Source organism: Arcticibacter pallidicorallinus (genome assembly GCF_003002875.1).
In the GTDB taxonomy this organism is placed as follows: Bacteria; Bacteroidota; Bacteroidia; order Sphingobacteriales; family Sphingobacteriaceae; genus Arcticibacter; species Arcticibacter pallidicorallinus.
Genome location: NZ_PVTH01000011.1, coordinates 1 through 109,812, shown reverse-complemented (window position 1 = coordinate 109,812; position 109,812 = coordinate 1). Strand labels below are relative to the sequence as shown.

General features: G+C 44.3%; 95 protein-coding genes. 41 read left to right on the top strand and 54 right to left on the bottom strand.

The window, feature by feature from the left end; translation table 11 throughout:
* Window positions 1-147: 147 nt before the first annotated feature.
* The 5 genes from B0I27_RS15365 to rocD all read right to left on the bottom strand — a co-directional run bounded on the left by B0I27_RS15365 (window position 148) and on the right by rocD (window position 6,160).
* Window positions 148-543 carry a GlcG/HbpS family heme-binding protein gene (locus B0I27_RS15365; RefSeq protein WP_106294950.1) on the bottom strand — a complete coding sequence of 132 codons (396 nt, stop codon included), beginning with the start codon at window positions 541-543 and terminating at the stop codon, window positions 148-150.
* A gap of 205 nt (window positions 544-748) precedes the next feature.
* Window positions 749-1,399, bottom strand: coding sequence for a hypothetical protein (locus tag B0I27_RS15360; protein WP_106294948.1), 651 nt, complete (start codon window positions 1,397-1,399; stop codon window positions 749-751).
* Between the two features lie 18 nt (window positions 1,400-1,417).
* Window positions 1,418-3,730 carry a TonB-dependent receptor gene (locus B0I27_RS15355; protein WP_106294946.1) on the bottom strand — a complete coding sequence of 771 codons (2,313 nt, stop codon included), beginning with the start codon at window positions 3,728-3,730 and terminating at the stop codon, window positions 1,418-1,420.
* Window positions 3,731-4,205: 475 nt separating this feature from the next.
* On the bottom strand, window positions 4,206-4,886 hold the full coding sequence (locus B0I27_RS15350) for a hypothetical protein (protein ID WP_106294944.1): 681 nt from the start codon (window positions 4,884-4,886) through the stop codon (window positions 4,206-4,208).
* A gap of 26 nt (window positions 4,887-4,912) precedes the next feature.
* On the bottom strand, window positions 4,913-6,160 hold the full coding sequence (gene rocD / locus B0I27_RS15345; protein ID WP_106294942.1) for an ornithine--oxo-acid transaminase: 1,248 nt from the start codon (window positions 6,158-6,160) through the stop codon (window positions 4,913-4,915).
* Window positions 6,161-6,297: 137 nt separating this feature from the next.
* Between rocD and rpe the strand changes: the two genes are divergently transcribed.
* Complete coding sequence (rpe, locus tag B0I27_RS15340; protein WP_106294940.1) at window positions 6,298-6,969, top strand: ribulose-phosphate 3-epimerase; 672 nt, start codon at window positions 6,298-6,300, stop codon at window positions 6,967-6,969.
* An 8-nt stretch (window positions 6,970-6,977) separates the two neighbouring features.
* Here rpe and B0I27_RS15335 read toward each other — a convergent pair whose 3' ends face one another.
* Window positions 6,978-7,598, bottom strand: coding sequence for a helix-turn-helix transcriptional regulator (locus B0I27_RS15335; RefSeq protein WP_106294938.1), 621 nt, complete (start codon window positions 7,596-7,598; stop codon window positions 6,978-6,980).
* A gap of 131 nt (window positions 7,599-7,729) precedes the next feature.
* Between B0I27_RS15335 and sufB the strand changes: the two genes are divergently transcribed.
* The 10 genes from sufB to B0I27_RS15285 all read left to right on the top strand — a co-directional run bounded on the left by sufB (window position 7,730) and on the right by B0I27_RS15285 (window position 18,010).
* Window positions 7,730-9,172 carry a Fe-S cluster assembly protein SufB gene (sufB, locus tag B0I27_RS15330; protein WP_106294936.1) on the top strand — a complete coding sequence of 481 codons (1,443 nt, stop codon included), beginning with the start codon at window positions 7,730-7,732 and terminating at the stop codon, window positions 9,170-9,172.
* A 26-nt stretch (window positions 9,173-9,198) separates the two neighbouring features.
* Window positions 9,199-9,957 (top strand): Fe-S cluster assembly ATPase SufC, encoded by a 759-nt coding sequence (gene sufC / locus B0I27_RS15325; RefSeq protein ID WP_106294934.1) that lies wholly within the window; start codon window positions 9,199-9,201, stop codon window positions 9,955-9,957.
* Window positions 9,938-11,263 (top strand): Fe-S cluster assembly protein SufD, encoded by a 1,326-nt coding sequence (sufD, locus tag B0I27_RS15320; RefSeq protein ID WP_106294932.1) that lies wholly within the window; start codon window positions 9,938-9,940, stop codon window positions 11,261-11,263. The genes sufC and sufD overlap by 20 nt, the downstream gene beginning before the upstream one ends.
* A gap of 26 nt (window positions 11,264-11,289) precedes the next feature.
* Window positions 11,290-12,543 (top strand): aminotransferase class V-fold PLP-dependent enzyme, encoded by a 1,254-nt coding sequence (locus tag B0I27_RS15315; protein ID WP_106294930.1) that lies wholly within the window; start codon window positions 11,290-11,292, stop codon window positions 12,541-12,543.
* Window positions 12,544-12,548: 5 nt separating this feature from the next.
* Window positions 12,549-12,971: a SufE family protein gene (locus tag B0I27_RS15310; RefSeq protein WP_106294928.1), complete on the top strand. Its 423-nt coding sequence runs from the start codon at window positions 12,549-12,551 to the stop codon at window positions 12,969-12,971.
* Between the two features lie 4 nt (window positions 12,972-12,975).
* Window positions 12,976-13,296 carry an iron-sulfur cluster assembly protein gene (locus tag B0I27_RS15305; protein ID WP_106294926.1) on the top strand — a complete coding sequence of 107 codons (321 nt, stop codon included), beginning with the start codon at window positions 12,976-12,978 and terminating at the stop codon, window positions 13,294-13,296.
* A gap of 320 nt (window positions 13,297-13,616) precedes the next feature.
* Window positions 13,617-14,627, top strand: a complete 1,011-nt coding sequence (locus B0I27_RS15300) for a glutamine synthetase beta-grasp domain-containing protein (protein WP_106294924.1) — start codon at window positions 13,617-13,619, stop codon at window positions 14,625-14,627.
* Window positions 14,628-14,738: 111 nt separating this feature from the next.
* The gene (locus B0I27_RS15295; RefSeq protein WP_106294922.1) at window positions 14,739-16,097 is read left to right on the top strand and encodes a glutamine synthetase family protein; all 1,359 of its coding nucleotides are present in this window, start codon (window positions 14,739-14,741) and stop codon (window positions 16,095-16,097) included.
* Window positions 16,098-16,109: 12 nt separating this feature from the next.
* Complete coding sequence (locus tag B0I27_RS15290) at window positions 16,110-17,150, top strand: aminoglycoside phosphotransferase/kinase family protein (RefSeq protein ID WP_106294920.1); 1,041 nt, start codon at window positions 16,110-16,112, stop codon at window positions 17,148-17,150.
* Window positions 17,151-17,155: 5 nt separating this feature from the next.
* Window positions 17,156-18,010, top strand: a complete 855-nt coding sequence (locus B0I27_RS15285) for an HAD-IIA family hydrolase (RefSeq protein ID WP_106294918.1) — start codon at window positions 17,156-17,158, stop codon at window positions 18,008-18,010.
* Window positions 18,011-18,051: 41 nt separating this feature from the next.
* Here B0I27_RS15285 and B0I27_RS15280 read toward each other — a convergent pair whose 3' ends face one another.
* A complete protein-coding gene (locus B0I27_RS15280) occupies window positions 18,052-18,582 on the bottom strand; it encodes a YceI family protein (RefSeq protein WP_106294916.1) in 531 nt (176 codons plus the stop codon).
* Window positions 18,583-18,746: 164 nt separating this feature from the next.
* Between B0I27_RS15280 and B0I27_RS15275 the strand changes: the two genes are divergently transcribed.
* A complete protein-coding gene (locus tag B0I27_RS15275; protein WP_245925529.1) occupies window positions 18,747-21,287 on the top strand; it encodes a DUF5686 and carboxypeptidase regulatory-like domain-containing protein in 2,541 nt (846 codons plus the stop codon).
* Window positions 21,288-21,361: 74 nt separating this feature from the next.
* Here the strand turns inward: B0I27_RS15275 and B0I27_RS15270 are convergent, their stop codons facing one another.
* Both B0I27_RS15270 and B0I27_RS15265 read right to left on the bottom strand, forming a co-directional pair.
* A complete protein-coding gene (locus tag B0I27_RS15270; protein WP_016194291.1) occupies window positions 21,362-21,553 on the bottom strand; it encodes a cold-shock protein in 192 nt (63 codons plus the stop codon).
* A gap of 70 nt (window positions 21,554-21,623) precedes the next feature.
* Window positions 21,624-22,751, bottom strand: a complete 1,128-nt coding sequence (locus B0I27_RS15265; RefSeq protein WP_181276799.1) for an alpha/beta hydrolase — start codon at window positions 22,749-22,751, stop codon at window positions 21,624-21,626.
* A gap of 91 nt (window positions 22,752-22,842) precedes the next feature.
* Here B0I27_RS15265 and B0I27_RS15260 point away from each other — a divergent pair, with 91 nt between their 5' ends.
* Window positions 22,843-25,563: an Ig-like domain-containing protein gene (locus B0I27_RS15260; protein WP_106294914.1), complete on the top strand. Its 2,721-nt coding sequence runs from the start codon at window positions 22,843-22,845 to the stop codon at window positions 25,561-25,563.
* 66 nt (window positions 25,564-25,629) lie between these two features.
* Here B0I27_RS15260 and B0I27_RS15255 read toward each other — a convergent pair whose 3' ends face one another.
* The gene (locus B0I27_RS15255) at window positions 25,630-26,127 is read right to left on the bottom strand and encodes a YMGG-like glycine zipper-containing protein (protein WP_106294960.1); all 498 of its coding nucleotides are present in this window, start codon (window positions 26,125-26,127) and stop codon (window positions 25,630-25,632) included.
* Between the two features lie 236 nt (window positions 26,128-26,363).
* Here B0I27_RS15255 and B0I27_RS15250 point away from each other — a divergent pair, with 236 nt between their 5' ends.
* The 3 genes from B0I27_RS15250 to B0I27_RS15240 all read left to right on the top strand — a co-directional run bounded on the left by B0I27_RS15250 (window position 26,364) and on the right by B0I27_RS15240 (window position 29,080).
* The gene (locus B0I27_RS15250) at window positions 26,364-27,506 is read left to right on the top strand and encodes a putative sensor domain DACNV-containing protein (RefSeq protein WP_106294912.1); all 1,143 of its coding nucleotides are present in this window, start codon (window positions 26,364-26,366) and stop codon (window positions 27,504-27,506) included.
* Window positions 27,507-27,580: 74 nt separating this feature from the next.
* Window positions 27,581-28,210 carry a hypothetical protein gene (locus B0I27_RS15245; RefSeq protein ID WP_106294910.1) on the top strand — a complete coding sequence of 210 codons (630 nt, stop codon included), beginning with the start codon at window positions 27,581-27,583 and terminating at the stop codon, window positions 28,208-28,210.
* Between the two features lie 90 nt (window positions 28,211-28,300).
* Window positions 28,301-29,080 (top strand): N-acetylmuramoyl-L-alanine amidase family protein, encoded by a 780-nt coding sequence (locus B0I27_RS15240; RefSeq protein WP_106294908.1) that lies wholly within the window; start codon window positions 28,301-28,303, stop codon window positions 29,078-29,080.
* A gap of 9 nt (window positions 29,081-29,089) precedes the next feature.
* Here the strand turns inward: B0I27_RS15240 and B0I27_RS15235 are convergent, their stop codons facing one another.
* The 6 genes from B0I27_RS15235 to B0I27_RS17405 form a co-directional block, all read right to left on the bottom strand.
* Window positions 29,090-29,533, bottom strand: a complete 444-nt coding sequence (locus tag B0I27_RS15235) for a tail fiber domain-containing protein (RefSeq protein WP_106294906.1) — start codon at window positions 29,531-29,533, stop codon at window positions 29,090-29,092.
* Between the two features lie 89 nt (window positions 29,534-29,622).
* Window positions 29,623-29,946 (bottom strand): hypothetical protein, encoded by a 324-nt coding sequence (locus B0I27_RS15230; RefSeq protein ID WP_106294904.1) that lies wholly within the window; start codon window positions 29,944-29,946, stop codon window positions 29,623-29,625.
* Between the two features lie 74 nt (window positions 29,947-30,020).
* Window positions 30,021-31,607, bottom strand: coding sequence for a peptide chain release factor 3 (locus B0I27_RS15225; protein ID WP_106294902.1), 1,587 nt, complete (start codon window positions 31,605-31,607; stop codon window positions 30,021-30,023).
* Window positions 31,608-31,700: 93 nt separating this feature from the next.
* On the bottom strand, window positions 31,701-32,723 hold the full coding sequence (gene ruvB / locus B0I27_RS15220) for a Holliday junction branch migration DNA helicase RuvB (RefSeq protein WP_106294958.1): 1,023 nt from the start codon (window positions 32,721-32,723) through the stop codon (window positions 31,701-31,703).
* 162 nt (window positions 32,724-32,885) lie between these two features.
* Complete coding sequence (locus B0I27_RS17550) at window positions 32,886-33,041, bottom strand: hypothetical protein (RefSeq protein WP_181276798.1); 156 nt, start codon at window positions 33,039-33,041, stop codon at window positions 32,886-32,888.
* Between the two features lie 27 nt (window positions 33,042-33,068).
* Window positions 33,069-33,260, bottom strand: coding sequence for a hypothetical protein (locus B0I27_RS17405; RefSeq protein WP_146133141.1), 192 nt, complete (start codon window positions 33,258-33,260; stop codon window positions 33,069-33,071).
* A gap of 245 nt (window positions 33,261-33,505) precedes the next feature.
* On the opposite strand from B0I27_RS17405, the gene B0I27_RS15210 reads away from it, so the two are divergent.
* Window positions 33,506-35,389 (top strand): DNA topoisomerase IV subunit B, encoded by a 1,884-nt coding sequence (locus tag B0I27_RS15210; protein ID WP_106294898.1) that lies wholly within the window; start codon window positions 33,506-33,508, stop codon window positions 35,387-35,389.
* A gap of 116 nt (window positions 35,390-35,505) precedes the next feature.
* On the opposite strand, the gene B0I27_RS15205 is transcribed toward B0I27_RS15210, so the two are convergent.
* From B0I27_RS15205 to B0I27_RS15195, 3 genes are all read right to left on the bottom strand, one after another.
* Window positions 35,506-35,931: a nuclear transport factor 2 family protein gene (locus B0I27_RS15205; protein ID WP_106294896.1), complete on the bottom strand. Its 426-nt coding sequence runs from the start codon at window positions 35,929-35,931 to the stop codon at window positions 35,506-35,508.
* A 234-nt stretch (window positions 35,932-36,165) separates the two neighbouring features.
* Window positions 36,166-37,218 (bottom strand): hypothetical protein, encoded by a 1,053-nt coding sequence (locus tag B0I27_RS15200; RefSeq protein WP_106294894.1) that lies wholly within the window; start codon window positions 37,216-37,218, stop codon window positions 36,166-36,168.
* Window positions 37,219-37,232: 14 nt separating this feature from the next.
* A complete protein-coding gene (locus B0I27_RS15195) occupies window positions 37,233-38,177 on the bottom strand; it encodes a Smr/MutS family protein (protein ID WP_106294892.1) in 945 nt (314 codons plus the stop codon).
* 117 nt (window positions 38,178-38,294) lie between these two features.
* Here B0I27_RS15195 and B0I27_RS15190 point away from each other — a divergent pair, with 117 nt between their 5' ends.
* On the top strand, window positions 38,295-39,197 hold the full coding sequence (locus tag B0I27_RS15190) for a histone deacetylase family protein (protein WP_181276797.1): 903 nt from the start codon (window positions 38,295-38,297) through the stop codon (window positions 39,195-39,197).
* Window positions 39,198-39,255: 58 nt separating this feature from the next.
* Here B0I27_RS15190 and ppnP read toward each other — a convergent pair whose 3' ends face one another.
* The gene (gene ppnP / locus B0I27_RS15185) at window positions 39,256-39,537 is read right to left on the bottom strand and encodes a pyrimidine/purine nucleoside phosphorylase (RefSeq protein ID WP_106294888.1); all 282 of its coding nucleotides are present in this window, start codon (window positions 39,535-39,537) and stop codon (window positions 39,256-39,258) included.
* Window positions 39,538-39,942: 405 nt separating this feature from the next.
* Between ppnP and rplU the strand changes: the two genes are divergently transcribed.
* Both rplU and rpmA read left to right on the top strand, forming a co-directional pair.
* Window positions 39,943-40,254: a 50S ribosomal protein L21 gene (rplU, locus tag B0I27_RS15180; protein WP_106294886.1), complete on the top strand. Its 312-nt coding sequence runs from the start codon at window positions 39,943-39,945 to the stop codon at window positions 40,252-40,254.
* 66 nt (window positions 40,255-40,320) lie between these two features.
* A complete protein-coding gene (gene rpmA / locus B0I27_RS15175; RefSeq protein WP_106294884.1) occupies window positions 40,321-40,596 on the top strand; it encodes a 50S ribosomal protein L27 in 276 nt (91 codons plus the stop codon).
* Window positions 40,597-40,996: 400 nt separating this feature from the next.
* On the opposite strand, the gene B0I27_RS15170 is transcribed toward rpmA, so the two are convergent.
* The 5 genes from B0I27_RS15170 to mnmA form a co-directional block, all read right to left on the bottom strand.
* Window positions 40,997-41,974, bottom strand: a complete 978-nt coding sequence (locus B0I27_RS15170; protein WP_106294882.1) for a polyprenyl synthetase family protein — start codon at window positions 41,972-41,974, stop codon at window positions 40,997-40,999.
* A 7-nt stretch (window positions 41,975-41,981) separates the two neighbouring features.
* Window positions 41,982-44,111, bottom strand: a complete 2,130-nt coding sequence (gene rnr, locus B0I27_RS15165) for a ribonuclease R (RefSeq protein WP_106294880.1) — start codon at window positions 44,109-44,111, stop codon at window positions 41,982-41,984.
* Between the two features lie 213 nt (window positions 44,112-44,324).
* Complete coding sequence (locus tag B0I27_RS15160) at window positions 44,325-44,729, bottom strand: hypothetical protein (protein ID WP_106294878.1); 405 nt, start codon at window positions 44,727-44,729, stop codon at window positions 44,325-44,327.
* Between the two features lie 29 nt (window positions 44,730-44,758).
* Complete coding sequence (gene topA, locus B0I27_RS15155) at window positions 44,759-47,098, bottom strand: type I DNA topoisomerase (protein WP_106294876.1); 2,340 nt, start codon at window positions 47,096-47,098, stop codon at window positions 44,759-44,761.
* Window positions 47,099-47,205: 107 nt separating this feature from the next.
* Window positions 47,206-48,294, bottom strand: coding sequence for a tRNA 2-thiouridine(34) synthase MnmA (mnmA, locus tag B0I27_RS15150; protein ID WP_106294874.1), 1,089 nt, complete (start codon window positions 48,292-48,294; stop codon window positions 47,206-47,208).
* 343 nt (window positions 48,295-48,637) lie between these two features.
* On the opposite strand from mnmA, the gene B0I27_RS15145 reads away from it, so the two are divergent.
* Window positions 48,638-50,584: an ATP-binding protein gene (locus B0I27_RS15145; protein WP_106294872.1), complete on the top strand. Its 1,947-nt coding sequence runs from the start codon at window positions 48,638-48,640 to the stop codon at window positions 50,582-50,584.
* Here the strand turns inward: B0I27_RS15145 and B0I27_RS15140 are convergent.
* Window positions 50,581-50,958, bottom strand: coding sequence for a hypothetical protein (locus tag B0I27_RS15140; RefSeq protein WP_106294870.1), 378 nt, complete (start codon window positions 50,956-50,958; stop codon window positions 50,581-50,583). The two genes, B0I27_RS15145 and B0I27_RS15140, sit on opposite strands and share 4 nt — an antisense overlap.
* Before the next feature lie 224 nt (window positions 50,959-51,182).
* On the opposite strand from B0I27_RS15140, the gene B0I27_RS15135 reads away from it, so the two are divergent.
* On the top strand, window positions 51,183-52,244 hold the full coding sequence (locus B0I27_RS15135) for a metallophosphoesterase (protein ID WP_106294868.1): 1,062 nt from the start codon (window positions 51,183-51,185) through the stop codon (window positions 52,242-52,244).
* 37 nt (window positions 52,245-52,281) lie between these two features.
* Here B0I27_RS15135 and ettA read toward each other — a convergent pair whose 3' ends face one another.
* A complete protein-coding gene (gene ettA / locus B0I27_RS15130) occupies window positions 52,282-53,964 on the bottom strand; it encodes an energy-dependent translational throttle protein EttA (protein WP_106294866.1) in 1,683 nt (560 codons plus the stop codon).
* Window positions 53,965-54,150: 186 nt separating this feature from the next.
* Between ettA and B0I27_RS15125 the strand changes: the two genes are divergently transcribed.
* Both B0I27_RS15125 and B0I27_RS15120 read left to right on the top strand, forming a co-directional pair.
* Window positions 54,151-56,712 (top strand): ATP-dependent Clp protease ATP-binding subunit, encoded by a 2,562-nt coding sequence (locus B0I27_RS15125; protein ID WP_106294864.1) that lies wholly within the window; start codon window positions 54,151-54,153, stop codon window positions 56,710-56,712.
* Between the two features lie 137 nt (window positions 56,713-56,849).
* Window positions 56,850-59,585 (top strand): DNA gyrase/topoisomerase IV subunit A, encoded by a 2,736-nt coding sequence (locus B0I27_RS15120; RefSeq protein WP_106294862.1) that lies wholly within the window; start codon window positions 56,850-56,852, stop codon window positions 59,583-59,585.
* Between the two features lie 52 nt (window positions 59,586-59,637).
* Here B0I27_RS15120 and msrA read toward each other — a convergent pair whose 3' ends face one another.
* On the bottom strand, window positions 59,638-60,171 hold the full coding sequence (gene msrA / locus B0I27_RS15115) for a peptide-methionine (S)-S-oxide reductase MsrA (protein WP_106294860.1): 534 nt from the start codon (window positions 60,169-60,171) through the stop codon (window positions 59,638-59,640).
* Window positions 60,172-60,219: 48 nt separating this feature from the next.
* Window positions 60,220-61,260 carry a hypothetical protein gene (locus tag B0I27_RS15110; protein WP_106294858.1) on the bottom strand — a complete coding sequence of 347 codons (1,041 nt, stop codon included), beginning with the start codon at window positions 61,258-61,260 and terminating at the stop codon, window positions 60,220-60,222.
* A gap of 307 nt (window positions 61,261-61,567) precedes the next feature.
* On the opposite strand from B0I27_RS15110, the gene B0I27_RS15105 reads away from it, so the two are divergent.
* The 11 genes from B0I27_RS15105 to B0I27_RS15055 all read left to right on the top strand — a co-directional run bounded on the left by B0I27_RS15105 (window position 61,568) and on the right by B0I27_RS15055 (window position 76,032).
* Window positions 61,568-62,332: a DeoR/GlpR family DNA-binding transcription regulator gene (locus B0I27_RS15105; protein WP_106294956.1), complete on the top strand. Its 765-nt coding sequence runs from the start codon at window positions 61,568-61,570 to the stop codon at window positions 62,330-62,332.
* A 6-nt stretch (window positions 62,333-62,338) separates the two neighbouring features.
* Entirely contained in the window at window positions 62,339-63,745 is a 1,407-nt protein-coding gene (locus B0I27_RS15100; RefSeq protein ID WP_106294856.1) for an L-fucose/L-arabinose isomerase family protein, read from the top strand.
* Between the two features lie 19 nt (window positions 63,746-63,764).
* A complete protein-coding gene (locus B0I27_RS15095) occupies window positions 63,765-64,589 on the top strand; it encodes a transketolase (RefSeq protein ID WP_106294854.1) in 825 nt (274 codons plus the stop codon).
* 1 nt (window position 64,590) lies between these two features.
* Window positions 64,591-65,565: a transketolase family protein gene (locus B0I27_RS15090; RefSeq protein WP_106294852.1), complete on the top strand. Its 975-nt coding sequence runs from the start codon at window positions 64,591-64,593 to the stop codon at window positions 65,563-65,565.
* 61 nt (window positions 65,566-65,626) lie between these two features.
* A complete protein-coding gene (locus tag B0I27_RS15085) occupies window positions 65,627-66,562 on the top strand; it encodes a D-ribose ABC transporter substrate-binding protein (RefSeq protein WP_106294850.1) in 936 nt (311 codons plus the stop codon).
* A 3-nt stretch (window positions 66,563-66,565) separates the two neighbouring features.
* Window positions 66,566-67,195 carry a DUF2291 domain-containing protein gene (locus B0I27_RS15080; RefSeq protein WP_106294848.1) on the top strand — a complete coding sequence of 210 codons (630 nt, stop codon included), beginning with the start codon at window positions 66,566-66,568 and terminating at the stop codon, window positions 67,193-67,195.
* A 10-nt stretch (window positions 67,196-67,205) separates the two neighbouring features.
* Entirely contained in the window at window positions 67,206-68,708 is a 1,503-nt protein-coding gene (locus tag B0I27_RS15075; RefSeq protein WP_106294846.1) for a sugar ABC transporter ATP-binding protein, read from the top strand.
* Between the two features lie 8 nt (window positions 68,709-68,716).
* Window positions 68,717-69,691 carry an ABC transporter permease gene (locus tag B0I27_RS15070; protein WP_106294844.1) on the top strand — a complete coding sequence of 325 codons (975 nt, stop codon included), beginning with the start codon at window positions 68,717-68,719 and terminating at the stop codon, window positions 69,689-69,691.
* Window positions 69,691-71,175, top strand: a complete 1,485-nt coding sequence (locus tag B0I27_RS15065) for an FGGY family carbohydrate kinase (RefSeq protein WP_106294842.1) — start codon at window positions 69,691-69,693, stop codon at window positions 71,173-71,175. The genes B0I27_RS15070 and B0I27_RS15065 overlap by 1 nt, the downstream gene beginning before the upstream one ends.
* Window positions 71,176-71,424: 249 nt before the next feature.
* Window positions 71,425-74,586 (top strand): SusC/RagA family TonB-linked outer membrane protein, encoded by a 3,162-nt coding sequence (locus B0I27_RS15060; protein WP_106294840.1) that lies wholly within the window; start codon window positions 71,425-71,427, stop codon window positions 74,584-74,586.
* Window positions 74,587-74,682: 96 nt separating this feature from the next.
* Complete coding sequence (locus B0I27_RS15055; RefSeq protein ID WP_245925528.1) at window positions 74,683-76,032, top strand: RagB/SusD family nutrient uptake outer membrane protein; 1,350 nt, start codon at window positions 74,683-74,685, stop codon at window positions 76,030-76,032.
* A 203-nt stretch (window positions 76,033-76,235) separates the two neighbouring features.
* Here the strand turns inward: B0I27_RS15055 and B0I27_RS15050 are convergent, their stop codons facing one another.
* From B0I27_RS15050 to B0I27_RS15040, 3 genes are all read right to left on the bottom strand, one after another.
* Window positions 76,236-77,123: a class I SAM-dependent methyltransferase gene (locus B0I27_RS15050; protein ID WP_106294836.1), complete on the bottom strand. Its 888-nt coding sequence runs from the start codon at window positions 77,121-77,123 to the stop codon at window positions 76,236-76,238.
* A 77-nt stretch (window positions 77,124-77,200) separates the two neighbouring features.
* On the bottom strand, window positions 77,201-77,953 hold the full coding sequence (locus tag B0I27_RS15045) for an ABC transporter ATP-binding protein (protein WP_106294834.1): 753 nt from the start codon (window positions 77,951-77,953) through the stop codon (window positions 77,201-77,203).
* The gene (locus B0I27_RS15040) at window positions 77,950-78,681 is read right to left on the bottom strand and encodes an MlaE family ABC transporter permease (RefSeq protein WP_106294832.1); all 732 of its coding nucleotides are present in this window, start codon (window positions 78,679-78,681) and stop codon (window positions 77,950-77,952) included. The genes B0I27_RS15045 and B0I27_RS15040 overlap by 4 nt, the downstream gene beginning before the upstream one ends.
* A gap of 234 nt (window positions 78,682-78,915) precedes the next feature.
* On the opposite strand from B0I27_RS15040, the gene B0I27_RS15035 reads away from it, so the two are divergent.
* Genes B0I27_RS15035 through B0I27_RS15025 form a run of 3 tightly spaced genes read left to right on the top strand, consistent with a single transcriptional unit; the run spans window position 78,916 to window position 80,956 of the window.
* Complete coding sequence (locus B0I27_RS15035) at window positions 78,916-79,407, top strand: PspC domain-containing protein (protein WP_106294830.1); 492 nt, start codon at window positions 78,916-78,918, stop codon at window positions 79,405-79,407.
* 6 nt (window positions 79,408-79,413) lie between these two features.
* Window positions 79,414-80,346, top strand: a complete 933-nt coding sequence (locus tag B0I27_RS15030; protein WP_106294828.1) for a LiaI-LiaF-like domain-containing protein — start codon at window positions 79,414-79,416, stop codon at window positions 80,344-80,346.
* Between the two features lies 1 nt (window position 80,347).
* Window positions 80,348-80,956 carry an RDD family protein gene (locus B0I27_RS15025; RefSeq protein WP_106294826.1) on the top strand — a complete coding sequence of 203 codons (609 nt, stop codon included), beginning with the start codon at window positions 80,348-80,350 and terminating at the stop codon, window positions 80,954-80,956.
* On the opposite strand, the gene B0I27_RS15020 is transcribed toward B0I27_RS15025, so the two are convergent.
* The 4 genes from B0I27_RS15020 to B0I27_RS15005 all read right to left on the bottom strand — a co-directional run bounded on the left by B0I27_RS15020 (window position 80,948) and on the right by B0I27_RS15005 (window position 83,880).
* The gene (locus B0I27_RS15020; RefSeq protein ID WP_106294824.1) at window positions 80,948-81,379 is read right to left on the bottom strand and encodes a Fur family transcriptional regulator; all 432 of its coding nucleotides are present in this window, start codon (window positions 81,377-81,379) and stop codon (window positions 80,948-80,950) included. The two genes, B0I27_RS15025 and B0I27_RS15020, sit on opposite strands and share 9 nt — an antisense overlap.
* A gap of 90 nt (window positions 81,380-81,469) precedes the next feature.
* A complete protein-coding gene (locus tag B0I27_RS15015) occupies window positions 81,470-82,756 on the bottom strand; it encodes an ABC transporter permease (RefSeq protein WP_106294822.1) in 1,287 nt (428 codons plus the stop codon).
* Window positions 82,756-83,382 carry an ABC transporter ATP-binding protein gene (locus B0I27_RS15010; protein ID WP_106294820.1) on the bottom strand — a complete coding sequence of 209 codons (627 nt, stop codon included), beginning with the start codon at window positions 83,380-83,382 and terminating at the stop codon, window positions 82,756-82,758. Before B0I27_RS15010 ends, B0I27_RS15015 begins: the two co-directional genes overlap by 1 nt.
* Before the next feature lie 93 nt (window positions 83,383-83,475).
* Window positions 83,476-83,880 (bottom strand): MerC domain-containing protein, encoded by a 405-nt coding sequence (locus B0I27_RS15005; RefSeq protein WP_106294818.1) that lies wholly within the window; start codon window positions 83,878-83,880, stop codon window positions 83,476-83,478.
* 148 nt (window positions 83,881-84,028) lie between these two features.
* Between B0I27_RS15005 and ispG the strand changes: the two genes are divergently transcribed.
* A complete protein-coding gene (gene ispG / locus B0I27_RS15000) occupies window positions 84,029-86,029 on the top strand; it encodes a (E)-4-hydroxy-3-methylbut-2-enyl-diphosphate synthase (RefSeq protein WP_106294816.1) in 2,001 nt (666 codons plus the stop codon).
* Between the two features lie 100 nt (window positions 86,030-86,129).
* On the opposite strand, the gene B0I27_RS14995 is transcribed toward ispG, so the two are convergent.
* The 6 genes from B0I27_RS14995 to B0I27_RS14970 form a co-directional block, all read right to left on the bottom strand.
* Window positions 86,130-87,086 carry a transketolase family protein gene (locus tag B0I27_RS14995; RefSeq protein WP_106294814.1) on the bottom strand — a complete coding sequence of 319 codons (957 nt, stop codon included), beginning with the start codon at window positions 87,084-87,086 and terminating at the stop codon, window positions 86,130-86,132.
* A 21-nt stretch (window positions 87,087-87,107) separates the two neighbouring features.
* Window positions 87,108-87,953: a transketolase gene (locus B0I27_RS14990; protein WP_106294812.1), complete on the bottom strand. Its 846-nt coding sequence runs from the start codon at window positions 87,951-87,953 to the stop codon at window positions 87,108-87,110.
* Window positions 87,954-88,031: 78 nt separating this feature from the next.
* Window positions 88,032-88,499 carry a thioredoxin-dependent thiol peroxidase gene (bcp, locus tag B0I27_RS14985; RefSeq protein WP_106294810.1) on the bottom strand — a complete coding sequence of 156 codons (468 nt, stop codon included), beginning with the start codon at window positions 88,497-88,499 and terminating at the stop codon, window positions 88,032-88,034.
* Window positions 88,500-88,504: 5 nt separating this feature from the next.
* Window positions 88,505-90,175: a M23 family metallopeptidase gene (locus B0I27_RS14980; protein ID WP_245925527.1), complete on the bottom strand. Its 1,671-nt coding sequence runs from the start codon at window positions 90,173-90,175 to the stop codon at window positions 88,505-88,507.
* A 37-nt stretch (window positions 90,176-90,212) separates the two neighbouring features.
* Entirely contained in the window at window positions 90,213-90,824 is a 612-nt protein-coding gene (locus B0I27_RS14975) for a fumarylacetoacetate hydrolase family protein (protein WP_106294808.1), read from the bottom strand.
* Between the two features lie 155 nt (window positions 90,825-90,979).
* On the bottom strand, window positions 90,980-91,417 hold the full coding sequence (locus B0I27_RS14970) for a T9SS type A sorting domain-containing protein (RefSeq protein WP_181276796.1): 438 nt from the start codon (window positions 91,415-91,417) through the stop codon (window positions 90,980-90,982).
* A 261-nt stretch (window positions 91,418-91,678) separates the two neighbouring features.
* Between B0I27_RS14970 and B0I27_RS14965 the strand changes: the two genes are divergently transcribed.
* A complete protein-coding gene (locus B0I27_RS14965; RefSeq protein WP_106294804.1) occupies window positions 91,679-93,619 on the top strand; it encodes a KUP/HAK/KT family potassium transporter in 1,941 nt (646 codons plus the stop codon).
* Between the two features lie 66 nt (window positions 93,620-93,685).
* Here the strand turns inward: B0I27_RS14965 and B0I27_RS14960 are convergent, their stop codons facing one another.
* The gene (locus B0I27_RS14960; RefSeq protein ID WP_106294802.1) at window positions 93,686-95,413 is read right to left on the bottom strand and encodes an APC family permease; all 1,728 of its coding nucleotides are present in this window, start codon (window positions 95,411-95,413) and stop codon (window positions 93,686-93,688) included.
* A gap of 59 nt (window positions 95,414-95,472) precedes the next feature.
* Window positions 95,473-96,135 carry an LPXTG cell wall anchor domain-containing protein gene (locus B0I27_RS14955; RefSeq protein ID WP_106294800.1) on the bottom strand — a complete coding sequence of 221 codons (663 nt, stop codon included), beginning with the start codon at window positions 96,133-96,135 and terminating at the stop codon, window positions 95,473-95,475.
* A gap of 252 nt (window positions 96,136-96,387) precedes the next feature.
* Between B0I27_RS14955 and B0I27_RS14950 the strand changes: the two genes are divergently transcribed.
* Window positions 96,388-97,242 (top strand): universal stress protein, encoded by an 855-nt coding sequence (locus B0I27_RS14950; protein WP_106294798.1) that lies wholly within the window; start codon window positions 96,388-96,390, stop codon window positions 97,240-97,242.
* A gap of 61 nt (window positions 97,243-97,303) precedes the next feature.
* Here B0I27_RS14950 and B0I27_RS14945 read toward each other — a convergent pair whose 3' ends face one another.
* From B0I27_RS14945 to B0I27_RS14900, 10 genes are all read right to left on the bottom strand, one after another.
* On the bottom strand, window positions 97,304-99,013 hold the full coding sequence (locus tag B0I27_RS14945) for a M3 family oligoendopeptidase (protein ID WP_106294796.1): 1,710 nt from the start codon (window positions 99,011-99,013) through the stop codon (window positions 97,304-97,306).
* A 62-nt stretch (window positions 99,014-99,075) separates the two neighbouring features.
* Complete coding sequence (locus tag B0I27_RS14940; protein ID WP_106294794.1) at window positions 99,076-99,933, bottom strand: UbiA-like polyprenyltransferase; 858 nt, start codon at window positions 99,931-99,933, stop codon at window positions 99,076-99,078.
* Between the two features lie 20 nt (window positions 99,934-99,953).
* On the bottom strand, window positions 99,954-100,577 hold the full coding sequence (gene yihA, locus B0I27_RS14935) for a ribosome biogenesis GTP-binding protein YihA/YsxC (RefSeq protein WP_106294792.1): 624 nt from the start codon (window positions 100,575-100,577) through the stop codon (window positions 99,954-99,956).
* 32 nt (window positions 100,578-100,609) lie between these two features.
* A complete protein-coding gene (locus B0I27_RS14930) occupies window positions 100,610-101,842 on the bottom strand; it encodes an erythromycin esterase family protein (RefSeq protein WP_106294790.1) in 1,233 nt (410 codons plus the stop codon).
* Window positions 101,839-102,162 (bottom strand): nucleotidyltransferase domain-containing protein, encoded by a 324-nt coding sequence (locus tag B0I27_RS14925; protein WP_106294788.1) that lies wholly within the window; start codon window positions 102,160-102,162, stop codon window positions 101,839-101,841. Before B0I27_RS14925 ends, B0I27_RS14930 begins: the two co-directional genes overlap by 4 nt.
* A complete protein-coding gene (locus B0I27_RS14920; protein ID WP_106294786.1) occupies window positions 102,162-102,647 on the bottom strand; it encodes a nucleotidyltransferase substrate binding protein in 486 nt (161 codons plus the stop codon). Before B0I27_RS14920 ends, B0I27_RS14925 begins: the two co-directional genes overlap by 1 nt.
* Window positions 102,648-102,801: 154 nt before the next feature.
* Window positions 102,802-103,110, bottom strand: coding sequence for a hypothetical protein (locus B0I27_RS14915; protein ID WP_106294784.1), 309 nt, complete (start codon window positions 103,108-103,110; stop codon window positions 102,802-102,804).
* Window positions 103,111-103,192: 82 nt separating this feature from the next.
* Window positions 103,193-104,308, bottom strand: a complete 1,116-nt coding sequence (locus tag B0I27_RS14910; protein WP_106294782.1) for an acyltransferase family protein — start codon at window positions 104,306-104,308, stop codon at window positions 103,193-103,195.
* A gap of 137 nt (window positions 104,309-104,445) precedes the next feature.
* A complete protein-coding gene (locus tag B0I27_RS14905; protein WP_106294952.1) occupies window positions 104,446-106,329 on the bottom strand; it encodes a RagB/SusD family nutrient uptake outer membrane protein in 1,884 nt (627 codons plus the stop codon).
* A gap of 10 nt (window positions 106,330-106,339) precedes the next feature.
* Window positions 106,340-109,411 (bottom strand): SusC/RagA family TonB-linked outer membrane protein, encoded by a 3,072-nt coding sequence (locus B0I27_RS14900; RefSeq protein WP_106294780.1) that lies wholly within the window; start codon window positions 109,409-109,411, stop codon window positions 106,340-106,342.
* Window positions 109,412-109,812: the final 401 nt, after the last annotated feature.

Sequence of the window (109,812 nt, the reverse complement as noted above, 5' to 3'; positions counted from 1 at the left end):
TATGGATCTTGCAAGGGTATTCTTCTTTTGGGATTTTAAAATGATCTACAAAAAAACGACTTTTTTATTTCCCCCCCAAGAATTCCGCTTGATCCTATATGTGATCAGTGCCCAAAATTGGGGCTGGATGGTGAAACAGGTAGCGGATCATAGTTGGGCTGCGGAAGCCACCTCGTGATCCTGTTCAACAGAACCACCGGATACGCCTATCGCACCAACAATTTTCCCTGAAGCATCTTTTAGTACAACGCCTCCTGGAAATGTTATAAGTCCGCCGTTAGAATGTTCAATCCCAAACAGGGGGCCACCTGGCTGAGAGAGCTTCCCGATCTCGCCGGTGTTCATATCAAAGAAACGTGCTGTCTTGGCTTTCTTGATGGAGATATCGACTGATCCTAACCAGGCATTGTCCATTCTGTGAAACGATACCAGGTTGGCGCCTTCGTCAACAATGGCGATGTTCATGGGTACACCTATTTCGTTTGCCTTAGCTTTTGCTGCTTGGGATAGCCGTTCGGCTTGTTCAAGGGTGATGCTGCTCATAAATATGTGGTTTAAATTAGTATTCGAATGCTACAACATCCGGCAGGGCTTTAAGTTTCCTGTATGTTGGTTTTAGCTGTTTGCAGGGAGACGTTTGGCTGACTTAATGTTTTCGGAAGTGGCAAATGGGGTTCAGGAAGATGGTGATTGAAAAAGCCCCGCACATCATTGATATGCGGGGCTCGTGAGTTATACGGTGATTTAATTACTCCGCTTCGATATGTAGTTCAAATGTTTGATCCAAATCGGTGTCGCCGATCAGTGAGTAGTTTTCGTAGTTAAAAACACCCGCCGGTACTTTGGATTTATCTAGTCCGTGGCTTAAAATAACCTGAATATTCGCCGTTCCGGCACCAAGGGTCGAGAATTTACCTTTAAGACCGATAGGGTAGTTGTTCTGATCTTTATCTTCATACACGTAGTTGATGAAATTGGACACTGTTTTTCCTTCTGCATCTTTCGCAAAGAAAAAGAACTGGTGCTCGTCTGCGGCTTTAATGAACTCGTCATTGATGATCTTACCATCTCTGTACATTTCGATATTAAGACGGTACGTGGAGTTGGGATCCAGGTGGATATGTGCATGTTCATGATCATGTTCTTCTTCTGAGGAAACGGTTGCAGTACTTGAATGAGCATGAGCATGATCGTGGTCATGTGATAGTTCGTCGAAGTTGACGGTGACCTTGGTTTGCGTTTCATCGCCGTTTGCATCAAGCTTGGTGAAAACGAGCTTTGCTGCATCCGGTTCTTCTTGTTCTATCTCCGGCTGAGGGTCATCTTTGCTACATGATGCCATGAAGAAAGTTGAAATTAAGATGAATGCTAGTGCCAGAAGTTGATTTTTCTTAGTCATGTGATGTAAGTTTTTTCGTTAAATTCTATACGTTGCCCTTAGAATGAAATTACGACCGGTGTCATGAGCGTAATATCTGAACCGGTTCATGTATTCTTTGTAGAGCTTATTTGTTAAGTTGTTAATAGAGAAGTTGACGGATAGTTTGTTCTTTCCGGCTTTGACCTGAAAGCCTGCGTCAAGATTAAGTAAATGATATGCCGGAGGGGAAGCTGTGAAGTCAGATCCTTCATCATATCTCGTCTGTTCGGCAACATATTGATGCTGAAGTTTTATGTAGTTATTTGAAAGCTTGCTAAAGCTCGGAAGATTGAAGAGGATGCTGTTATCCACCCTGTCTGATGGGATCCAGGGTAAATAAAGATCGTTCCGGATATCTTTTGCCCGAACGAGGGATCCTTTTAGCTCATATTTTGCAAACGGCAGGATCTTGTAGCTTGTGGTCATGTCTATGCCCATGAAGCGGGCATTCGTTTGACCATAGTTGTATATCGGGAAGGTTCCGCGGATATTTTCGAAATAACTGTCGCCCGGACTTAGATAAATATAATCGTAAATGTAATTCAGATAAGCGTCTGCATTGAGACTGAATTTGCCTGAATGGAACTCTACTGAGTTGATCCATTTCAGCGCTCGCTCGCTCTTCAAACTGGCGTCGCCCCGCTCATATGACCCGGTGCCGTGATGAAGTCCGTCGCTATAAAGTTCGTTGCCTACAGGCGGACGCCATGCAGTTCCCAGATTACTACGCAGGTGAAAATGATTGTTGACATGAAGGACGCCCCCGGCAGATACGGATACGTTATGGAAATTATGCTTGTCGCCATACAAGGTCCCCTCGCGGTTATATCCTAAAGCATCAAGATTACGATAGTCGTACCTGAGGCCGAGCTCGAGTTCATAGTTCCGCCTGAACAATTTGGCTAGACCGTAGGCACCTCCTCCATAGGAATCGTAATTCGGGATCATGGGGGTGATACCCGTTCCGGGCACGTTGTTGTTAACCTGCATCAGTCCATTGAGTCCAAATATGGTTTTTAGTCCCGACTCGCTCATGTTTTCGATATTCAAATCGAGAGTATGCGACTGAAGTTTCAGATTCAGCGAAGGAGTGGCGTTTAGCACCCGGCGCAGATCATACTCCTGCCTGTTGTTGGACTGAAAGCCATAGATAGCATTGACGGAAGCTCCGTTTGCGAGATGGAAATGGGACTTCAGTTTGAGCAGGTCATGGCTGACTTTTTGGAGTGGCGCTTCCAGATTGTAGGTGAAGCTTCCGTCAAAAAGCGGCCGCCCGTATGCTATGCGATCCTGCAAATCATCGAGATTTCCAAAATGTGCTCCTTTAAAGATGCCTAGTTCCGTTTGGAAGTGGCTGTAGTATACTTCAGTTTCCAGATGTTCGGTATTATAGCCCACCGCTGCGGAAAAGTTGATTTCCTTCATTCCCGAGTTTTCGAGGTAATAATTAGCGGATTTTACATTTCCTGCCTGCCTGGCAGTTCCCTGTATTCTCCAACCGAAGCCTGGGAATCTTGGGAGACCTCCGCTAAGCATGCCAGAAACGGCACCTAACCGGCCATTGCTGGCTCCCGTGAGGTTTAGCTCCGCTTTGATCTCAGAGGAGTGCGGTAAGGCTGGCGGTTCTACGAGAACCACACCTCCAATTGCTTCTGCTCCGTAGCGGATTGCTTCGGCTCCTTTGATGACAGTGATTTGTCTGGCTATAAAGGGATCGATTTCCGGAGCATGCTCTGATCCCCATTGCTGACTTTCTTGCCTGATCCCATTATTAAGGGTCAGTATCCGGTTGCTGTGAAGACCTTGAATTACCGGCTTGGCGATAGTGCTTCCTGTCTGAAGCATATTTACACCACTGATCGCCTTAATCGCTTCCGCCAGATTGCCGCCCCGAGTGCGATCGAGCTCTGCACCACTTATGGTAGATGTGGCATTAGAGGTTGGAACCGCAGAACGGTGGCCGGTGATTTCCACTTCGTTCAACTTGATATCCTGTCTATGTAGTGAGATGTTCAGTTTCTCTGACTGCCTGAGCCGCACCTGTTGCTGGAAGGAGTCATAGCCTGGCGCCTGCACAATTACCAGTGCTTTATCTTTCGACACGCTATTAATCGTGAATTTGCCTTCTGCAGATGTAACCGCAGAGCTTGTCCCAACTTGTACCTTTGCTCCTGATATTGGTTGCCTGGTATCGGTATCAGAAACAAGACCGTTGACAGTGTAAGCACGTGTTGCCTCTCCCTTGGTCTGACCAGATGATGACAGGCCATAGCACAGGAGGGTAATACATGTAAATACCCTAAATTTCATATTTTTTAAATGTTCCGGATGTGTCAAATTGTCTTTGATAACTCTTGAAAGCCATCAAAGATGTTTTAAAGTGAGACTAAGGGAACATGCATAGGGGGACCTTTATTATAAGATCGGCAAAGGTGACTTGAATGAACCTTGCAGTCTAATTCCACGTGCAGCGTTAAAAGAGGCGCTGTATGGTGGAATATTTTTACTACCGAAGGAAGTATGGCTCCGCTTGAACTTTGATGAGAGTGAAGTATGCAAACAAAGCATTTTGGGCTTACAAGCTGAAAGTCTTCCTGAGAGCTGCTACGAGAATGCTTTGCAAAGTGATGCGCTTCGTCGTGATGATGGGCAGCTTGTACAAGTTGGATCGACGTTAACGCCACCAACATGATTATAGATACAAGGCTGTAGATTCTCTTCATTCCCGACTTAATGCTTAATATTACAAAGTTGCATTTAAAATCTGGAAGGTGCAACGTATTAATTATTTTTTTCTGATGCCGTCTATGCTTCTGGCCAATCTGAATAGATTGGTTTTCGTTCCGACGTTAACTGCGAAGGTTTGCAGGTTATGGCCCTGTATCTTTCTGGTGTTTTGCATATAGCTTAACTCCGCAAAAAATTTAAATCTCCGTGCTCCGTAGTCGAGGCCCGTATTGAGCTTGATAATTCCGGACAGAGATGATTTGTTGCTATAATTTACTTCGCCTGCCTGGACATCTATTCGCGACCTTGGTTCGTTCAGGATTCCTGCTCCGACGCCTGCTGATCCGAATATTCGGAACTTCTTAATGTTTTTCATGTATCCATAAGCTATGCTGCCCATGTAAAAGGTAGCGTTTGCATTTCTGGTTTTGTAATCATAGTCGGACTCTAAATTTATCTGATCATATTTGTAGTTCAGATAGTCAAGAGAAGGGTAGAGGAAGTGTTTCCTGTTTTTTGCCAGGATCTGCAGACCGATAGATGATGAAAAACGGGGCCGCAAGACATCGGATACACCTCCGATAGGGAAAGCCATACCAATCCCTTTCACGCTGAAGATGCGTTCTTTTTGAAGTATCTCCTGGCCCATACCGAGGATTGAATCTACTGATTGGGCTCTCGATATGGCCGTTGATGCGATGAAAAGAGCGGAAAATAGAATTAAGTAACGGTTTTTCATAAAGTACCACTAACGCTGTATGATCATTAACATACAGGGGCGGTATAAGTTTCAAGGGTTCTTTCGATTATTTGCAGACACTCATCCATTTGTTTTACGGTTATTATCAAAGGAGGCGCAAACCTGATAATATGACCGTGTGTGGGCTTAGCCAGGAGGCCATTATCTTTCAGGGAAACGCAGAGATCCCAGGCAGTACGCCCGTCTTTTTGAGGCAGTATTTCAACGGCATTGAGTAAGCCTCTTCCGCGTACGGCAGAGATAACCTGTGGGTATCGGGATTTCATGTTGGTCATTGCAGCCCTGAAAATTTCGCCCATTTTTTCAGCATTGTTTGCGAGGTTTTCGTCTCGGATCACGGAAAGCGCCGCCATAGCAACTGCACATGCTAGTGGATTACCTCCGAAAGTGGATCCATGTTCACCGGGTTTGATAGTAAGCATGATCTCGTCGTCGGCAAGTATGGCTGAAACAGGTAGCACACCTCCCGAAAGTGCTTTTCCCAGTATCAGGATATCGGGGCGAACATCTTCATAATGACAGGCCAGGAGCTTACCGGTTCTCGCTATGCCAGTCTGGATTTCGTCGGCAATAAACAGTACGTTATATTGCTGGCAAAGCTGATGCGCTTTCTTGAGATACCCCTCGTCGGGTATCTTTATTCCGGCTTCTCCCTGAATAGGTTCGACGAGGAAAGCGCACACATCGGGGCTGCTTATTGCTTTGTGTAAAGCGTCTAAATTATTATACGGGACGCTCGTGTATCCGGGCATATAGGGTCCGAAATTTCTGGTAGAGTCTGGGTCTGAGGAAAAGGAAATAATTCCGGTGGTACGGCCGTGAAAGTTATCGTTTGCTACTACGATCTTCGCGGTTTGGTCGGGGATGCCTTTTTTAACATAGCCCCATCTTCTGGCAAGTTTAATGGCTGTTTCTACTGCCTCGGCACCGGAATTCATCATCAGGACCTTTTTATAACCGAAAAATTCGGCTATAAACTTCTCGCACTCTCCGAGTTTGGAACTGTAGAACGCACGGGATGTGAGTGTTAGCTGAGACGCCTGCTCAACCAGTGCAGTAATTATTTTCGGATGGCAATGCCCCTGGTTAACAGCGCTGTAAGCTGAAAGGAAGTCAAAATATCGCTTCCCTTCCGGGTCCCATAAATAAACGCCTTCCCCTTTTGTTAGGACTACCGGAAGAGGATGATAGTTATGTGCGCCATACTTTTTTTCAAGGGCAATTGCTTCCTGACTGGAGAGATTTATTTTCATGGCATAAGTTCTGATGTCGATTAAATATATCAATTTTCGGCATTTTTAGAAGAAACAGAGAGCGATGTGGTCATTCGTAACGACTATTCGAAGTCAAATAAAAAAAGTAAAACTCTGGCGAAAGATTATCTTTGATTATGAATTATCTTATTGCTCCTTCGGTACTTGCTGCTGACTTCGCGAACTTGCAGCGTGATATAGAAATGGTTAATAGTTCTGATGCCGACTGGTTTCACGTCGATATAATGGATGGTGTTTTTGTTCCAAATATCTCGTTTGGATTTCCGGTTCTTGAGGCTATAAACCGCTATGCAAAGAAGCCGCTGGATGTACATTTAATGATTACAGACCCGGATCGATACATTGAAGCATTTGCCAAAGCAGGCGCTTCTGTGATTACGGTGCATTATGAGGCGTGCACACATCTCCATAGGACGGTAGATGCTATCAAAAAGTTAGGCTGTAAAGCAGGAGTGGCACTCAATCCGCATACGCCTGTTTCCTTGTTGGAGAACGTTATTCAAGATATTGATCTGGCTTTGATTATGTCTGTTAACCCTGGTTTTGGAGGTCAGAAATTTATTTCGCAGACTTATAAAAAAGTGCAGTCGTTGAGAGATCTGTCTATCGGTGTGAACGACAATTTGATGATCGAAATAGACGGAGGAGTGAATCTCGATAATGCACCCTTGCTGATGGAGGCCGGTGCAAACGTATTGGTCGCGGGAAACTTCGTTTTCAGTGCGGAGGATCCAATATCGACGATTCAAGCTTTGAAGGCAATTAAAACAGGGAGAAAACTGATTTAAATGTCATTTTATCCAGGCAAGATAATAGTGTAAGAGCATAAACGCTGACCGCGTGCGATGGTGTGTTCCTGAATAATGGTGACTCCCTGACCCAGGACCTGCTGCAGAATCTTCATATCTGAGTGGCAAAAGCCGGAGCATGCGCTGGATGCGGCGCCAATAGGGCAGTGGTTTTCAAGCAATGTGAATTCGTGTTCAGAAACCTTTATGCACTCCGCCATATAGCCTTCCTGGGAACGAATCTGAGTGTACTTTTCCAGAATGTTAGACAACCCCACTTCGTCTTTTAATAGTTCCGTGTAACGTTTAACTGCTTCTTTTTCACGCTTTACGAGAACGATGTCAAGTGCATTCTCCCCCAGTTCGTTCTTGATCGCGTTAAGAAGCTCCACGCTGAGCGCTGCATGGTTGTTGGGAAAATGAGCATGTCCATATTCCGTAAGTTCATATATTTGCACAGGTCTTCCAACACCATTAGAAATGGAGGTGGATTTTAAGAGGCCGTCTTCGGTCAGTTTGATCAGGTGCTGACGTGCCCCTTCGCCCGTCATGCCCAGTTCAGTGGCGATGGCTTTGGCGTTTAGAGGCCCTCTTGTTTTTAAAAGTTGTAAGAACCTATTTGTTCGCATAAATATTTTCCAAGTTTTTACTTGTTTAATGCAAAAGTAGTAACTTTGCATTAAATAAAAGCCAGAATTTTTTTGAGAGGTTTTGAGGCATCAAGATCCCTGGATTGGAAAATAGGTTTAATAAGTTAGCTATGAGTAAAGACCAAGAGTTATTAGAAACGCTTGCCACGAGTGAATATGAGTACGGGTTCTCTACCGATATCGAGACGGAGATTCTACCTCCGGGCTTGAACGAAGATACCATACGTTTTATCTCCGCAAAGAAGAATGAACCAGAATGGCTGTTAGAGTATCGCCTGAAGGCGTTGAAACGTTTTCACGAAATGGAGAAACCGGATTGGCAGAACTTCGATTTTCCGGAGATGGACTTCCAGGCAATTTCCTACTATGCAGCCCCGAAGAAAAAACAGCTGAATAGCTTAGACGAAGTTGATCCGGAATTGTTGGAAACATTTGCAAAGCTGGGCATTTCCCTGGATGAGCAAAAAATGTTATCCGGAGTTGCTGTTGACGTAGTTTTTGATAGTGTATCTGTTACGACTACTTTCAAAGAGAAGTTGGCCGAGATAGGTGTGATCTTCTGTTCGTTTGGAGAAGCAGTGCAGGAGCATCCGGAGTTGGTTAAGAAATATTTGGGAACGGTTGTACCTATTGGGGACAATCTTTTCGCCGCACTGAATGCAGCAGTATTCTCTGACGGATCATTCGCTTATATACCTAAAGGAGTCCGTTGTCCGATGGAACTATCGACATACTTCCGTATCAATGCGATGAACAGCGGTCAGTTTGAACGTACCCTGGTGATTGCTGATGAAGGCAGCTATGTTAGCTACCTGGAAGGCTGTACAGCTCCAATGCGTGACGAGAATCAGCTTCACGCCGCAGTGGTAGAACTTATTGCTCTTGACGACGCGGAGATCAAGTACTCGACCGTTCAAAACTGGTATCCGGGTGATAAAGATGGTAAGGGAGGTGTTTATAACTTTGTTACCAAGAGAGGGATCTGTAAAGGAAATAACTCTAAGATATCCTGGACGCAGGTGGAAACAGGTTCTTCTATCACATGGAAGTATCCAAGCGTTATTTTGAAGGGTGATAATTCATCAGGTGAGTTCTATTCAGTGGCATTAACCCGTAACAGGCAGATAGCTGACACCGGAACGAAGATGATTCACCTTGGTAAGAATACGAAGAGTCGTATTATCTCTAAGGGTATTTCTGCTGGCTTCAGTCATAACAGCTACCGCGGTTTGGTGTCTATTCATTCCAATGCTACTAATTCCCGTAATTTTACTCAGTGTGATTCTCTTTTGATCGGTGATCGTTGTGGTGCTCATACGTTTCCTTATATTGAAGGTAAGAACAGCACTTCTATTGTAGAACATGAGGCTACGACATCCAAGATCGGTGAGGACCAGGTGTTTTATCTGAACCAAAGAGGGATTGACAGTGAGAAGGCAGTTGCATTGATCGTTAATGGTTATGCGAGGGAAGTATTGAACAAACTTCCTATGGAGTTTGCTGTAGAGGCTCAAAAGTTGCTGGCTATATCGCTGGATGGCAGTGTCGGATAGTTGTATTGATAAATTTTAATAAAAACATGCTTAATATAAATAATCTTCATTCTTCGATTGAAGGAAAAGAAATCCTTAAAGGGATTAACCTAAAAGTTAACGCTGGCGAGATTCACGCAATCATGGGTCCTAACGGATCAGGTAAGAGTACATTGGCATCTGTATTAGCAGGTAAAGAAGAGTACGAAGTTGGTGAAGGAGAAGTTTTGCTTGATGGTAAAGATCTATTGGACATGGCTCCGGAAGATCGTGCCCGTGAGGGTTTGTTTCTTGCTTTTCAATATCCTATTGAAATACCGGGTGTTTCAAACATCAACTTCCTTAAAACTGCTCTTTCTGAGATTCGCGCTTACAGGGGGTTACCAGAGTTGACTTCAAAGGAATTTCTGACATTGTTGAAAGATAAACAAGAGCTGGTTGAATTGAAATCTTCATTGGTTAACAGATCGCTGAATGAAGGTTTTTCCGGAGGTGAAAAGAAGCGTAACGAAATTTTGCAGCTTGCCATGCTTGATCCGAAACTGGCAATCCTGGATGAGACGGATTCTGGTCTGGATATTGACGCGTTGCGGATCGTAGCGAGTGGTGTGAATAAGCTTCGTAACGAGAATAATGCCTTTGTCATCATTACCCACTACCAACGCTTGCTGGAGTACATTGTGCCTGATTTTGTCCACATTTTATACGATGGACGCATTATCAAATCGGGAACGAAAGAGTTAGCGCTTGAGTTAGAGGAAAAAGGGTATGACTGGATAACACAACATGAAACAGGGATTGTATAATAAGTTTTATAATTATTTGACTGATCGTTTTGAACAAAAGCAGTCAACGGTATTGCCTTTTGAATCAGAGAGTCTGACTGGAAAGCGTAATCATGCATTTTCTGTGTTCAAGGAATTGGGTTTTCCTACCAGAAAAAATGAGGAATGGAAGTTTACAAGTCTGGCTTCAGCATTGAAAGACGACTTACAATGGACCATCGATCATAGCCACAGCGTTACCAATACGAATAAAATTGATAACCTTGAGGCGAGCCATATTGTATTGGTTAACGGAAAATATGCGCCAGAGCTTTCTGATGCTCTTCCCGAAGGAATTTCATTTTATGAGACCAGCGCGGTTCTTGCTGAGCCCCGTTTTGCTGAGAAGATAGCTTCTATTGCTACTGAACAGGATTCGTCTATGCTGGCTTTGAATACGGCTTTTTTTACAGAGATTAGTGTACTTCATGTCGCTAAGAATGCTCTAGTAGAGACACCGGTTCATGTATCGCACGTGTTTACGGTGAATGTTCACCCTGAATTTATACCGTATCGTATGTTGATCATCGCAGAGCAGCATAGTGAGGCAACGGTTATTGAAACCTACCATTCAGAGTCAGTAGTGCACCCGCTGTTTATCAGTTATGTAAGTGAACAGGATGTTCATGAATCTGCGATACTGCACACCCACATGATCAATACGCTTTGCGAAAATACCTATTTTGTTCAGCACAGGGAGGTACTACAGGCGCGCGACAGTGTTGTTAATAACTCAAATATTTCGCTTAGTGAGGTAAGTTTGCTTAGAAATGATCTGAATTTCCAACTTCAGGGGACGGGAACTGAGACAAACCTTCTGGGTGCGTACATATTGACAGACAGTCAGCATGTAGACAATCACACGTTGGTAGACCACCAGTCACCTCATTGTCACACAAACGAAGTGTATAAAGGAGTGTTGCTTGATAGCTCTCATGCCGTGTTCAACGGTAAAGTTTTTGTAAGGCAAGACGCCCAGAAAACCAGGGCATTCCAGCAAAATAACAACTTGCTATTAAGTGATAACGCGACAGTTAACAGTAAGCCTCAGCTTGAGATCTTTGCTGACGACGTGAAGTGTTCTCATGGATCGACAATAGGGCAGATGAACGATGAAGCCTTATTCTATCTTCAGGCAAGAGGAATAGGGAAAGACCTGGCAAAAAAGATGATTATGCAGTCATTTATTTTTGAAGTACTTGAGAGGTTGACTATACCAGCACTACAAGATTATACTTCAGAGTTGTTGTTCAAAAAACTCCAAAGTGAGAATCTGACTGTTGCATAATTTTTGTACAGTCGAAAAAAGAATTCATGGAAGCATTTACAGATCAAAACGAAACATCACTTCTATATAAGGGAGAACCCATTCATAAGCACTTTCCAGCGTTGCAGCAAAGTGTTTATGGGAAGCCATTGGTGTACTTTGACAATGCGGCCACAACGCAGAAGCCTCAGGCTGTTATTCAAGCGATAACGGATTATTACTCGACTATAAACAGTAATATTCATAGGGGGGTTCATTTCCTTAGTCAGAAAGCAACGGATGCGTACGAAATTACCAGGAATGCGATTTCAGAGTTTATCAATGCCGCGCATGCCTATGAAGTGATCTTTACGAAGGGGACGACAGATGGGATTAATCTGGTAGCGGATGCTTTTGGGTCTTATGGTTTAGGTCCTGGTGATTCTGTACTGATATCAGCTATGGAGCACCATTCCAATATCGTTCCATGGCAGATTGCGTGTGAGAAGAAAGGGGCTTTTCTGAAAGTCATTCCGATGAATGAAGCCGGTGAGCTTCTGATGGATGAATATGAGAAGCTTTTGGATGACAAGGTGAAGATTGTATCATTAACCTATGTGTCAAATAGTCTCGGAACGGTTAATCCTGTTAAGGAGGTGATCAGACTGGCACATGAGCGAAATATCCCCGTTTTAGTTGATGCCGCGCAGGCTGTACAGCACACAAAAGTGGATGTTCAGGAACTTGATTGTGATTTCATGGTGTTCTCTGGTCACAAGATGTACGGACCGACTGGTATTGGTATCCTTTATGGTAAAGAGGAATGGCTGAATAAATTACCCCCTTATCAGGGCGGTGGTGATATGATCAAGACTGTAACTTTTGAAGGTACAGAGTACAACGATCTGCCTTTTAAATTTGAAGCAGGTACTCCTCACATTGAAGGGGCGATCACCTTGCTTTCCGCGCTGGACTTTATTAAGGAGGTTGGGCTGGATAATATCGAGCGCCATGAATCCGAGCTACTGCGGTATGCTACTGAAAGGCTTTCGGAGATACCAGAGGTAAAAATCATCGGCACAGCAGGGAAAAAGGCAGGTGCCATATCCTTAATCGTAGACGGAGCTCACCCTTATGACATCGGTGTTTTACTCGACAAAATGGGTATTGCGGTTCGTACCGGTCATCACTGTACCCAACCGGTTATGGATTTTTATCAAATTCCGGGTACTTTGCGTTTATCATTCGCGGTCTATAACACAAAAGAAGAGATTGATCTCTTTATGACCAGTTTGAAAAGGGCTATTCAAATCTTAATTTAAACGGTATGACGATAAATGAGAAGCAAGACGAACTGATTGATGAGTTCGAGTTTCTTACCGATTGGGTAGATAAATATGAGCATATCATAACATCTGCAAAGGAGCTTCCTTTAATCAATGAGGAATATAAGCAGGATAAGTATCTGATAAAAGGATGTCAGTCTAAAGTTTGGTTGTATCCGGAGATGAAAGATGGAAAGATCTATTTTACTGCTGATAGTGACGCGATAATCTCCAAGGGGCTAGTGAATCTCATCGTACAGGTTCTGTCGGGATATTCTCCTTCAGCAATAATGGAGGCGGATCTGTATTTCATTGATCGCATAGGCTTGAAGGAGCATCTTTCGCCGACTCGTTCTAATGGATTGCTCTCCATGCTGAAGCAGATTAAGATGTATGCGTTTGCCTATAATTCATTAAAAGCGTAAGACTATGATAATTAACGATGCTGCTGGTTTGCAGGACGAGGTAATTGCAAGGCTGAGAACGGTTTTCGATCCTGAGCTCCCGGTTAATATATATGAGCTCGGTCTTATTTATGAACTAATCACTCATGTGGATGGAACGGTGAAAATTGTGATGACTCTTACAGCTCCCGGTTGTCCGGTAGCAGATCAGATTCTGCAGGATGTGGAGCGCAGGCTTTCGGATATTGAAGGTGTTAAAGAGGTGAGGGTGGAGATTACTTTTGATCCGCCCTGGGATCGAAGCATGATGAGTGAAGAGGCGCAACTTGAACTTGGTTTCATGTGAGCATATTTAAGAAGTTAAAGGCCGGTGCAGATGCACTGGCCTTTTTTTGTGCCGTTTTGTTTAGGAAGCTGCACAAGTCGTTGCATCGAGTTGACTTTTTTGATTGTAAAGCTGATTTCAGAGTTGTTTTTAGTGATGGTGTCGTGAATTAGGCGCCTATTGGAGAGTAAAAGTTCTTTTTTTAGTATTTTTTAATTTTTTACGAATTTTATGACGTTTTTTTTCAAAAAAATAAATAATAATGTACATTCGTGTAAGAGTTTAAAATATTATCTCTCGAAAACTTCATTAAATTATAATTATTACAGACATATTAGAAAATGGCAACTAAACTAGAGTACATCTGGCTGGATGGTTACAAACCGACACAAAGCCTGCGTAGCAAAACAAAAATTGAAAAGGATTTTAGCGGCAAACTGGAAGATTGCCCACTTTGGAGCTTTGACGGTTCTTCTACCGAGCAGGCGCCGGGAGGTTCATCTGATTGTGTCTTGCAGCCCGTGTTCATCTGTCCTGACCCTCAAAGAAAAGACGCCTATTTAGTAATGTGTGAAGTCCTGGATTCAGATCATAAGCCGCACGAGTCTAACGGTCGCGCTACAATTGAAGATGATGACAACGACTTTTGGTTTGGTTTTGAACAAGAATATTTCCTTTGGGATCCAGAAACCAGCAAGCCATTAGGTTTCCCCGCGGCAGGTTATCCTAGCCCACAAGGTCCTTACTACTGCTCTGTAGGTGCAAAAAATGCATTTGGAAGACATATTGTAGAAGAACATCTGGATGTTTGTCTCGAAGCCGGCCTCAACGTGGAAGGCATCAATGCTGAAGTAGCAGCAGGGCAATGGGAGTTCCAGATTTTTGCTAAAGGAGCAAAAGAAGCTGGTGATCAGATATGGGTTGCCCGTTACCTGCTCGAAAGAATCGGTGAGAAATTTGGCGTTGCGATCAACTGGCACTGCAAACCACTGGGAACACTAGACTGGAACGGTTCAGGTATGCACGCTAACTTTTCTAACACACTTTTAAGAACTGCTGGAAAAAAAGAGACCTACGATAAGATCTGCGAGGCATTCCGCCCGGTTGTCAAAGAGCATATTGACGTTTATGGTGCAGATAACCATCTTCGTTTAACAGGTAAACACGAAACTGCATCGATATTAGACTTCAGTTATGGCGTGTCGGATCGTGGAGCATCTATCCGAATTCCTTTATTCACTGTTGAAAAAGGATGGAATGGCTATCTGGAGGATCGTCGTCCGAATTCGGCAGCTGATCCATACAAAGTTGCAGCAAGAATCATCAAAACGGTAAAATCCGTAGAAGCTTAATAGCATACTGAAAAATCCTCTGAATCTTCAGGGGATTTTTTTTGCCGTATTTTTCCGGTTTTCCTTAATATCTTTATATCATTCTCAACGGTTAGACGCTACAATTTTCTCATGGATATCAGCCAAGTTATAGAGTATCTCAAAAATAAAAATGCGGATAAAGTTAAGTTCGCCTTTGCCGACATTGACGGCATATTGCGAGGTAAACTCATTCATTTGGATAAGTTCATCGCTGGTCTGGAATCTGGTTATGGGTTCTGCGACGTCGCCTTTGGATGGGATAGTGGGGATAAGTTGAATACAGATGTGGAGGTTACGGGATGGCATTCTGGCTTTCCTGATCAGCAGTGTTTTATAGATGTGGCTACGATGCGATTCATCCCCTGGCAAGATGACGTGCCTTTTTTTATGGCCGACTTCGGAAAGTTAAGCCAGGGAGCAGCAGAGGTATGCCCGAGGTCGCTCCTGAAGAAGGTACGCGATAGATGTACGGATATGGGATTTCATTCAGAATTTGCCCAGGAGTTTGAGTGGTTCAACTTTATGGAGTCCTCAGAATCTCTTCAAACCAAGCAGTTTAAGAATTTGAAGCCTCTTAGCTCTGGAATGTTCGGATATTCAGTTTTGAGGCCATCACAGCATTGCGAATATTACTATGATCTTTTTGATCAACTTGCCCGGTTCAATATCCCCTTGGAAGGTTTACATACGGAAACCGGTCCCGGTGTCTATGAGGCTGCAATAATCCACGACGAAGTGTTGTCGGCAGCAGACAAAGCTGTACTTCTAAAAGCATCTGTGAAAGAACTGGCCACTAAACACGGCATTACAGCAACTTTCATGGCCAAGTGGAACGAACAACTTCCAGGCTGCAGCGGTCATATCCACCAGAGTTTATGGGATTTGCAAAAGGAAACGAACTTGTTTTTCAATAGTGGAGATCCCCGCAATATGAGTGAGCTGCTTCAGCATTACATTGCAGGACAGCTCTACTGTCTTCCCTATATTATGCCGTTTTACGCACCAACCATAAACAGCTATAAAAGATTGGTCGAAGGCGCCTGGGCTCCTACTACAGTATCCTGGGGAATTGAAAATCGCACCACTGCATTACGTGTTATCAATCAGAATCATAAATTGACCAGACTCGAAACCAGGATCCCAGGCTCAGACAGCAATCCTTATCTGGCGATGGCTGCCTCACTCGCATCTGGGCTGTATGGTGTCGAAAACAAGATCCCATTACATATACCTGCTATTGAAGGAAACGCCTACGAACAATTGAGTATCGAAAAGCTTCCTTCCAATCTTTACGAGGCAACAATGATCATGAGCAAGTCTCCTCTTCCTGTCGAGCTTTTTGGCTCTGCTTTTATCAATCACTTTAGCAAGACCCGCTTTTGGGAGTGTAAGGAGCAAAGCAGATATGTAAGTGACTGGGAACTGAAGCGATACTTCGAGATTATCTAAGAGGAACTACCAATGGATTATTCCAGAATCATAAAAAAGGCGTGGAAAGAATATGATCCGACGAAAACGATCCGCCGGATTCAGGACATCAGCGCCATGGTGTCTACCAATCATGTTTTCAGAATCTTGTTTGAAGATGATGATATCGTTATTGCTAAATTATCTTACTTTGGAAGGTATGATCACTTCAAGGAGGATCATCGGATCATCCATTCTCTCGCAAATAACCTGCTTTACCCATTTGAGAACTTCCTTGCAAAGTCTCTGCTGAAGAACAACCGCGTATACACTTATCGTTACAAGACGGGGAAGACCGATACCTGGGTTGTCTTTTATAACCCTACACGCGTTCAGAACCGGCTCCCTAAAAGACTCGAAGAATCCAATATCCGGAAATTAGGCTACCAGGTAGGCAAATTCCATCGCGCCTGCTCGAGGGTCAGCAAAGTGCTTCCCAAGTCTTCAAAAACCCTTAGCACGGATATCAACACTTTACTGAAGCAATTAAACTCGGCTAAATTCAAGAAACGCTTCAGTGCAGACGATATCGATTTGATAAGGCATCATTGCGAGACTTTCCTCAAAAACAGACTGCTTTACAACGCTGGTGCTTTTGAGACGATTCCAGTCTTTATAGACTGGAATATCGGGAATTTCTCGGTTACTCCTAACCTGAAGCTTTATTCCAGATGGGACTATGACTGGTTCAGAATGAGCAGTCGGATGATGGATTTTTACTTTTTCAGTCGGGTAGTGTCCCATGCGGGCGATAAGACAGTGTTCAGTTACCTTATTAATCCGCTTAACGAAGACCGGTTTATAATGTTTTTAGAAGAGTATCATAAGGTCAATCCACTAACTGCGGTTGAGATAAGATTTCTTAGGGAAGTATATCGCTTCTTTATCTTAAATTACGTTATCAAAGACGGGGGTTATTTTTTCAACGAGCAATATGCTACGAAGCTGCAGGCTGAAGCCCTGAGTATTTATCTGCCTTCCGTAGATCGTGATTTTGATCCGGAAAGGCTAATATCCGCCTTGAATCTTAGATAAGCAGAATGAATGAAATCGTCGACTTTGACTCTATTCTCGACCAATACAAAGTAGTGTTTTTTGATGCTTTTGGCGTTCTTAAAAACTATAATGGCTTGTTACCGGGTATTGAAAGAACATTTGATCTCTTAAAAGAAAAGAGGAAGGAATATTATATAGTTACCAACGACGCTTCCCGAAGCCCCGAGCAGCTGGCTGCAGGCTATCATCGGCTTGGCTTAACGGAAATATCCCATAAGCGCATCATCTCCTCTGGTATGCTTGCAAAGGAATATCTGGACCTGAAAGTTCCCGGGGGTATTGTTGCCTACTTAGGCACACCTAACTCAGCACATTATATCGAAAGTTCAGGGCTGAGGACTTTACCCGTTAGTGCCATAGATGATAGAAATGTCCATGATGTAACGGCCTTGCTTTTTCTTGACGATGAAGGATTTGACTGGTGCAGGGATCTAAACAAAACGGTGAACTTGTTGCGTACTAGAACTATTCCCGTAATTGTTGCGAATACGGATTATGCCTACCCTACAAACGAAGATAAGGTGGCGATTGCGATAGGCGGGGTAGCTGCTATGCTTGAAACGATACTGGGACGCGAGTTTATTCGCTTCGGAAAGCCGGAATCTCAGATGTTTATGTTTGCATATGAGCAAATCAGAAAGCGGATTGCCATAAGTAAAAAAGAGATTCTTATGGTCGGCGATACACTCCACACGGATATCCTAGGAGGTAACAAGTTCGGACTTGATACGGCCCTTGTTTTAACGGGTAATACGCTGCCTAAGGACTTGACATCCATCATCGCCCGAACAGGGATAATTCCTACCTATATCTGCGAATCAGCGGTTGTAAATAAATAACCGGTTCAGGGTTTACGCTCTGAACCGGTTTATATGGATAATTATGCCTGTTTAACGAACTGAATTTCAGCAAGCAATCTGATGTCGTCACTTACCACAACCTGTCCGGCCTCTGTAACAGCACTCCAGGTTAAACCAAATTCTTTTCTACTGATCTTTCCGGAAACGGTAAAACCTGCTTTAGTTTGGCCATATGGGTCAATAACGATGCCCCCGAACTCTGCTTTTAAAGTCACCGGTTTGGTAGTGTCTTTAATGGTCAGGTCTCCGGTTACAGTGAAGTCATCACCGGAAGCTTCCACACGGCTACTCTTAAAAGTCAATGCAGGGTATTGGCTGGCGTCGAAGAAATCAGCCGATCTCAAATGCTCGTCTCGTTGACTGTTATTGGTGCTTATTGAATCGATCGAGGCGGTAAAGTCGACGGAAGAGACAGACGAGAAATCATCGCCTTCAGTCACTGCTGTCGCATCGAATTCATTAAAATTACCGGTTACGGTGGTGATCATTAAGTGTTTTACCTTAAACTGAATCTCACTGTGAGTAGGGTCAATTTTCCAATTAGTTGCCATAGTTTTATCTGTTAAATTATGTTATTATTCTTTTGTAAATAAATGATAGACAAAAATACTCGTTATATTGTCGAAGCAACTTAACCCAGATTAAGAAATAAATTTAGCGCCTCCAATCTTCGATGAATTGTATACAATACCAACCCCTTACTGCCCTCGTTGTTATGGTTATTCTCTCTTTACAGAGCTATTCTCAGGGAATTCGCGGTAAAATCTTCGGGTCTGATGGTAAACCGCTGCCTTACGCTTCCGTATTCATAACCGATAGTCAGTCGGGTACCTCCGCAAATGCCAATGGAGAATATCAAGTAAGGTTACCTAATGGCACTCATAAGATCAGAATACAGAATATTGGATATGGATCTCAGGAGGCCGTTGTAGAAGTTGCAGACGGCTGGACGGATCGGGACTTTCTCTTAAAGGTTCAGGATTATCTGCTTCAGGAAGTTCAGGTAGATAAGGGGAGGAAACAAGACTATGCCTATACCATCATGAGGAATGCGATAGCGAAGAGCAAGTTTCATCGCCTTCAATATAAGAGCTATCAGATGAGGGTGTATGTGAAAGGCACCGGAGAGCTTCTCAAAGCGCCGTTTTTTGTAAAGGGCAAGTTGAAGAAGGAAGGTGTTAAGCTGAATGAAGCTTATACGTCCGAATCTGTGAGTATCGTTAGCTTTTCGCAGCCGGATAAAGTGACCGAAAAAGTTATTGCAGTCCGTTCAACCGGCGAAAACTCAGGCGCGGGTTCGCCCTCCATGTTCATCAGCGAAACCTTTTACCAAGACAAAGTTGCCAATATTCTGTCTCCCTTATCCAGATCGGCCTTTCAATACTACAGCTTCCGGTACGAGGGAAGCTTCACGGAGGGAAAAGATATTATCAATAAAATCAGGGTAATCCCAAAGTCGAAAGGGGACAATATTTTTGATGGCCATATTTATATTGTGGAAGATGAGTGGGCTATTCATAGCGTTAATTTGCGTACAAGCCTTCTTGGATTCCCGATACTGGTCAAACAAAACTTCGCTGAAGTTGCGCCGCGTCTCTGGTTGCCGGTTCATCACCAGTACGAATTTGCAGGCAGCGTGCTCGGCTTCGCGGGACACTATAAATACATTGCCAGCTGCAGTCAGTTTAAAGTTGTTATTGACGAAAAGCTTAAAGCTGAGGCGCAGGTGATAGCCACAGTTCCGACAGGCGATGCTGAACCTGCAGTCAGGCAGGAACCGAACGGTCAACCCGTCACCAGGAGACAATTCCGTAAGATGATCGATGAGTACGAGAAGGAAAGTTTACGGCAGCAAAAGAACCCCAAAGTGGTAGCAGAAAGAACGATTGAAACGGATACCCTCGCTCACAAGAAGGATTCAACGTTCTGGACGGAGGAGCGCTCTACGCCCCTGACCGAAAAGGAAATTCAGGGATACAGGAGAGATGATTCCTTAGCAAAAGCCTCAGTAGCGAAAGAAGCCGCTAAAGATAGTTCCCGTGTCGGATCAGGCAAGTTCAACGGGCTACAGTTGATAACGGGTGGAAGCTACAGGATAGATAGCCTAACCAGGATCAGTATTCATCCAACTCTTAAGCAGTTTTATTACAATACAGTCGAAGGATTCAATATCAACTTTAGTGCAGAGCTGCGAAAAAGCTTTGAGAACAGTAAAAGGAAGCTTAGCTTCACACCCTCTCTTCGCTACGGCTTGGCAAGCGAAAGGTTTTATGCCAAGGCAAAACTGGAATATGGCACCAGGGCTAACAGTTTTTCTTTCGAGGGCGGAAGCTTTGTAAGCCAGTTCAATCCTGAAGATCCTATTCACCCCCTGGTTAACTCAATAACTTCGCTGATTTCGCGCAGGAACTTCATGAAAATTTATCAAAAAGATTATCTGCGCGGTGCTTACTCCTATAAGCCCTCTCCATTTCTTTCTCTTACCGTAGGTGCCGAGTTCGCACGGAGAACGGAGCTGTTCAACAACACTAACTATAGCTTTTTTCGCAGAGAATCGAGAGCTTATACCGACAACCGACCCGAAAATATAGAGCTGGGTCATGCAGGATTCCAAACACATAATGCAGTAATAACCGACGTGATGTTGCGGTATCGGCCAGGCGAAGCCTACAAGTTGTACAATGGAAGAAAGGTCCCTCTTTTCGACAGATCACCCGAATTCCTCCTGCATTATAGAAAGGGAATAGCTGGCCTGGCAGACAGTAAGGTAGATTTTGATCAGCTGGAAATCGGTATAAACCACTCCTTTCCGGCGGGGTTAGGTTCTGTACTCAGCTTTGAACTCAGAGGAGGAGCTTTTCTAAACAACAAACAGACCTACCTTATGGATTATAAACATTTTGATGCCAATCGTACCTTTCTTGGCAGCTTAAAGCCAGCTGGTTCATTCCGCCTGCTCGACTACTATAACTATAGCACCGATAACACGTACCTTTCCGCCAATGTCTATTATCAACTACGAAAGTTACTGATTACCCGGATTCCGGAGGTTAGACTGGCAGGGCTGAAGGAAAGCCTTTTTGTTAACTATCTAAAAACGAAGTACTCTCCGCACTATTATGAGCTGGGCTATTCACTTGACAACGTCTTTAGAATATTCCGTATTGAGCTCGCTGCATCCTTTGAGGGCAGGCACTATCACGATAAAGGCATCAGATTGGGGATTGCATCTATGTTCCAGGTAAACGGACGATAGATTCCTTAGGTCTCTAAACAAAAAAAGCATCCGGAGGAGCCGGATGCTTATACGATATATGATGACGTTAATCTCTAGATTACTTTTACATTAACCGCATTTAAACCTTTTTTACCTTGTTCTACTTCGTAGCTAACGGTATCATTCTCACGAATGCTATCGATTAGGCCAGAAGAATGAACGAAGATTTCGCTGCCACCTGAGCTTGGTTTAATGAATCCGAAACCTTTAGTTTCGTTGAAAAATTTTACTGTTCCTTCTTGCATTGTATTTATTATTAAAGTACTAAAGGTAAGTAAAAAAAATACAAATCAATCGATTACACACATTTTTGTGTTACTTTAAAATTTTTCTGAGAAATGTGTCTACGGTAAACGTGGAAAGTTGACCGCCCGGACCGTTCAGTGTATAGTCGAATCCATGCGTTGCCCAAGGCAGCGTTAATAAATAGTGAGGCACCCCATTCGCCTCCAGCTTGGCGGCCAACCGCGTGCTGTGCTCATAGGCAACAAGAACATCATTCCTGCCATGAATCAAAAGGGTAGGGGGGCTATCTGCCGATACATGTTCAATAGGGGAGGCAGAGCTGTATCTTTCTGGTACTTGTTTGTAAGTACCACCGAGATAATTTTCCATAACATGCCGCGAATCCATCACCCAACGGCTTGCCGGTTTGCTGTAACCCCAGATCATATCAGCCGGACCATAAAAACTGATCACCCCTTTCAAGCCAGGCACCGTATTCTGATACGCCGCCAAAAGCGCTATCTGAGCCCCTGCAGATCTGCCTAAAATAACCAATCTGGAAGTATCTATTTTCAAACGCTCCGATTCGGCTTTTAAAAATAAAAGGGCTTGCCCAACATCTTCGAGAGGCTTTGGACTTTGCCACTCTGGAGCTTTATGATAGTTTACCGAAGCAACATGGTAGCCATGGTTTGCTAAATGGGTATTTAGTTCCGGAAGTTGCCCGCTGTCGCCACTGCTCCAGGAGCCGCCGTGCACTACAACGATGCAGGGCCTCAACCCCGCGCTGTCCGCGGGGTAAAAATCCATGGTGCCGGCCGCTCCTCCGTTTTCAGCATACCGGAGCGTGTCATATCTCGCATCGGAGTTTCCCCGTGTCGCGAGCTTCCAAAAGCTAAAGGCAGGATGACCGGATGCAGAGACATGGTTGCCTTTTAAGGCTTGATTCAGTTCAATTTCCAGATTGTCTGCAATAAGTAAAGCACGGGCAACGGGAGTCGAAAATAGTACGAATGCCAGCACAGAGATCACCGTTCCCGCGGTCTTGAATCTTTCCGTAATGCTCGACATCAGGATTAAAACGAGGGCAATTCCCATAAAAATGAGCGGAAACTCCGAGACCATAACTGCCAGTAACCAGGTATGATAGGTGGGGGCGTTGAAAACGCTTAAAAGAGAAAGTAACAAACTGGCTATGGAGAGCCCTAAACGGATCATACGGATGTGAAAAAATGTTAAACGTTGTCTTACTGTGGTATGCTAGACCATAATTGAATATCTTTATGCACCAATTTGTTTATTTACTTTGATGAATTTCATAAAAAAGTCATACTCCCTACTGTTTTTTTGTCTTCTGTTTCAGCTATCCGCATTTGCGCAGGATGATAGTGTGAGCCTTAATACTATACTGGAAAAGGCTGTAAAATACTCAGAACACTATCCGCCAGAACACGCTCATATACATTTTGACAAGCCCTATTATGCCGTCGGTGATACCATTTGGTTTAAAACCTATATTGCCAGTCGAATGCGTCAGCCCTCACCCTTGAGCAAGATTATTTACGTCGACGTAATCAACGAGCGCGATTCGCTGATCGAAACAATCAAACTTCCCGTAAAAAACGGTGTCGCCAGCGGAAACCTCACCCTGGCTCCCCTCAACTACGCACAAGGAAATTATCATTTCAGAGCCTACACCAACTGGATGCTCAACTTTGGGGAGTCATATTTCTTTTCAAAAACAGTGATCATCGGAAATACGCTGAACAAAAAGCTTTACACCAATGTTCAGCTCAACGGGAGCCAGTCTGACAAATCAGCCCAAATAAATGCCAGGGTACAATTCAAAGATGAGCAGGGTAAACCGTATGCCAATCGGAAAGTAAGCTGGAAAGTAGACTCAAAATTTGAAACCATTCATAAGGGCAGAGGAACCACAGACGAAAACGGTTATCTCACTGTTTCCGTGTCAAACAACAGCAAAGCAGTTCTCGATGCCGGAACATTGGAAACCATCCTCACTCTGGATGACCGGAACTTAACCAGTAACTTTCCATTGAAATCAGCGCTTACAACGAATGATATACAATTCCTTCCCGAAGGAGGGATCGCTATTGCCGGATTAACAACCAAGTTCGCCTTCAAGGCGATTAAAAGTGATGGACTTGGTGTTGGCGCTAAGGGCGAGATAACAGATAATACAGGTAGAAAGATAGCAGACTTCGCATCACAGCATCTTGGATTAGGTTCAGTGACTTTCATTCCCGAACTCAATAAGACCTATTCTGCCAACGTGGTTTTTGCCGACGGGACAAGGGGAACGTTCAAAGTTCCTGAACCGCTAACCGAAGGAATCAGCATAGCGGTGAACAGTTTAGATACCGCTAACCTCTCAGTAAGGATCTCGGCGAGCAATTCCTTTCTTGAAAACTATCGCGACAGAGCATTTTACATCGTGGCACAAAGTGCCGGTGTAATCTGCTATGCTGCTCAAACGAAACTTCAAAGTCAGGTCTATAATGCGCTGATTCCGAAAAATAAATTTCCCACCGGCATCGTGCAGATTACTTTGTTTACCTCTTCAGGAATGCCCCTGAGCGAACGCATTGTGTTCGTGCAGCATCAAAATCCTTTTACCATTACTGTTACGAGCGACAAACCGTCTTACCAGCCAAGACAGAAGGTCAAGCTCAATATATCTGCCAAAAATCCGCTAAACGTGCTGCCCGGAAGTTATTCACTAGCGGTAGTTGATGAAACCAAAGTGCCGTTTAATGAAGATGCAGAGACATCCATCCTCAGTAGCTTGCTTCTCAAATCTGACCTGAAAGGATATATCGAACTCCCCAATTATTATTTTAACAAGCAAACCGACAAAAAACGGGCAGATCTGGACCTACTGATGTTAACGCAAGGGTATCGCGCCTTCGAATACGAAAATTACCTGAACGATAAATATCCCACCATCTCCTTTATGCCGGAGCAGGGAATGGATATTACCGGCACGCTCAGGCAAATGAATGGGATGCCCGTCAATAAGGGCAACATGCAGTTGAGTATACCCGATAAAAATATATCACTGAGCGTTTTAACCGATGCGGACGGCAAGTTCAAATTTAATAACCTTGATTTTCCCGACTCATCTAAAGCTATTTTGAGCGCCCGAAATAACATCAACTCACGCAATATGATGATTGCGGTTGATGGCGCCGCATTTCCGGCTATCACTCAGAACCGGAACGTTGCCGATGAAATCGTCAACATCGATAGCATTCTGAGTCCTTATCTGGAAAATAGCAAACGTCAGTACCGTACGGCTAACCTTCTTGATGAGGTCGTGGTGAGAGCGAAGAGTCCTGTTAAGCGACCTAGTCACGCTGACCACTCCTCCCTGAGCGGATTAAGTATGATGCCCGATCACCTGATAGAAGGCGAGAGGTTCAAAGATTGCCCGTTCTTAATCAATTGCCTGAAGACTTCCGCCATGGGACTGATCTTCGTCGATGAGCAGTTCTATGTGAACAGAGATTATAACGCCGGCCGGCGAGTCCCTGTACAAGTATTTTTAAACGGAATGCCGATTGATGTTATCGGTTTAAACTCCGTAGCCTCATCAGAAGTAGAATCCGTTGAGATATTCCTAAAAGACGACCTTGGTACCGTAAACCGCCTTTACAATACCAATGGTGTTCTTGTGGTCAATACGAAAAAGGTGGAAAAACTGAAACTTAAGCCTGGCGACCTTGCTGATCTCCTGCCTAAGAGCAACGTAGTCGACTTTACCCCGCTCGGATACCGAAAAGCCAGACAGTTCTACTCTCCCAAGTATGAGGGGCCGCGTAAAGGTGTTATCAGCGCGGATCTCAGAACAACGATATTTTGGGATCCGATGATCACTACGGATAAAGACGGCAATGCATCTGTCGAGTTCTACAATTCCGATGGAAGAGGGTCATTCCGGGCGATTATCGAAGGGATGGATAATGAAGGGAACGTTGGGAGGTATCTATACCGATACAACGTCAAATAGTATAAACAAGAAGAGCCGATCCATCAGGGTCGGCTCTTCTTGTTATGAAATAATGGTAGAAGTGTTTTATTTCTGAACCCTTCCGGTTTTCCTATCATTTGCACGTCCGATGGCGTAACCAGTACCCGCACCGACAACACCACCTATAATAGCACCACGCGCATCCTTCTTATCAACCAGAATTCCGGTTACTGCACCTGCACCTGCGCCAATAGCGGCACCTTTAGCTGCAGAGCTCCATCCCTTTTTCTGAGCTTGAGGTGTGGCAGTAGCTGTACCGTTTGAAGGTGACTGTACATAATGTACGGTATTGGTGTTCGAACCTTTTGGTCTGGCAGCCAGTGCAGCTGCGGCAGCAGTTGCTGCAATTTCCTTTTTCTCGGCCTCAAGTCTCTTTTCCTCTTCCAGAGCAGCCGAAGCTCTTTCGAAACTGTCGAGACGTAAACTATCTTTGATTGCTTTTAATGAATCACGTTGCGCTTGTAAATTTGCTTCTTGCTTACCGTTCGTGCTGCATGCAACAACTATTGATGCAAAAGCCAGCAAAATAAATACTCTTTTCATAATTATCATTCTTGGTACTTATATAGACATAATGATGCCAGAAAGGTTTAAACCGGAGATTTGCGCTGCGTCTCGGTTATAAGTACCTGAAGGGGAGCTCTATTACTTGCAAATAAATAAAACAATAATTAAAAAATCTGTCAAACGCCCACTTAAGTGCTCTACTGAATTGTCATATTGTCCAGATATCTATACAATATGAAAAGAAAATAAACAATTACGCTTATTTTTATTGTATGACCGGAGTTTATGAATCTACCTATCAGGCTGCACGTTCTGTAGCTGCAACCGTCGAATCACATTTTGCGCACCATGTCAGTACTGCTGCACGAAATGGGGTGTCAGATCTCGCTGAACATCCGCGGGCATACTACATCGAGGCCATTATCGATGCCGCGTTCTGGGCGAGCTTGCGCAAGGAGGAGGGCCGAAGCCCCCGAATATCCATAGCGTTTCTCCCTCCTGATCAGGTCGACAGCGCATTGTTGTTCGGGAACCGCCTGAAGCTGACTCCTCTTGTACTCACCAAACTGGCTCCTGGTATCGAACGTCCGGGAGTTCACCTGGGGGTGTGGTATGACGAGAATGGTCTGTATATCTGGGGAACGACTATAAAACTTCCCAACTTCTGTTTTGTGCTGGATGTGTCAGAGCCTGGGCTACTCGTAATCAAACACAGAAGAATGAGCGGTTTTGGAAAATATTCAAACGTAGCTGTATTGAAAGGCGACCAGGTTAAGGTGGTCGATGAGTCCTGTGTTCATCATGCAGATTGTCCCCCAATTCTGAAAGCACTGCTCGATTTATCCGCATTAATCGACCACTCCGTCAACGTGCTGATCCAGTTGGCAGTATCTATGCGAGCGCATCATCAGGGTGGAATCTTGTTGGTTGTTCCTAAGGGGAGTGATGACTGGAAGCGCTCCATCATCCAGCCCATGCAGTATCCGGTTTCGCCCCCGTTTACTGGTCTCGCCAATCTGGTGTGGGAAGAAGGCGTAGAGCGTAGTGAAAGCATCTGGCAAAGCATGCTGAACAGAGAAGTGGATAATCTTGCAGGGCTCACCGCCATTGATGGTGCTACCATCATCAATGATCAGCATGAATTGATCGCTTTCGGCGCGAAGATCAGTATCGCCGAAACCAGTACGCGCCTGGAAAGTGTTGCACTTATAGAGCCGGTTGTAGGTGGTGAGGCTGACACCGTACACCCAGGCAAGATCGGAGGTACACGTCACCTTTCGGCAGCTCAGTTTGTTCATGATCAGCATGATGCTATCGCTTTGGTCGCTTCCCAGGATGGCGTCTTTACGATCTTCAGCTGGTCGCCATCGGCGCAGACTGTTCAGGCACATCGTATCGATACCTTGTTGTTATAGAGTAAAATAATCGCTGATCCATAACGTTTTTAGTTATATCTACGTAATAACTATATACAAACACACACACACATATGAAAAAGCACTATAACCAATTTCTGATCTTAATGGCAGCTGTGCTGATATTAAGTTCCTGCGGAACCTCCACTCAAATTTTAGGTGTCTGGCAAAAACCGGATAGCAGAACGATTTCCTATCAAAAAGTCTTGGTCGCCTCCCTCACCAACAACCTCAGTGCACAACAAAAAGTCGAAAGCGAGCTTGCCGCGATATTAAGCGGTCCTGGTGTCGTCGTCACCAAGAGCCTCGATGCTTTCCCGCCCAGCCTGGAAAGCAAGAAAAGTAAAGATAAAGATGCTTTATTAAAGAAGCTTAGGGGGTATGACAGTGATATTATCGTAACGAATACCGTTGTCGATAAAAAGCTTCGCCAGAGTTATAACCGCCCATATTACGGCCCCTGGGGTTGGGGTGGCTATTGGGGTTACCGAGGTTGGTATGGTGGGTTCTATGATCCGGGCTTTGCGGTGATGGACAAAGAATACTACCTCGAAACAAATGTATTTGATTCCAGAAGCGGAGAGCTTGTATGGTCGGCTCAATCTCGCACAAGTAACCCCTCCAGTCTGGAAAACTTCATTGAAGACTATGCTCAGGTCATCGCAAAAAAGATGATAGAAGATGGAATAATTAAGCAGTACTAGTACACAAAAGTGGCTGTTTTCGATTTAAAGGCGCATTTTATAGAGATATCTATATCTTTGCGCCTTTATCATTAACGAACTACATCGCACATGATTAAATCCGTCTGCCGAATTTTTCTGCTCTTACTTCTTCCACAATTGATACTTGGTGAATCTGCCGAAAGTCTGGCTACAACATTTACAGTGGTCATTGACGCCGGACACGGAGCACACGACAGCGGGGCGCTCGGCAAACGTTCCAAAGAAAAAGACCTCGCATTACAAATAGCCCTTAAGCTTAGTACTAAGCTTAAAGCAAACGGAGTAAGGGTTGTGATGACCAGGAGTACAGACAAATTTTTGCCTCTTTACGAGAGGATAGGAATGGCCAATAAAGTAAAGGCAGATCTTTTTATCTCTATCCACTGTAACTCTATGCCGCTGAATAAGCGCAACCGCGCATCCATTAGAGGAACGGAAACATTCGTTTCCGGTTTCGGAAGACTGGACGAGCAAGATATCGCCCTCCGGGAAAACGCGTCGATCTTACTGGAGAAGGATTACAAGAAGAACTACGCGGGTTATGATCCTAAAGATCCGGAGAGTTACATCATTCTCTCGCTAATGAAGAATGCTTTCCGTACGCAGAGCATACAATTTGCGAGCCTGATTCAGAAAGAATATAAATCATCGGGTCGAATCGACAGAGGAGTTCATGAAAAGAGTCTGGCTGTATTAGCAAGGGCAGCAATGCCTGCGGTATTAACAGAGGTAGGTTTTTTGAGTAGTCCTGAAGAAGAGCAATACATGAAATCTGCCGCGGGGCAGAATGAAATTGTAACCGACCTCTCGAATGCGGTATTGGCATACAAGAAGTCGGTTAAAAAATAAAAAGCGCTGTTATTTGGATGTCATAGACTTCAGCGACTGAAGATCTGCTTTCAAGCGTTCGATCTCAGCCTGCTGCTCTTTAACAGAGGCTACAAGAATAGCGATAAGACTCTCCATTTCTACATCCTTGATTTCGGTAGTTTTGAAAGCATTTTTGCCTGCAGGAACCATTTTCTTCTGGCTCTTTACGATTCCCGGAAGCACTTTCTGTACGTCCTCTGCAATAAAGCCATACTGCTGTCCTGAGGGTAATTTAAGTTTGTTAGCCTGGTTTTTATCGTATTCAAATGATATAGGCTGCAACTGTTCCAGATAAGATAAAGAATTTGTCAAAGGCCTTGCGTTTTGCTTCAGATCGTTATTCGTTACTGAACTTGTTTGTGCGGATACGCTGGCTGATATACAAAGGAATCCCATTAGGAATAATCCATTTTTTAAATTGAACTGTGTCATAAATGTTTGTTAAGTTAAAATATAGTGGTACCATCCAGGCCTTATGACCCGGTTTAATGCATTGCCCGATGTAGAGGTTTAGAACTTACCTATGAAAGGTTAGGAGGGGGAGTAGGGATAGAGGGATAGAAAGTAATGAGTTGAAAGTCCCTGCTGATAACAGGTTGTCTGAACAAGTTTTTGCAAAGAGGTGAAAGAGCATTTTTGTTACTATCTGTTACCCAAATCTCTTTAGCAGATGCCTCTTTTGTATTTTCAGCTTCAGTAGCACTTCTTTCCGGCTCAGACAAAACCATTTCGTAAGCGTGTGTACGGTCTGCTAAAATAAAAGACATAATAGACACGTCCGACTTTTCCAGTACGGCAAAGATTAATAGAGACAAGACTATGAACTTGCTGAAAGTCTGCTTCATACTTATTCTTAAACGCGTCAATTCGCTAACTGTTTGAGCTGCAAAAATATGAAACTCTAACGCAAAAAAAGCATTTATCGTTTAAATTCTGACGTAGTATGAAATTCTACATCCGGAAAGTCGCGTTTCGCCAGGTTGATCGCCCAGTCATTATCCGCTAAAAATACCGGATTGCCGTCTTTGTCAAACCCGATATGAGAAGACCGTCTCTGCATGATTTCCTGTAACGTTTTCTTATCCTTAGCAGTGATCCAGCTGGAGCGGGAGAAGGACAGTGGTCTAAACGCACACTTGGCTCCATATTCATGTTCCAGTCTGAAACTGATTACTTCAAACTGCAGAGCGCCTACTGCGCCAATGATCTTACGATTGCCGGGCTGTTGTACGAAAAGCTGTGCCACGCCTTCTTCGGTAAGCTGTTGTATGCCTTTTTCAAGTTGCTTTGATTTTAGGGGATCTCTGTTCTCCACCTCCTTAAATATTTCAGGAGAGAAGCTCGGAATGCCCTTGAATTGTAGCTCTTCACCTTCTGTCAGTGTATCACCAATCTTGAAGTTACCGCTGTCATACAAGCCTACAACGTCGCCTGGCCATGCTTCTTCTACCAGCGTCTTATCATTTGCCATGAAGTCCATTGGGTTCGAAAACTTCAGCTTCTTACTCAGGCGGGTGTTGATGTAAAACTTATTTCGTTCAAACTTCCCCGAGCAGATCCTTAAGAACGCAATTCTGTCGCGATGTTTAGGGTCGAGGTTGGCGTGAATCTTAAATACGAAGCCCGTAAAGTTTTTCTCTTCAGCATAAACCATCCGCTGCTCTGCTTCGCGGCTCGCCGGACTCGGTGCAATGTCAATAAACGTATCAAGCAGCTCGCGTATCCCGAAGTTGTTGATAGCACTGCCAAAAAACACAGGTGCCAGCAATCCTTCTTGATACATCTCCTTGTCAAGTGGTCCGTAGATCCCCTCGGTAAGCTCCAGATCGCCTTTAAGCTTGTCGAGGTGTTTGCTGGCAAGATATTCCGATAGCAAAGGGTCGTGCAGGTCTTTCACCTGTATAACGGGTTCAGTAACCTTAGATTTGTCAGACTCAAATAAGTTGAGCTGGTTACCGTAAATATTGTAAACACCCTTAAAAGTATGACCCTGCCCAATAGGCCATGACTGTGGGCAAACGCTGATCGTTAATTTGGTTTCCAGTTCATCCAGAAGATCGAATGCATCCTTACCTTCACGGTCCATTTTGTTAATGAAGATGATCACCGGAGTGTTACGCATACGGCAAACTTCCATCAGCTTTTCAGTCTGTTCCTCGACCCCCTTTACACTGTCAACAACCAGAATAACGCTGTCAACAGCAGATAAGGTGCGATACGTATCCTCAGCAAAATCCTTGTGACCCGGAGTATCCAGAATATTGATACGTTTCCCCTTATACTCAAATCCCATCACAGAGGTGGCAACAGAGATGCCTCTCTGCTTCTCAATTTCCATGAAATCGGATGTCGTGTTTTGATTAGCCTTATTGCGTTTAACTGCACCAGCGGTGTTTATGGCGCCACCAAACAAAAGGAATTTTTCTGTCAGTGTGGTTTTACCCGCATCGGGGTGACTGATAATGGCGAAGGTTTTTCTTTTTTCTATTTCTGGATGGACACTCATTGTTTCAAAGAAAGCGCTGGGGCTGTAACGTTATAAAAATTAATGGCTGCAAATGTACCATTTAAAATTGTAAGATAGGATACTGGCGTCAGCTCAGAACAATGTTTGCGCATTGCCAGGTCTCAGTCGTCCTAAATGTTTGTATGCCAACTCTGTAACTTCCCGTCCCCTGGAGGTTCGCATAAGGAAACCTTCTTGTATCAGGAAAGGCTCATATACTTCCTCTATGGTTCCTTCGTCTTCGCCTACAGCTGTTGCTATCGTTTTAAGGCCCACAGGTCCGCCCTTAAACTTATCGATAATGGTTACCAGAATCTTATTGTCCATTTCGTCAAGTCCATGACTGTCGACGTTCAGCGCGTTCAGCGCATACTTCGCGATTTCCGTATCAATTGTACCGTCGCCCTTTATCTGCGCAAAATCTCGTGTACGGCGTAGCAGCGCATTGGCAATACGGGGCGTTCCGCGGCTCCTTCTGGCTATTTCGTAAGCACCCTCATCGCTGATCGGCGTCTTTAAAATGGAAGAACTACGAAGCACAATGGTGGTTAAGAGCTTTGCATCATAATATTCCAGACGAGAATTGATGCCAAATCGCGCTCTCAACGGAGCGGTAAGAAGTCCTGACCGTGTTGTCGCTCCAACAAGTGTGAAGGGATTTAAGGATAACTGAACGGATCTTGCATTAGGACCCGATTCCAGCATGATATCGATCTTGAAGTCCTCCATCGCCGAATACAGGTATTCTTCTACAAGCGGACTCAAACGGTGTATCTCGTCGATAAACAGAATATCACCTTCCTCCAGGTTCGTAAGCAAACCCGCGAGATCTCCCGGTTTATCCAACACAGGGCCTGAAGTGATTTTTATGTTCACGCCCATTTCGTTTGCGATGATGTTAGATAGGGTTGTTTTACCTAGTCCCGGGGGGCCATGAAGCAGAACGTGGTCAAGCGATTCGCCACGTAGCTTAGCTGCCTGCACAAATATCCGAAGGTTCTCCAGAATCTTAAACTGCCCGGTGAAGTCCTCGAAAGCCTGAGGCCTGAGCACTTTTTCAATATCACGATCTATGGAAGAGAGCCGTTCTGCGTCCGGATCTAAATTCTCATTCAGCATGCCGCTAAATTACAAAATTCATTATCAATGTGCTAAGTTTATTGGTAACCTGTGTGACGACTAATAACAGCCCAAAAAAGCGAAAGTCCCGCTTCGCAGGACTTTCTCGTTGTTTAACTGAGGGAAAAAGAACGATTTGTAAATTCTTAGTGTCTTTATCTATGCTATAAGAAAGCATTGAGAGTAAGGGATCATCGTTTTAATGAATCGGTCTTTTATCTTACCTAATACCGCCGACTCATTGCGGGTAGATGTCGATCCGTTTTCTTCGTTTCTTCTTAATTTTATGATTTGGGCTGTTTTCGTAGTTTTCATGTTGTTCAGATTAAGGTAAAGGGTAAATTAGTCTTGTTCGTTATCAGATAAATTATTTTTTCTCAATTCGGCTTCTTTCTTCTGCCTTTGCAGTTGTTCGACGTCGCGATTATCAGAAGCATTTTCCGGATTGGAAGGGTTTTCCCATGATAGTTCATCCTTCACATTCTCGTCTGCCTGATCTTCTCTCGGAATTTTTAATTTATTTACAACAACCATATGTTTCAATGTTATACCAGATAGAACACCAATACTGTACCAAACCCGCCGAAACTGCTTTATTAAGTTCAAAAGAAGTGAATCCGATGAATTCCCGTTCATCATGCTTTAAATACTGTAACCTTTTGTAGACGCTTCTGTCCTGAAATGCTCATAGAATGTTCAGGTGTATAATGAAAAGGACAAGTCGGTAGTTAAACGGACTGAATATTATTATTTTTGTAAAACAAATACTGGAAAATATTATGGCGGAAACAAATACGTATAGTGAAGATAGTATAAAGTCCCTCGACTGGAAAGAGCATATTCGTCTGAGGCCGGGGATGTATATCGGGAAGTTGGGAGATGGATCTGCTTATGACGACGGAATTTATGTACTACTAAAGGAAATCATCGATAACTCCATAGATGAGTTTGTGATGGGTGCTGGCCGTACCATCGATGTGAACATATCCGAACACAAGGTCTCTGTACGCGATTATGGCAGGGGTATCCCGCTCGGAAAGGTGATCGACTGTGTATCTAAGATCAATACGGGTGGAAAGTATGACTCCAGGGCTTTTCAAAAGTCAGTGGGTTTGAACGGTGTGGGTACAAAAGCGGTTAATGCCTTGTCATCAACATTTATCGTGCAGTCTTACCGCGACGGACGTACCAAAATTGCTGAATTCAGCCAGGGAGCTATCGTTCGGGACGAGGCAGAGAAGGAAACTACTCAACGAAATGGAACAGCTATTACGTTTCATCCCGACAATACCATATTCAGAAATTATCGCTTCATTCCCGAGTTTATCGAGAACATGATCTGGAACTACGTGTTTCTGAATGCCGGTCTGGTGATCAATTTCAACGGTAAGAAATACTTCTCAGAGCGCGGACTGCATGACCTCCTGGTTAAGAACACCGACGCCGAAACGATTCGCTACCCGATCATTCACCTGAAAGGGGAGGATATAGAGGTTGCGATGACCCACGCCCAGCAATATGGGGAGGAGTATTACTCATTCGTTAACGGTCAGAACACAACGCAGGGTGGTACTCATCAGGCTGCTTTCCGCGAGGCTGTAGTGAAAACGATCAGGGAATTTTTCAAGAAAGAGTTTGAAGCTTCCGATGTCAGGGCGTCCATTGTTGCCGCCGTTTCAATCCGGGTTCAGGAGCCCGTCTTTGAATCCCAGACCAAAACGAAGCTGGGATCTCTGAATGTCGGCCCCGATGGTCCTACTGTCAGAGGCTTTGTCAATGACTTCGTTAAAAAAAGCCTGGATGACTATTTGCACAAATATCCCCAGGTGGCTGATGCGATGCTGAAGCGTATTCTCCAATCAGAACGCGAGCGTAAAGACATTGCCGGGATTAAGAAGCTTGCCAACGAACGCGCTAAAAAAGCCTCACTACATAATCGGAAACTGCGCGATTGTAAGCTCCACTTTGACGACAATCACGAGCGTAAGCAGGAAACTACACTTTTTATAACAGAGGGTGATTCCGCGAGTGGTTCGATTACCAAGTCGCGCGACGTAATGACACAGGGTGTTTTCTCACTCAAAGGAAAACCGCTCAACTGCTTCGGTCTTACTAAAAAGATCGTATACGAGAATGAAGAGTTCAACCTCCTGCAACATGCACTCAATATTGAAGACGGTCTGGAAGGACTGCGATACAATAATATCGTCATCGCCACTGATGCCGATGTCGACGGGATGCACATCAGATTACTGATCATGACGTTCTTTATTCAGTTCTTTCCGGATCTGGTCAAAGCTGGGCACGTGTTTATTCTGCAAACTCCCTTGTTCCGTGTAAGGAACAAAAAGGAAACTATCTACTGTTACAGCGATGAGGAACGCAGAAACGCCATCGCCAAATTGGGAAGTAAGCCTGAAATAACGCGCTTTAAGGGTCTCGGAGAAATATCTCCTGATGAATTCGGTCTCTTCATAGGTAAGGATATGCGACTGGATCCGGTTATCCTCAGAGATTCCAATAACCAGTCTCTGTTGCAATATTTCATGGGTAAAAACACGCCTTCACGCCAGCAACACATCGTCGCCAACCTCAGGGTGGAGAAAGATGATAAGCTTTTGTTGCCCCCAGAGGAAACGGCAACCGAAGAGTCTGCAGCCTAGGCAAAAACGACAATAGAATCGTGGTCAGGTATTATTCTGCTTGCAAATGTGTCTAAACAAAAAGGGGGTTAACTCAATAATGAGCTAACCCCCTTTTTACTCAACAAGCTGTTCCCTTATTTGTAAACGCTTGATACGTTAGTGATCTTCCATCCCTGATCTGTATTAGAGATAGTCACATAGTTGATCTTAGAAAAGTTTTCATAATCCATTGTCACTTTAACAATAGTTTGAGCATCTCCTTTTTCAATGATCGAATAATCAGTTTTGCAGTTCTGATTGATGTTTTCAGAGATTTTAAGAGAATTGATTAACTCCATTTTGTTGTAGTTAATTACCTTGTTTCCCTGTGCAAGAGTGAACTTTACATTATTGTCCAGAATCTCCTCTATTCCTTTCACCTTTCCAAAGGACACAGCCTCAACATAAGTCTTTATTGCGTAGTCCATTGTCAGGTAACCTTTGTCAACTTTTGCGTAACCAACAGAAGTGATAATTATAGAAATTAAAAGTGCGGCGAGTGTAAATTTTATAGCTTTCATAACAATTTAGATTAGTTGTTCTTTGTATATTATAAGAACAAATATAGGGGGCAAAAGGTTGTTTTTTCACCCTCTCAATGCACTTTTAACCAAAATTCAAGGATGCCGAACCTGCCTTGAAAATCCTGCAATTAATAGGTTTTAAACCATCAAGGTGTAACAGTTTTTTGACTTAAACTAGAATATATAGCATTGTGATTTTAGACATATTCGACTAAAAAAGCGTGATTATGGTCATATTTGCTTCTTCTCAAAGAATACCAGCAGCTGTTCCTCTACTAACTCGCCCATTGTACGGCATTTTTTGAATGCTCCTTTCTTATGGTAAGCCCATAATTCTTCTCCGAGTTGTGCTACCTTTTCGCTGGGTGCTATCTCATGTTTTTTCATCACCTGCAGAATATCATTGAGTCGGTAATGCACAAGTTTCATCCGGTTGTAGATCAAACTTCTTTCTTCTTCCTGATACTGCCTCATGGTCATTTTATCCATGTGCTGTATCCCCAGCTGAACGAGTTTGTTATTTTCCTTAAAATAATGCGGCAGGTAGAAATTTCTCCTGCCTTCATATGACTGCTGGTCAAAATCTATTGCTCTTATTCGGTATTGGTTACCTTCAATGTCCGGCGTAATGTGAACTACATAATTATAAGACCGCATATCTCCCAGCAAGCGAATAAAGCAACGTTCATTGAACTTTACAAACTCCTTGCAGATACGGATCTGATTGAACTTTGAGGTATTGGTACGCTGTTGAATGAACATGTCTCCAGGCAGTCCGGAGATATGCTCCTCTATCAGGGTGTTGTCATCGGTCAAATAAGAGATTCGGTTTGGCGAGAGGATGTGTTCCAGCTCAATTCCATACACCCTAGAGGCATCCGCCACCTTCACATAGAAGTAATCGTAGTTATCGTTGAACTTGTTCATTACTCTAATCCGGAAAGGTTTTGAATTTCCGAACGTACAATAATCGATCTGTGCGATGTGAAGATGTTCCATTACCTGCATATCGCCATCCGCGTTCATCAGCGCATAGATGTATTTAAGATTGGGGAACAGTTCATTCATCTCAGACTGATCATAATACACCGTTTGCCACAGCGTATCATTACCTGCTTTATCGAGCAGGGGAGTGCTGAACTGGAAACGAAGCAGGTCGGAATACTGCACATGGAGCTTAACCTCCCTGTTATATTTAACTAAGTACTCCCGTAGTGGATCGTGAATAGGGTAAAAGAACTTTTTCTTGGAAGGTACGTCTGCTCTGGTCTCAAACTGGGACATGATAGGAGGTTAAATTATTTTAAAATAACTTCGGTAGCGCCATAACCGAATTTTTCTTTACGGGCATCTAAAAATGTTTTCACATGGTTATTTCGGCCAAGTGTCTTATGTATCTCTTGTTTTAGCGTGCCGTTTCCTATCCCATGAATGAAGGTGATAGAAGGGAGCTTATGCACAATCGCTGCATCGAGGGCTTTTTTATAATGGTCCATCTGGATCTTCAGAATTTCTGTATTGCTCAGAAACTGATAATCATCTCTGAGCTTCTCAATATGAAGATCTATTTGAGCGGAAGGTTTTTCGACGACTTTCTTTTCAGCCACCGGTTTGAAAAAGCTTTCTTTGAGCTTCTCAGGGTCAATAACCAGGTCATCCTCATCGATACGGAAAATCCAGGCTTCTTTATTTAATTGCGCAACCTTTTTCTTGGCACCGGCAAAATCTCTCGCTTTAAACTTTTCGGAATATTGGATAGCCTCAGGGATTGCGACATTTGACTTAGAAAAATACAAGGCCCGGATGAGGAATCCTGGCCACACGCTGAGGTCAGACAAATTCGATGAATAGATTTCCACCGCAGTATGTGGTTGTATGCTGCCGGCAAACTCTCCCTTGCTTATTCCTGCCTTATCCGTTACCAGCGTTGTCAGTAATTGAAAGGAAGTGTCGTTCACCAGATGGAAGTGTACAACCGAAGCTTTATTCTGATCAGGCACCACCGCTAAGAAAATTCCCTTCGACTCAAATGTTTCCGAAGGGGCAGGTGTATCTGCCTGGTATTGCTCTGCGGCTCCGGGGTATTTGTGTCCGTGTACACGCGTTACTTTTGTAATTAAAACAGGAATTTCAAAGTCATCCTCGCCCGTTACTCCGATCATGTCGTTGCTGATGATGCGGGTAACATATCCTTCCATTCTTTCGTCGACGAAACGAACAAATTCTCCTAACTTAAATTCCATTTTGTAATGTCTTGATTTTAGTAACAAACTTAGATAAAAAATGCCTTATCTACCCTCGGTTGAAGTTAAACACACGCGAAGGTCCCCCTGTTTTCCATTTCTTTCGTACTTTAGAACGTGTTAAAAATCGCATGGGACGCCCAATATTCCCACCCCTTGCCAGCAGGACACCGGTTTCCTATGCTGAAGTATGAGCTCATTCCCGGACAGCTTTTGTATGAGGGACTCATCACTAACGAGAACCTGTATTCGCCGGGTCTGGTCTCTGAAGACGTTATTCTGCTTACTCATCAGCGCGATTACTGGGAACGTCTCCGTGATCTGACCTTAAGTCCGCCTGAAATCAGGAGGTCAGGTTTCCCCCTATCACAGGAGCTGATCGACAGGGAGCGGCAGATTGCGCAGGGAACTATAGAGGGGTGTCACTATGCGATGCAATACGGTATCGCTTTCAATGTTGCCGGGGGTACTCACCACGCCGGTTCTAACTGGGCAGAAGGATTCTGTCTGTTAAACGATCAGGCCATTGCTGCTAATTACCTGCTGAACCGCGAGCTCGCTCATAGTGTGCTGATCATCGACCTCGATGTGCACCAAGGAAACGGTACTGCGGAGATTTTCCGTTGTAACCCGAATGTTTTTACGTTTTCCATCCATGCAGAAAAGAACTTTCCGTTCCGTAAAGAGCAGTCTGATCTCGATATAGGCTTGCATGCAGGAACACACGACGAAGAATACCTGGATATCTTAACCAAGCATCTTGAACCGCTTTTTGAGAAAGCGAAGCCCGATTTCGTGTTCTATTTGTCTGGTGTGGACGTCTTATCGACGGATAAGTTAGGACATCTGGCTTTAAGCAGAGAGGGTTGCAAAATGCGCGATCAACTAGTCCTTTCCTTATGCAAAAGCCGGAAAGTCCCTGTTCAGGTAAGCATGGGTGGCGGTTATTCGCCACAGATCATTGATATTGTGGAGGCACATTGCAATACCTATCGCATTGCCGACCATATTTTCATTTAGTGGAGGGGCAAGCCCCTCCACCCGATAAGATTCTTAAACGGTTTGACTAGATGCCCGCTTACTCGTATTTACAGAGATAGGAACTCTGACGACTTGCTCTTACTTTGAAGCTTGAATTTGCAGGGACGTCAAACGACTGACCGTTCGTATATGACTTCCATTCTGATTCGCCCGACAGCAAAGCAATGAGTTCGCCTTCTATTACCTGCATGGTCTCCTTAGATGAAGTGCCAAATTCATATTCGCCTTCTTCAATGACTCCAATAGACGATTTCCCTTGTTCACTTGTGTAGCCTAGCGATTTAACAGCCCCGTCGAAATATTCGTTAACTTGTATCATATGTAATATTTAGTAACGAAATATCTGAATTTTAAACGAAACACTTAGAGGTTAAATACAAGTTTCGGCGAAGGCAGAAAAAAAGCCCCAAAACGGGGGCTTTAAAGGTCGATTCTTAATTCGGTAACTAAAGAATTCCAGGATGAATGGATTTTAATATCTTCGTGAACCAATATGTGACGGAATCAGGAAAATTCATGCCAAAGGATTTGTATTTCATATGTGTCTGATTTTCAGCATCTAATTTGTGCCTTAATTTATCCCCTTTGCAGAATATATCGACAGGTTGTGGTTTAGATATTCTTCCTTAACCGATCTGAGAAAACTCATTTGTTATAACATTTGCTCCTTTTCTAATTAATATCTATATTTGCACCTCATTTAAAAAAAACTAATTAACTAACAATGTACGCAATAGTAAATATAGCCGGACAGCAATTCAAGGTTGCAAAAGACCAGCAGATCTTTGTACATCGCTTACAAGGAGAAGAAGGCGCTAGTGTTGAATTTGACCAGGTATTGTTAGCTGCAGACGGAAATAACATCAAAGTTGGTGCTAATGCATTAACTGGTGCTAAGGTTTCAGCTAAGATCGTGTCTCATTTAAAAGGAGATAAAGTAATTGTCTTCAAAAAGAAACGTCGTAAAGGCTACAAAAAGAAGAACGGTCACCGTCAGCAATTCTCTAAAATTGAGATCACTGGTATTACTTTGTAACTAACGAAATAATCCACAAACAGAATAATAACCTGAATTGAGCAATCAATTCATAATATAAAAAACATGGCACACAAGAAAGGCGCTGGTAGTTCGAATAACGGTAGAGAATCACATAGCAAACGCTTAGGTATTAAGATCTTCGGTGGTCAGGCAGCTATTGCTGGAAATATCATTGTACGTCAGCGTGGTACTAAACACCACCCGGATAAAAACGTTGGCTTAGGAAAAGATCACACGATCTTCGCTCTAATCGACGGTACAGTAGTATTCAAAAAGAAAGCTGATAACAGATCATACGTTTCTGTTCTTCCTGTTGAAGCTCCTGCTACAGCAGAATAATAAAAGTACTCTTAATAAAAAGGGGTGTATCATGAATTTCATGATCACCCCTTTTTTATTTTGGTGAAATTGGCGCTCGTAGATTCAAAGAACTGCCACTTCTTACTGCTTAGCGGGTAACAGCAAATTCAGAATATTTTTTAAACTTCTCTTATTCTTACTAAAAACCGCTTTTATATACAGCCGATAATAAAGCGACATTCTCCCGTGATAAGTCCGACTTTTAGCTTATTAAGTCGGACTTATCACGGGAGAATGTGGGCTTGTATACGCCTTCATGTAAAGGCGGTTCTAGATCTGTATAAGGGATCGCTAGTTCCTTATAGAGGCCATACGTGTTAGGAATGCATCAGGTTGGTTACCTATGGGGAAGGGACGGGCGAACTGTGGCGATTGCTGATTAGGTTTCTCTGATCAGTAGTTGACCTGCGAAATCAACCAGTACTTGTTTATTTTCTGCTTTTACAGAGACCTTATTCAATTCGTAAAGACTCTTTCGGGCATGTAGATTCATTTGCTCTTCAGCGAGCTGTCTTATACCTAATCTGTCGTATATCGCTGTTACCGAACTGATCTTGCTTGCAGGGTCGCAATCTGCTGCACTCAGCCAATGCTGAAGCTCCTCTTTGTCCAGATCTTCCGCCAGCTCAATAGCCTTGATTAGCAGGAAGGTTTTTTTGTTGGACAGTATGTCTCCGCCTACCTGCTTGCCGAACTTCTCCGGGTCGCCGTAAACGTCCAGGATATCATCCTGAAGCTGGAAGGCGATGCCGATATTCACGCCGAAGTTGTACAGATGTTCTGCGTCTTCAGTCGAGGCACTCCCGATCAAGGCACCGATTTTTAAACTACAGCCAAGTAATACGGCCGTTTTCAACCGGATCATATCCAGATACTGCGGAATGCTGACATCCTGCATCAGCTCGAAATTCATATCCGTCTGCTGTCCTTCACATACTCCAGCAGCGGTATCGTTGAAAACGGTCAATACATCTCTGAGGATTGAGCTATCAATCGAGCTGACAAGCGTCTTATAAGCCTCTACAAGCATCACATCACCCGAGAGTATAGCTACGTTGTCATTCCATTTAGAATGAACGGTAGACTGTCCGCGGCGAAGCGGAGCTTTATCCATAATATCATCATGCATGAGCGTGAAATTATGGAACAGCTCAATAGCCAGCGCAGGGTCGAGTGCCTTCGTAACATGTCCACCGAACATATCGCAAGCCATCAGAGTCAGCACAGGGCGCATTCTCTTGCCGCCCAAAGACATGATGTATGTTATCGGGTCATACAGTTCAGCTGGCGTAACAGGATATTTCTTTTCAACGATTTGTTTGTTGATGAGATCCTGAAGTTGTGAAATAGAATACATGTATAATTTATTGAAGTAATTTAAAGTCAATTTGCCTTTTGGCCAGATCCACCTTTTTTACCAGAATCTGAACTTCGTCTCCCAGCTGGTATTTCTTTTTCTTGCGCTGTCCGATGATACAGTAGTTTTTCTCATCAAGCACATAGAAATCATCTGCTATATCACGTAATCGTACCATGCCTTCGCATTTGTTCTCTTCGATCTCAACAAACATACCCCATTCGGTAACCCCGGAAATGATACCCATAAACTCCTTACCAATATTGTCCTGAAGGAATTCTGCTTGTTTGTATTTTACCGAAGCGCGTTCTGCATCTGCGGCCTTTTTCTCCATCTGCGATGCATGCACACACATTTTTTCGTATTCTTCTTCGTTTGCAGAGGTACCGCCATCCAGATAGCGCTCCAGCAGACGATGGACCATTACGTCGGGAGAACGGCGGATAGGAGAGGTGAAGTGGGTGTAATAGTCGAAAGCGAGACCGTAGTGCCCCGTTTTTTTGGTGGTGTAGATAGCTTTAGCCATAGATCTGATCGCCAGATGCGTCAGTACATTCTGCTCTTTCTTTCCTTCGACGTCGGCCATCAGATGATTCAATGATCTGGCAATATCACGATCCGACTTCGTGCTGATCTTATATCCGAACTGTGCCGCGAACTGTACAAATCCCATGAGGGTTTGCTCGTTCGGTGCGTCGTGCGAACGATAAACGAAAGTATATTTCTTTTTTCCCTTGCCTTTTTTCGCGATAAATTCTGCCACTTTTCTATTGGCAAGCAGCATGTAATCTTCTATCAGCTTATGAGCATCTTTGCGCTCCTTGGTGTAGACGCCTATGGGTTTACCCTGCTCATCAAGCTGGAACTTCACTTCAGAAGTTTCAAAACTGATTGCGCCCTGTTTAAATTTCTTCTCCCGCAGGATGTAAGCCAGTTCATTTAGTTTCAAAATCTCCTCTTTCAGCTCATCCGAATTTCCTTCTATCACCTCCTGAGCTTCTTCATAGCTGAATCTCCTGTCGGAGTGAATGATGGTTTTTCCGAACCATTGTTCGAGTACATTGGCCTGGTTGTCTAATTCAAATACAGCCGAAAAGCAGAGCTTATCTTCCTTTGGACGCAGTGAGCAAACTCCATTTGAAAGCCTTTCAGGCAGCATCGGTATAACGCGGTCTACCAGATAAACGGAAGTGCCTCTGTTGAATGCTTCTGCATCAAGTGCCGTATCCGGGCGCACATAGTGCGATACGTCGGCTATATGGATGCCTATTTCATAGTTGCCGTTCTCCAGTACCTGGTAGGAGATGGCATCATCAAAATCTTTAGCGTCAGCGGGGTCGATGGTAAAGGTAAGTATATTGCGGAAGTCACGCCGTTTGGCGATTTCTTCTGCCGTGATCTCGTCGGGTATAGACTCAGCCTCTTTCTCAACCTCATCAGGGAAAGAAAGCGGGAAGCCATATTCGGCCAGGATCGCAGTCATTTCCGTGTTGTTCTCTCCCTGTATCCCCAAAACATTGGTGATCGTTCCTACAGGATTTTTGGCGCCATCGGGCCAATCGGTGATTTTGGCAACCGCTTTTACTCCGTGTTCCGCGCCATTAAGATTCTCCAATGGAATAAAGATATCGCGAAGCATCTTTCGGTCGTCGGGTATAAAGAAGGCGAAGGCGCCGGTAACTTTTACGATGCCGGTGAATTCCATCTTAAAACGCTCGAGGATCTCGATAATTTCTCCTTCCTTTCGTTTGCCTTTACGATTGGCGAAAACATAGGCTCTGACCTTGTCGCCATTTAAAGCTATGCCTACTTTTCTGGGAGCGATATAGATGTCTTCCTCAAATTCATCATCGGGGATGATAAAGGCGGAGCCGTCGCTGGTCATAGACACCTTTCCGGTAATGATCGTTTTCAGTTCTTTTAGCTGAAATTTACCTTTTTGAGGCTCAATGAAGATGCCCTTACGGGTTTCCTCTTTTAAAACCACCAATATAGTCTCCCGTGATTCAGGATCCGTGAGATTAAGTTTTGCAGCGATTTGTTTGTAATTCATGGGAGCATTGCCTCCCTTTTCCAATATATCGGTAATAAGTTGTGTAAAAACAACTATCAGATGGTTGGATTTTTTCTTAGCCATTTTGTGAATGTATTATGTGATCACAACGTTTACATACACCATAAAGTTCATGGTTATTTAAGCTGTGATACCTTTCTTTTGGCAAGTTAAGGATTTTGATTTATGTTTTGTTCTGGCTTATTCTGTTGCGGCGTATCGAAACGCCATCTAACTTTCCCTAACTGGATTGCCGAAATCTCCCAAGGCCGGCTCAGTTTTATCAGCACGTAGTGATTACAGGATAAGTACGCCAGGTTTATTAAGCAGGGGAATGCGAACCATGTTTGATTCAACAATACTCTCAGGAACGAAAATGTACTTTTTATCAAAGATTTGTCCGTCGATGTAGAAACTGAGCAGGTATTCATTGGTTAGTCCGAATACCTGCTCGTCAATAGCCTCGACGCGAGCAGTTGCTTTGGCAGGAATACTTCCGATAGCATGCCTTAAGATGGAGGTCTTTACGTCTACGCCATCTTTACGGCCATAGCCTTTGGAGGATATGAGAACGGTTTCGAGATCCCTGTCCTTGAGATTGATCAGATAGACGTTCCATGACTGGCCCTGCGGGCTGTCGCTTTCGAGCACAACTGCAATACCAATATCCTGTACCAGATTTTCAGGAAGATCTTTCTTCATGTTGTGTGATGTTACAAATACGCTTTATTCTATTTCTTTTTGGCAAACTTTCGCGCTGGTTTCTTTGGCTCTTTTTCTGCTGCTTCAGCGAGAGCTTTTACCTCTTCGAATGTCAGGGCAGAAGCCTCTTTATCTTTTGGAATCTTGACGTTAGCTTTTCCATACTCGATATATGGCCCCCATCTGCCATTAAGAATTTTAACTGTCGGGTCTTCATCAAAGGTCTTGATTAGTTTCTCCGCGTCTTTTTTACGTTTCTCCAGAATAATCTCAATGCATGCTTCTTCTGTTACCGAATGAGGATCAACTCCTTTTGGTAAGGAATAGAAAGCACTATTATGCCTCACGTAGGGGCCGAAGCGACCAATGGCTACGGTCATATCTTTTTCTTCGAAGATGCCCACTTTTTTGGGAAGTTTGAAGAGCTCCATCGCTTCATCCAGCGTGATCGATTCGATCATTTGACCGGACCTTAGACTGGCATAACGAGGCTTCTCTTCGGCTTCTGTTTCGCCGATCTGGACGAAAGGTCCAAAGCGTCCGATTCTCACAGAGACCTTTTTACCGGTTTCCGGATCAAGGCCCAGTTCTCTTTCGCCTCTTGCTTTTTCTGCAGTCAGAATGGTGTTCTCTACCTCCTTATGGAATGGGTTGTAAAAAGACTTGAGCATTTCGGTCCAGTTCTTCAATCCATTTGCGATTTCGTCGAACTCTTTTTCTACGTTAGCCGTGAAATGGAAATCAACTATTCCGTTGAAATGCTGAACCAGAAAGTCGTTTACTACTGCTCCGATATCGGTTGGGAAAAGCTTAGATTTTTCTGCGCCGGTGATCTCTGTTTTGGTTTCTTTAACGAGTTCGCCGCCGGTAAGGGTAAACACGCAGAAATTTCTGGATTTGCCTTCTCTGTCTTCTTTCACTACGTAGCCTCTGTTTTGAACAGTGGAGATAGTAGGGGCATATGTTGATGGTCTACCGATGCCCAGTTCTTCGAGCTTTTTTACCAGGCTTGCTTCTGTATAACGTGCTGGGGGGCGGGTATACCGCTCGGTTGCTTTTATTTCGTGACGGATCAGCGACTGCTCTTTGGATAGGGGAGGGAGGATAGCATTTCCTGCTTCTTCATCCAGATTCACCTCCTGATCATCATCCTGGGATTCCATATAGACTTTCAGAAATCCGTCAAACTTCATGACTTCTCCATTGGCAACGAAATTCTCTTTGCGGTTGGATATAGTAATTTTTGCAGTAGTTTTTTCAAACTGCGCTTCGCTCATTTGAGAAGCAATCGCGCGCTTCCAGATAAGTTCATAGAGGCGTTTCTCAGAGAGATCTCCGTCGATCGTATGCTGATCGAAATACGTAGGCCTGATCGCCTCGTGTGCTTCTTGTGCTCCGGCGGCCTTCGTTTTATACTTTCTATGCTGATGGTATCTTTCACCATAAGCAGTGTTGATTTCGTTGGTTGCGGCTTCGAGTGCTGTGTCTGACAAGTTAACGGAGTCCGTTCTCATGTAGGTGATCTTTCCCGACTCGTAGAGGCGCTGTGCAATAGACATTGTTCGTGAAACCGAAAAACCCAGCTTCCTGCTTGCTTCCTGTTGAAGGGTTGAGGTTGTAAATGGCGGGGCAGGGTTTCTTTTGGTCGGCCTGCTTTCTACGCTGTTGACTTTGAAGTCGGCATCCTTACATGCGTTCAGAAACGAGGTAGCTTCCTGCTCTGTTTCGAAACGTTCGGGGAGTTCAGCTTTGAAAAATTCTCTCGCTTTGCCGGTGTTAAAGATAGCAGTAATCTTGTATGCAGCGGTAGGCGTGAATTTGTTGACCTCTCTTTCACGATCCACGATCAGGCGTACGGCAACAGATTGTACCCGGCCTGCGGATAAGGAGGGTTTGACTTTTTTCCATAAAACGGGTGAAAGCTCAAAACCAACTAACCTGTCGAGTACTCGTCTTGCCTGCTGTGCATGAACAAGGTTGTAATCGATATTGCGTGGGGACTCTATCGCTTTTAATATAGCGGGCTTAGTGATCTCATGAAATACAATTCTTTTCGTTTTCTCGTCCTTGAGACCGAGAGTCTCAAATAAATGCCATGAGATGGCTTCTCCCTCGCGGTCCTCATCGGACGCGAGCCAGACCATTTCGGCTTCCTTTGCAAGTTTCTTTAATTCACTTACAACGGCTTTTTTATCTGCCGGCACTTCATATTTTTGGGTAAAGTTATTTTCGGTATCAATTGCGTCATCAGTTTTAACCAGATCACGGATATGTCCGTAACTTGATTTTACCATGAAGTCGCTACCCAAATAACCTTCAATGGTTTTTGCCTTAGCAGGGGACTCAACGATTAGTAAATTTTTAGCCATTCAGCAGATTGGTTTTTCTGCAAAGAAAGACATTAATCACCCCAATGCAAAATTGAATTGTGTTTTGGCCATATCTAAAACAGGGTTTTGATCGTAAAGTGAGGCTGTTACAGTAAAAAACCTCCACCCAAAAGGTCATTGCCTTCGTAGAACACAGCCGACTGTCCGGGCGCTATACCCGATACCGCATGGTGAAACTCCACCTTCATCAGGCCGTCTTCCTGTACGATTGTACTGTTCGCGCCCGCATCTTTGTATCGGATTTTGGTGATTGCTTCCATAGGCTCCTGTATACTTTCATACTTAATCAAATTGACGCCGCGCACCAGGGCTACGGTCTTTTTAAGCTCTTCTTGTGTACCCAGAACCACGGTATTGCTTTCAGGAAGTATTTCAGTTACAAACATAGGATGGCCGAACGCTATGCCAAGTCCCTTACGCTGGCCGATAGTATAGAAAGGGTATCCCTGATGCCGGCCCACGATGGTGCCATCACTCAGCGCGAAGTTTCCGCCCGCTACTTTCTCTTCCAGACCATCTACACGATGTCTTAAGAAGGACCGGTAATCGTTGTCGGGCACAAAGCAGATTTCATAACTTTCTCCTTTTTTGGCGAGTTCAGTTTGTCCCATGTCCAACGCCATTTGTCTGATCTCGGCTTTGGTAAAGCTGCCTAAAGGAAACTGAGTACGGGCAAGATTCTTTTGTGAAACACCCCAAAGAACATAAGATTGATCCTTGTTTTCGTCCCGGCCTTTAGATATGACATGCCGACCGTTATCCTGTAAGCGAATATTGGCATAGTGGCCCGTTGCGATAAACTCGCAGTCGAGTTTATCTGCACGTTTGAGCAGGGCTTCCCATTTAATATGAGTATTGCAGAGAACGCATGGGTTAGGGGTTCTGCCGGCAAGGTATTCATCCACGAAGTTGTCGATGACGAAATCACCGAATTCGCTTCGGATATCCAGGATATAGTGAGGGAATCCATAACCAACGGCCAATGACCGGGCATCGTTGATAGAATCCAGACTGCAGCATCCGGTTTCTTTGGACGAAGAGCCCGAGGAAGCATAATCCCAGGTTTTCATTGTAAGACCTATAACCTCGTATCCCTGCTCATGCAGCATGACGGCAGCTACGGAACTATCCACTCCGCCACTCATTGCCACTAATATTCTTCCGTGCTTACTCATAATATGGGCAAAGATAAATTAAAGATGTGTTGATGCAGGTCAATCGCTTGTAAAATATGGGCATAAAAAAAGTCAGGCAATATGAAATCGCCTGACCCTACATCTACCTATGAAAAAAGTTGCTTGGGGTAGCAACAATCATTGATACAAACATCGCCTGTTAGGGGGGTAAAAAAAATGACAAGGAGCCGGGTTTTTGTATGATAGGCGTCATTATTTATCCGTAGTGTTAAATATTATCATTCAAGTTACATTTTTTGTAGGATATTGTATCTTAAACTATTATACTTGGTGTCCGGTAGCGCGGTAGCAAAGCTATCAGAGTGTACTTGAATTTAGCGTAATGAGGCTGTTTCTTCTGGTTTGTTTTTCACTTTTAAGTGCTTACGCGTATGCGAACAAGCTGCCCGCCAACCTACTTCGGGAGCTGAGTCAAGCGAACTCTGATTCAGCCAGACTAAACATTTACGCCAGGCTGGCCGAATATCACTCCTCCTCTGATTACGATTCTTCTCTTTTTTATGCCGGAAAGGGGATAGAGCTGGCTCGTGCGATTAAAGACAGACCTTCACAATACGGCTTACTGAATAAAGTGGCGAATGTTCATCATGAGCATGGAGATCTGATATTATCCAAGAAATACGCGGAAGACGCGCTCCGGGGATTTGAACGGATAAACGATAGTCGGGGTATTGCAGCTTGTTATCTGACTCTCGGAACGATAGCTGGCAAAGGCGGTCGATTTCCTGAAGCTACAGCTTCTGTTTTGAAAGGATTAAAGATCTACGAGAAAATCCATCATAGTAAGGGCGTTTTTGACTCGTATATTAAGCTTGGACTGATAAATGAGAAAAGCGATAACCTCGACCAGGCACTGGTGTATTATAATAAGGCACAAGCCCTGATAACGAAAGATTTTTCTAAGAAGTCATCTGTAGCTCTCCGGAATAACGTGGGTGTGGTCCATGCTAAGAAAGGCAATATGAAGGAAGCGCTGAAGTATTTTATGATCGGCCTGCAAGAGGCAGACAGTACGGAACATGCGGATCTTTATATTTCCTCCTTGACGAATGCAGGTAATGCTTACCAGCACCTGGGTTATCGGGATTCAGCCTATGCTTTTCACAAGAAGTCGCTTGAGAAGGCGAGAAGCCTCCGTCTTCCAGAAAAGGAATCACGGGCACTGATTAATATTGCCGCATTATATGTTGAGAAGAAGGATTATGAGAAGGCAATTAAACTGTTAGATCAGTCTTTTTCCATAGCGAATAATATAGGGCACTCCCTGCTGGTGTCAGAACTATACGAAGGGTACATCGAAATATTTCAGGCTCAGGGAAGGTATAAGGATGCTTTTACGGCATCGCAGAAACTAAGGACGTTAACCGATTCTTTATTCAGTAAGGATAAGAAACGGGCTGCAGAAGTCATGCAGGCAGAGTACTACCAGGAAAAAAGTGAGGCTCAGATCAAGACGCTCGAAACCTTGAGCGGGAAGACCACCTTTCAGCGGAATGTGGGCATTGCGATTGCAGTGCTTGTGATTGTCCTGTTGTTAGTGGTCTTTTTCTCTTTGCGTAATGTGCAAAAATTTAACAGGCGACTTAAAGTCTCCAATCATATTAAAGATAAGCTTTTCTCCATTATCGGTCACGATTTGAGAGGTCCAATGGGTTCTGTAGTTCAAATGTTGACGTTAATGGAGGACGATTTATTGAAGCCCGGGGAATTAAAGGAGGTCGCTCACATCTTAAAAAAACATACGGAAGCGTCTTTATCTACTTTGGACTCGTTACTTGAATGGGGAAGAACGCAGATTCAGGGTGTTAGTGTTAAGGAACAGATTGTTGAGGTGGCCACTGCTGTTGATATTGCCCGCGACTTCTTTTTCGCCGCCTGCACAGTGAAAAATATTCGGATAGATAGTAATATCCCGCCGGACCTTAAAATATCTGCGGACATAGATCACTTTAATTTCTTGTTAAGAAATCTTTTGAGCAATGCTATAAAATTTTCGTACCCCAATAGCGCCATTGAGATCAGTGCAACACACCGCGATGGGTTTGTTTGCTTTTCAGTAAGGGATTATGGGAAGGGAATGGAAGAGTTGGATGCCGCACAGTTATTTGAGACCTTTAGTTTAAAGGCAGAAGGCACCAACGGTGAGCAGGGGACAGGAATTGGCCTGATGTTATGTAAGGAGTTCGTTTCAGCAAACGGTGGCCGTATTTGGGTCAACGCTGGGTCTGGTAAGGGTGCAGAATTCTGTTTTACCTTAAAAGGGATCTAAAAGATATCGAGATTAAACTTTATGGGTTCGAACTGATCTTCTTCATGTCCTTCCATAAATAACACAACTTTATATTCGGTTAGATTTTCATTGAATCCGAGAAACATACGTCGGAGACAGCGCTGTATAATCGGCCCCAGCTGAAGATAGAGGCTTTCGCAATAGTGGCGAAATTGAGGCCTGACCGTTTTCTGGTAGAAGCCATTTCGATTAAAATCAGCCAGATTGATTGTTAGTATGCCGGCGTTATAAAAGCCGTGAATCAATTCGCTTTTTATCTCTGGAGAAACCTTTTCAAGCCATTCTTCGGGAAGTTCCTCAAAGATGGTGTTGTTAAGATTATTACTTATTATCTGGCGGTATAAGTTCAGCATGGTGTTTCTAGAATCCTCTACTTGATAAGCTTTTCGCTCGTAACTGTTTTGTTTCGAACCCGTGTATGTATGTAAACTTCACTTGTGAGGGATAGTTTGTATTTTTTTCAAATCTAATCCCTTTTTCCATTGCGGCAAGCGCTGAAATGAGTTTATCCGGTAAAGGGAAGTCTTCTATTCTTATTTAGCGTCAACAATAGGCTATTTACGAGTGTTATCCTGGTATGTCGCTTAAAACCTCTTCCAATACGCCTTATGAAATATTCCTGATCGGTGATACCGGTGACATATCGGTCTCCAGACCCGACCCGGTGTTCCGGATGCTGAACTGTCATCTGTGCAAGGAGCAGCCGTCTGCAGTACTGTTTTTAGGGGACAACGTTTACCCGCGGGGCTTGCCTCCGGTCGGTAACATTCTTCGTAAAAATTCGGAGGCGATCTTAAATCGGCATTATGAAGTTCTGAAAGACTATCATGGAGAGGTTGCGTTCATTGCGGGTAACCACGATTGGAACAAGGGGAGAGACAACGGTCACGAGTACATCGTGAGGCAAGATGAATATTTAAAGAAATTATTTGGAAAAAAAGTTATGTTTCCCAAAGGCGGTTGTCCCGGTCCTGAAACATTCGATCTCAACGATAACATTACCGTGGTAGCTATTGATACCCAGTGGTGGATGCAGAGAGGAGTACGTTCGTTAAATTCGGAATGTTACGACGGTATCGAGTCAGAGGAGGATTTTTTCGAGAGACTGGTTGGGATTCTGGATGCGAATATCCGGAAGCATCTTTTAGTGATCGGTCATCATCCCGTCTATAGCTATGCAATTCATGGTGGCAAGTTTAAGTTGAAGCACCATATCTTTCCACTGACCATTTACGACCAGGATGCATGGATCCCGTTGCCTGGTCTTGGTTCACTCATACCCCTGTACCGCCGCTTTTTGGGTGCACGTGAAGATGTCGCTCATCCCAGGTACCGGAAACTTCGTGCCAAATTGAAAGAGATTTTGGCGAGATATAGTAATCTGATCTATGCTGCCGGCCATGAACATAACCTTCAATATATTCGGAAAGACAACAACCATTTTGTAGTGAGTGGATCGGGGTCTAAAGTGAAGTATGTGGTGCAATCGGGTAAACATCTGAAGTTTGGTCAGAAGAGCAAAGGTTTCTTCAAGATGCGGTTTGAGACAGATGGGTCGGTGTATTTGTCCGCATGGGCACTCGATACCAGTGGTAAGCTGGAAAAAGGAAAGTTGATTTACGAAAGTCAGATCATATAAAAACAAAGGCGGGCTTATTTTGCCCGCCTTTGTTTTTTTAAGACGTTAGTTTTTTATATTTAATTCGCTTAGGTCCGGTATCCCCTAATCTCTTCTTTCTGTTCTCTTCGTAATCGCTGTAGTTTCCTTCAAAGAAATATACCTGTGAATCGCCCTCAAAGGCAAGAATGTGTGTACAGATCCTGTCTAGGAACCACCTGTCGTGGGAAATGATCACCGCACAGCCGGCAAAGCCTTCGAGGCCTTCTTCTAACGCACGGAGGGTGTTGACATCAATATCATTCGTTGGCTCATCGAGTAGCAGGACGTTTGAGTCCTTTTTCAGCGTAATGGCCAGATGGACACGGTTGCGCTCTCCCCCGGAAATTACTCCTATCTTCTTTTGCTGGTCTGCACCATTGAAGTTGAATTTGGAAACATAGGCTCTGGAATTTACCGGTCGGTTACCAAGGAGAATGGTTTCTTGTCCGTCTGTAATATTCTCCCAAACTGATTTTTCGGGATCAAGGTCATTGTGCATCTGGTCTACATAGCCCAATGCTACCGTTTCACCTACGCGGAAAGTGCCGCTATCGGGCGTTTCCTGTCCGGTGATAAGTCGGAACAGGGTAGTTTTTCCCGCACCATTTGGGCCGATAATCCCCACGATACCCGCCGGTGGGAGGGAAAAGCTCAGGTTATCGAACAGTATCTTATCACCGTATGCCTTACTCACATTTTGAGCTTCGATTACGATGTTACCTAGACGTGGTCCGGGAGGGATGAAAAGTTCCAGCTTTTCTTCTCTTTCCTTCGTTTCCTCAGAAGCCATTTTTTCGTAATTAGCCAAACGCGCTTTCGATTTGGCATGACGTGCTTTCGGAGCCATGCGTGCCCATTCCAGCTCTCTTTCTAATGTCTTTTGCCGCTTGCTTTCTGTTTTCTCTTCCTGGGCAAGTCTCTTTGATTTCTGCTCCAGCCACGAAGAGTAATTACCCTTCCATGGAATACCCTCCCCGCGGTCAAGTTCAAGGATCCAGCCTGCAACATTGTCCAGGAAATAACGGTCGTGGGTAACGGCAATAACGGTTCCTTTATAATTCTTCAAGTGCTGCTCCAACCAGTCGATCGACTCGGCGTCCAGGTGGTTGGTAGGCTCATCAAGGAGCAAAACATCCGGTTCTTGGAGTAAAAGGCGACAAAGTGCTACCCTTCTGCGCTCACCACCTGACAAAGTGGCTATTTTCGCCTCGGGGTCTGGGGTTCTAAGCGCGTCCATTGCTCTTTCAAGTTTGGAGTCGAGCTCCCATGCGCCAACGGCATCGATCTGATCCTGAAGCTCACCCTGCCTGGCCATCAGCTTGTCCATAGCGTCTGCATCTTCATAGACTTCCGGAAGACCAAATTTTTCGTTTATTTCTTCGTACTCGTTCAGTATAGCGGTGATCTCAGCAACGCCTTCCATCACGACTTCTTTTACAGTCTTTTCAGCATCAAGCTGAGGCTCCTGAGCAAGATACCCGACGCTATATCCCGGGGAAAATACGACCTCGCCCTGATTGGATTTATCCAGTCCGGCGATAATCTTCAGAAGCGAAGATTTACCGGACCCATTGAGGCCGATAACACCGATTTTTGCGCCATAGAAAAAAGACAAGTAGATATTCTTGAGGACCTGTTTCTGGGGCGGGTAAATCTTACTTACCCCAGCCATTGAAAAGATAATTTTTTCGTCTGCCATTATTGCTTAATAATCTGCGAATATCGTTAATCCGGGTCTTTTGGACTAATTTTTTATTATCTTGTGATAAAGGTGCTGATTTATAAAAGTTGGCGTAATTGTTGATTAAATTATTACAAAGGCGCCGAAGGTATTGATGAAACAAATTGATACATTAGGACGTTCAACACGTAGAAAGGTTATTAAATGGAAGCTAAATTTTCACCCCGTGTCAAAGACGTTATTTCATATAGCAGAGAGGAAGCTCTTCGCTTAGGGCACGATTACATCGGTACAGAGCATTTGTTGCTTGGTTTAATCCGTGAGGGAGATGGTATGGCTATAAAGGTTTTGAAATCACTCACGGTAGACACCGCGCGTTTGCGCAGGACTATTGAAGACGCGGTTAAAGGAACTTCTGGCACTACTGCAAATCTGGGAAATATTCCCTTAACCAAGCAGGCTGAAAAAGTTTTAAAGATCACTTACCTGGAGGCGAAAATCTTCAAGAGTGATGTGATTGGTACAGAACACTTGTTGTTATCAATTTTGAGGGATGATGATAATATCGCATCTCAGATACTGATGCAATACAACATCAACTACGATATATTCAAGGCAGAGGTAGAACAGAACAGAGACGGTTTCAGAGATGAGGCATCAGGCTCTGCTGCGGGAGACGATGACTTTCGTGAGGAAGAATCTTCGTTCAGTCAGCCAAAGAAAGTATCGGACATTAAATCAAAGACTCCTGTTCTGGACAACTTTGGCCGTGATCTTACCAAGGCCGCGGAGGAAGGTAAACTCGATCCTATTGTTGGGAGAGACAAGGAAATCGAAAGGGTATCGCAAATTTTATCCCGGAGAAAGAAAAATAACCCTATTCTGATAGGGGAACCCGGGGTTGGTAAATCTGCAATAGCAGAGGGTCTTGCACTGAGGATTGTACAGCGTAAGGTCTCACGTGTGTTGTTTAACAAGCGTGTGGTTACTCTGGATCTTGCTTCTCTGGTAGCGGGAACCAAATATCGCGGTCAGTTTGAAGAGCGTATGAAAGCCGTTATGAATGAACTGGAAAAGTCTCCGGACGTGATTCTGTTCATTGATGAGATTCATACGATAGTGGGCGCAGGCGGAGCTTCAGGCTCACTGGATGCGTCTAATATGTTCAAGCCAGCGCTGGCACGTGGCGAAATTCAATGCGTGGGTGCCACGACACTGGATGAGTACCGTCAGTACATCGAGAAGGATGGAGCTTTAGACCGCCGTTTCCAGAAAGTGATGGTGGAGCCGGCAACTCCGGACGAAACCATTGAGATTTTGAACAGAATTAAAGAGAAGTATGAAGAACACCACGGTGTGACTTATACCCCAGAGGCAATCAATGCTTGTGTTAGTTTAACATCGAGATATATTACTGACCGCTTCTTGCCTGACAAGGCGATTGACGCTCTGGATGAGGCTGGATCGAGGGTTCACCTGACCAATATTCACGTCCCTCAGGAGATTATCGATATTGAGCAGAAGATCGAAGAGATCAAGGTTGAAAAAAATAGGGTGGTACGCAGTCAGAAATACGAAGAAGCGGCGAAGCTACGAGATACCGAGAAACATCTGCTTGAAGAACTGGAACGGGCCAAAGGTGCCTGGGAAGCGGAAACCAAAACCAAGAGGTATACTGTTTCTGAAGATAACGTAGCCGAGGTAGTTTCTATGATGACCGGCATTCCTGTACAGCGTGTGGGGCAAACAGACAGTCAGAAGTTACTATCTATGCCTGAACTGATGGCCGGAAGGATCATCGGACAGGACGATGCGATTAAGAAGTTAACGAAAGCTATTCAGCGGACAAGGGCAGGATTGAAAGATCCTAAGAAACCTATCGGCTCATTCATTTTCCTTGGTCCTACAGGAGTAGGTAAGACGGAGTTAGCGAAGGAACTCGCGAGGTTTATGTTTGACAGTGAGGATTCACTGATTCAGATAGACATGAGTGAGTATATGGAGAAATTCGCGGTATCCCGATTGGTGGGAGCGCCTCCGGGATATGTGGGATACGAAGAAGGAGGTCAACTGACTGAGAAAGTTCGTCGCAAGCCATACTCGGTTGTACTCCTTGATGAGATTGAGAAAGCTCACCCTGATGTGTTCAATATCCTTTTGCAGGTGTTGGACGAAGGTCAGCTTACAGATAGCTTGGGTCGCAAGGTGGATTTCCGTAATACCATCATCATCATGACATCGAACATCGGTGCCAGACAGTTGAAGGACTTTGGTCAGGGAGTTGGTTTTACGACAACTGCAAAATCATCACAGGCGGATACACACTCCCGAGGTGTTATTGAAAATGCTTTGAAGCGAGCCTTTGCGCCTGAGTTTCTGAACCGTATTGATGACGTGATCGTGTTCAATTCGTTGTCTAAAGAAAACATCTTCAAGATTATCGATATTGAGCTTACTTCTCTGTTCTCCAGGATCAATGCGCTTGGTTATGAAATCTCTCTTACTGACGGAGCTAAGGAGTTTATCTCTGAAAAGGGTTACGACTCACAATTTGGTGCCCGTCCGCTTAAGAGAGCTATCCAGAAGTACCTGGAAGACCCTATCGCCGAGGAGATTCTTAAGGGCGAGCTGGCAGAAGGTCAGGTGATGGAAGTGGATTATAACAAGGAAACGGACGCTATTACAATAGCTCCGAAAGCAACTCCTTCCAAGAAGAAGAAAGAGCCTCAGTTGCCTGAAGGTGACAAGGATTCTACTAAAGAGTAGTCTTTATAAGAAGTGATGAACCCGGTGCCTGCACCGGGTTTTTTTATTTTCGGGCAAGCCTATGGGGGCCTTGCTTCGGAAGCTGTTTAAATTAAAACTGTTATCTTTACAGCATTCCAGAGATCTTTACTAATAGAATGAGCGACGAATCAAATAACACGAATGAGCAGGAAGATAAATTACAAAATGCCACACTCATTAACGGCTTATATGAAAATTGGTTTCTTGACTACGCATCCTATGTAATTCTCGACAGGGCCGTTCCACATATCAATGACGGTTTCAAGCCTGTTCAAAGGCGCATACTTCATTCTCTGAAGGAGATGGATGACGGTCGCTTCAATAAAGCGGCGAATGTCATTGGAAATACGATGAAATATCACCCCCACGGTGATGCGTCGATCGGTGATGCGATGGTACAAATAGGCCAGAAGAATTTGCTGATCGATATGCAGGGTAACTGGGGCGATCCCATGACGGGAGACTCGGCCGCTGCTCCTCGTTACATAGAGGGACGGCTGTCCAAGTTTGCGAACGATGTAGTCTTCAATCCCGATACCACTGAATGGCAGGCAAGCTATGATGGCAGGAATCAGGAGCCGATTACGCTACCTGTCAAATTTCCTTTGCTTCTGGCGCAAGGTGCCGAAGGAATTGCGGTGGGACTGGCAACCAAGATCCTGCCCCACAACTTCATTGAGCTTATTGATGCGTCTATAGGCGTATTGCAGGGGCAGAGGCCTGATCTGCTTCCCGATTTTCCAACAGCGGGAATGGCAGACTGTTCCAATTACAATGAGGGGCAGCGAGGGGGAAGAGTGCGTGTTCGAGCTAAAATAGAGGAGAGGGATAAGAAAACGCTCGCTATTACGGAGATTCCCTTTTCCACTACTACAGGCAGTTTGATTGACAGTATCATATCGGCAAACGATAAGGGTAAAATCAAAATCAAGCGCATTGAGGATAACACAGCTCAAAACGTCGAGATCATTGTACAGTTAGCTCCGGGAATATCGCCCGACGTTACAATTGATGCGCTTTACGCGTTTACAGACTGTGAGGTATCGATATCACCCAATACATGTGTGATACGCGACGACAAACCGCATTTTCTAAGCGTAAACGATATTCTGATCGAGAATACTCAGAACACCAAGAACTTGCTTGAGCGTGAGCTTGAAATACGTTTGCTTGAACTTAAGGAAAAGATATTCTTCGGATTACTACTCAAAATCTTCATACAGGAAGGGATGTATAAACATCCGAAATATGAAAATTCAGGGACGTTTGAAGGGGTAGTTCAGGTATTGAACGACCTTTTTGAGCCCTTCTTCCCGCAGTTCTACCGCGAAATTCTTCCGGAAGATTATAAAAAGCTTATTGACAAGCCAATGAGTAGTATCACCCGGTTTGATGTGAAAAAGGCGGATGACCAGTTGAAGGCTCTTAATGCGGGCATTAAGGAAGTAAGTCATCACTTGAAGCATCTTACGGATTACGCTATCGCCTGGTTCGAACGCATCAGGGAGAAGTATGGTAAGGGCAGAGAACGGAAGACTGAACTGCGAACATTTGACCGCGTCGAGGCGGCGCAAGTGGCTTTAGCAAATGTGAAGTTGTATGTTAACAGGGAGGATGGTTTTATCGGTTCGGGTCTTAAAAAGGATGAATTCGTATGCGACTGTTCCGACCTGGATGAAATCATTGTTTTTCGTAAGTCTGGAGCCTTCCTGGTAACGAAGGTGCAGGAGAAGGTATTTGTTGGTAAGGATATTGAACACGTTGCGGTCTTCAAGAAAGGGGATGAGCGTACGATATATAACATGATTTACAAGGACGGAGAAAGCGGAACGTCTTATATTAAGCGGTTTGCAGTTCTCGGCGTCACACGTGATAAAGAGTATGACCTGACCAAAGGTACTAAAGGGTCTAAGTTGCTATACTTCACAGCAAACCCAAATGGAGAGGCGGAGGTGGTAACTATACAGTTGAAACCCCATTCTAAGCTGAAGAAATTGCAGCTGGAAGTAAACTTTGCCGATATAGCGATTAAGGGCCGGAGCTCTATGGGTAACATTGTAACGCGTTATCCGATTCGTAAGATCTTATTAAAGAATAAAGGGATTTCTACCTTATCGGGCCGTAAGATCTGGTACGATGGTATTTTGAAGCGTCTGAACGTAGACGGCAGGGGTCTATACCTGGGTGAATTCGATGGGCCCGATAAGATCCTGACCGTGATGGCCTCAGGTATTTATGAACTGAGCTCCTTTGATCTGACCAATCACTTTGATGATAAGATGCTTCTTATTGAGAAGTACGATGCAGATAAAGTGTATACGGTGGTTCATTACGATGGTAAGTCGAAAAATTATTATGTTAAGCGGTTCACATTTGACGATATTTCAATTGGTAAAACGGTAAGTATCATCAGTGAAGAACCGGGTTCTAAGCTTCGGCTTATATCCGGAGCCGCGCAGCCTGTTGTGACGGTTGAGATTTTGAAAGGCAAGAACCAAACCGCTGAACACATAGAGCTTAATCTTGCGGATGTTATCGATGTGAAGGGAATGAAGGCTCAGGGAAACAAGCTTTCGCAATACGACATCAAAGATATTCAGCTGATTGCCGAACACGATGATGAGGAAGATGTGCCAGATCCTGTTCCAGACACCTCTCTGGAGGAAGTTGTGGAGGCTGAGAAGATAGATGACGAGGCGGAGAAGGAAGTTGCTCAGCTTGATTTAGAAGATACTTCGTTGCCGGAAGTTTTACCCGAGCAAAAGGAGACAAAAAAGAAATCAAAGGATGTCAGGCTCGAAATAACCAATCCTGACGATATAGATGATAAGGGTCAGTTAGGTCTCTTTTAACAGAAAAAGCCGTCTGCAGATCTGCAGACGGCTTTTTTGTTGTTAAGTTTTTTTATTTGAGCTTATCCTGGAAGTCCTTGCTGAACTTGTCGAGCTTTGGCTGTATAACAAAGACGCAATATGCTTTGTTAGGATTAGTGGAGAAAAAGTTCTGATGATAATCTTCCGCTTTGTAAAACTCCGATACCGGTGTGATTTCAGTTACTATTGGCTTGTCAAACACATTCTGCTTCGTAAGCTGATCTATCATGTTTTCTGCAGACTTCTTCTGCTCCTGAGAATGGTAGAATATCACTGAGCGATATTGTGTTCCGACGTCATTTCCCTGACGGTTCAATGTGGTAGGGGAATGGGTTTTGAAGAAGACCAGGAGTAATTCGTCATAAGTGATGACTTCAGGGTCAAAATCTACTTGAATCACCTCCGCATGTCCTGTATCGCCACCACACACCTCGTCATAGGTGGGGTTGATCACCTCACCACCCATATAGCCTGATGTGCATGCTGAGACCCCTTTTAAGTTTTGAAAGACCGCCTCAGTACACCAAAAACACCCTGCGCCAAATGTTGCTTGTTCTAGTGCCATAATTTGTAAACAGATATGCGGTTACATGGTTTAAAAACCTTTGTATTTTTATTGGTACTGAATGTATATGGGTTGTGGTTTAAGCTTAAGCAGTTCTTCAGGCGTCATAAGTCTGTTGGGAGCCTTTTTAAGGTCATTCTTGTAGAATATCTTGAATCCTGCAAACTGTACCGGTTCCGGGAAAATGAAGTGACGGTATGTGCCCTTTTTGAGCTCCGGCTCTCCCCATCCATCCATATGCATGACCACCTGTACTTCCGGACGAAGTTTGATGTTCTTGGTGTTAGTTACCATTTTACGTGTAAAACGATGTATGACAAAAATCTTCGGGGGAAGGTTGTTTTCTTTTACCAGCCTGGCAAGATATTGAGAACAGTAATTTATGTCGGCAGCATCATAGGTTCCGATTCTGGATCCAGGCTTTGCACCGGTTTTCATAGAGAACTCCGGATCGATCCCCAGATGAACATTAGGAAGCTTTAAGTATTTTTCCAACAGGGGAAGTTCGTCCTGAATCGTGCTGAGTGATACCTGGATATCAAGGAATACTATAGCATTGATGGTCTTGGCCATATTGATCACAGAATCGATATGTTTCTCAGGCATTCTAAAGCGGTATTTACCGTCTTTTCCTCCATCACCCTGTGCCACGACTGCAATATAATGCAGCGCTGGTTGTACGGGAGTCTTCGGATCGGCTTTTTCCCATTTTTTTACCTCCACATTAAGGCGTGATAGCATCTCTTTTGGCGCGTACTCACCAAGAATTCCCATGCGTTTGGAGTATAAATTGCCGTAGTAGGCAATTACACGTTTAAATGGTAGGATCGCTCCGCTCAGTGGGTACGGTTGGTTCTTAACAGGCCAGTATCCAGAGGTGTCTCCATTTGCTAAATCCCGGTTTTTAAGATTATAGGCAGCTGTGTCTAACGTTGAAGCGACTGCTTCTTGTTCTTCAGTCTCTTGAGGGGCCTTAGCAGACTCGGCGGAAGGCGTTTTCTGGTTATTGCCGTTGCTTTTTGTTTCACTACATCCAAGTGTGAAAATCCCTGCAGTAAGTAATAGTAAGATGGAGTACTTTTTAATCATTAGATAAATAATATTTCGAGCAAATTAGTCAAAAGATTTCATAAAGCCTATCCCTTCTGCTTATCATGGGGGATGTCTATTGAAACGAGACCAAAGATGGAAGATAAAAACCATTTAACCCGGCGGACGAAATATTACAGCTGAGCATTAGCTGCCGCTAAATAGAAATATAGGCAAAGGAAACGAAGCTTGTTTTCTTTTAATACTTTCGATTTGTTTCGTTTTTTAATTATTGTTTTTTATTTTTGATTCCAGCTCAGCGATGAGGACCATTATCGTTTTTGAGCATACTAACAATTTGACAACTATGCTCGCTAACCAACGAAGGGATAAGATTCTTGAGCTATTGAAGGAAGATGGCTCCGCAAAGGTGATCAATCTTGCCAGGCTTTTTAAGGTAACAGAAGTAACGATTCGTCAGGATCTTGAAAAGCTGGAGAAAGATGGCCTGGTGTTGCGAGAGCATGGTGGGGCATTTTTAAAGAATGTTGAAGATCAGGTAAAGACTTTTTCGCTGAGCAATCAAGACAATCTGGACAAGAAAGAGCTTATCGCTAATAAGTGCCTCGAATATATAGAAAGTGGTGATACCATTATTCTGGACTCCGGATCGACCACTACGGAGATAGCAAAGAAACTGAAGGGTATAAAAAACTTAACGGTTATTACCAATGCTCTCAATATCGCATTAATGCTTGGCGCCGAACCGGGCATTGAGGTCATTATGACTGGCGGAGAGTTTAAGCCACCTACGCTGTCGCTGACAGGACAGAAGGCGGCGGACTTTTTTACGGGGCTGAATGTTCAAAAGCTTTTTCTAGCAACTGCAGGACTCTCTTTGAAAGCTGGGCTTACCTATCCGAGTATCAGCGATTTGGTTGTAAAGAAGGCAATGATCAATGCTGCGGACACTACTTATCTGGTAGCAGATTCTACCAAGATCGGGAAAAGCTCTTTCGCCAGTTTGGGGGCACTTTCCCTGATCAACTACATAATCACTGACGGTGGAATTGAAGAAAAATACAAGAATCTATTTAGTGATAACGATATCGAATTAATTATAGCAAGCTAGCCAATAATGAAAGAACGAATTAGTTTAGGAGTAATAATAGGCAACAGGGACTTTTTTCCAGACAGACTGGTTGCCGATGCACGCATTGAAATTCTCGAAGTACTGGAGAAATTGAACATCAAACCCATCTTATTGGAAGACTGGGAAACCAAGCTGGGCGGAGTAGAGACGTTTAACGATGCCCGGAAGTGTGCAGACCTATTTAAAAAGCATAAAGAGGAAATAATGGGAGTGCTGGTAGTGCTTCCAAATTTTGGAGATGAACGGGGAGTAGCAGAGACTCTTAAGTTATCGGGACTTAATGTGCCGGTACTCATTCAGGCCTATCCGGACGATTTAGATAAGCTGGATCTGGCGAGACGCAGGGACTCGTGGTGCGGAAAGATATCCGTATGCAACAACCTGTACCAATTTGGAATCAAGTATACGCTTACAGCCAAACATGTGGTAAGTCCTTCGGATCCTTCTTTTACACAGGATCTCAGTGATTTCTTAGGTGTATGCCGGGTGGTGAAAGGACTCCGCAATGCCCGAATTGGTGCGGTAGGTGCAAGGCCGGGAGGTTTTAATACGGTAAGGTATAGCGAGAAAATCTTGCAACGTCAGGGGATTTCCGTAGTGACGGTGGATCTGTCGGAAATTTTGGGAGATGCCAACAAACTAACGAAAGACGATCAGATAGTAAAAGATCATCTTGAGCGCATTGCCAGCTATACGCCGACGGGATCTGCTCCTTCGGAAGCATTGATTCAGATAGCAAAGTTGGATGTTGTTCTGAACAGGTTTATGAATGATAACGCTCTCGATGCTTCCGCTATTCAATGCTGGACATCCTTGCAAAAAAATTACGGTTGCAATGTCTGCACCAGTATGAGCATGATGAGCGAAAATATGCTGCCTAGTGCATGCGAGGTTGATGTGACGGGTACGCTTACCATGTATGCGATGCAGCTGGCTTCGGGCTCACCGAGTGCGCTTGTCGACTGGAACAATAACTATGCTTCCGATGAAGATAAATGTGTACTGTTTCACTGTGGTAACTGGGCGAAATCCTTCTTACCTGATATAGAGATAAGCACTGCACCCATTCTCGGAACAACGGTAGGAGTGGAGAATACATATGGCGCACTTTCAGGCCGTACTCCAGCTATGCCCCTTACTTTCGGACGGATCAGCACAGATGACACCCGAGGTGTCATTAAGGCTTATTTTGGGGAAGGCCGGCTTACAGATGATGCACTGAATACTTTCGGAAACAGGGCAGTAGCTCAGATCGACAATATGCAGGGTCTGATGCAATATGTATGTAGAAACGGTTTTGAACACCATGTGGTGATGAATGCCTCCAAGACCGCAGGAATTTTAAAAGAAGCGTTCGGGAATTACCTCGGTTGGGAAATTTACGAGCATTAGGAAACTTTAACTCGATATTATGACAGAGCGAGAACTCAAAAGGAAGTCGGTTGAATATAGAAAGAAGATCCTGAAATATATTTATGGAGCGAAGGCGGGACATACAGGAGGGAGTTTGTCGTGTATTGATATTCTTAACGTGCTTTATAACTCCGTTTTAAATGTTTCACCGGAGGATTTTGATTCACCGGATCGTGACAGATATATTCAGAGTAAGGGGCACTGCGTGGAAGCGCTGTATGTTGTTCTGGCGGACAAAGGTTTCTTTCCTGAAGCAGATCTGGAAACGTTATGTAAGTATCAGTCGCATTATATAGGCCATCCTACCAGAAAAGTTCATGGCGTTGAACAAAACACAGGAGCGCTCGGTCATGGACTTTCCCTCAGTGTAGGGAACGCCATAGCTGCACGCCTGGATCGGAAATCCTATCGCGTTTTTACGTTGTTAGGTGATGGTGAACTTCCGGAAGGTTCTAACTGGGAGGCCGCCTTGACGGCATCACACTACAAGTTGGACAATCTTTGTGCAATTATAGACCATAACAAGCTTCAGATTTCTGGCCGGACTATAGATGTCTGCAATACGGATCCGATAGACAAGAAGTTCGAAAGCTTCGGCTGGGCCGTGCGCGAGGTAGATGGTCATGACCATCGTCAGCTACGGGAGGCTTTCGACAGTTTGCCTTTTGAACCGGATAAGCCAAGTTTAATCATCGCACATACAGTGAAAGGTAAAGGGATTAGTTATATGGAGGGTCAGCTCAAGTGGCACCATGGAGTGCCGGGAGAAGATCAGTACCGCGCAGCACAGCTTGAGCTGGATGAGGTAATGGAAACAATATAATATGGGAGCATTGGAAGAAATTAAAAGTGAGACTCAGGTTGTCGGGCTGGCAAACTTGGAGACCTTCTCTAATACACTGCAAGCACTGGCTGAAAATGATAAGCACATCATTGTAGTAACGAGCGACTCGAGGGGGTCGGGTAAACTGGTTCCCTTTGGGGCAAAGTTTCCTGAACAGCTGATCGAGATTGGCATAGCCGAGCAAAACCTGGTTGGCGTTGCAGCAGGGATTGCGTCGACGGGCAAAAAAGTATTTGCCGTTTCACCTGCCTGCTTTCTTACCGCAAGGTCCTTCGAGCAGATCAAAAATGATGTAGCGTACTCAGACAACCCTGTCAATTTGATCGGTATCAGTGCAGGAGTAAGTTATGGCGCCCTGGGTTCTACCCATCATAGTCTGCACGACTTTGCGGCGCTGCGGGCTGTCAATAATTTGATAATAGCGGCGCCTGCCGATAACTTTGAGACCGAGCAGGCTATAAAACAAGCAGCTGCCCTGGATAAGCCGGTTTATTTACGGTTTGGAAAGAAGAATATGCCACATCTCCCCTCGACGGCTGAACGCACTTTCGAGTTTGGAAAGGGGAGAGAGGTGCTAAGGGGAGAAGATCTGGTAATTATAGCAACAGGAGAAGCCGTTTATCCCGCGCTGGAGGCGGCTGAAAGGCTGCACTCAGGGTATCAGCTCCAATCATCCGTTGTTAGCATGCATACTATTAAGCCATTGGATTATGATCTTCTCGCTAAAGTGGCTCAAAAAGGTGTGCCTATTATCACCGTTGAAGAGCACAGTATTTATGGTGGACTGGGAGAAGCCTGCGCTTCATTTTTAATGGAAAATGGATTCAACAACAAATTCAAGATCATAGGTATTCCGGATGAATACACGGTAACAGGTTCGCAAAACGATATTTTTAATCACTATGGAATCTCCGGCGAGGGCATTACGCAGGTGGCGCTAACTCTATTGAAATGACCTGATTTGTTGATTTCGAGAGAAATGCCTTAAGCAACTGACCTATTTAACCAATTATAATATGACGAGGAAAACTTGCATTTTCTTTCTGCTGCTCTGTTGCATGACCATTAACGCCTGCACCAATCGCGGGGCAACAGAACAACCTAAAAAGATAGCGATAATCGTTTCTACACTAAATAACCCATGGTTTGTGGTGCTGGCTGAAACAGCGGCGAAAAAAGCAGCGGACTTAGGTTATGAGGCGAAGATTTTTGATTCCCAAAATAATACAGCGCTCGAAGCAGATCATTTTGAAAATGCCATTACGTCTGGCTTTGATGCTATTCTGTTCAATCCAACTGACGCCGATGGTTCTATAACCAATATATCAAAGGCTAAAGCCGCAGATGTGCCTGTATTTTGTATGGACAGAGAGGTGAATTCTACTACGGTGGCTACATCGCAGATCTTGTCAGACAGTTACTCCGGGTGTATTGCAATGGGTAAGTATTTTGTGAAGCAGTTAAACAAGAAGGGGAAGTATGTAGAAATATTGGGGCTCGTTGGCGACAACAATACCTGGGCGAGGTCAAAGGGCTTTCATAGTGTGGTAGATGATTTTCCGGAGTTAAAGATGGTTGCCCAGCATAGTGCAGATTTCGACAGAAATAAGGCTATGGAGGTTATGGAGTCTGTTTTACAGGCGAATCCGGACATAGATGGAGTGTTTTGTGGCAATGATGCAATGGCAATGGGCGCCTACCAGGCCCTGGTGGCTGCGGGTAAATCGGATCATGTTCAGGTGTTCGGCTTTGATGGTGCAGATGATGTACTCCAATCTGTTAAGGCTGGAAAGATAAAAGCTACCGGAATGCAGTATCCAAAAATCATGGCAGAAACCGCAGCCCTTTATGCTCAGGAGTATTTCAGTGGCAAGCGAGACTTTCCGCAGAAGGTTCCTGTGGCAGTGGAGTTGGTTACTTCAGCTAATATTAACAATTACCTTTCCGAGTAGGCTATGAAAATATTGAAATATATTATAGCGGCTGCGGCTCTTTTATTTATCAGCTATCATTCGGTGTACTTTGAGAAGCTGAGTGATGTAAGAAGAGCAGAGTCGGGGGATAATACAGATATGGAAGCCTATACCAGAGATTTTTGGGAGAATAAATTGCCCCTTTCCATGGATAAAGCTATAGATATTAAGGATCTTGTAACTCGTGTCAAAGCAGATCCCGAGGAGACCTTCGCCGCCTATGCACATGCATTGGGTATTGGCGATCTACAGTATTTTATGGTGAAGGGGGAAGGACAGACTACTATGATTGCTGATAATCAGGTCGAGCTGCTTATCCTGGGAAGAGATGGCAATTTTAAGCTGCGTATTGAGACGGAGCTGGTGTATGGCAACTCTGTCAGAGATGCTTCCGGACTACTTAATATGAATGCCTTCAAAAATACCTCTGAGTTTAACGAAGTATCTGCAGGCTTAAATAAGATCATCCGTAAAGAGATCCTGCCGCCTTTCAGGAAAGAAGTAAAGGAGGGGGATGTGGTTCGTTTTATAGGAGCAGTGGAGCTGAACAGGAGATTTCTGAAGCTCGATGACCTTGAGGTAACGCCAGTTCAGCTGGAAATTGTCAAATAATCAGGATCTTATGCTAGTAGTCGAAAATATAAGTAAACACTTCTCTGGCGTCGCTGCGCTTGATAATATCAATCTTGAGATTCATGCCGGCGAGGTGACGGCAATTGTAGGCGAGAACGGTGCTGGAAAATCTACGTTGATGAAGATCCTCTCGGGGGTCTATGCCGACTATGAGGGACGCGTCCTGCTAAGGGGCAAATTGGTAACTTTCAGCAGTCCGAAGCATGCTCAGGAATGCGGAATTGCTATTATCCACCAGGAGCTGAACCTGATTCCATATCTAAGTATTACAGAAAATATTTTTTTAGGTCGGGAACTTACCGCCTGGGGTGGTTTGGACAAGAAAGCTATGCGCCTGAAAACGCTGGAGCTGCTGAAAAGGCTAAAATTGAACCTCGATCCTGATACCCTGGTAGTCGATCTGAAAGTTGGACAGCAGCAGGTTGTTGAGATCGCTAAGGCTCTATTGACAGAATCCGAAGTGATCATCATGGATGAACCTACATCAGCGATTAGCGACAATGAGGTCAAGGTGCTTTTTGAAATTATCAACGATCTCCGGAAGGAAAATAAGGCGGTGGTTTATATCTCTCATAAGCTTGATGAGCTCTTTAAAATCGCTGACAGGTATGTCGTTCTGCGGGATGGGAAGTTGATTGAATCCGGGAGGATGAAAGATGTACAAACCAACGACATCATCCGGAAAATGGTCGGAAGAGAAGTTCGGCTAGTTCGCAACCGAAGTAGTAAGGCACAGAATTGTGAGCTTCTTGAAGTTGAGAAATTATACCTCAAAAATCCGGAGCGCAGCGGGGAATATCTATTAAATGATATATCATTTTGTCTGAATAAGGGCGAGATATTAGGCGTCTTCGGCCTTATGGGAGCCGGAAGAACAGAGTTGCTGGAGGCTATATTTGGGCAGCACCCCAAGTATACCAGCGGAGCTATTCGTATTGGAGGAAAGGAGTATACGTACAGTTCTTCCATAGAAGCAATTAAGGCCGGACTGGCACTCGTACCTGAAGATCGCAAAAAAGACGGCCTGGTATTAGGGCTGGACGTTCAGAAAAACATTGCTATTACGACTCTGAAGGAAAGAGAAGTATTAGGCCTCTTACATATGGGAATGGAGACTGAACTTTGTGAGAAGTACCGCAGTGATCTGAATATCAAGTCTTCTTCGAGTAAGCAGACCGCTGGTTCTTTAAGCGGGGGCAATCAGCAGAAGATCGTAATTGCCAAATGGCTGGCTACTCATCCTAAGATTTTGCTTCTGGATGAACCTACGCGAGGTATTGATATCAATGCGAAGAATGAAATCTATAAACTCATGCTTGATCTTACTGGTCAGGGATTAGGGATAATAATGGTATCTTCTGAGTTGCCTGAGATACTGGCTGTCTCAGATCGTGTCATGGTGCTTTCCGAAGGAAATGTGACCGCCCAAATCGCCATTGAAGAAGCTACAGAAGAAAATATTCTTAAAGCAGCTATTCCGAAATCAATTTAACTGAGCCGATGAACTTAAAATTGTATAAAACGTATTTTATTAAATTTCAGTCGCTGATCGCACTATTCGTGATTTGCTTATTAATCAGTTTGTTGTCTGACAAATTCCTTACCGTTTCGAACGGCTGGAATGTGATGAGGCAGATTTCTGTTAATGTCTGCATTTCGGTAGGTATGACGCTTATTGTGCTGACGGCCGGTATAGATCTTTCGGTAGGATCGGTGCTGGCTTTATGCGGGGCCATAACCGCAGGTTTGCTGAGTGATGGGATAGGAATAATGCCTGTCGATCTTTATATCGGCTTTACGCTGCTTGGCGCTATCCTGGTAGGTCTGTTTTGCGGCACGTTCATAGGCGGCTTTAACGGCTGGGTGATTACACGGTTCAATGTGCCGCCTTTTGTGGCTACTTTGGCGATGCTAACTATAGCGAGGGGACTTACCTTGCTATACACGGAAGGCCACCCTATATCAGGTCTGGGCGAGAATTTTGCATATATAGGCACCGGTTGGCTCTTAGGCGTACCTGTGCCAGTCTGGATCTCGGCACTTGTTGTCGTTGCTGCCGTTATCATTACGAATAAGACGCGACTTGGGAGGTATATCTATGCAATTGGCGGGAATGAGAGTGCGTCGAGGCTGTCCGGCATTAATATCGGGAGAGTGAAGATTATTGTTTACGCCATTGCAGGTGGGTTGGCAGCTATAGGCGGTTTAATGGTCACCTCGCGGTTGGACTCGGCTCAACCTAACGCGGGTGTTAGTTATGAGCTAGACTCCATTGCAGCTGTGGTTATAGGAGGAGCATCACTCTCGGGGGGTAAAGGAACAATATTGGGGACCGTACTCGGAGCTATTATCATAGGAGTGCTGAATAATGGTCTTGTTTTGCTGAATGTTTCTCCTTTCTGGCAGCAGGTGGTTAAGGGTATGGTTATTCTTTTGGCCGTTATAATTGACAAATCAAACGCTAAATCGAGATAATGAGTAAGTATATTCTTTCAATTGATCAAGGCACCAGTAGTACTAAGGTTCTTCTGTTTGACGAACAAGGGAAGGCGGTATGTAAATCTACTGAGTCGTTGAAAAGCATATTTTCCGGTGAGGGCTTCGTAGAACAGGATCCGAGAGGTATTTATGAGAACGTACTAACATCGGTAAGGAACTGTGTCGATAGTTTTGTTGCCGGGGGCGGACGTGTCGAAGACATAGAAGCATGCGGTATATCCAATCAGCGGGAGACCTTTGTGATTTGGGACGCTGCAGGAACTCCATTACACAATGCTGTAGTTTGGCAGTGTAAACGATCAATAGGGGTTTGTGCCCGGCTGAGCGAAGAAGGGCTGGGAGAGGCAATCAATAAAAAAACGGGACTTATTATTGATCCTTATTTTTCTGGCACCAAGCTGATATGGCTGTATGAAAATGTTCAGACGGTAAGGAGAGCCGTGGACGAAGGACAAGCTTACTTTGGTACTGTTGATACCTGGCTGTTATTCTGTCTGACGAAAGGCCTGAAGTATCAAACAGATTACACCAACGCATCAAGGACGATGTTCTTCAATCTGCACACTCTGGCATGGGATAAAGAGCTGCTTGAGGCTTTTGGACTTTCCAAGTTAAATCTTCCGGAACCGAATCCATCATCTTACTTATTCGGAGAAACTGACTTTGAAGGGTTAATTGGAAGAAAGATACCTATTAGCTCAATGATCGGGGATTCTCATGCCGCGGCATTTGGTGAAGGCTGTTTTCTTCCCGGATCCGCAAAAGCTACACTTGGCACCGGATGTTCGATACTGATGAATATTGGTTCAGAGCCCAGGATTTCCGGCAATGGAATGATCACAACGATCTGCTGGAGTACTGCTAGTCAGGTTGACTATGCACTTGAGGGGGTTATCGTATCCTGCGGCGCAACTTTGGAATGGCTTAAGAATGAGCTGTGCTTGTTCGATGACCTACGTCAAACGGAAAGTCTCGCAAATTCTGTAGCAGATACAAACGGCGTTTATGTTATTCCGGCGTTTAGTGGCCTGGGCGCTCCATACTGGCAGATGAACCGAAAAGCATCAATAAATGGCCTCACGTTTGGTGCGGCTAAAAGTCATATCATCAGAGCTGCATTGGAATCTATTCCATACCAGATCAAGGATGTGATCACGGCGATGGAAGAAGATACGGGAATAGAGCTTCAAGAACTTATGGTGAATGGAGGAATTACCGCTAACGGTTTCGTTCTTCAGTTCCTGGCTGATCTGCTAGATAAAGAAGTAGCGAATAGAGGATTGCCGGATGTTTCTGCCCTGGGTGCGGCCTATCTTGCCGGACTGCAGTGTGGAGTATACCGCGATCTTGACCAGTTAGGATCTCTGAATGCAAAATCGGCAGCCCACTACCCCTCAGAAGACCTAGCAGCGGTGACTCATGCATATGCTGGCTGGAAGGCGGCTATTGCCGGCTGCTAAAAATTTATACTACAGAACTTACTGTGGTCGTGAGTATCTACCGCTATAGCAATCATGAAGTCCGTTCTATGTTTATTTTTCATTGATAAGTATTTTTATCGATTCCGGTGAAAAATACTTATCATTTTCGTCATTAATTTTCATTTACTTTTTATATTTTAGTTTATTCTTTGATTCTACCTTCGTTTACCTATCAAAGAAGCTAACCAATTTTCCATTGCATGTCTACATGCGCTAACCAACATCAATATGAAACAAATTGCATTACTGTTCTATGTAATTCTCCTTACGATTACTGTGCAGGCTCAGACTCGGCAGATCACAGGAAGGGTATTAAGTGCCGAGGATGGAGAATCTCTGATTGGCGTGAGTCTGAAAGTAAAGGGATCTAACAGAGGAGTGAGTTCCGATGCTCAGGGTCGCTTTGTTCTGAATGTTCAACAGGAGGAAAACGTCATTCTCCTGATATCTTATATCGGATATAAACCGCAGGAGATCAACGCAGGCAATCGTTCTGCTTTAGAAATTCGACTTGTACCAGAGTCGAAGAGTTTGAACGAGGTAGTCGTAGTTGGTTATGGTACACAGAGCAGAAGAGCGGTAACAGGTTCGGTTGCATCGGTGAACTACGATAACTTCAAGGACCGCTCGGTAACCAACGTTACGCAAGCGCTCGCAGGCCAGTTGCCGGGTGTCAATATTACGCAGTCTCAGGGAGCACCCGGGCAAAGTCCGAATATACGTATCAGGGGTACCAGTTCTATTACGGCGGGAACGAGCCCCTTGTATGTTGTAGACGGCTTGCCGATTGAAAACTTTAATCTTAATAACATAAATCCGCAGGATATCCAGTCCGTCGAAGTCTTGAAAGATGCTTCGTCTGCGGCTATTTATGGATCCCGCGGATCTAATGGTGTCGTACTCGTAACGACTAAACTCGGCAAAGTGGGAGAAACACAGGTTAATGCCAACTATGAATACGGGACACAGGAGTTAACCCGAAAGGTTGACATGATGGATGCTCAGCAGTTCGTCCAATATTATATAGATGCTCATAATAACGCTTATCTGGCAGCGGGAGGAGATATTAGCAGTCCCAATGAAGTAAGACCAACCATTTACAGGATTCCGGTTGATTTTACAGATCCAGCTTTAAGGGCTCGCCTGGGGAAAGGTACAGACTGGCAGGACGTTATGTTTAGAAAGGCAGGTTCTCATAATGCGCAGGTATCGGTTTCGGGAGGCTCGGAGAAGACGCAGTTCTTATTTTCGGGTGCTTACCTCGATCAGGAAGCGGTTATGGACAATAACTACTACAAACGACTTACTGTTCGATCAAATATTAAACAAAAGATTTCCGAGAAGATCTCTGTAGGTCTTAACCTTGGATTGACAGCTTTATATGACCGGACCGACGGTATAGAAGGAAAAAGTGATGCAGTGAGTCTGGGATTACAGAGCGACCCTATCTTTCCGATTTATAATGAAAACGGTAACCTCGGTTTCAAAGATCCCAATTCCGAATGGTACAGGTTTGCCCAGTACACGGATCTACAATTATGGCATCCATACTCGCTGACTAGGGAGGCGGACAAGCAGAACAAGTCGTTTACAACGCTGGGAACTGCTTTTGCCGACTACAAAATCACGGACGGTTTGAAGTTTAGAACCAGCATAAATGCCAATTTACTGAACACACGCTTCAACTTTTTCTGGAATAAAGATCAGAAATTCGGATATTCTTCCGCCTTGCCTGCACAAGGTAGTGCGAACTCGAGATTCATGTTCAACTGGTTGACGGAAAATACGCTGAATTATGACAAGAAGTTTGGGGATCATAATTTGAGTGCCTTACTGGGTTTTACCTACCAGCAGCAGAGAGATGAGTATATGGCGCTAGGTGCCGGTAATTTTCCAAATGATTTGGTACCCACATTAAATGCCGGAACCGTAAACTCAGGTACTACATTAGCTTATGAGTGGGGACTCTTGTCGTATCTGGGAAGGTTGAACTATAATTTCAAGGACAAATACTTCCTTTCGGGAGTAATTCGGCGAGATGGCAGTTCAAGATTCGGTAAGAATAATCAGTTCGGTTATTTCCCCTCAATCTCTGCCGGTTGGCTTGTATCTGATGAAGGATTTATGAGTAACGTTGCAGCGGTGAGCAGTCTTAAGCTTAAAGCCAGCTACGGTGTCTCGGGTAATAATCAAATTCCTAATTATGGTTCGATTGGACTTCTGGGATCTTCGAACTATGTCTACGGTAATAACCTGGCGAATGGACTAAACGTGACTAACATTGAGAATGCGGATTTGAAATGGGAGAAAACCAATATGTTTAATACAGGTTTTGAACTCGGCCTGTTTAAAAATCGTGTCAATGTAAGTGCCGAATATTACAACTCCACTACCAACGATTTACTGCTTAATGTTCCCGTTCCGGATATTACAGGCTTTTCGACACAGCTCACAAATATCGGGAAACTTAGAAACAAAGGTTTTGAAGGAAGCTTGAGCACAAAGAATATAGTCGGAAAATTCAACTGGACAACTGACTTTAACGTTTCTCTCAACAGAAACAAGGTGTTGCAATTGGGACCCGGAAATGCACCTTTAATTTACACTGATTTTGTAGTTCAAGTCAAAACTGAAGTCGGTCAACCTATTTCTAATTTCTACGGATACATCTTCGACGGTGTTTATATGAATCAGGCAGAGATCGATGCAGGGCCTGCAAGAGGGGATGGAATTACTACTCCTGGTGATCCGCGGGTAAGAGACGTAGACGGAGACGGAAAAATCACCGAGGCCGACAGAACTACCATCGGGAATATTCAACCGGATTTCATAGCCGGACTAACGAACTCTTTTTCATACAAAGGTATTGAGATGTCATTCATGCTTCAGGGTTCATTTGGAGGTGAAATTACCAATCAGCTAATTCGTTATAATGGTATTTGGAATGGTGGCAGAAATGCTTATGCAGAGGTCGCTAATTACTGGAAATCTGAAGCTGACCCAGGCGATGGAAGACATTTCAAGCCAACAATCGCACCGAAGGGGTACCAGGAAAAGTTTTCATCCTACTGGGTGGAAGATGCCACTTTTGTGAGGTTAAGAAACATCCGCATTTCTTATGCTTTGCCTTCGAAGCTGTTCGTTAAGTCGCCCGTAAAAGGAATACGTGTTTTCATGAATGCTGAGAATGTTTACTTATGGAGTAATTATTTAAATTATGATCCGGAAAATACAACGTATAGCTCAACATCCTATTCCAATATCTACTCCAATGCGGTGCCTTCGGCCAGCTCTTCCGTGAGTGTACCTTCAGGTGCGTTTCTAGGTGTAGATTACGGTTCTTATCCCAACCCCCGAATCATAACCTTCGGAGCTAAGTTTGATTTTTAAATTATAACACAGAAGAAAATGAAACTCAACATAAGCAAATTACTTGTATTGATGTTCTTAGGAACTATCACGTCAAGCTGCCAGAAATCATTAGATATGGCACCTATATCAAATTCTAATGCAGCCAATTTCTATAAGACTACCCAAGACTTCGAACTTGCGGTAAATGCGGCCTATGCAACGCTGTATACTTTTTATGCTCCTGCCAGCGGTGTATCTTACTTTGCTGAGCAAATGTCTGACAATGCTACGCTTTATAACGTGGCTGGAATCCAGGCAGACCGAGTCGCATTTAAGAACTTTAGTCTTGCGCCATCCAATACTGAAGTTTACCGGTTTTGGCAGGAAAGCTACAGAGCCTTGTATAATGTTAATATCGTTCTGGATAAAATAGAGGGCGCATCTCTTGACAATGCGTATAAAGAGTCGGTAAAAGCGCAAATGATGTTCTTGAGAGGATTGTATTATTTCAATATGGTTCAGATGTGGGGAGATATTCCATTGGTGACGAAGGCGCTGTCGGCTACTGAAAGCTATGATGTCGTTCGTTCGCCGGTAGCGGATGTTTACGCTCAGATAATTGCAGACCTAAATTACGCTTCTCAGTATCTGCCCTTGCCGGCTGCTGTTGCATCAACTCCGGGAAAGGCAACTAAGTACGCCGCACAGGCACTGCTCGGTAAGGTATATCTGACGTTGGACAGAAAGACAGAAGCAACCCAGGTGTTGACTGAAGTTTACGGAAAATACACGTTGGTGCCTCAATACGCTCAGCTTTGGGGGGCGACGATAAAGAACACCAGCGAATCAATATTCGAAATTCAGTTTAAAGGAGGTGCAGGAAACCCTTACAGTAACTATTGGACAGAGTTTGCTCCAACGGAAAACTTCGTGCTGACGTTATTTGGCGGTGGAATGAATCAAGTTACAGATGACCTGTATAATGAGTATGAGGAGGGCGATATTCGAAGAGATGTGTCGATCTCAACTGGATACACAAACAAGAACGGAACATTCATTCCGATCAAGTTTCAGAATAAATGGGTAGATAAAACGGCACCTGCCCCTAGCGGCAGAGAACTCAGCAATAACAACTTTGTGGTGCTACGATATGCAGATGTTCTGCTCATGTTATCAGAGGCAACGAATGATCCCAAGTATTTAAATGAGGTGCGTAGCAGGGTAGGGCTGCCGGCATTTGGCTCTGCAGGTTATCCAACGGCGAAGTATCCAACTTTAGCGCTCGCTCTCGAACATGAGAGAAGGGTTGAATTGGCGCTTGAATTTCATAGGCTATTTGATCTTAAAAGAACAAATAGGGCTTTAGACGTGGTGAAAAAGACAAAGCCAATACAGAACGAAGGGCAGTTGATATTGCCTATACCTCAAAACGTGATACAACAGAATCCAAAGATTACCCAGAATTCAGCCTATACCGGATTGTAATCTTGTAGGGCTCGGACTTTTCTTAAAATGCCTTCCATCCTATCAGGATATCTTCAACGTAAAACCCCCAAAGTTACTGTAGACTTTGGGGGTTTGTTCTATAGGAAATAAATTCTTCCTGGTTGCTGGCGCTTCAGACTTGCTGCATTCTGCTATAGATAGCTCACTTCTCTCAATCTCCCGACGTCTCGAAGAATCTGTTGTTACGCTTTGAATCTTCTAAGTTTCCCGAAGACGCCCAGGGGCAACTTACTGCCGGCAGTAGCCTGCAGATATAATTCGCCGCTTTCGAGATTTGTCGGTTTTTTAATCACGTCCTTTATCAGATTTTCAACAATGACAGACGAAAAGCCCAATGAATAAGTATTCAAGATCATGAAATGCTCTTCCTCATCCAAAAGATTCGAAACGTCATTCATCATTTCCAGAATATGATCCTCCAGCTTCCATTTCTCACCATTCGGACCATGCCCGTATGCAGGTGGATCTAGTATGATACCGTTATATTTTCTCCCTCTTTTAATCTCTCTCTTGACGAACTTTAATGCGTCTTCAACCACCCAGCGGATATCCTTAAGGCCCGAAATTTCCTGGTTCTCATTAGCCCAGGTAACTACTTGTTTGATAGAGTCTACGTGTGTGATGTCTGCACCTGCCGCTTTTGCCGCAAGGGAAGCCCCCCCTGTATAGGCAAAAAGATTCAATACCTTGGGTTGTGGTGTTTCGAATTTTTTGATGGTCTCCGAGATATAATCCCAATTTACCGCCTGTTCAGGAAAGATGCCGACATGCTTGAAGGATGTCAGACCCAGACGGAACTTAATTTCGATGTCCGTATTCTTATAAGTAATATGCCAGCGATCAGGAGCCTTGGTATTCTTTCTTACCCATTCACCCGAAGTGGCAGAGCGTCCCTTAAATTTGATGTCGTGCCTCTTTTGCCACTCAGACTCGGGGAGCTGCTTTGACCATACTGCCTGAGGCTCGGGACGGATAAGAACTATGTTTCCGAATCTTTCTAGTTTTTCGAAATTTCCGCAGTCAATAAGTTCGTAGTCTTTCCAGTGCGCAGGCGTAAGTAATGAAATCATGCTAATGTGTGGGGATATTTATTTCGCGAAATTACTAAATATCGCCGTCATACTTAAACTTATAATGACCTGAAGAGCTACAACTTCTCCCTTGCGGCCTGGGCAAACTTACTTGCAAATACGAAATCATTAACCTTCGGATTGTTAGTATGAGCAATTTCCTTGTTGGAGCCTTCCCATTCTTTACGTCCATCAGCAAGAAAGAGGATATTTTCACCAATGCCCATTACCGAATTCATGTCGTGAGTGACAACGACAGTGGTCATGTTATATTCGTCGGTTAACTCATTGATAAGTTCATCGATAACGATAGACGTCAGCGGATCAAGGCCCGAATTCGGCTCATCAACGAACAGATACTTTGGCTGCATCGAGATCGCGCGGGCAATACCTACACGCTTTTTCATTCCTCCCGATAGTTCAGACGGAAATAGCTTGTTCTTGCCCTCCAGATTCACCCGGCTGAGACAGAAATTAGCCCGCTCCAGCTTCTCTTCCCTGCTTTGAGTAGTAAACATGTTAAGAGGGAACATGATATTGTCTTCGACAGTCATCGAATCGAACAGTGCCGAGTTCTGGAAAAGCATGCCGATTTCTTTTCGTATTTCAATACGCTCCTGATTGGAAAGACGTGTAAAGTCGCGCCCATCATAGAGTACAGAGCCATCATCCGGCTCGTGCAAGCCTACCATACACTTCAGAAGGGTTGTTTTTCCCGAACCAGAACCTCCGATAATTAAGTTATTCCGTCCGTCCTGGAATAATCCTGAGATTCCCTTAAGTACATAATTTTCGCCGAATGACTTGTGGATGTCTTTTATTTCAATCATAATAAGAGATCAGTAATGATATAATCGGCAAATAAGATAGAGATACAGCTGATTACAACTGTGCTGGTGCTGGCGCGCCCAACTTCCAGAGCACTTCCCTTAACATAAAATCCCTGATACGCCGCCACCGAAGTGATAATAAAACCAAAAACAAACGCTTTGGTTAGCGACACAACAATGGTGTATGGGTTGAATCCTTCGGTGATACCTCTATAGTAATCAGCACCGGTTATCGCCCCTGAGAAGGTTCCTCCTATATAGCCACCGATTATGTTTAGTGCAATTGAGATAATTACAAGTAAAGGAATCATGGATACGCCCGCAATAATCTTAGGAAGAATCAGATAGCCGGGCGTGTTTATTCCCATTATCTCGAGTGCATCGATCTGCTCGGTCACCCTCATGGTGCCGATCTCCGAGGAGATGGAGGAGCCGATTTTACCCGCAAGTACCAATGCACTGATGGTTGGACTCAGTTCAAGAATGGCAGAATCCCTGTTTACAGAACCAATAATTGTTTTAGGAATAAGGTCGCTCTGAAGCTGAAAAGCAATTTGCAGAGTCATAACGGCACCAACAAAGATGGAAATAATTCCAATCAGGTAAATCGAATTGACACCTATATAAACCATCTCATGCGCAATGTTTTTCCAGTAGATCTTCCATTGTTCTGGGCGTTTGAATACTGCTTTAAGGAGAAGGATGTATCTTCCGAAGTCTGTGAACATATATAGTCAGTGTATTTATTTTTTCAAATGTGGTAGCTAATGTAATCAATTTGCAAGGTTGCGCGTGATGCATTTTCAGCTTATGCTACAACACTCACTTCCAATTGATGTTTTAAATAATTATCTGACGGTCTACCAGGCCTCAGGCTTTCCAATAATCTGCATGTTTGTAACAAGTTCACTGGTTCCTGCTCTAATAAATATTGTTAATGTCAACCTTAAAGGATTACGATTATGGATAAGAAGTTGCAGCGTGATGAAAGCAATAAAGTATTAGCCGGGGTGGCCGCTGGTTTGGCAGAGTACTTCGATCTGGATGTTATCTGGGTGAGGCTAATCTTTCTTCTGATGGTCATTATGGGATTTTCGGGGGTATTAGTATACCTGATATTATGGATTGTAGTTCCAGCGAAGCCGTACGTCCCATTCAATACAGACTACAGAGTGGACGAGCAAGCACCCCTGGAGTTCACAGCGCCCATGCCCATAAATAAGCGCAAATCTAATTCCATGCCTATCCTGGGGGGCTTCTTCATAGCGCTTGGCTTATATTTTTTATTTGAGGAATTTGGCTATGTGCCCGACTGGTTTGATATTAGCAAATTATGGCCGATAATACTAATTGTTCTGGGGCTGGTATTTCTCTTCAATCCCCGTCGGCGCAATAAGGTTAAAAACAAGGAATATGAATCAAGTGATCAGTCTGGTGATCAGCCTTTAGCTTAATTAAATATGAAAACGGAACGAATTATTTGGGGTATCGTATTACTCTTTCTGGGGGGAATTCTTCTCTTGCAAAACTTCAATGTCATCGACTTCGAGTGGTCGGTTATATGGAGGTTCTGGCCGGTTATCCTGATACTCATCGGTGCAAATATGCTCTTCTCCAACTCGAATTCAACTGCTGGAGGGGTGGTCACTGTGCTGATCACCGTCGTCGTTCTTGGATTTATCGGTTACAAGGGTGTTTCTCACGACGAAACGGGAAGGGATAGCTGGATCACTGACGAGAGTCCTTCCAGGGATCAGCCTAATAAGTCGAAAACCACTATTTTCAGCGAACCCTATATCGCAGGTACTCGCAATGCAATTCTTAATATTGAAGGTGGTGCAACGAGCTTTATCCTGCGCGACACTGCTTCGGAGCTATTCAATGCTCATGTAAAAAAGCATATTGGTAATTACTCCATGTTTAAGTTTTCGACAGATAGTACTGAAACGGTAGATTTTAAGATGACAGGGGAGGCGAAGTGGGATATGAAAAAATCTTCTTCCAACCAGGTCATTATCACGCTGAATCCAGAACCTGTTTGGGATATCAATCTGGAGACCGGAGCTGGCAAAACAGATTTCGACCTGACGAAGTACAAAATACGTAAAATGAAGCTGGAGGGAGGCGTGGCAAAGTTTGATATCAAATTGGGAACTCTGAGTAAAACAACAGTGATAGATGTAGAGTCAGGTGTTTCGAAGATCAATATCGCCATCCCAAAGTCTGCGGGATGTGAGATCAGGACAGAATCCGGCCTGTCTTCAATGGACTTCAAGGGATTTACCAAGCTCTCTGACAATTCTTTTCAGACACCGAATTTTAGTTCTGCCCAGCAAAAGATCACTATAAATATGGAAGGCGGATTGTCGAAATTTAAGGTCGAAAGATATTAGCATGGAAGATGCTTACATAGTGGTGATTGAGGGTAAGCCTCAGGGCCCTTTTAGCCTTACGGAAATGAAGAGCATGAATCTCATGGAAGGCACCTTTGTTAAAAGAGAGGGGATGAGCGACTATAAGGAGGCACATGAGATTCCGGAGCTATGTGAGCTATTGGGTTTTAGGCTTACCAGAGCGGAAGCGCAGTATTTCGCGTCGCCAGATATACGTATGCTAGCGGCCCTTATCGATTACGGAATAATTCTTACGTTCTACCTTGTCATCGTCCTTATTGTGGTCTCGTTTATAGATGCGCAGTATCTTAAAGTGGCTGTAACCCTTAGTTTCCTGCCAGTAATTCCTGTAGTGAAGTTCGTGATGAACGTTTTCATGGAAGCTTCGAGCCGAAAAGGTACTTTTGGAAAAGCACTCCTGGGGATCAAAGTGATTCGCGTAGACGCTGAAAAGATGACACTTACTCAAAGCTTTGCACGTAACTTATACAAACTGGTGTCTACCCTGAGCCTCGGAGTAGGATATTTAGCGGGGTTTTTTGATAAAAGGCAACAGTGCTGGCATGACCGGTTGGCGAGAACACTTGTCGTAAAAGACCGTTTACTCTGATGCTGCTTTGCAGCCGGGGCATATTCCGGTTGCTATAAGGTTGATCGTACTAGCCTCAAAACCACCGGGCAAGATGACGTTTGGAATGTGCACATCATTCAGGCAATAAACATTCTTGCAAACGGTACAGTTAAAATGCAGATGCTCATCACGGTGCTGATGTTCGGTACACGACGAATGACACACTGCATAATTGGCCGTTCCATTCGAGTCAATGATCTTATGAATAATTCCTTTTTCCTCGAAAGTTTTAAGAATTCGATAGAGGGTAACGCGGTCAACTTCCTTCCCTAAGATGTTCTCCAGGTTAGGTTGTGAAGTAGCCACATTCCTGTTCGACAATACTTCAAGCACGCGGAATCGTGGTGCTGTCTTCTTTAAGCTATGTTTCTCCAGTAATTCGTCGAATTTTCCCTGCATCATTTGACTCTTCTAGTCGTAAAATTACCAAATATATTCCAAGTATCACCTCATAACCTCGACAGGCTATTCTAACCGGCCCTTTTTCAATCTTCAACCTTTAGATAATATGGAAGCGATATCCGATCGGTATGCCTGAATAGCCGGAAGGATAGAAGCAATTATCCCGATAGCCAGTCCCGCAGTCAGAATATATAGCTCCTTTAAATTAAAAACAAGTCCGCTGAGCTTTGCCTGACTTGAATCCTGGAAGCTGCCGATCATTTGGAGTATACCATGCCCGAGCGCGATGCCAATCAGCGCACCAACTAAACTTAAAAGTACGCCCTCCAAAATTACTATAATAAATATCCTGGATCTGGAGGCACCCATAACGCGCATGACGGCAATGTCGTATTTTCTTTCCTTAAGCGAATTAAACAGACTTACAAATACGCTTATGGCTGCAATCACCATGATGAGAATAGCAAACCACTGAAGCGTATCCACTCCCACTCCGATAAGAGAAAAAAGGCGGGCTGTTTCAAGTGCCGGAGAAGCAGCCTGCATATTGGTAGACTGGTTTACCAAACGTGGAAACATCACCACTGCCATAGGAGAGTGGTATTGTATGAGTAGCGAAGTTATCTCCCGATCTTCATCATCCCCTTCTTCGGCGTGCTCATGCGTCGCACCATGAGTTTCGTCCGAATGCTGATGTTCCTGATGATGCGTGTCTCCCGGTTCTGCTTCAGCGTGTCCCCGTCCCGCGTCATGTGTCTTACCCGGAGCATGCATGTTCCAGATGCTCGGTATGTCAGTCAATATAAGATTATCAGATACATTGTTTTGTTGCTTCAGAATTCCCGCTACTACATAAGCATGATCCATATGTGTATCGCCTCCTGAAGTAAGTCCGTGAGCACCATGAAAGGTGTCTCCCGGTTTTAAATTCAAGACTTTCGCAACTTCTGAGCCAACAGTTACATCAAAATTGCCGTCCCAGAACTTGCCTTTTTCGAGTTGCAGACTATAAAGATTGATGAAGCTGGTGTCTGTCCCCACAATCCGAAAACCCTGATAGCTGTCTCCCAGTGCCAGGGGTACCGCCCGCTTAACCATCCGATGACGGGAAAGCGCATTGGCATCCTTGAGAGGTATATTTCCTGTAGGGAAATCGATATAGAATATGCTGCTGAGAATTAACTGTAACGGACTCCCTTTGGCGCCCACTACCAGATCAATATCCTTCGAATTACTTTCCAACTTGTCGCTGATCTGAGTAGATGCAAGTACCAGAATAGTCAGGATTCCCGTCCCAAATGCGATCAGTAGCACATTGAGCAAAGAGGTAAGTGGATTTGCTGCCAGACTCTTGAGGCTAATCTTTAAAGGACTCATTATAATATGTACTTTTTGTCGAAACTATTTTTCACTCGCTGGTCGTGTGTGGAAACAACCAGAGTAGAACCGTTGATGCGCGATTGTTCAGCCAACAGCGTGATGACCACCTCAGCATTCCGGTCGTCCAGGCTGGATGTAGGCTCATCGGCTATCAGCAAGGTTGGCTTGTTGATCACTGCCCGGGCAATCGAAACACGCTGCAGCTGACCATAGCTCAGCTCAGCAGGATAAGCGTGCATCTTAGACGCTATTCCCAAAGATTCGAGTACTTCTTCAACCCTCAGCTTGTCTTCTTTCAGTAGCGCGAAACTCTGCGCTATCAATAAGTTCTCCATGATGGTGAGGCTTTTAATGATATGAGGCTTTTGAAAGATGATACCGATATGCTGACCGCGAAAATGATCTCTGTCTTTTCCCTTCAGCTGATAAATGTCCGTGTTTTTGATAGTTACTCTTCCACTTGCTGGTTTTAGCAGGCCTGATAAGATGTTGATCAGCGTGGTCTTGCCGCTTCCCGAGTCACCCAGCAATAACCACTGCTCCGACTCCGCAATATGCCAGTCTTCAAATGATAGGGTATGATCTTTAGAATAATAATGAGAAAGAGATTCAGCTATAATCATTATATACTTGTTATTTGCGCCCAAAAACAGGCAAATGCGTTGAGTGGTTCAATATAGCAACAAATGTACAGCTTGGCTCGCTGGTTGAATAATTTAGAGCTCAGGGTTTATTTCGGAAGTTTTTAAAGATGTTAAATTCTGCTTCCAGTTTGTATAATGTGCTAAAGCAATCGTTAGCCCACCTGCCGGAAGAAGAAGATGCTCTGTCGACCCATGTCCGAACCAATGTCCTGCCGCGATAAAAACAAAGCCGCATATGAAGATCCGCAACGCTTTTGTTCTTCTATGCTTCGTCCAGGAGACGCCCAGAGCCCAGCTTCCGATTACCAGAGATAAAACGATCATAGAAATCTCCATCCATTCCTCAGCTAAAAAGCCCAGACTCCAGAGAGGCAATAATGAAACAATAAAAGGAACGACAGCGCAATGGATCGCACAAATTGTCGAGGCTGTAATACCGATTTTGTCTAACTTGTTGGTAAGCGTTTCTGATTCCATGACACAAATGTAGAAACAAAATAGATAATGCAATTAAGTTGCATGTGTTTATTGAATATAGCCCATTCTTTTCTGAAGCTATCTCACACTATGTCAATCACACCGGATACAAGAAGATAAATCATTACTTTTGTGTGATTTGACTACTATGAATTCTACAGACAGCAAGATTTTACTTAACGGCCTTTATTGCAATTCGCAAACCTCATATTCCAGGTTCGTTACACGGGAAGTATCTATCGGAGATATACCGATGGGGGCTGATAATCCTATCAGGATTCAAAGTATGACGACCACCGATACGATGGATACACTCGGTACCGTTGAACAGACAATTCGGATGGTGGATGCAGGTTGTGAGTACGTGCGTATCACAGCTCCAAGTATCAAGGAGGCGAACAACCTTGCAGAGATTAAAAAGGAGCTCCGCAGAAGGGGGTATAACGTTCCATTGGTGGCAGATATCCATTTCACGCCTAACGCAGCGGAGGCCGCTGCCCGGATCGTTGAAAAGGTAAGGATCAATCCTGGAAATTACGCCGACAAAAAGCGTTTTGACCAGCTCGAATATACGGCTTCACAATATCAGGAAGAATTAGACCGGATTTACAAGAAGTTCTCGCCACTCGTAAAAGTTTGCAAAGAATACGGTACCGCTATGCGGATCGGGACAAATCACGGTTCGCTGTCTGACCGTATCATGAGTTACTATGGTGACACACCGAGGGGTATGGTAGAATCTGCTATGGAGTTCATGCGCATGTGTGAGAGCCTTAACTATTACAACCTCGTCATTTCCATGAAGGCCAGCAACCCGCAGGTAATGGTCCAGGCCTACCGTCTGTTGGTCGAAACAATGGCCAAAGAGGGGATGAACTACCCGTTGCACCTCGGAGTAACGGAAGCAGGAGACGGAGAAGACGGACGAATCAAATCATCCGTTGGTATAGGCACTTTATTGGAGGATGGTCTTGGAGATACGATCAGGGTTTCACTCACTGAAGATCCGGAGCTGGAAGCTCCTGTAGCTATTGCCCTTGCAAACAGATATAAAAAACGTACAGCTCAAAGTTCCTCATCATTACCTGTGTCTGTTGCACCCATCCCTTTCAGTCCTTACGAATACAACAAGCGTAACTCAGATGAACTGAATACATTCATCGGCGGACACCAGGTTCCCCGCGTTGTTGTTGATCTTTCCAGGGAGAGTTTGATGGATCCGATGGTTCTGCAAGCTGCGGGCTATCTGTATTCCCCTCTGCTCGACAAGTATAATATGGCTGAGCAATCTGTTGACTTTGTTTATCTGGCTGACAGACTTCCCTCATTCACCATGCCCGGGAACCTGAAACAACTCTATAATTTTGGCACCTGGCTAAGGCTTGAGCAGAAAAAGAACTGTCACCCCCTCTATACGCTCGAAGAATACCAGGCCGCAGCAGAAAAGGATACGGCGTTGAACTTGGTTTACATCAGTTACAGAAACTTAGCTGACAGTCCCGAAGTTCTCAAACTGATTTCCGCAGATCCGACGCTTGTGTTCGTTCTGACCACAGACCAGGAACACGGTATGGCAGACCAAAGGCAGTTTTTCTTCGGAATGGAGAATCTCGGTATCAGGACCCCGGTAATTATCAAGCGTTCCTACCCGACTTCTTTCAGCGCGAATGAAACGATAGATGCATTAGAGTCTGACTTTCAACTGTATGCCTCTACAGATGCAGGAGCGCTGTTAATCGACGGCTTTGGCGACGGTATATGGCTCGAATCGGATCAGGTATCAGCCAAAGTGATCGTCAGTACCGCCTTCGGAATTCTTCAGGCAACACGTTCAAGGATCTCAAAAACGGAATATATCTCTTGCCCAAGTTGCGGCCGTACTCTATTTGATCTTCAGGAAACCACCCAGATGATTCGAAGCAGGACGAGCCACCTGAAAGGAGTCAAGATTGGTATCATGGGCTGCATAGTCAATGGGCCGGGGGAGATGGCTGATGCAGATTACGGATATGTAGGCATGGGACCTGGCAAAATCACATTATACAGAGGTAAAGAGGTAGTTAAGAAGAGCGTTAACAAAGAAAACGCATTGGACGAACTGATTGAAATCATCAAAGAAGATGGCATCTGGATAGATCAGCCAGAATAATCCGGAAAGCCCGGTCAATCAATCCAGCATATATAACAAGAAAAGCTGCCAGGTTATTCTGGCAGCTTTTCTTTGTTTATACTATAATTTCTCCGAAGAACTATTTCTTCCTTGCAATAACTTTCTGAACAGCTGCTACAATCGCATCTGCATCCAGTCCGTATTTTGCCATCAGTTCAGCAGGCTTGCCACTCTCACCGAAAGAATCGTTAACGGCCACATATTCCTGTGGAGTAGGGTTGTTCTGAGCCAAAAGTTGTGCAATGCTGTCACCCAATCCGCCCAAACGGTTATGTTCTTCCGCTGTTACCACACAACCTGTTTTCTCAACAGACTTCAGTACAGCCTCCGCGTCAAGCGGCTTAATCGTATGGATGTTGATGATCTCGGCGTCAATTCCAAGTTCAGCAAGTTTTTCACCTGCAAGGATCGCTTCCCAAACCAAATGGCCGGTAGCAAAAATACTAACATCCTTACCTTCATTTACCATCCATGCCTTGCCAATCTCGAACTTCTGATCAGGATCAGTAAAAACGGGAATAACCGGACGGCCAAATCTCAGGTAAACCGGGCCTTCAAATTCCGCAATCGCTTCAGTAGCAGCCTTAGTCTGGTTATAGTCACAAGGATTGATAACAGTCATACCCGGAAGCATCTTCATCATACCGATATCCTCCAGAATCTGGTGAGTAGCACCATCCTCACCCAGGGTTAAACCTGCATGAGACGCGCATATTTTAACATTCTTATCCGAGTACGCAATAGACTGACGGATCTGATCGTAAACGCGGCCAGTCGAAAAATTTGCAAAAGTACCGGTAAAAGGAACTTTCCCACCAATGGTAAGGCCTGCAGCCATACCCATCATGTTGGCTTCTGAAATACCAACCTGAACAAATCTTTCAGGGAATTCCTTGATGAAAGCTTCCATTTTCAAAGAGCCCACAAGGTCAGCACATAAGGCAACAACATTAGGGTTTTTCTTACCAGCTGCTAATAGTCCGGCACCAAAACCAGAACGTGTATCTTTTTTTTCTGTAAAAGTATATTTCTTCATTTCAGTTTCTCTAATATATGACTAGTAGTCGTTGGTAGAATCTCCAAGTTGCGCAAGTGCCTGAGCAAGCTGCTCATCATTAGGGGCAACGCCATGCCATTTATGAGATCCCATCATGAAATCAACACCATGACCCATATTGGTCTGCATCAAGATCATGATCGGTTTACCTTTGAACGCTCTGCTCTTCGCCAGTTCCAGTGTAGAGATTAACTCAGCAAGGTCGTTACCGTTAGTTTCCAGAACATCCCAGCCGAATGCTTCCCACTTAGCGCGCAGGTTGCCAAGAGATAAGACTTTCTCAGTCGGACCATCAATTTGCTGCCCGTTAACATCGATAGCAGAAATCAGGTTATCAACCTTGTTATGAGGAGCAAATAATGCAGCTTCCCAGATCTGACCTTCCTGAAGCTCGCCGTCGCCATGCAAGGTGTAAACCAGGCTGTCATCATTGTTAAGCTTTTTAGCAAGAGCCGCGCCAATTGCGACAGAGAGACCCTGTCCCAGAGAACCTGAAGCTACGCGAATTCCCGGAAGATGTTCGTGTGTTGCAGGGTGGCCCTGAACGCGGGAGTTTATTTTACGGAAGGTAGCCAACTCCTTAGGATCGAAGTAGCCTGAACGGGCAAGAACACTATACCATACTGGTGAAATATGTCCGTTTGATAAGAAGAAAAGATCTTCTCCCTTGCCATCCATATTGAAGTCCGGGTTATGCTTCAATACATGGAAATAAAGAGCAACGAAATAATCCGTGCAACCCAATGAACCGCCAGGGTGGCCTGACTGGCACTGATGTACCATTCTAACAATATCCCGACGGACCTGAGTAGCTATGCCGGTTAGTTTTTCAATATCTGCTTTCATATCTATTTTGAAAGCGCCTAAAATATGAATAACCAGTCAGATATCATATATCAGATCGTCAAAAAAGAGGATTAAATGTTAACCCTCTTTTAGTAGATCCAGAACCTGTTGCGACGATTCCGCAGTGTTTACTTTGCTGATAATCTTGCTGATAGTCTGATCCGGAGATATAACAAATGTCTTCCTTGCAGTTCCCATAGACTTTTTTCCATACATATTCTTCTCAACCCATACGCCGTAGGCTTCAACAATCTGTTTGTCTTCATCTGCCAGCAGCGTAAACGGTAGTTCATACTTTGTCGAAAACTTTTTATGCGACTTCTCGTCATCCGTGCTGACACCTAATACCACATAGCCTTCCTCTTGCAGACGGTGGTAATTATCCCTGAAATTACAGGCCTCTGCTGTACAACCCGGCGTGTCGTCTTTCGGATAAAAATATAAGATCACGGTTTTCCCCTCAAAATCACTTAAGGACACTGAATTACCATGCTGATCTTTCGCTACAAACTGGGGAGCTGCGTCACCCTCTTTCAATTCTGCCATAGTCTTTATTTATAGAATGTTGCGTTAAATGTTTTTGAATTACCTTTCATATCAATAACCACATATTGAAAATGGTGTTTCCCTTTTGCTAAAGCCTTATCAAGCGTATGCCAGGTAAGCGCCCTTTTGGGGTCGTATTCCATCAATACCCATTGACCGTCAATCGTTGCATTAAAGCTACGGATTCCTGACAAGTTATCCGAGATCTTAAAACTTAACTTCGACAAACCTGCAACAGACCTACCGTCCTTCAAATTAAGGGAGGTGATCACCGGAGCTACAGTATCCACTGTTACACGGAAATTTCCAAAAACCCGGGGCCTCGCTTTAACAAACCCATTCTCATATGTCCCTCCCTGGTAAACGCCTCTCGCATCAACGATAACGGCGTATTTCTGAAGATGAGCTGGCAAAGTAGAATCCGCCCTGATCGAAAGTTCATAGTTGCTATGCAGCGGAATAAGGGGTGTATGCACTCTGTGTACCGCTGAATAGCCCGATTTATCTCCTTCTGAATATCTGAAATACAGATCGTTATATAATACCCCTTTTGGTATTTTGATGCTGATATTGGGAGTAGAGTAGGTGTTCTCTTTATTATAATTAAACAGCTGCACATATTTTGGTTCTTCCCCCTTGATGACAGATTTGGCATTGTACTGGATGCGGAAATCAAGTGTACTGGTGTTCCCCGAAACATCTTTCACGATATACTTCATGTCATGTATCTGGTTATCCGACACATTGATCAGGCCATTGTTCACCAATGTTTTGTAGATTTTGAGTGGATTACCTGGTTCTACAAAACTCTTTGTAACCACAGTGCCTGATTTCATCCGGAAGGGATAGTCCATATGTGAGTTCACCGCTCTGGAGTTAGCAAATGAGAACCTCTCCATTTCAGAATGATATATTGTTTTTCCATCCATTTGAAGCTCAATCGAATAGACTCCATTTTTGTTCCCTGCCGCCTGGATATCGTAAGTGTTGATACCAAAACCTACGTCGCCGCTAAAATTAATTACCGGCATCTTATTCAAGGTATATCGGCTACCGCTTTTGACCAGCGCGAAATATTGCCTCACCGTATTTTCATCGAATGGTTTACCGTTCAACCGGTACATATACAGTCCGGCGATGGTCGGCCTGATGTTATCGCTAACATGTATGCCGAAGAGCTCCGGATTGACCGTTTCCTCTGTTTTACTGTCGCGCACTTCAAAGTGTAGATGCGGTCCTGCCGAGCCGCCCGTGTTACCCGACCAGGCGATGATGTCGCCCTTCTTCACCGGTATCTCAATCGGAAGCATCGGAATGTCTACTCCGTAAGATTTCGTACGGTACTGATGTGCCAGCAGCGTCCGTTCAATTTGGGTATTGAAACGCTGCAAATGCGCATATACGGTCGTATATCCGTTTGGATGAGTCAGATAAACGGCATTTCCGAAGCCCCCTATCTGAACCCGCAATCGGGATACATATCCATCTGACACCGCATAAACAGGGTATCCTTCCCGCTGATTCGTGCGAAAGTCAGAGCCCGAATGAAAATGGCCCGGTCTTATCTCTCCAAATGAGCCGGAAAGAGAAGGAGGGAGGTCGAGTGGCATCCTGAAGTCTGTCTTCGGATACAGAGCCAGGGGACTTTGTGCCAGACCCCGGGCTGCTAGTGCCATTAAAATAAAGCTAAATACTATTTTTCCTCTGCGTGTGTTACTTAATTTCAAAATCTAGAAGCTTTTCGTTTTCCAAATACCCGGTCAGGCGATCCCCCACATTTATCTTGCCTACTCCCTTCGGAGTTCCGGTAAAGATGAGGTCGCCCTTCTTTAGCGATATATACTGTGATATAAACGCTATGAGCCTTTCAAACGAAAATAGGAGGTCTTTTGTGTTGCCCTTCTGCACAGTTTTTTCGTTAAGGTTTAAATGGAAGTTCAAGTCATAAAGATCAGCATAGGCAGTTTTAGAAAAAAAACGGCTGATCGGCGCCGAATGGTCAAATGATTTGGCGAGCTCCCAGGGAAGTCCCTTTTCCTTGTGGGCAGATTGGATATCCCGGGCTGTGAAGTCCACGCCAAGTCCAATCTCGTCATAGTAATTTGACGCGAATTTCTCACTAATGTATTTGCCTTCCTTACAAATCTTCAATACGATCTCCAGTTCGTAATGGATCTCATTTGAAAATTCAGGATGATAAAAAGGCTTGTTGTCTTTCAATACTGCCGTTTCCGGCTTCATGAAGATCACAGGAACACCGGGAACCGGATTGTTAAGTTCTTTCGCGTGCTCCGCGTAATTTCTACCTACAGCTATAATTTTCATCAATCAATTGTTTTTATGTTTCCCACGGCCTGCTCATGATGGTTTCAGGGGACATGGTGGATGAAACTACCTGTCGCAGAAAGTGGGACAGCTCATCGTATCAATGGGCCGAAATTAAGAAAATTATAGAAGAGAGTCGCCCTGCGGCATCAAACCTAGAGAATGGAGATTCTCTTAATAATGGTCTCGTTGCCCGCAATCAGGCGGATAAAATAATAACCGCTGTTCAGCCTCGACGCAATATTGAAATTGTTGTTCTGATCACCAGAGGGCAGCCTCTGTGATAACAACGTAGCGATCTCATTTCCCAGTACGTCCATTATTTTAATGGTTACATTAGTCTCCTTTGTAAGTGAGTAAGAAATTGTAATCTGATCCTCAGCCGGATTAGGATATACCTTAACGTTATTCAAAACTTTAAAGTCGGCTGATGGTTTGGAGGATGACGCTGATGCTCGGGCCAATGGTTTAAATGGGGTAATATTTACCTTCACATCGCCCTTAGATGGTCGGTTAGGGCGCGTGTCCGTTATCTTCGAAGATGCTTTCTGCTGGGCGCGTTTCACCGAGTCAGAGAGTTCCACTATGTTCATATATAGTTTATGCGAGCCGAAGGCGTTGGCCCCCAGTAACATAAAATAAAAAAGTATAGAGACTTGGTAGATTTTTTTCATATGATATATCCTTAAACAAAACTAATAATTTAAATATAATGCAAGGAGTACAAAATACTTTTTAACACTATTTAACAAAAGCCTGATTTTCAGTTTAGAATTATAAAATAAACCAATATAAATCAACATTGTTTAAATCAATATCATTTGTACTTTTGCATCCATTTTTAAATCATTTAAGTGGCAAATCATAAAGATCTACACAAACTGTCCGCCGCCGGATTACTCATCAGTTTAGGAATCATTTACGGCGACATCGGAACTTCTCCACTCTACGTTTTTAAAGCGATTATCGGGGATCGTATCATCAGTACAGACTTGATCCTCGGCGGACTGTCATGTATATTCTGGACGCTTACACTTCAAACGACTATCAAGTACGTCATCATCACTTTGAGGGCCGATAACAAGGGTGAGGGAGGGATTTTTTCGCTTTATTCACTGGTGAAGCGGAAGGCGCGATGGCTGGTCTTCCCTGCCATGATAGGAGGGGCCTCTCTTCTGGCTGACGGAATGATCACACCACCAATCACGATCTCATCGGCTATTGAAGGTTTGCAGATCTATTCCAAAGACCTGCCTACTGTGCCGATTGTAATGGTGATCATTACTTTTCTGTTCATCATACAGCAGTTCGGAACGTCACATCTGGGCAAGGCATTCGGGCCCATAATGTTTGTCTGGTTCGCATCCATGGCTGTTCTGGGAGGTGCTTATGTACTCGATTCACCTTTTATTCTGAAGGCGGTGAATCCCTATTATGCATGGCATATTCTGTATGACAACCCCAGTGCACTCCTGATTATTGGCGCGGTGTTCCTATGTACGACGGGTGCCGAAGCCCTCTACTCTGACCTGGGCCATTGTGGTCGTTCAAATATTCGCATCAGTTGGATTTTCGTTAAAATCTGTCTGCTTTTAAACTACTTTGGTCAGGGCGTATGGTTGTGGCAGCATCAGGGAGCGACGCTCGGAGAGGGCAATAATCCTTTCTATCTGATCATGCCCGAATGGTTTATTCCCTATGGTATCGGGATAGCCACCCTCGCTGCCGTCATTGCCAGCCAGGCCATGATAACGGGATCGTTTACACTGATCTCTGAGGCCGTCAGACTCAATCTCTGGCCAAAAGTTAAAATAAACTATCCTTCTATACAAAAAGGACAATTATATGTACCGTCTATGAACTGGATCTTATGGGGGGGGTGTATCGTGGTTATACTGCTTTTCAAAAAGTCAGCGGCCATGGAAGGAGCTTACGGTCTGGCGATTACTATCACCTTTATCATGACGACCATCCTCATGTCCGTTTACCTCATGAGAAAGCGTTTCCCCGGATACTTCATTGTGCTGTTTGCTCTCATCTATGGTCTTCTGGAGCTTGTCTTCCTGGTGGGTAATATGGCAAAATTCTTCCACGGCGGCTGGTTTACCATCTTACTTTCGCTTATTATCTTTTCGGTGATGTGGTCATGGTCTGCCGCCCGCCGCATCAAGAACCGTTATGTCAAGTTTGTAGAAATTGAAGATTACTATCAGATCATCAGCGACCTGAGCGAAGATTCAAGTGTCCCTAAATACTCATCTCAACTTGTTTATCTCACCAGTGCGAACTTTAAATCGGAGATAGAGGCGAAGATTATGTATTCCATTCTTCAAAAGCAACCCAAGCGGGCGGATGTCTATTGGCTGGTACATGTCGATGTAACCGATGAGCCATATACACTTGAATATAAGGTCGATTTCCTCGTTCCTGAAAAGTTGATCCGCATTGACTTCCGTCTGGGCTTCAGAGTGGAACAGCGAATTAACGTTCTGTTCAGGTTGGTCGTGGAAGACTTAGTTAGAAATGGGGAGATTGATATCACCAGTAAGTATCCATCTCTTAACAAACACCATATCGTGGGAGATTTTCGCTTTGTCGTGCTGGAAAAGGTCCTGTCACGCTCAAATCGTCTCAATCTGCTTGAACGGCTGACCATGGCCTACTACTTTGTACTGAAGCGTCTGGGTCTTTCAGAGGAGAAAGGTTTTGGTCTGGATCTAAGCTTTGTTACAGTAGAGCAGGTGCCCCTGATTGTTACGAAAACGGATACGGTACAACTGACGCGGGTCGACTAGGGAACACCTCCGCAAAAAAAAAGCCGGTTTATTGGTTCCAACGGAAGCAATAAACCGGCTTTAACGTTATAGACCTTCTGCTTCCTTATGAAGTTTGCTATTCTTGTAGCTGTATGAGAAATAGATGATCAGACCAAGTCCCAGCCAAATCAGGAACCTCAACCAGTTTACCCAACCCAGCTCAGTCATCAGGTAGAAACAACTTAAAAGTCCGAGTACCGGAATCAGGGAAAGCCGCTTCAGGAAGGAAAATACGGAAATGACTATGACCAGAATAAAGAAGAGGAAATAAGGGATATTGTCTTTGTAAGTATGCCAGTCGCCTGTATACCTAAATAATCCAAAAATCGGCTCATGGAATACAATTAGTATAGCAATCATTAATCCTGGAATGATATAACGCGAGTTGATATACGGAATCTTGAACTTGCCCGGTCTTTTTTCAATGTCCTCTTCCATGATCAGGACTCCCGCACAAACCAGGACGAAAGCAAATAGAGTGCCTATACTCGTCAGGTCGGTTACCTCAGTCAGGTTCATAAACAACGCTGGAACAGCCACGACAATTCCCGTCACAATAGTGGCAAATCCAGGTGTATTATACTTAGGGTGAATTTTTGAAAAGCGTTTGGGAAGAAGCCCGTCCCTGCTCATACTCATCCAGATCCTCGGTTGTCCCATCTGGAAGATCAGCAACACACTTGCGGTAGCAATAACAGCACTAACAGATATAATATAACTGATTTGAGTCAGGCCTACCTTAGCGAAGACGAACGCCAGCGGATCAGCTACCTGAAGGTCTTTGTATGATACCATGCCGGTAAGAACGAGTGCTATAAGGATATATAAAACCGTACAAATGATCAATGAATAGATCATCCCCCGCGGCAAATCGCGCTGTGGGTTCTTACATTCTTCCGCGGTCGTGGAGATCGCGTCAAAGCCGATATATGCGAAGAATACACCCGAAACACCCTTCATCACACCCGAAAATCCGTTGGGTAAAAACGGACTCCAGTTTTCCGGAGTGATATAGAAACATCCAAGTACAATGACGGCTATGACGACGCCGATCTTAAGCATGACCATGGCGTTAGTCGCTCGCTTGGTTTCCTTGATGCCGATATACACGAGCCATGTTATCAGAAACACAATCAGCAGTGCCGGAAAATCCGCAATCAGACGAAAGCTTCCAATCTGTGGCGCTGTGTTCCAGGCCAGTGCCTGATGTTGCATCAGATTCGTGATCCCTGCCGTGCTTCCCGAAGCCTGCAGTTTATCGATTGCTTCGCTCGCCCGCCAGGCAGAAAGGTAGTCCATCGTCAGGTAGGCCGGAACATGAATATTGAAGCCTTCCAGCAGGTTCACAAAGTATTTGCTCCAGGATATGGCAACCGCGATATTGCCGATCGCATACTCCATAAGGAGATCCCAACCAATTATCCAGGCAACCAGCTCTCCGAAGGAAGCATAAGCGTATGTATAGGCACTGCCTGAAACGGGTATTCTCGAAGCGAATTCAGCATAACAGAGGGCCGAAAAACCGCAGGTTACCGCCGTTATGATGAATAAAAAGGATACACCGGGCCCGCCATGAAACGCCGCTTCACCGATCGTGGAAAATATTCCCGCACCAATGACCGCTGCGATGCCCATAAAGGTGAGGTCGCGCACTCCTAGAATCCTGTTTAAGCCGGACCCTGTTCCTCCAGAATGACCCTCATCTCCTTGTCCCCCTTCAATATCCGAGAGGATGCGTGCAACCGATTTTTTTCTGAAGAAACTTTTAGACATGTAGCGTGCTTTTTTTCGTATCGGCGCCAAAAATATAAAATATTTCACGCTAACAACGCTTATTCATGCTTCTTCCGCTTCCGAAGTAAGATAATAATCACGATAAGCAAAATTACACCGGCTATAGCGCCTATGAGGATATAATTAGTCGATCCTGCAGGCTTTTTTCCGGTAGTATTCTGCGGTTCTGTAAATTGTGCCGCAACTGTTGCATCGGGTGGTATCTTGATCGAATTGTAGAAAGTCTCGCTCTCCTCCCTGGCGTACGACTCATGGATGTCTTTATACAAAAACTGGAACGTGTATGTGGCGGAGTTCACATGCAAAACCCTGATATTTCGATAATGCTTGCCGCTGCCGGTGTCCGTCACTAATTTGAGGTCCTTAACTCTGAGTTTTCCAATCAAGGTATCGCGTGCGTCAGAAACGTTGCCCGTCGATGAAGTCTGGATTTGTTTGACAAAGTTATCGTAATACTTTTTCAGTTGATCCACCTTTTCAATGTCAGGTGTAGTCGAGGGATCATCCGGTTGTTTCGTTATCAGAATCTGGCCGAAAGGTGTGTCTGCATTGAAAAGTGTCTGGCCAAGCGTATCCTTTTTCGTGAAACCGTCAGGTAGCGATACCTGAACAGAATCGTCTAACTTAGTCGGCTTCCATTTTTGTGCAAATAGAGGGACTGCCGTAAATATCAGAAGATAAATGATGATTAAATTTTTCATAAAATATGGATGAATAAAAAATATTAACCATCATTTTCTAAAAAAGGTTTTAGGCAGTACAAGCACAGCTTTCGGCAAGCGGCCTTCCGACCGGGCTTTCGTTCCTGATAATTATCTGATTATGACCCATGTCATTTTTAATTATCCTGATTTATGTTATGTTTACTCAAAGAGGATTTGACAACTCCTTAGGATTGATTTCACAAGGTTTACTCATAATTAACCCGGGCTACTAACCTAAAATTATAAGTTATGATCAAGATTTTAATACCCGTTGACTTCTCTGAATGTTCCATCAAGGCAGTCAGCTTCGCCGCCCAATTATCTCAGTACATTCCCACTCAGCTTGATCTGCTGAATGTACAGGAAGGTACCGGTAGTCTGTACTCAGATTACGTAGGATTAAATAAAGAATTTAACCAATCTCTTATCGCTGAGGCCCGCAAAAAGCTGGAGAAGCTTCAGGTGACACTTGGACTGTCTCAGCATGTCGTAGCAATGACTCACCTGGTTACGGGAGAGGTTCAGGAAACCATTATTGCCGAAGCAGCAAAACTCGGATCTAACCTGATCATTATGGGAACCTCGGGAGCCAGCGGAATCAAAGAGCTGTTGATTGGCAGCCAGACAGCAAGTGTAATCGGACACAGTAAGATCCCGGTTCTGGCTATTCCCGAGGATTACGAATGGAAAAGACCGAAGAAGATCCTCCTGGCTACCAGTAATTTCGAAAAGGAGCCGAATCTTCTGAATAGCGTATTTAATCTGGCCAGTCAGCTTCAGGCAACTGTCGAAACCGCTGTGTTTTCAGATGAGGATTACGATGACGCAGCAACACTGCTTCAGACCTCATACGGTATAAACGCCTATGAGAAATTCCTGAAAGAAGAATACAGCCAAACCGAATTGGTCGCCACTCACCTCACCGGAAAAAGTTTCGAAGAAACCCTGAGTGATCATATAAAACATCATGATGTGGATATCCTGGTCATGATTACTTATCAGCGGAATCTGCTTAAACGCATCTTTAATCCCAGTCACACCCGGCGGATGAGCTATCATACCAAAATTCCGCTTCTGGTAATTCCTTCCAGAAAAGAGGAATAAATTGAAGTAAAGCTGACGGCTCCAGATGCCGTCAGCTCTTCATCTTTTTTCTGAAAATACCCTAATCCTGTAAAAGCTCCAGTTCCGCTTTAAGGAATGCAGCGAGCTCGTGAACGTAATCCGCGCTAAAATTAAACTCAATCCCCGCAGTCTGATAGATCTCCTTGATCGTCCGCGTGTATCCCAGCTTAAGTGCCTCTTTATATAACTTCAGACCCTTCTCCGGATCTTCCTTGTAATTTTTCCAGACGGCAATAGCTCCCAGTTGCGCAAAACCGTACTCGATGTAGTAGAACGGAACTTCAAAAATATGTAGCTGTTTCTGCCAAAGATTCTCCAATGCCTCCTCGTAACCTTCCCAGTTCGCAAAGTTTAAACCGAATGGTGTAAAGATTTGCTTCCAGGCTTCACGCCGCTGTTCGCTGGTATGATCCGGATTGGTATAGATCCAGTGCTGAAACTGATCAACCACAGCCACCCAGGGTAGGGTTTTCAACACGTCTTTTAACTGGTCTCTTTTAGCCCTCTTCAGGTCATCTGCATCCTTAAAGAAAATATCCCATTTATCCATAGAGATTAGCTCCATACTCATAGAAGCCAGCTCTGCTACTTCAGAAGGCAAATGTTTGAAATCATTCAGCTCCAGGTCTGATGAGATAAACGTATGTACCGCATGTCCGCCTTCATGGATCATCGTCGTCAGATCACGGAAGGTATTGGCCGAATTCATAAAGATAAAAGGGGCGCCGGTTTCCGCAAGCGGGTAGTTGTAACCACCGGGAGCTTTGCCCTTACGGCTTTCCACGTCAAAAAGCTGGTTAGCCTTCATAATGGCCAGTCGTTCACCAATGTAGGTGTCGATAGAATGGAAGCACTCAATAGATTTGTCGATCAGTTCCGCGCCGCTCCCGAAAGGCTTTAATGCAGGCTTGCCCGAAATATCCACGTCCATATCCCAGGGCTTTAGCGTATCCAGGTTCAGTGCAGTCAATCTCGCATCCGATTGCTCCCGCAGTATCGGAACGATTTCCTTTTCAATAGCTTCATGGAATTTATAGCACTCATGCGGAGTATAGTCAAAGCGGCCAAGCGAGCGGAACATATAATCTCTGAAGTTTTCAAAGCCAGCGTTCAGCGCAACCTGATGACGAAGTTTTAACAGCTCATTGAAAAGTTTATCTAGTTGATCCCGGTCTAGCAACCTTCTTTCTGTAATCGCTTCCCATGCCTTCTGGCGAACCTCACGCTCAGGATCTTTCAAAAATACCGAAGCCTGTTCCAGCGTATATTCCTTGCCATCGAGCGTCACGCTCATTGCACCGGTTATCGATTGGTATTTCTGTGCGGTTACCTGTATTTGAGTGAAAAGTGGGATGTTCTCTTCTCTGAAGAGCTCAAGTGAGTTCCTCACGCCCCGAAGGAAGATCATATACTTATCTTCGTCCAGCTCATTCACGAAAGTACTTTCGACAAGCTTCTTGTTTAGCTCGTTCGATATCGGCGCGATACGCGGCTCGACCTCTGTAGCAAAATATTGAAAATCCTGCAGCAAGTTTTCATTCAGCGTATCGCAGGTCATCCGGATATAACGCCACGCAAAATCTTCTTCCACAACGGCTTCCAGCTCACTGCGGTCTCTCATCCAGGCTTCCAGTTCAGTCACCGAGTTAATCTCCCGGTCTTTCAGTTCTATAAAAAGAGGCTCGAGGTTTTCCCAGTTTATTTCAAGATTTTCGGGGACATAGGCCCTTCTTTTTTTCTCGATTATCATGTTTCGTCGGTTTGCTTAAAAACACGAAGTTAACGGAAAATAAAGTAAGATGTTTATAGGGTTCAGGAATTCCGGAAATACACATCCAGGAGGAAACAGACAGCGAAAACCACGGAAGCAATCCCGTTGGTGGTTCCAAAGGCCAAAGTTACTTTGCTCAGATCGTCAGGCTTAACAAGGCTATGCTGGTAGATCAGCAAAGCGATAAATACCACAATACCCAGGGCGTAAAACCAGCCCAGCGGCGTAAAGAAGAATGGTAACACGACAAAAATCACACTGAATACATGCAGTATTGAAGACACCGTCAGCGCCTTGTGACGACCAAGCCATGCAGGAATAGAGTAGAGGTTCTCCTGTTTGTCAAATTCGTCATCCTGTAGTGAATAGATAATATCGAATCCGCTCACCCAGCATACCACAGCCATCGAGAACAAGACCGGGAGGAAATGAAACTCACCTGTAACCAGCAGGTAGGAGCCAAGTGGCGCCAATCCCAGACCAACACCCAGCACCAGATGGCACAGCGGAGTGAAGCGCTTGGTATAACTATACCCCAGAACAACAGCCAGCGCTACCGGAGAAAGATAAAAACAAACCGGATTGATAAACCAGGTGGTGAAGATGAAAAGCACACAGTTTGACAGCGTAAACCAGAAGGCACTCCTTGCTGAAATTCTTCCCGCAGGAATATCACGCACCGCGGTACGTGGATTTTTAATATCAAAATGCCTGTCCAGATACCTGTTGAAAGCCATCGCCGCATTACGCGCAAAGACCATACAAAGCACCATATATACCAGGTTCATAGCACTGAAGGTATGCTCCGTAGTAGATAGCGCAAGGAAAAAACCTATAAACGCAAAGGGCATCGCAAAAATCGAATGCGCAAACAGGACGAGTGATAAATATTTCTTCATTTAACAAACACAGGTCAGTGTTAAACAGTATCTTCTTTATAAGTGCTTTTGAAGCCTTTATTAATATCGTCGATGGTTGCCAGAATCTCTTCACGTCCTTCCTGAGTTTCTGAGGATGTGATATAAATTGCAGGGACTTCTTCAAAGTATTCCAGCATAGCCTTGTTGAATTTAGCTACGTTGCCCATGGTCTTTACTTTCGACTGCTTGTCGGCTTTCGTAAATACCAGCAAAAACGGAATTCCTTCTTCACCTAACCATGAACAGAACTTTAAGTCGGGTTTCTGAGGCTCCAAACGACTGTCTATCAAAACAAAAACACACTGAAGGCTTTCCCGGTTGCGAATGTAATAACGTATAAAACGTTCCCATTCCTCGCGGCTACTTCTCGAAACTTTAGCATAGCCATATCCCGGAAGATCGACCACATACCAGTTTTCATTGATCAGAAAGTGGTTGATCAGCTGAGTCTTTCCAGGCGTTTGTGATGTTTTGGCCAGTCCCTTTTTGCCTGTAAGCATATTGATAAGGGACGACTTGCCAACATTAGAACGACCAATGAAAGCATATTCGGGCAGTGTAGGAGGAGGTAACTTCTCGGTCCTGGTATTACTGCATTTGAATTCAGCTGAGCGGATTTGCATTCTGGCAAAGGTAGGAAAATGAAATTGAAATGTCAGCGGCTCCCCGCAGCTGTTGTTTTGTCAAAAAATGCTATTAGGTCAAAGCATTTTGACATCGACAATTTTCGATCCGATGGTTTCTCTGTTCCGCCAATTAAACGCATTTCCTTAGGCTCATTCAAGAACGTCTCTAGCACACTGTCACCCGAAGCTTCACTAAGATCGAGCAGGAAGTTGCTAGAGAAACATTTACTGAAGTAATATTCGTAGCTGCGAGTAGATGAAACCGGCGGATAATAAATATCCATGTATTTCAGCTCCTTATTTCGCTTAGCCATAACGCCGACCTTACCATGGTTCATGTCAGTAGCTATCACATAATATTTGCTTCCACATTTCTTGTCCAAATGTTTGCCCAGCGGGTCTTGCCAGAAGATGTTTGATTTCGAAACATGACCGTTATGAGCCCAAATGATGAGCTTATTATTGTCTGTCTGACTTTGTATCCAGCAAGCGTTTTCAAACATGTTTTTATCTCTCATTCCAAGGCGATCTTTTTCACTCCTCAGATATCGAGCGATTTCTTGTTCCAGCAACTGAACATAGTGAACGTGAACGGCTGGACGGTATTCCTGAGTTACCAACATTTTGAGCGATGAGACTGTAGAGTCCAATGCAGCAATATCCTTTTTGGTCAATGAGCTATGCACGGTGGTTGCTACCTTTTGAAGCACTGCTTTCGAAGGTGCTGATATGTTGCTTATCGAATCTAAGACAACCTGTATGATGTTTCCAAAACCACGGGCTTCTAATCCATAAATGTGCACTTTCTCTTTTTCCGGCTTGCTGCCGTTATATGCTCGAAGCCACTCGAGTATCTCCCTGGTTTCTTTCCCTGCGGGAAACCCGCCAAAAAATCTTGGCTTTGTCAGCCTTCCATTTATGTAGTCGTCCAAACTCATCAATGCGGCGAAGTCACTTTCAAAAGCGATCGCTTTAAAATGAAGTTTTGTAACCAGAAAGCGTATAAGCTTGTCTTTGTACCGAAAAAACTCATGAGTACCATGCGTCCCTTCACCTAGAGCGATAATTTCCTTTTCTTTCAGCAAGCTCTCCAAAAAGCTGATATCACTAAAACTACTATCTGGATTAAACGTCTGAATCGGCACAATATGGTGATTAAGCCTTTCAACTATATCTTGAGTGTCCACTTGTGATTCCGCCTTAAACGGAACAATTAAGGAAGCGACCACAAGAAAAAAAAACACGAAAAGACGATAGGTCATGAAGTGATATTTTTAGCTTTAACTTCATAAAAGCAAACCCCTCTTCGGCCAATATGATCTACCAGGTCCGGATTTTCTATTTTATGAAGAACAGACAAATCAATTTTGTAGGGTAGCAGTAAGTTATCGAGGTCTGTTTCAATTTTAAATTGCGTAGATAGGTCAAGTTTATTCCCGACAAGTGCTAAATCTATATCGGAATTGTTCCGATAGTTACCCTTGGCACGCGAGCCATACAAGATAACTCTCTCTATCTGAGGGTGTTTAGAAAAAACACCTTGGATTACGTTAATAATGTCTTCTTTTAGTCCGTAACGCATTATTGATAAAATAGACTTCCTTGTTCTCCTGATTTTATCTCCTCCATTTTGTCCCTGAAGGCTTTAAACGCGTGAAAATAATCGCCTAATATATTGTTAAAAATTTCATCGGCAATTTCTTCATTATAAGTGTGAGATGTTTTATTGCGGCTCCTTATCATCTCCATCCATACCTCCCCGTCAGCAATTAAACCCATAGCAAAGGCTTCTCTGGAAGCATCCCGGGAGCCACGTACTTCCGCATTTCCCTGGTAAGCGGCATAATCCTTCATCACGTTCCAAGCCATTTCGTGAGTATATTCGAAACTCTGTATCAAACCTTGTTTAATCAGATCGTTCAGGATCTTGGTAATATTTTCTCGCTCTTCAATTTGCTCTTTAAGGACGGTGTCGTGCTCTATGAAATTGACAGCTTCTTCCAATTTACCTAATGCCTTTTTGTAATTACTGAAGCGTTGTTCCCAACGGATGTCTTGTTCATTCATAACATAGTCTATAAAGGCCGCACGGAGTCTTAAGCATTTAAATATCCCCGATAGCCAAAGGTATTTAATTTTGCCCAATCGTTATTGCTTTGGGTCCTTAAAACATGACTTCGCTTTATTATTTCACCATCTGCATATATCGAATTCCACTTCATTATTTGACCTTTATACGTTTGATTTTGATCACATCGTAATATCTGAGAGTAGGGTAGCCACAACCATATTTTTCACCCGTTGGTTCATATTCTATGGAGATCTCTTGATTGTTAATCTGGTAATTTTCGTCAAGATGAGCCGGGGAATACGTTGTATCACCGATCTCAATAAGCCATCCACAACCATCGCTAGCAGGAGAGCCGGCATCTCTGATGACGGCCTCTGCTAGAATAGCGTTTGAGTTGTCTTTTTTGCAACCACTTCCTATCAGTAAAAGTATCGATAAAGTTAAAGATATCGTTCTCATATGTAGCTTGTTGTATTATGTACTACGAAGAAATGGCATCAAAAGCTACAGTCTAAAAGTGATAGGAGAACGCAGCCGCTTTTTAACTGCCCTGCTTATACTGATTCGCTTCTCGTCTGGGAATAAATTTCTCCTTCAGATATTTCCGAACCGGGACATCCACAAACGCCATGATGCAATACGCAAAGGCAACCAACAACGGTACCCCTACAACAGTTATCGCAATCATTTCATTTACCGGGGGATTATTCTGCAATACATAGCTGTGAAAAACCCACAAAAAAGGATAATGAACCATATAAAGTGGATAGGAGATCGCTCCTGAAAATCTGCAAACCTTAAGGTACGCCGGTTTAAGGAGCGACCCCGCCCCCAGCGCTATCAGGAGCGGAAAATAAAAAAGCACTGTCACCAAATCATTCAGCCAATTGAATTTCTCGACAAAGGGCATAAGGAAGGCGAGAGACAGCAATAGGCTTAGCGGTAAGAAGCCAAGGGGATTCTTAATTATCCAGTTCATTCTATAGATTAGCATACCCGCTAAAAACGAGTAAAATACCCTTATTCCTCCGGCCGCAACGCTGGGACTGCCCCAACCGCCCAACAGATTATTCGATCTGATTGCCTCAAAACACAACAGTACGGCAGCAATTGTGACCAAGCCCCACAATACCTTATTCCTGATTTTGACCAAAAACAGCGCATAGAAGATATTCGCGACATACTCCCAGAACAACGACCAGGTTGGTGGGTTCAAATGAAAAAGGTTGAAATACCGCTCTTCAACTGCCGGATAGGGGATCATCAGGCACGACGTGATAAACATTACCACCGTTTTCGCTGAATATTCTTCGAACAACGAGCTGAATGGATCTAACATAAAGCATATCAAGCCCAACACAACACCGATGATTACAAGCGGATGTAAGCGTATTAAGCGGAGTTTTAAAAAGTTCGCAATGCCGATTTTAGCAAACTTCACATCGTATGCATAAGCAATTACAAACCCTGATAAGCAAAAGAAGAAATCGACTGCTAGATAGGAGTGTGCTATAAAGTTGTCTTTCAAATCCGGAGTGATGGATTCCATAAAGTGGAAAATGACAACTGCTAAAGCAGCAACGCCTCTTAGTCCGTCAAGAATTTCGAAATGTCGCTTGGTATCGGTAAGGTATTTAGTCTGGTCTGCTACGATCATCTATTGAAGAAAGTTCCTGTGTTATGCATTATCAATAACAATTATAGTCATTTCTCCCAAGACACGTCTTCCGCATAATCATTTCCTCATAGCTAAGAAGCGGTTGCCATACCATGATGACAACCGCTTTTTATACTTTATTCTACAATTTTGTCCAGTGCCGCTACATTCTCTTCATAGCCCGAATATCCCTTATTCTGATTTATCCGGCCACGCGTATTGAACCTTTGCGCACTCGCCGGGATCGGCCACAGCACATGATAGGGTGCAATGCGGAACTTGACGCCCATTACTGTGGGGACCTCATTCCTGTAAAAGTCATTTTTCTCCATGATTCTGTCATAGAAGAAATTGGCATCGGAAAAATTAGCCATGCCGTATACCTTACCATTGTAAGCGGGTTTTCCGGTCTGGGCAAAAATATAGGCGATGCGTGTAAGTTCGGTCTTTCGTGGTTCTTCCCAATAAAGTTCCCTCGCTCTTTCATCCAGAATTGTACTTATGTTAATTTCAGTAGCGTTAGTAAGGGGCTGAGCCTGAGCTCTCGTCCGCACTTCATTCAAGTCTGCCATCGCTGCCGCAAGGTTGCCTTTCCAGTAATGCGCCTCGGCTCTGAGCAAATAGGTTTCAGCAACCCTGAATACGTACCAGTCGGTATTTGTTCCTCTTGGAGGTGTCCAATATGGATCTCTGGCTTCTCTGTTCGTTGAGCTGATAAATACTTTATAATGTGGCCAGCCGAACCAGTGGCGGATGGTATCCAAAGAACCGTTGGTAAACCTTGCCGCTACATTTGTACTGTTGTATGCTTGAAGCGGTTTGCCGTAGAGTGCTTTGTCAGCAGCGTTCTGCGAATTTTTCAATGCAGGATGGTTGTAAACCAGGTCGGTCATATCCATCCACATACCAGGTGCATGTCTTAAATCGGTATTGTCTGTCCAGATGTACTTCGTGCTGTAGGGTGTTCCACGGTATCTTCCGATCCCTCTTCCGTACCATAGTGTAAGAGGGAATTCCGCTGTTATCGCGTCGGTAATCGCTGTGGCTCCTGACGGTGTTTTAACATTCGCGAAATGCCAGGCGGGTACGCAATTACGCATGACCTGTGATCCGTTAGCAGTAAAACCGCTAGCCAGATTATCCCGGTCTATTACAAGGAACAGAGCTTCCTTATTCGCAGATATCGCTTTATTATCCATTCGATGCAGATCCCAGATCACGTTCCTGGTAGCATCACCTGAGGTGCTTCCAAAGCGGGTTTTCATCAGGCCGTACCTGCCGCCGTTTAGCACATTGTTTGCTGATGCAATAGCGTCATCAAACTTACCCAGTGATAAATTTATCTTCGTAAGCAGGTGACTTACCGCGCCTTTGGTAACCTCGCCCTTGTTCACGTCGTCTTTTACCCAGGTTTGAGCAAACTCCAGGTCCTCTTTCATTTTCTGTAAAATAACTTCTCTCTTTGTTGAGTAGAAGTCGTCTCGGGGAGTGGCCTCATCCTTAAGTTGTAAGGGAACGTCTCCAAACTGATGCACCAGACGGTAATAATGATAGGCGCGATAGAAGTATGCAGAGCCGAGAATGGCATTCTTTTCTTCCTCAGAACTGAACTGTACTTTGTCTATATAAGAAATGACGGTGTTCGCATACCTTATGCCTCTAAATTCTTCAATCCAGTACCAGCCTACTTTATTATAGTCGTTATTATTTAGTTCAGCGTCTGGAGTGATGCGTGTAACCAAATCCTGAGCTGTAGTACTCTTATCGGTGGTTCCGTCCACTGCTACATCAGAGAAAAGAGATTCCGTTAACAGGGGGGCTGAATCTCCGAAATACTCCTGTCTCACGTTTGCCCCCAGCGCGTTCAGGGCGGCTTTCATAGCCGCCACATTGGTTAATGACGTTTCCGGTGAGTAAACGGATAGTTGATCAGATGTTAGATAATCTTCCTTGCACCCGTTAGTCAGCAGAAGCAGACCGGCGGTCACGAGAGTGGTAATTTTTTTATTTATAATTTTCATCTTGCTTGGGTTATAATGAGACATTCAGACCTAATGTATAATACCTCGGTGTGGGGCCGTTATTCTGAGGATCCCAATAATCCCATGTCGGTGCATACAGTGCCGCGTTGTTAATGTTCATATAGATCTTGGCGCTTTTGAATCTCAATCTATCGGAGATGCCCTGAGGAATAGAATAGGCCAGAGCTACGGTATTCAATCGTATAAACGAGTTATCACGGAAGACATTAAAGGATGTGCCGCTGAGTCCTGAGTTTAAGCGCGCATAATCATTCAGAGGATTTTCAGGTGTCCAGTACGGAACCACGTAAGAGCTGGTACGTCCGAAGCCGACACTTCCCGGCTGGTTCCTGGCCTGATTAAACTCCTTCTTTTGTCCCCAGTTTGACAACAATTGAAAGGAGAAGTCAATGTTTCCGAACAGGTTGAACTCATTCCTCATAGCCCAGATGAATCTTGGCGATTTATAACCCAGGAATTGTTTATCCTGATCATTGTAGATGTAATTTCCGTCAACGTCCAGTAACTTAAAATCTCCGGCTTTGATTCCCTTATTGAATTTGTTTGCTTCTTCTACCTCGTTTTCCTGCCACACTCCAAGGATTTTGTAATCCCAGATCACGTCGATATCCCTGCCTATAAACCAACCATTCCCGATATCGTCATTGGGAGTGGCGAGAGCGTCAATAGTGTTACGGTTGAGGAACAGATTCACATTGGTATTCCAGCTAAACTTTTCGCTCCTTACATTTTTGCTGTTTAGGCTGAACTCGAAGCCCCTGTTGGTGACCTTTGCAAGATTGGAGTTCACGTTTACATATCCTGAGACGTTCGACAGGGTTTGTCTGATCAGAAGATCGTTTGTTTTTTTGTCATACACCTCTAGAGTACCGCTCAGTCTGTCGTTCAGCACTGAAAAATCCAGACCCGCATTGAAAGACTTCGTCTGTTCCCACTTCAGATTATCATTGCCCATGCGGTTGTTAATAATGATGGTGTTGACTTCTGAGGCAGATCCGCTATTGTTAACAAGTTGATATTTTCCAACGTTTAGCTGTGTCAGCGCTGCATAGGGATCTACGGTATTGTTATCAGGGTTTCTTAAGTCTCTGTTTCCATTAATTCCATATGATAAACGTAGCTTGCCATAGCCCAACCAGCTTAAAGCCGACTTCATGAAAGGCTCTTCTGTGAACGTCCAGGCAAATGCCGCCGCCGGGAAAGTCGCTCTTTTGTTCTGACTTCCAAAAACAGAATACCCGTCCCTTCTTACAGACACAGTAAAGTTGTACCGTTGCAGTAAGCCGTAATTCAGGCGTGCCATCAATGCGTCGCCGGTATAAATTTTGTCTTCACTATTTACAACTGGCTTAATTCCGCTTGAAAGATTGTGGTAACCCAGTTGATCGTTGGGGACAAATCCTTCGTTTCCTCCCTGGGTCCACCACGTCTGGTACTTTTCAGCATTCGCTAAAAGCGTAACGTCCACGCTATGGATCTTATTGAAGGTTCTGTTCCACTTGAGTAAATTGTCAACCTGCCAGTTGTACCTCGTTTCATTTGCGCGGGTTACGGAGCCTCCCGGTGTTGTGACGTTCGGGTTTAAGGAAGAAAGATGGTTGAAAGTTCTGTAGTTATCAAGCCCCGGACTAAAGTTTAGTTGATAGGTAATACCAAAAGGTAACGTTGCTTTAGCGTAGAGGCTCCCGAAAAGAGTACTTTGCTTGTCCATCCGATCATTGTAAGTCGGATTTAGAAACGGGTTCCTCGCATTGAGACCGTTGTCATCTGTCGGGATTCTCCGAAGCGTTCCATTTTCGTTATACATATCACCATAAGGCGATAATGCAGTCAATTCACCCCAGGCAGCTTCAATAGAGCCCTCGTCGCGGTCTGCAAACTGAAGATTCATTCCCACAGTCAGAAACTTTGCGGCTTTGCCTTCCAGGTTTACACGTGCGCGGACAGTGCTGAATTCCCCGCCTTCAATAAGATTTTCATTTTTGAGATAGCCCAGAGACATATAGTAGGTTATCTCATCTTTACGGCCCGACATACTCAGTGTATGATCCTGCCTTAAGCCTGTTCTGAATATTTCGTCGTACCAGTTTATAGACTTTCCTTCCAGAAAGTTTTTCTTCTCGTTCGCTACCAAACCCAGCCTGTTTAGCCACAAGTCCTGGGGATCACCGCTTTGACCATTGAGCCATTGCTGCATGGTAATTCCTTCCGGGAGATTGTCCGGATGGTCATATAAGTACCCAGGCGTGGCTGCGCCACTTCTCATAACGTCGGACCTCCATCTCAGAAATCCGGGCCCGTCATACACTTTCTGGTCCCGGGCCAGAGACGCCAGGCCAACATTGGTGTTTACGGTAATCGTTGGCGTACTGCTTTTGCCCTTCTTTGTTGTGATGGCAACCACACCCGTAGCGGCCTTAGCGCCGAAAACGGCTAAAGAACTGGCGTCTTTCAATACGTCCACTGATTCGATGTCGTTAGGATTGATATCGGACAACTGGCCCGAATAAATGACCCCATCGAGTACGATCAATGGTGAAGTACTGGCACTGAGAGTAGTTTTACCACGAACAAGTAAATCTCCTCCACCTTTGGCGCTGGAGCTCAGACCAACATTCAGTCCCGGGATGTTACCTCTCAGGATATCCGTCACATTCTGCGGATTCTCATTTTCCAGTTGCGCGGCTTTAACGCTGGAAACGGCCCCCGTCACGTCTTTCTTAGACGCCGTTCCATAACCGATGACAACAACTTCATCCAGCTGTTTATTGTCATCACTCATCGTAACACTGATTTCTCTTGAAGAACCAACGCTCTGCTCTTTCGTGATGAAGCCAATACTTGTGAATACAAGAGTGGCATTTGGAGATACGGTTATCGTGAATGCCCCGTTCACATCCGTCGAAACTCCTTTCGCTGAGTTCTTTACTTTAACGGATACGCCCGCCAGCCCAATGCCCTGCTGGTCCTTGACCAGTCCTTTAACCTCCCTTTCCTGTGCGACTAATTGCATACAGCACAGCCACAGGGAGATGATAAGAAAAGTAGTTTTTCTTCCCATAATTTTCGGTTGTAAATTTTTAATTGGAAATCGGTTTATAATTAGAGTAAAGATAACGCGAGAGGATTGAAAAAAACAACAGATTTTGATATAAATACTTGAGTTTCAATGGGTTTGACTTTGTAGTGATACGCTTAGAGAGACCACTGAAAATGGGTTAACTAGCTGATTTCAAATACAGAAGTATTCATATGAGTCAAATTCTTGATACGCTTGCCTAACAATAAAAAAAGTAAAAATAAATCGCTCATGTCCGAAGCGCTGGAATCGAATTGCCTTATTTACTATGCAGTTCTCAATAGCCTGTCCCTGCCTTAATCGTGCTTGGAATGATGGGGACAAGAACGGGACGTCCTACTGAGATAAGTCCGACTGCAGTATCTGTAAGTGGGACTTATCCC

Excerpts from the sequence above, each read along its gene's own strand:
- B0I27_RS15145 (WP_106294872.1), top strand. The coding sequence starts at position 48,638 with ATGAGGCTGTTTCTTCTGGTTTGTTTTTCACTTTTAAGTGCTTACGCG.
- topA (WP_106294876.1), bottom strand. The coding sequence starts at position 47,098 with ATGGCTAAAAATTTACTAATCGTTGAGTCCCCTGCTAAGGCAAAAACC.
- mnmA (WP_106294874.1), bottom strand. The coding sequence starts at position 48,294 with ATGAGTAAGCACGGAAGAATATTAGTGGCAATGAGTGGCGGAGTGGAT.
- B0I27_RS15040 (WP_106294832.1), bottom strand. The coding sequence starts at position 78,681 with ATGTTCACAGACTTCGGAAGATACATCCTTCTCCTTAAAGCAGTATTC.
- B0I27_RS15140 (WP_106294870.1), bottom strand. The coding sequence starts at position 50,958 with ATGCTGAACTTATACCGCCAGATAATAAGTAATAATCTTAACAACACC.
- B0I27_RS15210 (WP_106294898.1), top strand. The coding sequence starts at position 33,506 with ATGGCGGAAACAAATACGTATAGTGAAGATAGTATAAAGTCCCTCGAC.
- B0I27_RS14945 (WP_106294796.1), bottom strand. The coding sequence starts at position 99,013 with ATGATAATCGAGAAAAAAAGAAGGGCCTATGTCCCCGAAAATCTTGAA.
- B0I27_RS15365 (WP_106294950.1), bottom strand. The coding sequence starts at position 543 with ATGAGCAGCATCACCCTTGAACAAGCCGAACGGCTATCCCAAGCAGCA.
- B0I27_RS15060 (WP_106294840.1), top strand. The coding sequence starts at position 71,425 with ATGAAACAAATTGCATTACTGTTCTATGTAATTCTCCTTACGATTACT.
- B0I27_RS15290 (WP_106294920.1), top strand. The coding sequence starts at position 16,110 with ATGGATTATTCCAGAATCATAAAAAAGGCGTGGAAAGAATATGATCCG.
- B0I27_RS15030 (WP_106294828.1), top strand. The coding sequence starts at position 79,414 with ATGAAAACGGAACGAATTATTTGGGGTATCGTATTACTCTTTCTGGGG.
- B0I27_RS15025 (WP_106294826.1), top strand. The coding sequence starts at position 80,348 with ATGGAAGATGCTTACATAGTGGTGATTGAGGGTAAGCCTCAGGGCCCT.
- B0I27_RS15170 (WP_106294882.1), bottom strand. The coding sequence starts at position 41,974 with ATGTATTCTATTTCACAACTTCAGGATCTCATCAACAAACAAATCGTT.
- B0I27_RS15310 (WP_106294928.1), top strand. The coding sequence starts at position 12,549 with ATGACGATAAATGAGAAGCAAGACGAACTGATTGATGAGTTCGAGTTT.
- B0I27_RS15295 (WP_106294922.1), top strand. The coding sequence starts at position 14,739 with ATGGATATCAGCCAAGTTATAGAGTATCTCAAAAATAAAAATGCGGAT.
- B0I27_RS15070 (WP_106294844.1), top strand. The coding sequence starts at position 68,717 with ATGAACTTAAAATTGTATAAAACGTATTTTATTAAATTTCAGTCGCTG.
- B0I27_RS15110 (WP_106294858.1), bottom strand. The coding sequence starts at position 61,260 with ATGATTAAAAAGTACTCCATCTTACTATTACTTACTGCAGGGATTTTC.
- B0I27_RS14930 (WP_106294790.1), bottom strand. The coding sequence starts at position 101,842 with ATGACCTATCGTCTTTTCGTGTTTTTTTTTCTTGTGGTCGCTTCCTTA.
- B0I27_RS15005 (WP_106294818.1), bottom strand. The coding sequence starts at position 83,880 with ATGGAATCAGAAACGCTTACCAACAAGTTAGACAAAATCGGTATTACA.
- B0I27_RS14950 (WP_106294798.1), top strand. The coding sequence starts at position 96,388 with ATGATCAAGATTTTAATACCCGTTGACTTCTCTGAATGTTCCATCAAG.
- B0I27_RS14910 (WP_106294782.1), bottom strand. The coding sequence starts at position 104,308 with ATGATCGTAGCAGACCAGACTAAATACCTTACCGATACCAAGCGACAT.
- rpe (WP_106294940.1), top strand. The coding sequence starts at position 6,298 with ATGAATTATCTTATTGCTCCTTCGGTACTTGCTGCTGACTTCGCGAAC.
- B0I27_RS14900 (WP_106294780.1), bottom strand. The coding sequence starts at position 109,411 with ATGGGAAGAAAAACTACTTTTCTTATCATCTCCCTGTGGCTGTGCTGT.
- B0I27_RS14925 (WP_106294788.1), bottom strand. The coding sequence starts at position 102,162 with ATGCGTTACGGACTAAAAGAAGACATTATTAACGTAATCCAAGGTGTT.
- B0I27_RS15195 (WP_106294892.1), bottom strand. The coding sequence starts at position 38,177 with ATGGAATTTAAGTTAGGAGAATTTGTTCGTTTCGTCGACGAAAGAATG.
- B0I27_RS15015 (WP_106294822.1), bottom strand. The coding sequence starts at position 82,756 with ATGAGTCCTTTAAAGATTAGCCTCAAGAGTCTGGCAGCAAATCCACTT.
- B0I27_RS15240 (WP_106294908.1), top strand. The coding sequence starts at position 28,301 with ATGATTAAATCCGTCTGCCGAATTTTTCTGCTCTTACTTCTTCCACAA.
- ispG (WP_106294816.1), top strand. The coding sequence starts at position 84,029 with ATGAATTCTACAGACAGCAAGATTTTACTTAACGGCCTTTATTGCAAT.
- B0I27_RS15200 (WP_106294894.1), bottom strand. The coding sequence starts at position 37,218 with ATGTCCCAGTTTGAGACCAGAGCAGACGTACCTTCCAAGAAAAAGTTC.
- rpmA (WP_106294884.1), top strand. The coding sequence starts at position 40,321 with ATGGCACACAAGAAAGGCGCTGGTAGTTCGAATAACGGTAGAGAATCA.
- B0I27_RS15225 (WP_106294902.1), bottom strand. The coding sequence starts at position 31,607 with ATGAGTGTCCATCCAGAAATAGAAAAAAGAAAAACCTTCGCCATTATC.
- B0I27_RS15160 (WP_106294878.1), bottom strand. The coding sequence starts at position 44,729 with ATGAAGAAAGATCTTCCTGAAAATCTGGTACAGGATATTGGTATTGCA.
- B0I27_RS15270 (WP_016194291.1), bottom strand. The coding sequence starts at position 21,553 with ATGCAAGAAGGAACAGTAAAATTTTTCAACGAAACTAAAGGTTTCGGA.
- B0I27_RS15280 (WP_106294916.1), bottom strand. The coding sequence starts at position 18,582 with ATGGCAACTAATTGGAAAATTGACCCTACTCACAGTGAGATTCAGTTT.
- B0I27_RS15080 (WP_106294848.1), top strand. The coding sequence starts at position 66,566 with ATGAAAATATTGAAATATATTATAGCGGCTGCGGCTCTTTTATTTATC.
- B0I27_RS15235 (WP_106294906.1), bottom strand. The coding sequence starts at position 29,533 with ATGACACAGTTCAATTTAAAAAATGGATTATTCCTAATGGGATTCCTT.
- B0I27_RS14960 (WP_106294802.1), bottom strand. The coding sequence starts at position 95,413 with ATGTCTAAAAGTTTCTTCAGAAAAAAATCGGTTGCACGCATCCTCTCG.
- B0I27_RS15245 (WP_106294910.1), top strand. The coding sequence starts at position 27,581 with ATGAAAAAGCACTATAACCAATTTCTGATCTTAATGGCAGCTGTGCTG.
- B0I27_RS14990 (WP_106294812.1), bottom strand. The coding sequence starts at position 87,953 with ATGAAAGCAGATATTGAAAAACTAACCGGCATAGCTACTCAGGTCCGT.
- bcp (WP_106294810.1), bottom strand. The coding sequence starts at position 88,499 with ATGGCAGAATTGAAAGAGGGTGACGCAGCTCCCCAGTTTGTAGCGAAA.
- B0I27_RS15355 (WP_106294946.1), bottom strand. The coding sequence starts at position 3,730 with ATGAAATTTAGGGTATTTACATGTATTACCCTCCTGTGCTATGGCCTG.
- B0I27_RS15085 (WP_106294850.1), top strand. The coding sequence starts at position 65,627 with ATGACGAGGAAAACTTGCATTTTCTTTCTGCTGCTCTGTTGCATGACC.
- sufB (WP_106294936.1), top strand. The coding sequence starts at position 7,730 with ATGAGTAAAGACCAAGAGTTATTAGAAACGCTTGCCACGAGTGAATAT.
- B0I27_RS15045 (WP_106294834.1), bottom strand. The coding sequence starts at position 77,953 with ATGATTGAAATAAAAGACATCCACAAGTCATTCGGCGAAAATTATGTA.
- B0I27_RS15250 (WP_106294912.1), top strand. The coding sequence starts at position 26,364 with ATGACCGGAGTTTATGAATCTACCTATCAGGCTGCACGTTCTGTAGCT.
- B0I27_RS14975 (WP_106294808.1), bottom strand. The coding sequence starts at position 90,824 with ATGAAAATTATAGCTGTAGGTAGAAATTACGCGGAGCACGCGAAAGAA.
- B0I27_RS15050 (WP_106294836.1), bottom strand. The coding sequence starts at position 77,123 with ATGATTTCATTACTTACGCCTGCGCACTGGAAAGACTACGAACTTATT.
- B0I27_RS15255 (WP_106294960.1), bottom strand. The coding sequence starts at position 26,127 with ATGAAAAGAGTATTTATTTTGCTGGCTTTTGCATCAATAGTTGTTGCA.
- B0I27_RS14920 (WP_106294786.1), bottom strand. The coding sequence starts at position 102,647 with ATGAATGAACAAGACATCCGTTGGGAACAACGCTTCAGTAATTACAAA.
- rplU (WP_106294886.1), top strand. The coding sequence starts at position 39,943 with ATGTACGCAATAGTAAATATAGCCGGACAGCAATTCAAGGTTGCAAAA.
- B0I27_RS15285 (WP_106294918.1), top strand. The coding sequence starts at position 17,156 with ATGAATGAAATCGTCGACTTTGACTCTATTCTCGACCAATACAAAGTA.
- B0I27_RS14980 (WP_245925527.1), bottom strand. The coding sequence starts at position 90,175 with ATGGCACTAGCAGCCCGGGGTCTGGCACAAAGTCCCCTGGCTCTGTAT.
- B0I27_RS15065 (WP_106294842.1), top strand. The coding sequence starts at position 69,691 with ATGAGTAAGTATATTCTTTCAATTGATCAAGGCACCAGTAGTACTAAG.
- B0I27_RS15335 (WP_106294938.1), bottom strand. The coding sequence starts at position 7,598 with ATGCGAACAAATAGGTTCTTACAACTTTTAAAAACAAGAGGGCCTCTA.
- B0I27_RS15020 (WP_106294824.1), bottom strand. The coding sequence starts at position 81,379 with ATGATGCAGGGAAAATTCGACGAATTACTGGAGAAACATAGCTTAAAG.
- B0I27_RS15260 (WP_106294914.1), top strand. The coding sequence starts at position 22,843 with ATGAATTTCATAAAAAAGTCATACTCCCTACTGTTTTTTTGTCTTCTG.
- B0I27_RS15035 (WP_106294830.1), top strand. The coding sequence starts at position 78,916 with ATGGATAAGAAGTTGCAGCGTGATGAAAGCAATAAAGTATTAGCCGGG.
- B0I27_RS17405 (WP_146133141.1), bottom strand. The coding sequence starts at position 33,260 with ATGGTTGTTGTAAATAAATTAAAAATTCCGAGAGAAGATCAGGCAGAC.
- sufD (WP_106294932.1), top strand. The coding sequence starts at position 9,938 with ATGAAACAGGGATTGTATAATAAGTTTTATAATTATTTGACTGATCGT.
- B0I27_RS15205 (WP_106294896.1), bottom strand. The coding sequence starts at position 35,931 with ATGAAAGCTATAAAATTTACACTCGCCGCACTTTTAATTTCTATAATT.
- B0I27_RS15125 (WP_106294864.1), top strand. The coding sequence starts at position 54,151 with ATGGAAGCTAAATTTTCACCCCGTGTCAAAGACGTTATTTCATATAGC.
- B0I27_RS15265 (WP_181276799.1), bottom strand. The coding sequence starts at position 22,751 with ATGATCCGTTTAGGGCTCTCCATAGCCAGTTTGTTACTTTCTCTTTTA.
- rocD (WP_106294942.1), bottom strand. The coding sequence starts at position 6,160 with ATGAAAATAAATCTCTCCAGTCAGGAAGCAATTGCCCTTGAAAAAAAG.
- B0I27_RS14955 (WP_106294800.1), bottom strand. The coding sequence starts at position 96,135 with ATGAAAAATTTAATCATCATTTATCTTCTGATATTTACGGCAGTCCCT.
- B0I27_RS15075 (WP_106294846.1), top strand. The coding sequence starts at position 67,206 with ATGCTAGTAGTCGAAAATATAAGTAAACACTTCTCTGGCGTCGCTGCG.
- B0I27_RS15105 (WP_106294956.1), top strand. The coding sequence starts at position 61,568 with ATGCTCGCTAACCAACGAAGGGATAAGATTCTTGAGCTATTGAAGGAA.
- B0I27_RS14970 (WP_181276796.1), bottom strand. The coding sequence starts at position 91,417 with ATGAACATAGTGGAACTCTCTGACTCGGTGAAACGCGCCCAGCAGAAA.
- B0I27_RS15350 (WP_106294944.1), bottom strand. The coding sequence starts at position 4,886 with ATGAAAAACCGTTACTTAATTCTATTTTCCGCTCTTTTCATCGCATCA.
- yihA (WP_106294792.1), bottom strand. The coding sequence starts at position 100,577 with ATGCAAATCCGCTCAGCTGAATTCAAATGCAGTAATACCAGGACCGAG.
- B0I27_RS15230 (WP_106294904.1), bottom strand. The coding sequence starts at position 29,946 with ATGAAGCAGACTTTCAGCAAGTTCATAGTCTTGTCTCTATTAATCTTT.
- B0I27_RS15135 (WP_106294868.1), top strand. The coding sequence starts at position 51,183 with ATGTCGCTTAAAACCTCTTCCAATACGCCTTATGAAATATTCCTGATC.
- sufC (WP_106294934.1), top strand. The coding sequence starts at position 9,199 with ATGCTTAATATAAATAATCTTCATTCTTCGATTGAAGGAAAAGAAATC.
- B0I27_RS14915 (WP_106294784.1), bottom strand. The coding sequence starts at position 103,110 with ATGAGAACGATATCTTTAACTTTATCGATACTTTTACTGATAGGAAGT.
- B0I27_RS15360 (WP_106294948.1), bottom strand. The coding sequence starts at position 1,399 with ATGACTAAGAAAAATCAACTTCTGGCACTAGCATTCATCTTAATTTCA.
- B0I27_RS15090 (WP_106294852.1), top strand. The coding sequence starts at position 64,591 with ATGGGAGCATTGGAAGAAATTAAAAGTGAGACTCAGGTTGTCGGGCTG.
- B0I27_RS15300 (WP_106294924.1), top strand. The coding sequence starts at position 13,617 with ATGGCAACTAAACTAGAGTACATCTGGCTGGATGGTTACAAACCGACA.
- B0I27_RS14940 (WP_106294794.1), bottom strand. The coding sequence starts at position 99,933 with ATGAAGAAATATTTATCACTCGTCCTGTTTGCGCATTCGATTTTTGCG.
- msrA (WP_106294860.1), bottom strand. The coding sequence starts at position 60,171 with ATGGCACTAGAACAAGCAACATTTGGCGCAGGGTGTTTTTGGTGTACT.
- B0I27_RS15275 (WP_245925529.1), top strand. The coding sequence starts at position 18,747 with ATGGTTATTCTCTCTTTACAGAGCTATTCTCAGGGAATTCGCGGTAAA.
- rnr (WP_106294880.1), bottom strand. The coding sequence starts at position 44,111 with ATGGCTAAGAAAAAATCCAACCATCTGATAGTTGTTTTTACACAACTT.
- B0I27_RS15120 (WP_106294862.1), top strand. The coding sequence starts at position 56,850 with ATGAGCGACGAATCAAATAACACGAATGAGCAGGAAGATAAATTACAA.
- B0I27_RS15095 (WP_106294854.1), top strand. The coding sequence starts at position 63,765 with ATGACAGAGCGAGAACTCAAAAGGAAGTCGGTTGAATATAGAAAGAAG.
- B0I27_RS15055 (WP_245925528.1), top strand. The coding sequence starts at position 74,683 with ATGGCACCTATATCAAATTCTAATGCAGCCAATTTCTATAAGACTACC.
- B0I27_RS15315 (WP_106294930.1), top strand. The coding sequence starts at position 11,290 with ATGGAAGCATTTACAGATCAAAACGAAACATCACTTCTATATAAGGGA.
- ppnP (WP_106294888.1), bottom strand. The coding sequence starts at position 39,537 with ATGATACAAGTTAACGAATATTTCGACGGGGCTGTTAAATCGCTAGGC.
- B0I27_RS14995 (WP_106294814.1), bottom strand. The coding sequence starts at position 87,086 with ATGAAGAAATATACTTTTACAGAAAAAAAAGATACACGTTCTGGTTTT.
- B0I27_RS15305 (WP_106294926.1), top strand. The coding sequence starts at position 12,976 with ATGATAATTAACGATGCTGCTGGTTTGCAGGACGAGGTAATTGCAAGG.
- B0I27_RS15010 (WP_106294820.1), bottom strand. The coding sequence starts at position 83,382 with ATGATTATAGCTGAATCTCTTTCTCATTATTATTCTAAAGATCATACC.
- B0I27_RS14905 (WP_106294952.1), bottom strand. The coding sequence starts at position 106,329 with ATGAAAATTATAAATAAAAAAATTACCACTCTCGTGACCGCCGGTCTG.
- ettA (WP_106294866.1), bottom strand. The coding sequence starts at position 53,964 with ATGGCAGACGAAAAAATTATCTTTTCAATGGCTGGGGTAAGTAAGATT.
- B0I27_RS15100 (WP_106294856.1), top strand. The coding sequence starts at position 62,339 with ATGAAAGAACGAATTAGTTTAGGAGTAATAATAGGCAACAGGGACTTT.
- B0I27_RS17550 (WP_181276798.1), bottom strand. The coding sequence starts at position 33,041 with ATGAAAACTACGAAAACAGCCCAAATCATAAAATTAAGAAGAAACGAA.